The organism is Pseudomonas sp. N2-3-1-14 (genome assembly GCF_041228395.1).
Taxonomy (GTDB): domain Bacteria; phylum Pseudomonadota; class Gammaproteobacteria; order Pseudomonadales; family Pseudomonadaceae; genus Aquipseudomonas.
Genome location: NZ_CP166199.1, coordinates 3,253,820 through 3,365,181 on the forward strand (window position 1 = coordinate 3,253,820; position 111,362 = coordinate 3,365,181).

The following is a 111,362-nucleotide window of genomic DNA, read 5'->3' on the forward strand; positions in this document are numbered from 1 at the left end:
GAGGGGTGGCCGCCGACTTGCAGCAATGCCAACACCAAGGAGGTGAATTCATGGCCCATGGGGATGCCGGCGAAACGCAGGCTGATATCGGCACCCGGGCGGTTGATGGAGAACGACGGCTTGCGCGCATCATCGCCATCGGTTTTCAGAGTAATCAGCGTGGTGAGGCTGGTTACGTCTTGCAAAAGGGCAAGCATTTCCTGGGATTTCGCACCGTCGTCGAGGGAGGCGACGATCTCGATCGGCTGGGTGACCCGTTCCAGGTATGACTTCAACTGAGCTTTAAGATTGGCGTCCAACATACGGGCGATTTCCTATTAATTCGGTTTATTGCAGACAAAAAAACGCCCGAGCGAATCTCGCCCGGGCGTTTTGAGGGCGGATGCAGCTTACTTAAGTGCGGAGTTCCGCCCTTGATACTTCACAGACTTAGATCTTGCCGACCAGGTCCAGGGATGGAGCCAACGTCGCTTCGCCTTCTTTCCACTTGGCTGGGCATACTTCGCCTGGGTGGGCAGCTACGTACTGAGCGGCCTTGATTTTGCGCAGCAGCTCGGAAGCGTCACGGCCAACACCACCGTCGTTCAGTTCAACGATCTTGATCTTGCCTTCTGGGTCGATCACGAAGGTACCGCGGTCTGCCAGGCCAGCTTCTTCGATCAGTACGTCGAAGTTGCGGGAGATAGTCAGGGTTGGGTCGCCGATCATGGTGTACTGGATTTTGCCGATGGCTGGCGAAGTGTTGTGCCAGGCAGCGTGGGCAAAGTGGGTGTCGGTGGAAACGCTGTAGATTTCGACGCCCAGTTTCTGGAATTCGGCGTAGTTGTCAGCCAGGTCTTCCAGCTCGGTTGGGCAAACGAAGGTGAAGTCGGCTGGGTAGAAGAACACGACGGACCATTTGCCTTTCAGGTCAGCGTCCGACACGTCTACGAAGTTGCCGTTTTTGTAAGCAGTTGCTTTGAACGGTTTTACTTGGCTGTTGATGATAGGCATCGTTGACTCTCCGTCAGGGGTTAAGAAGTTGATGGGGTGAATCCTACCCACTCTCTTGATCGTTGGCTCATTGGCAAACCTGATGCTGACGATTGGTTTTGCCTATCAGGTAACCGTATTAATAGAAGAAATCTCAAATCAACGGTTGGGTGGCCAAGGTCATGCCAAGAAAGGGCGTCGCTTCAACATAGCGCATGGCAGATTTCATGTCGTTCCAACCGACATAACTCATCAGCGACTTCAAGTCCCAGCCACTGCGATGAGCCCAGGTGGCGAAACCTCGGCGCAGGGAGTGGCTGGTGTATTGATCGGCCGGAATGCCCGCGCGCTCCAGCGCCTGGCGCAGCAGCGGGATCACACTGTTAGGGTGCAAGCCCTCCTCGCCCAGGTTGCCCCAGCGATCAATCCCGCGGAACACCGGGCCACGCACCAACGCCGAAGCACTGAGCCAGTCGCTGTAGGCCTGTACCGGGCACAGCCGCAGTAACGCCGGGGTCTGGTAGGTCTTGCCGAGGTTGTCGCGATCACTTTTGCTGCGTGGCAGGTACAGGCTGATGCCAGCGCCAGGCACTGCTTGCACGTGTTCGATGTGCAGGCGGCACAACTCGTCGCTGCGAAACCCTCTCCAGAAGCCCAGCAAAATCAGCGCAGTATCGCGCTTGGCGCGCAGCAAGCGAGGCGCGTCCTGGTCGCTGCTCGCCTGTCGCGCTTCTGCCTCCAGCGATGCAACCACCTGTTCGAGGTGCTTGAGTTGCAGCGGCTCGGCCTGCTTCTCCTGCGCCGGGTGCACGGCGCGAATGCCCTTGAGCACCTTGCGCACCACCGGCGCCTTGGTCGGGTCGGGAAACCCCTGGCTGCTGTGCCATTGCGCCAACGCCGAGAGCCGCAGCTTCAAGGTGTTTACCGCCAGCACGCCGGCATGCGCCACCAGGTAGCGCGCGACGCTGTCGCTGGTCGCCGGCAGGAAACCGCCCCAACTCACCTCGAAGTGCTCAATGGCCGCCCGGTAACTACGGCGAGTGTTATCGCGTGTGGCGGCGTTGAGGTATCGATCCAGTTCGCTCATGAAAGGCCTATTCGTACTGCTGCAAGGTGAATCCGCGCTTAAAACCGCTATGACACGGGATAATACGCCAATATCCCATCTGTTAAATCATGAATTTAAACGTGTTTTTATTTATGTTACAGTATGTATATACATACTCTGTACCACAGTACGAAATCGACGGAGACTCCATGGCTCGCGGCGGCATAAACAAAGCAGTAGTTCAAACGGCACGCTTGGCGATCCTTGCCCGCGGCGAAAACCCCAGCATCGACGCGGTGCGCATCGAGATGGGCAATACCGGCTCGAAAACCACGATTCATCGCTACTTGAAGGAACTGGACGATAGCGAAAGCCGGCTGACCATCACCGAAGCGCCAATCGATGATGAGCTCGGCGAACTGGTTGCACTGCTGGCTTTACGTTTGAAAGAGAAGGCTCAGGAACCTATCGACCTGGCCTTGGCGCAGTTCGAACAGCACAAAGCCGCCCTGCTCGCCCAGGTAGAGGCGCTGGAGGCAGCTCACGCCGAGCTCAAGCAACAATTTGATATCCAGGCCGCCGCCTTGGCAGAAGAAAGCGCCGCCCTGCAAACCGCCAGTACCAGCCTGCAGACCGAGCAAACCCGCAACGCCGGGCTCAGCCAGGCGTGCAGCGATTACGAGTTAAGGATTACGGACAAGGACGAACAGATTCGATCACTGGAAGAAAAACACCTGCACGCCCGGGAGGCGCTGGAGCATTACCGCACTGCAATCAAGGAGCAGCGCGAGCAGGAACAGCGCCGCCACGAAGGCCAACTGCAACAAGTGCAGGCGGAACTGCGCCAGGCTCAGCAAAGCGCCATGGTGCGCCAGGACGAAATCACGCAGCTGCATCGCGACAACGAGCGGTTATTGATCGAACACCGCGTGACCATGAAGGAACTGACCGCGCTGCAAGCGCAAACCCGCAAAGACCAAGCCCTGCAGCAAAAGCTTGGCGAACAGGTAAACCTGATTGAAAGCGAACGCACCCTGCTTCAGGAACGCCTGCGGGTGGCGGTACTGGAGAGTCAATCGCGCCAGGAAGCGCTGACCGAACACCAGCTTGCCAACAAAACCCTGGAACTGGACCTTATCAAGGCCCAGGCCAGTATCGAGGCATTGCGCCTGGCGGCCGTCGCTGCAACGGCGCCAGAGGCAACACCGCAAGCCTGATCAGTCAGCCACAGGCGTGCGCATGGTGACAAACTCTTCCGCCGCCGTAGGATGCACGCCGATGGTTTCATCGAAATGCTGCTTGGTCGCGCCCGCCTTGAGCGCGATCGCCAGGCCTTGCACGATCTCGCCGGCATCCGGGCCGACCATGTGGCAACCCAACACCTTGTCGGTGTCGGCGTCGACCACCAGCTTCATCAAGGTTTTTTCCTGGCAATCGGTCAGCGTCAGCTTCATGGGCCGGAAACGGCTTTCGAAAATCTGCACCTTGTGGCCGTTCTTTTTCGCTTCTTCTTCAGTCAGGCCGACAGTGCCGATGTTTGGCAGGCTGAACACCGCTGTCGGGATCATCGCGTAATCCACCGGGCGATATTGCTCGGGCTTGAATAGACGACGCGCCACCGCCATGCCTTCAGCCAGGGCCACTGGCGTCAACTGCACGCGACCAATCACATCGCCGATCGCCAGGATCGACGACTCAGCGGTCTGGTACAGGTCATCCACCTCAACGAAGCCGCGCCCATCCAGCTTGACGCCAGTATTTTCCAGGCCCAGGTTGTCCAGCATCGGGCGGCGGCCAGTGGCGTAGAACACGCAATCGGCCTCGAGCACGCGGCCGTCTTTCAAGGTGGCCTTGAGGCTGCCATCGGCTTGCTTGTCGATACGCTCGATGTCGGCGTTGAACTGCAGGTCGAGGCCGCGCTTGGTCAGCTCTTCCTTCAGATGGGTGCGCACTGAACCATCGAAACCGCGCAGGAACAGATCGCCGCGATACAGCAGCGTGGTCTGCGCGCCCAGGCCATGGAAAATGCCCGCGAACTCAACGGCAATGTAGCCACCGCCAACCACCAGCACACGCTTGGGGAGCGCCTTGAGGAAGAATGCCTCATTCGAACCAATGGCGTGTTCGCGCCCTGGAATCTCCGGAATCTGTGGCCAGCCACCTGTAGCGATCAGGATGTGCTTGGCGGTAAAGCGTTCGCCATTAATCTCTACCTGGTGCGGATCCACCAGACGCGCATGCCCTTCATGCAAGGTCACGCCACTGTTGACCAGCAGGTTGCGATAGATGCCATTGAGGCGGTTGATTTCGCGATCCTTGTTGGCGATCAGGGTCGCCCAATCAAAGTCAGCTTCGCCCAACGACCAGCCGAAACCGCTCGCTTGTTCGAAGTCTTCGGCGAAATACGCCCCGTACACCAACAGTTTTTTCGGTACGCAACCGACGTTAACGCACGTGCCGCCCAGGTAGCGGCTTTCCGCCACGGCCACCTTGGCGCCAAAGCCAGCGGCAAAACGCGCCGCGCGAACACCGCCAGAACCGGCGCCAATTACATACAGGTCAAAATCGTAGGCCATTTCACTCTCCTCGGCAGGTCATCAGCATACCGATTTAGATGGGGCTGAAAAACGAAAAAGCCACCCGAGGGTGGCTTTCTCTTAAAACACTCAGCAAGCGTGAATCAGTAAGCCTTGCCAGTCTTGTAGAAGTGCTCGTAGCAGAAGTTGGTCGCCTCGATGTAGCCTTCAGCGCCACCGCAGTCGAAACGCTGACCTTTGAACTTGTAGGCAATCACGCAACCGTCTTTGGCTTGCTTCAACAGGGCGTCGGTGATCTGGATCTCGCCACCCTTGCCCGGCTCGGTTTCTTCGATCAGCTTGAAGATGTCCGGGGTGAGGATGTAACGACCAATGATCGCAAGGTTCGACGGGGCATCTTCCGGCGCTGGTTTTTCGACCATGTCGCGTACGCGGATCAGGCCATCACCAATGTCGTCACCGGCGATCACGCCGTACTTGTTGGTTTCGGCCGGATTGACTTCCATCACCGCAACGATGGTGCAACGGTACTTCTGGTACAGCTTGACCATTTGGGTCAGTACGCCGTCGCCTTCCAGGTTGACGCACAGGTCGTCCGCCAGTACCACGGCAAACGGTTCGTCACCGATCAGCGGGCGGCCGGTGAGGATCGCGTGGCCGAGGCCTTTCATCTGGGTTTGACGGGTGTAAGAGAACGAGCACTCGTCGAGCAATTTACGGATACCGACCAGGTATTTTTCCTTGTCGGTGCCCTTGATCTGGTTTTCCAGCTCGTAGCTGATGTCGAAGTGGTCTTCGAGTGCGCGCTTACCACGGCCGGTGACGATGGAGATTTCGTTCAGACCGGCATCCAATGCCTCTTCGACGCCGTACTGAATCAGTGGCTTGTTCACCACCGGCAGCATCTCTTTGGGCATGGCTTTGGTCGCTGGCAAGAAGCGAGTGCCGTAACCGGCTGCTGGGAACAAGCATTTCTTGATCATATGAGTCCTTACAAAGGGCTGTGCGTACGGAATTCGGCGCAGTCTAATGAGGCCGCAGTCACCTTACAATGGGTCCTGCTGGCGTTGCGATGTCATCATAGAGAAAAAATGTCGGCGTAAGTTCCGCTGATCCTGCCATGAGCTTGCCCAGCGGTTCGGCAAAACATGCCATCCCCCAATGATTAAAAGGGGTATAACTGTTTTAGCACGCTTTGCCGCGCGTCACACTGACCTGCAACAACTTGCGCTTTCCCCCGGCATTTGGCGCTATCATGACGCGCTTGAACCAGACCACGAGATTGTTAATAGATGTCAGAACCAAAAGGCGTAAACGGCTACCTGATCACACAGCGAGCAGACGGCTGGCACTTGATCAACTTTCACGGTGACAGCGTTGCCGGGGTATTTCCGACTGAAAGCCAGGCTATCGCGGTAGCCGAAGTGTTTGTGGACGAAGCCGGCCACGCATCGAGCAAAAGACCCAAAGGCAAGTAAGCCACGGCGACTTGCGCAAAAAGCCCCGATTGACGGGGCTTTTTTGTGTTTGTCTGTACCTAGGTGGCAGTTCGCTATAATCTGCTGCGAACGCCCCACGACAGTGTCAGCGCTCCCTCCAACACCCTCGACGACGACTCAACTCATGAACAAGATTCTGGCACTGACTGCAACCCTGGCGCTGATGAGCGGCTGCACCACCACCTCCGACACCTTCCTGAAAAATGGCGAGCAAGGCCTGACCATCGACTGCTCGGGCGAAGCCAACTCGTGGGCCAGCTGCTACGAGAAAGCCGACGCCTCCTGCGCGGGCACCGGCTACCGTATCGTCGGCACCGAAGGCACGCCCTCGCTCAAGGAAGACGACAAGACCCTGGGCAAAGACGTAGGCAACTTCAAGAGCCGAAGCGTAGTGGTCGTGTGCAAATAGCCAGACGGCTACAGGTGAATTTCGGCGAACTTGATGCCCAGCCCGCGCAGAAGCTCGATGAGGTCATCCAGGCGCGCGAATGACTCGACTTCATCCTGCTCGTCCACCAGAAAAAAACTGCGTCCGCCGCTTTTTTTGAAAAACACGATCCACTCGCCAAGATCGGCAGGATTCTGAATGACATGGGTGGCCGAAATTTGACCCTCGGCTTGGTGGGCTTTGACGTGTTCACGCTTCATGACGGTTCCCAGAAAAAGACAAATGCCACGCAATCGTTAGGGTTGCGCGGCATTTTTTGCATTGAATACCCGACAGTTTAACGGATGCCTTGCCCGATCAACACGCTCATCACGGCTCCATTTTTATAGTTATAAGCTAGATCACAAGCGCATAAGCTTATAAATGGTAGGGAACTGGACCTCTCGCGACAACACCCAAACGCACGGCAAAAAAAAGCCTGACACTGCACTGCAGTGTCAGGCTTTCTTATCGGATTCAAGCGCCAATGAGCCTGGGGCTCAGCCGGAGATGCAATCCTCTGCGGCTTTCTTCACATCACCAGGTCGAATGGGCACGTTCGACATGCTTTCATAAAGTTTGATGCTGCTGCCGCTGGAGCGTTCTTCAATCTCGAAGATCGCCGACGGATCAGCCGAGAATTTCTGCGGCACAATCACCTGTACACCGTCCTTGTGCGGTTCGATCTGCGGCGGTCTGCGGGTGGCGGCGAGCTTGCGCACGACACACGCGGCATATTCCGGCGGTTTTTTACCTGAAATAACCACCAATGTTGGCGGGGTCTGCTTGATATCTGCAACCGAAGCACACCCACCTAAGGCCAGGGCCAGAACCAACACACTCCACTTCATACTTAAACCTCCGATAAAGATCCTACGACAGCGTAGAGAGTAGATTTCTCCCGCCAATGTAGGATTTATCTCTAAAAACTCGGGAAATAACTGTTTTAAATTGTCGAAGTCGTCGACGACGATCCGATAATAAACGCGCTGGGGCTGATAAACTCTATCTTAACCTACGTATCATTCTGATTTTTCAGAAAAAGCCCTTCTGGAGACACCCCATGAAATTCATCCACCAGCGCGAGCACCTCAACGAGGGCGACATCGTTGTCATCGAATGCTCACAAACGTGCAACATTCGCCTGATGAGCGACGCCAATTTTCGCAGCTTCAAGAACGGTGGCCGCCACACTTATCACGGCGGCGCGTTCGACAAATTTCCGGCAAAAATCACCGCACCCAGCACCGGTTTCTGGAACATCACCCTGGATGTAGTGACACGCCGCGCCATCAGCGTCACGCGTAAGCCAGCGCTGTCTCACAAGATTCGCATCGTTCGCCGCACCAGTACCAAACTGAGCTGACCCGAACACTCGACAGGAAAACACTGTGACTACCACAACCAAATACGTCATCAAGTACAAACTCAACGGCGAACGTCGCTTTGAGTTCGCGCAATTGCACACCAACAGTGTCGAAGAAGCCCAGCAGGCGCTGGCGAAAATCCACGATGTCAGTGACGAAATCACCGACATCACCGTGAGCAAGGCGCTGTAAGCGATGTCCGGCCCTACGGCGGATCTGTTCGCCGACGATGCGCTGCAACAACCGGCCGGGCGCGAGCAGATCGGCGAAGAGTCTTACGTGCTGAGGGGCTATGCCCTGCCCTGGATTGATCGCTTGCTACCTGAACTGCGGCGCGTATTGGCTCAATCACCGTTCCGGCAGATGGTCACACCCGGCGGATTTACCATGTCGGCGGCCCTGAGCAGTTGCGGCGCACTGGGCTGGACCACCGACAGCTCCGGCTATCGATACAGCCCGGTTGATCCGCGCAGCCGGCAACCCTGGCCGGCGATGCCGGACGCTTTGCGCGAGCTCGCCAAGCTGGCGGCCACAGAAGCCGGCTTCAATGACTTTTCCCCGGATGCCTGCCTGATCAACCGTTATGTGCCCGGGGCTAAAATGTCCCTGCACCAGGATAAAAACGAACGTTGCTATAGCGCCCCAGTGGTTTCCGTGTCCCTCGGGCTGCCCGCCATTTTCCTGTTCGGCGGGCATGAGCGTGGTAACCGCACGCAGAAAATCTCGTTGTTTCACGGCGATGTCGTGGTCTGGGGTGGCGTCGATCGTTTACGTTTTCATGGGGTGATGCCGATCAAGGAAGGCGTGCATCCGGTGATGGGCCCGCAACGAATCAACCTGACGTTTCGCACGGCCGGTTGATTTGACCGCAAGCTTCGGAGTGTCGAGCGCAACCTGCGCGGTTAATCTGCCCGTGACCCGTCAAGAGTGCAGGCCATGAACAACCAACAAGACCCTCGCTGGGCCGCCATCGTCGCCCGCGACGCCAAGGCTGACGCGCTGTTTGTCTACGGCGTAAAAACCACCGGCGTTTATTGCCGCCCCAGCAGCGCCTCGCGCTTGCCACGGCCGGAGAACGTCGAATTTTTTGACAGCCCCGCGCAGGCCGAAGCGGCGGGTTATAGGCCGAGTAAACGCGCCGCGGGCGACCAGACCCAATTGGCCGCGCACCACGCTCAGATAGTCGCCGACACGTGCCGGCATATAGAACAGGCCGAAACGCCGCCCAGCCTGGACGCACTTGCGCGCCTGGCCGGGTTGAGTTCGTTCCATTTCCATCGCGTCTTCAAAGCCATCACCGGCCTGACGCCCAAGGGCTACGCCAGCGCCCTTCGCTCGCGCAAAGTGCGTGTTGGCCTCAAGGGCGAGCATTCCGTGACGGACGCGGTGTACGACGCAGGCTTTAACTCAAACAGCCGCTTTTATGAGTCCGCCGATCAGTTACTCGGCATGAAACCCAGCGATTACAAGGCCGGTGGCACTAACAGCGAGATCCATTTTGCCGTGGGCCAATGCTCGCTGGGGGCCATTCTGGTGGCGCAGAGCCAACGGGGCGTGTGTGCGATTTTGCTGGGGGACGATCCGGACACGCTGGTGCGCGACCTGCAGGATCAATTTCCCAAGGCCGAGTTGGTGGGTGCGGATCGGCATTTCGAACAATTGATCGCCCAGGTCGTGGGGTTTGTAGAAGCACCGGCGTTGGGCCTGGATTTGCCCCTGGACTTGCGCGGGACCGCCTTTCAGGAGCGCGTGTGGCGGGCACTGCGCGACATTCCGGTGGGCAGCACGGCCAGCTACGCGCAGATCGCCCAGCGCATCGGCGCGCCCACATCCTTTCGTGCGGTGGCCCAGGCCTGTGGCGCCAATCACCTGGCTGTGGCGATCCCCTGCCATCGCGTCGTACGCAGCAATGGCGAGCTCTCCGGGTACCGTTGGGGGGTTGAGCGCAAGCGGCAGTTGCTGGAGCGAGAAAGTCAGTAAAGACTCAGCGCACAAATCAGCGCCACACCGGTCCATTTTTTTACGCTGCAGGCTAGGCCTCATCCGCATTACGTGTGCGCAGGTTGAGCCCGGCCACCCGAAATTGCTGGCACCGCCCTCTTCTTTTAAAGCGTCAGTGTGCGCTTACAAGGCCTTGCGTTTACGGAACTGCGCAACCTTATGCCGGTTGCCACACAGCGCCATGCTGCACCAACGGCGCTTGTGCGCTTTGGTCCGGTCATAAAACCACAGGACACATTCCGGATGCTCGCAGCGGCGAATCAAGCTGAAATCGCCGGCCACCAATAACTGAGCCGCCGCTTCGGCAATCGGCGACAAAAACTGCTCCGCAGTCTGTTGCTTGCGCTGGCGCTCCAGTTGAGGCTGCCCGAACGCAGGCCAGACCAACTGCGGATAGCTGACCGCCTTGCGTAAAAAACTGTTGAGCGCCGCAGGGTTGCCCGTCTCACCGCTCTTGCGCGCGGCCACCAGTTCACGGATCACCTCGCGCAGTTGGCGTGCAGCCCCCAGCAAAGCACCTTCTTCGAACGTGGGAATGCTCGCTTGCGCTACCCACTCCAGGCGCACGAGCCAATGCGCAACGTCGGCGTCGGTGTGCCAAAAATCCACTGGCTGGCCGTCGACATTCGCCAGGGTATTGAGCATGTCCAGCACCGGCTCGTCGGCCAGTACATAGGGTTGTGATGGTGGGGCATGGGGCGTAAGGGTGGCCATGGCTTGTCCTCTTGAGCACCGCGCAATCGTAACCGCTATTTTTGGATCTGGATAGTTACACTCCCAAAAACAGATAACCTCAATAACTGGTTTGACAGGTTACATATTTGGGCGCAGCCTCTAAATAAGTAACCCGTATTACCGACCAATCCAGTTACAAAGGTGTCCTCATCATGTCTATCGCAACCCCCGTCGTTCGCTACCACCACGTTGATGTCGATGGTGTGCGCATGTTCTACCGTGAAGCCGGCGATCCTTCGGCTCCGGTCATGTTGCTGCTGCACGGGTTCCCCAGCTCGTCGCATATGTACCGCAACCTCATCCCGCTGCTCGCCACGCGCTTTCGAGTCATCGCGCCCGATTTGCCAGGGTTCGGCTTCACCGAGGTGCCCGTCGAGCGCGATTACCAGTACAGCTTCGATAACCTGGCGATCAGCATCGGGCATTTCGTCGATGCGCTGAAACTGAGCCGCTACGCCCTGTACGTTTTCGATTACGGTGCACCCGTGGGCCTGCGCCTGGCGGTGGCGCATCCAGAACGGGTCAGCGCGCTGGTCTCGCAAAACGGCAACGCGTATCTGGAAGGGCTGGGCGATGCCTGGGCGCCGATTCGCGCCTACTGGGCCGACGCGAGCGCAGCCAATCGCGAGGTGATCCGCAACGCGGTCATCAGCCTGGAAGGCACGCGCTACCAGTACTTGCATGGAGTGAGTCAGCCGGAGTTGGTCGCACCGGAGTCCTACATGCTGGACGTGCTGTTGATGCAACGCCCGGGCAACGACGAAATCCAGCTGGACCTGTTTCTCGACTACCGCAATAACCTCACGCTGTACCCGGCGTTCCAGGCATTTTTCAAAGCCAGCCAGGTGCCGACGCTGGTGATCTGGGGTCAGAACGATCCGTTTTTTATCCCGCCTGGCGCCCATGCCTACAAGGGCGACAACGCCAACGCGGTGGTTGAACTGCTGGACACCGGCCACTTCGCCCTGGAAACCCATGCGGCCCATATTGCCGGGCGTATTCACGCGGTGCTGGGGCATGCCATCGACTGATGGCGCTGCACGAAACCCTGCTCTCGTCCAGTGAATAATACGCACTGGCCGGGTGCCAATGGCCCTGTTAAAACAGCGCAAAGTCCTACTCACGCTGGAGACGCATCCCATGAGCACCTGGCCAGACGCGCGAATCATCGACCTGCTGGGCATTCAACTGCCCATCATCCAGGCCCCCATGGCCGGTGCCACGACCACCGCCATGGTGATTGCCGCCAATCAAGCGGGTGCGCTGGGCTCGATGCCCGCCGCAGCGCTGACCATCGAGCAACTGCGCGAAGCCTTGAGCACGATCCGCCAGGCAAGTACGCGCCCCATCAACGTGAATTTCTTCTGCCATCAACCGCCCGACGCCGATGAGGCCGGCGACCGTCGCTGGAAGGACTTGTTGCAACCCTACTACCGCGAACTGGGCGCCGATTTTGATGCACCAACACCCGTTTCCAACCGCGCGCCCTTTAACGAGGCCGCCTGCCAGGTGGTCGAGGCGTTCCGCCCCGAGGTGGTAAGTTTTCACTTTGGCCTGCCGGAAAAAACCTTGCTCGACCGGGTAAAAGCCACCGGCGCCAAAGTGCTGTCATCCGCCACCACCGTGGAAGAAGCGGTCTGGCTGGAACAGCATGGCTGCGACGCAATTATTGCGATGGGGATTGAGGCCGGCGGGCATCGTGGCTTGTTTCTCAGCGACGATCTCAATACCCAGATCGGCTTGATGGCGCTGGTACCGCAGATCGTCGACGCCGTCAGCGTGCCCGTGATTGCGGCCGGCGGTATTGCTGATGCGCGCGGCATCGTCGCGGCCTTTGCTCTGGGCGCATCAGCCGTACAAATCGGCACCGCCTACCTGTTTACGCCCGAAGCCAACGTCAGCGCCTCCCACGCCGCTGCGCTGCGTCGTGCCCAGGCCAGCGAAACCGCGCTGACCAACCTGTTCACCGGCCGCCCGGCGCGAGGCATCGTCAACCGCGTGATGCGTGAACTGGGCGCGATCAATCCGGCGGCGCCTGCCTTCCCCACGTCCGGTGGTGCCCTGATGCCGCTCAAGGCCAAGGACGAGGCGGGTTTCAGCAACCTGTGGTCGGGCCAGGCACTGCGCCTGTGCAAAGATGCATCCACTTATGACCTGACTCGCGAGCTGGCCGCGCAGGCGCTGGCAAAGCTCAAGCAGAACTGACGTCAGGGGCAACTTTGCGCTGTACCGGCGATGGCCAACCGCTATATATTCCCCTACATAGCGGTAAAGCCTTCTATCTATAACGAGCCGTACACCCTCAAAGGAGCTGCTTCATGATGATCCGCGCCTCACGCCTGGCCCCCACAGCCCTCGCCACCCTGATCGCCGCCTTTGCCCTGGGCTCGGCGCAGGCCGACGAAGTGCAGGTGGCCGTGGCCGCCAACTTCACCGCGCCGATCCAGGCAATCGCCGCCGACTTCGAGAAAGACACCGGCCACAAACTGATTGCGGCCTATGGCGCCACCGGCCAGTTCTATACGCAGATCAAGAACGGCGCGCCGTTCGAAGTGTTCCTCAGCGCAGACGACACCACCCCCAAAAAGCTCGATGACGAAGGCGCTACCGTCAAAGGTTCGCGCTTTACCTACGCGGTCGGCACCCTGGCGCTGTGGTCGGCCAAGCCAGGCTACGTCGATGCCAAAGGCGAGGTGCTGAAGAACAACCAGTACCAGCATTTGTCCATCGCCGACCCCAAAACTGCACCTTACGGCCTCGCCGCCACCCAAGTGCTGGCCAAGGAAGGTCTGAGCGAGCAGGTCGCAGACAAGCTGGTCACCGGGCAGAACATCACCCAAGCCTTCCAGTTCGTCTCCACCGGCAACGCTGAGCTGGGCTTCGTCGCCCTGTCGCAGATCTACAAGGACGGCAAAGTCACCCGCGGTTCGGCGTGGATTGTGCCCGCCTCGTTGCACGATCCGATCAAGCAAGACGCGGTGATCCTCACCAAAGGCAAGGACAGTGCCGCAGCCAAAGCCCTGGTCGACTACCTCAAAGGCCCGAAAGCCGCTGCGGTGATCAAGTCCTACGGTTACGAGCTGGGCCAGTAAAATGCCGCTGTCGAGTGCCGATTTTTCCGCGATCTGGTTGACCCTCAAACTGGCGTCACTGGCCACCGTGATCCTGCTGGTCATCGGCACTCCGATTGCCCTGTGGCTGTCGCGCACCCGTTCCTGGTGGCGCGGCCCCATCGGCGCAATCGTCGCCCTGCCGTTGGTATTGCCGCCGACGGTCATCGGGTTTTACCTGCTGTTGACCATGGGCCCCAATGGCTATTTCGGCCAATTCACCCAATGGCTGGGCCTGGGCACCCTGACCTTCAGCTTTACCGGGCTGGTACTGGGTTCGGTGATCTACTCCATGCCGTTTGTGGTGCAGCCGTTGCAAAATGCCTTCGGCGCCATCGGTACTCGCCCCCTGGAAGTGGCCGCGACCTTGCGCGCCAATCCGTGGGACACCTTTTTCACGGTGATCCTGCCCCTGGCCCGCCCGGGGTTTATCACCGCGTCGATTCTCGGCTTTGCGCACACCGTCGGTGAGTTCGGCGTGGTGCTGATGATCGGCGGCAATATCCCCAACAAAACCCGCGTGGTCTCGGTGCAGATCTACGACCACGTCGAAGCCATGGAATACGCCCAGGCGCACTGGCTGGCCGGCTCCATGGTGGTGTTCGCCTTCCTCGTATTGCTGGCGCTTTACTCCAGCCGTAAAACCAAGATGGCCTGGAGCTGATCGCGATGATTGAGGTACGCCTGCAACTGAATTACCCAGGCTTTGCGCTGAAGGTGGACTTGAAATTGCCCGGCCGTGGCGTCACCGCTTTGTACGGGCATTCCGGCTCGGGCAAGACCACCTGCCTGCGCTGTATCGCCGGGCTGGAGCGTGCCGAAGACGGCTTTGTGCAGGTCAACGATCAAGTCTGGCAAGACAACCGCAACGGGCTGTTTGTGCCGCCGCACAAACGCGCATTGGGCTATGTGTTTCAGGAGGCGAGCCTGTTTCCCCACCTGTCGGTGCGGGCCAACCTGGAATTCGGCTTCAAGCGTATTGCTCGTCAGCAGCGGCGCGTGGACATGGCTCACGCCACCGAACTGCTGGGCATTGCCCATTTGCTCGACCGCCACCCGCAGCATTTGTCCGGGGGTGAACGCCAACGCATCGGCATCGCCCGCGCGCTGCTCACCAGTCCCCAATTGCTGTTGATGGATGAACCCCTGGCGGCGCTGGACAGCAAACGCAAAAGTGAAATTTTGCCGTACCTCGAACGCCTGCACGACGAGCTCGATATCCCCGTGCTGTACGTCAGCCATGCCCAGGACGAAGTAGCGCGGCTGGCCGATCACATCGTGTTACTCAGTGACGGCCAGGCGCTGACCAGCGGCCCCATCGGTGAAACCCTGGCGCGGCTCGATTTGCCCATGGCCCTGGGTGACGATGCCGGCGTAGTGATCAATGGCAGCGTCAGTGCCTACGACGCGCACTATCACCTGCTGACCCTGCAATTGCCCGACAGTGCGTTATCGATGCGCGTTGCCCATGCGCCGTTGGCGCTGGGCAAACAGCTGCGCATCAAAGTGCAGGCACGGGATGTCAGCCTCAGCCTGCAGGCGCAGGAACCCAGCAGTATCCTCAATCGCTTGCCGGTGACGGTGACCGGGGAGATCTGTGCCGACAACAACGCCCATGTGCTGGTGCGCCTCGACGCCGGCGGCACGCCCTTGCTGGCGCGCATCACGCGGTTTTCCCGCGACCAGTTGCAGCTGCATCCCGGCCAGGCGCTGTGGGCGCAAATCAAGGCGGTAGCGGTGCTGGCTTAAGAATTTGGCACGAGCGCAAAAACCTGCGGTCAATCAGACATACCGGCCTGATTACTGCCAAGGAATTTGCACCATGCCCGACTCCGCGTTGCTTGCCGACCTGCCCCGCGACCTGCATTACGTTGACGACACCCAACCGGGTATCCGCCGCAAGAAGCTGCGCGGCAAGTTTCAGTATTTCGACGTCAACGGTGAGCGCATCACCGATGCCGACGAAATCAAACGCCTGAACTCATTGGCTGTGCCACCCGCCTACACCGACGTGTGGATCTGCGCCGACCCGCGCGGCCATTTGCAAGCCACCGGCCGCGATGCCCGTGGCCGCAAGCAATACCGCTACCACCCGCGTTGGCGTGAGGTGCGCGACACCGACAAATATTCGCGCCTGCAACAGTTCGGCAATGCACTGCCGAAACTGCGCGCGCAACTGGAAGCACAAATCGCCGCGCCCGGTTTCACCCGCGAAAAAGTCCTGGCCACCGTGGTGATGCTGCTCGATGCCACGCTGATTCGCGTGGGCAACACCCAGTACGCGCGGGACAACAAATCCTACGGCCTGACCACGCTGCGCACCCGCCATGTCGACATCAAGGGCAGCGAGATACTGTTCCAGTTTCGTGGCAAGAGTGGCGTCGAGCATCAGGTCAGCGTCAAGGACCGGCGCCTGGCCACGGTGGTCAAGCGTTGCCTGGAATTGCCGGGGCAAAACCTGTTTCAGTACCTGGATGAGGACGGTGAACGGCATACCGTCAGCTCCCATGACGTCAACGCCTACCTGCACAGCCTCACCGGCGCCGACTTCACTGCCAAGGACTACCGCACCTGGGCCGGCACTGCCCTGGCCTTGGCCGTATTGCGCGAACTGGAGTGGCAACCGGAATCGGATGCCAAGCGGCATGTGGTCGCCATGGTCAAGGACGTTGCCAAGCAACTGGGCAATACCCCGGCGGTGTGCCGCAAGTGCTATATCCACCCCGCCGTGCTGGAGCATTTCAGCCTGGGCGAATTGTCCAAGCTGCCCAAGCCCCGAGTGCGCAAGGGCCTGAAAGCCGAAGAAGTTGCGCTGGCAATGTTCCTTGAGCAATTGGCCGCGGACTTGCCGAAAAACGCCAAGGTGGGTTAGCCTTTGCGCCTCTTCTGACTCACGGGATGCACGCCGACGTGAACAACTAAGCCTTCCAAAATGTACCTGCAACGAGCCGCTTGGCGCGCTTGTTGGCCTGTCCGACATTTTTTTGGAGGTGCTGATGACTGACGTCAAACGGCCGCCCGTACTCGTTTCATTGCAACACATGTCCTTGCAGTTCGCCGATGGCGAAACCCTGCTGAACAACCTCAACCTGTCGATTGATCACGCGCCCACCGGGATTGTCGGGCGTAATGGCCGGGGCAAAAGCCTGCTCGCCAAGCTGCTTGCCGGGCTGCTGGCGCCCACTGGCGGCACGTTGAAAAGCTCGGCCAGCGTGGCATATGTGCCGCAGGCGCTGGCCGTCCAACCGGGCGAAACCGTCGCCGACATCACCGGCACCGCCCAGGTGTTGGCCGCCCTTGAGCGGCTGGCCCGCGGTGAGGCGCGCGCGGATGATCTCGCGCTGATCGATGATCGTTGGGACCTTGCCGAACGCCTGCGCACCGCGCTGGGTGCAGCCGGGTTGCAGCAACTCGACGCTGCCACGCCAGCCGATCAACTCAGTGGCGGCCAACTGGCCAGGGTTGCAGTGATCGGCGCGCTTTTGGCCACGCCGCAGTTGCTGATTCTCGATGAGCCAACCAACCACCTCGACAGCGCCGGCCGTGACTGGCTGTTGCGCACGCTGGCAGCCTGGCCCGGCGGCCTGGTGGTGGTCAGCCATGACCGGCAACTGCTCAATGCGATGGCGCGCATCATCGAGCTGTCGCCGCTTGGCGCGCAGGTGTATGGCGGCAACTACGATGCCTATCGCTTGCAACGCGACAGCGAACAGCACGCGGCCATGGCCGCCCTGGAACACGCCCGCCTGGCGCGCAGCCGCGAACGCAAACGTCTGCAGAAGGACCATGACAACCTGCAGCGCAACGCCGCCCGCGCACGTAAACACGCAGAAACCGCCAACGTCACCGGGTTTACCAAAGCCCGCTGGAAAGGCGCCGCCAAGGAAATCGTCAGCAGCGTACGCAGCGCGCATCACGCGTATAAACACGAGCTCGATGCGCAGGTACGCCAAGCCCATGAGCGTGTGGAGGATCACTCGCCCACGCTGTTGGCCCTGCCCGGTTCAGTAGTGCCCAATGGCCGACAGGTTTTGAGCGCGGAAAACGCTCAACTGCCCTGGCTTGATCCGCACCACACCTGCAGCTACGTCACGCTCAACCTGGCGGGCCCGGTGCGAATGGCCGTGCGCGGGCCGAACGGTTGCGGCAAATCCACGTTGCTCAAGGTGCTTGCGGGCCAATGGCCGGTGGTCAGTGGCGAATGCGCCGTGCATGTGGCCAGTGCCTATCTCGACCAGCACCTGACGCTGCTGGATGGCAACCGTAGCATTGTCGAACAGCTCAACCTGCTCGACACCCCACTGGCCGAAGCCGAGCTGCGCACGCGTTTGGCGTTGCTGCAACTGGATGCCCTGCGGGTGACTCAACCCACCCGCCAGTTGAGCGGCGGCGAACGCCTGAAGGCCGCGATGGCGATTGCCTTGTGGCGCGAGGTACCGGCACAACTGCTGTTGCTGGACGAGCCGACTAACCACCTGGACCTTGAATCCGTGCTGGCCTTTGAACAGGCGTTGCAGGGTTTTGCCGGGGCGATGGTGGTGGTCTCCCATGACGAGACGTTTGTGCAGGCCGTCAGGCCGACGCATTTTTTGACCTGGCAGCGTCAGGGCTGGCGGCTGGAGTGTGTCTGAGGTCATTGCGCGCGCAACCAAAGCGTCCTACGGTAGTGGCCGAATAATCTCACCGAGGAACCTGGGGCCATGCTGCCTTCATCGCGCAAACCCTACGCCAACGCCGCACTCGCCCACCGTCAACGCTGGCGCGGGCGGGTTGGCTTGATGCTGGTGGCCAGCCTTTCCGTGCTGGCCGGCATGACCGATGCGATAGGCTTTATGGCCAGCGGCGATTTTGTTTCGTTCATGAGCGGTAACACCACGCGCCTGGCCGTGGCGATCAGCGCAGGCGACTTGGGCCTTACCGGGCGCCTGTTGTTGCTGGTCGCAACCTTTGTCGTCGGCAACGCCCTGGGCGTGGTAATCAGCCGCCTCAGCCGCCGGCACGCGCTGCCCTTGCTGCTGTGCATTGCGGCCTTGCTGTGCGGCGCCGCCGTGTGGCCCTTCGACGACACCTTGCCCGCGCTGCTGGCAACGATTGTGGCGATGGGTATGCTCAATGCCGCAGTGGAAGAGGTAAACGGTTTGCCGGTGGGCCTGACTTATGTGACGGGCGCCCTCTCGCGCTTCGGGCGCGGGCTGGGCCGCTGGGTGCTGGGAGAACGGCGCAATGGCTGGAGGGTGCAACTGATTCCGTGGGCCGGCATGTTCGTGGGCGCGGTGATCGGCGCGGTGCTGGAGCACCAGCTCGGCCTGAAGGCGCTGCTGGTCAGTGGCGCGTTCGCCGCGTTGCTGGGCGTAGTGTCGCTGAAGATTCCGCGGCGCTGGCACTTGGGTTACATGCCACGCTAAGAGAAAAGAGGCCCGCTCGACGTTGCGGCCTCGACGTCCGTGTACTGGTAAAGAGCCATCACGTCGAGCGAGCGGGGGAATGATAAGCCAATGTCCGTCGGCTGTCCCGCCGGGCTTTTCCGAATATCACTTAGGCAAAGGATTACAGGCAGGTCGCGAGCGCGGCCAGTCGGCGCTTGGCGGGCATCGTGTCGGCGACGGCAAAGTAATTGACGGTAGAGCCTGCGCCGGCGCTGCGCACGTCGACAAAATAATCGCCGCCGGTGGTGTAGACGGTAAAACCGCCTGCTTCGATCGGCTCCTTGAAGCCTCCGGCGTCAACGCCAAATACCGCCTCGTCCTGCCAGCCGAACTGAATGCATTGGGCAACCACCAACGGCGTCTTGTCCGAAGCCAGCGTTTTGTACGGCACGCCGGTGCGCGCATTGTTCATTTTCGAGCCCGCGCAACCGGACAGTACTGCCAGTGCCAATGCGCCAATTACCAGCTTTCGCATGCCATCGCCTCCTTGGAAAAAAACGCGACTCTACCATTAGCAGGCGACACTCAAGGATTATTACGTCACGCTGTCGCCTACTTGTGCCCCCGCTTGCCCCTGGAAACCCGATGACGCCCAACGCCGAACGCTATAACCCTTCCACTGACTACGCCGACAAGCTGATCAGCCGCATCGGCCAGACGCCGACGTGGATTGCCAAGCGCATCGGCGTCACCGACAAGCGCATCCGCTACATCCTCGATGGCGAACGCACGGTAAAGGGTGAAAGCACGCCGATCCAGATGACCTACACCGAGCAGTTCGCCCTGGAATGCCTGGCGGCGGAGGCAAAAGCCAAGAAGCCGCCTAAACCTGCGGCCGGATGAATTTAGTTTCACTGTGAAGGGTGCTCGCGCTGCCTATAGTTGGCAGGCTCATTTTTAAGAAGTCTCACTTCTGCCCGCCCTCCCGCGGGCTTTTTTTTGCCTGGGTGTTGGTGGATGACCTCCAGCAACTTACCCGCGCATCAAAACCACCAACGAAACAAATAAAACAGCCCCATGCTCAGCAGCACCGTGATCAACACGCTGCGCGTCCAGAACATCAACGCCACCGCGCAGATCCCCGCCAGCAGGTAAGGATTGGCCGGACTCACGTTGAGCTTATGCTCGGCGAGAAAAATGATCGGCCCGCAAATCGCCGTCAGCATTCCCGGCACGGCAAACCCGAGAAACTCGCGCGCGCCGCGATTGAGGCGCACCGGCAGACGCGGCTCGATGAACAAGTAGCGGTTGAGAAACACCACCAGGCCCATGGCCACAATCATGATGTAGATCATCGCTGCCCTACTCCCAGCCGCTTGCAGGCAAACCCTGCGCCCATCCCCAGCACACCCGAGACCACCACCGCCGACTCCCAGTGCAAGTAACTCAGCCATACCGAACACAACAGCGAGACCGCCACGCAGACCACTGTGGGCACATCGCGCACCACCGGCGTAATCAAGGCGATAAAGGTTGCGGCAATGGAAAATTCCAGTCCCAGTTGATCAAGCCCCGGAATGCTCTTGCCGAGCACGATGCCCGCCAGGGTGAAGAGGTTCCAGATGACGTAGAACGTCAGGCCGACGCCCAGCGCATACCAGCGATTGAAGGTTTGACGGTCATAGTGGTTGACCAGCGCGAAAAACTCGTCCGTCAGCAAAAAGCCCAGGCTCATGCGCCAGCGCACATTGAGCGACGAGAGCGTCGGGCGCATGTGCATGCCGTAAAGCAAATGCTGGGATGTGAGCAGCAAGGTGGTCAGCACAATCGAGATCAGGCTGGCACCGCTCTTGACCATGCCGATCGCCACCAGCTGCGCGGCACCGGCGAACACAATGGCGGACAAACCCTGAGCTTGCAGCGGAGTAAATTGCGCATCAATCGCCATCGAGCCGGCCAACAAACCCCAGGGCGCACAGGCCAGAGACAGTGGAATAACGGCAAGGGCGCCGCGACCGAAGGCGAAATGAGGTAAGGCTGTAGGCATGGAGACGGCTCATCGACAGACAGTCGACAAGCATGCCAGCGTGTACGGGGCGTGTCTTGAACGATCGTGCTCAGGCGAGCCTGACCGAGACCTGCTCCACCGAGTCACGCGCTTCGCGCAACTCATGGGCATCCTGGTTGAGCCGGTGAATGGTGTTGAGCAGGCGCTGGCGCAGCACTTCATCGCCGAGTTTTTCGACGGCGCGCATCAGGTCAAACGCCGCGGTTTCGTTATTGTCCGCGACAGAATCGAGGGTTTTGCGCAGGTTGCGAGTGGCACGGGTCACGCGAGTTCTTCCTTCATCAGCAATGGGCAGGCACTTTAGGACATTCGTGTTTCATTTTAATTTCAGACACTTGTGGCTGATTGTCGGGCATTTGATCCACGTCAACGGAATTCAGGATTTGACCTACATATATGGAAAACCATATATTCTCAACGCTATCCATACCAAGACCTCGATCATGTCCGCCCCCCTCTCTCCGCCCGAGCTGTTCAAATGCCTGGCCGATGCCACGCGCGTACGGTTGATGTTATTGATCCTGCGCGAGGGCGAACTTTGCGTGTGCGAACTGATCCATGCTCTGTGCGACAGTCAACCCAAGATCTCCCGCCACCTGGCGCAACTGCGCAGTGGTGGGCTTTTGCTGGATCGTCGCCAGGGTCAATGGATCTACTACCGCATCAATCCGGCACTGCCCGACTGGGTCACCCAAGTGCTGGACACCACCTTGCAAGCTAACCAGCCATGGTTGCAAAACGACGCGCAGCGTCTTGATGCAATGGGCAACAGACCACAACGGGCCGGCACCTGCTGCTGAGCCATCGGAGCGTTTATTCATGCTTGTCGCAATTGCGATTTTTATCTTCACCATCGTTCTGGTCATCTGGCAGCCCAAAGGCCTTGGGGTCGGCTGGAGCGCAACCATGGGCGCGATTCTGGCCCTGGCGTGCGGAGTCATCAGCCTGTCTGACATCCCGGTGGTGTGGCACATCATCTGGAACGCCACTGGCACCTTTGTCGCGCTGATTATCATCAGCCTGTTGCTCGATGAAGCCGGGTTCTTTGCCTGGACCGCGTTGCACGTAGCACGCTGGGGTCGTGGGCGTGGCCGGCGCCTGTTTGCCTATATGGTGCTGCTCGGCGCCTTGGTGTCGGCATTGTTTGCCAACGACGGCGCGGCGCTGATCCTCACACCGATTGTGATGTCGATGCTGCTGGCGTTGCGCTTTTCCCCGGCGGCCACCCTGGCCTTCGTGATGGGCGCCGGGTTTATCGCCGACACGGCGAGCTTGCCGTTGGTGGTGTCGAACCTGGTGAACATCGTCTCGGCGGATTATTTCAAGATCGGCTTCAACGAATACGCAGCGGTCATGGTGCCGGTCAACTTCGTCAGCGTTGCTGCGACGCTGGCGGTGCTGCTGTGGTTTTTCCGCCGCGATATTCCGCAGGCCTACGACCCCGCCGACCTTGATGACCCGGCCAGCGCCGTCCACGACCGTGCGACCTTTCGTGCCGGGTGGTGGGTACTCGGGATTTTGTTGGTCGGCTGTTTCGCCCTGGAGCCGCTGGGCATTCCGATCAGTGCGATCTCCGCCGTGTGCGCCGTTTTGTTGCTGGTGATCGCCGCCAAAGGCCACAAGATTTCCACGCGCAAAGTGCTGAAGGACGCCCCGTGGCAGATCGTGGTGTTTTCCCTGGGCATGTACCTGGTGGTCTACGGCTTGCGTAACGCGGGTTTGACCACCTACCTGGCAACCTGGCTCGACACCTTCGCCACCTACGGCGTGTGGGGCGCGGCGATGGGCACCGGGGTGCTGACGGCGCTGCTGTCGTCGGCGATGAACAACCTGCCTACTGTGTTGATCGGCGCGCTGTCCATCGAATCCAGCCATGCCGTGGGCGTGGTCAAGGACGCGATGATCTACGCCAACGTGATCGGCAGCGACCTGGGCCCGAAAATCACTCCCATCGGCAGCCTGGCCACGCTGCTGTGGCTGCATATTCTTGCGCGCAAAGGCATCAGCATCACGTGGGGCTACTACTTCAAGGTCGGAATTGTGCTGACGTTGCCGGTGCTGTTGATCACCCTGGCGGCGCTCGCCTTGCGCCTGAGTCTGTGAATACGTGTGCGGTGAACCGACTCTGGATGAGCTGGGCAACCGATGTCAGCATCCAGCATTACAAAAAAGGTAATCGCGACCTTGATCGTCCCGGCGTCATTGTCGTCGCCAGCAACCCTGACTACCTGGGCAGTTACCGATATCGATAGTGATGACGAGCGTATTTATAAAAAACACGCGTCCTCGTTTGCATCAATGAAATATTTAAAACCCTGAACCTCTTTTTGGAAGGTGCAGAGCTTACTGAACAGTCATCCTGCCCAGTAAGCTCGCCCCCAAATAGCGACCGGCTCACAGTGCGTATCCTTAAGCGCACGTTGCAGCCAGTGGTCGATCTGAACACCCTCGTCAGCGTATGCTCACGGCTGATTTTCTATCGAGCCGACCCTATGAGCGCCATGCAACATGCCTGGCTGGGCAACTACGAAGTCACCCATACACGCTGCACGGGCCTGACCTTTGCCCGCCATAGCCATGATGAATGCGTGATCGGCGTAAACCTGGTCGGCGAGGAAAGCGTTTGGCTCGACCGCCGCGAGTTCCAGGCCGGGCCCGGCAGCATCACGCTGTACAACCCCGGGCAGATTCAAGGCGGCGGCGCGGCCGATGGCGCACCCTGGCATTTTGTCAGCCTGTACGTCGCGGCCGACGCGTTGGCGGCTGACCTGGGGCTGGCCCAGGTGGAATTTGATCGCTCGCTCTGCTTGCAGCCCGACCTGGCACAGCGCCTGGCTGCGGCGGTCAAAGGTGCCTTGAACAACGCCCCATTGCTCCGCGAGATTAACGAAGACGCCTTGGTTTTGCTGCTGGGTGAAGTGGTGGGTGCCAGCGGCGTGCGCCTGCCCGGCGCTGCCACGGGCGGCAAAGGCATGATCCGCCGCGCCCAGGAGCTGCTCGCCGAGCAACTGAGCCAAGCGCTGCCGCTGGACCAGTTGGGCGATGAGCTGGGCTTGTCCAAATTCCATCTGTTGCGCACCTTCCAGAAAGAAACCGGGCTGAGCCCCAGGCAGTGGGCGATGCAATTGCGTACGTGTCGTGCCAAGGGACTCTTGCGCCGCGGCGCCTCGGCCAGCGACGTCGCGCATGAGCTGGGGTTTGCTGACCAAAGCCATCTCAACCGGCACTTTCGCGCCGCCTATGGCATTACCCCAGGCCGCTATCAAAGCCTGTTGAAACGCTGAAAGCGCAATCTGGTTCAAGACACCTGCGCCACACAGCCGCACACTGCGCGCCTCTGTTGAAGGAAAGCGGCATGGTCACGATCTTTTTTTACGCGCTGGTATTCGGTTTTGTGTTTTGCCTCTCACCCGGCGCGGTGCTGGCAGAAACCTTGCGCCGTGGCTTGCTCCATGGGTTCACCGCTGCCTTGCTGGTACAGATCGGTTCGCTGGTGGGCGACGCCGCCTGGGCGGTGATCGGCCTCACCGGCATCGCCCTGCTGATTGAGCATGAAGCCGTGCGCGTTCCGCTGACGATTGTGTGCGCGGTGTACCTGGCCTGGCTCGGTGTGCGCAGCCTGATCGACGCCTGGCACCTGCCCGCGGCGGACAGCGGGCCGGTCCGCTCCGGACAGAATGCGCTGGCAGTGGGCGCGGCCATTTCCCTGGCTAACCCGAAGAACATTGTGTACTGGGGCGCGTTGGGCAGCGCCTTGTCCGGGATCGTCGGCGCCACGCCCAGCCCTGGGCAAACCCTGATGTTTTTTGCAGGTTTCATGCTGGCGTCGGTGCTGTCGTGTTTTCTGATTGCGGCGCTGGTCAATCTGTTACGCAAAAACGCCTCGCCGCTGTGGCAGCGCGTCAGTTACGGCGCGTGTGGTTTAGTGTTGATCTATCTGGCAGTTCTGGCTGCACAGGGCGTATGAAGTTATATATCCCATAACTAACCGTGCCCCTTGTCTGAATAAACTCTGAACGCGGACTGATTTAATTAATCATGCGTTGACATTTTGTAACCGTCTGAGTAGATTGCCCGTGCCCGCAACTGGGGCCTTTTTTAAACCTCACAAAAGAAGCCAATGGACACAGTATCTAGTCGCTGTCCGAGCACCGCTTTAGCGGGCATCGGGCGCCAAACCCAGAATATGACAGGACTCGCCTTCCAGGTCCGGTAAGCTGCGCTAGAGCTTGATGCTCCACCGTAACTGCCTCACCGGTCGCCCGTCCGGTCCCGAGGTGTGTTATGACCTTCCAACTCATTGCTTTGCCCGATGTACGTACGCTGGCCGCCGCCCTGCGCGCCAAGCTGTGCCGCGAGCCCGCAGGCTTTTCGCCTACCCGGGCCACGTTTGCTGCACCCTCCCCTCAATCCAGTAAAGACCAAGCGCGTCCGGCCCCGGTGTTGGCGCACTGGCACCTGTGCCCTGCCAGCGGCCAACTGCTGCAGCACTGGGACCATGCCGACCCTCAAGACCCGCAGAGACCCCAGGTTTCCATGCTGGCTCAAGCGCGCCTGATGTTCGGACTTTACCTGAGCACTCGCAGCGCTTAACCGGGCTGGAAACAGCAACTTTCTAATTGATGTTCTGGAGTTCTTTATGAACACGTCCAGTAGTAGCCCGCTGCGCGTTAGTTAACTAACGCGCGTGTGGCGGGCGCTGTAGAAGTTATGTGAACACCTTATTTAAACCGATCGCGAAGTTTGCGGCTCGGCATGCTTTCGCTCGCCTGTCTTCAGGTAAGTACCGGGTATGTTTTGTCGAGAATTGGCGACAGGAGTACAGACAATGAGCGCCGTAAAAAACACGCCTCTGCACAAGAAAAATGGCACCGACACCGACACCAAACTGTCGATGCGCGCCGCCCGCGAAGCCCAGAACGGCCTGCAGGCCACCCTCGCCAACGTGCGAGCCACCCAGGATGGCTTGACCGAACTGGACGCCTCGGCGCGTCTGCAACGCGAAGGCTTTAACGAAGTGGCCCACGACAAGCCGCCTCACGCCCTCGTCCAGTTCCTGCAGGCGCTGAACAATCCCTTCATCTACGTGTTGCTGACCCTGGCGGGCATCAGCTTTGTCACCGACTATTGGCTGCCGTTGCAGGCCGGTGAAGAAGTCGACCTGACCAAAGTCATCATCATCATGACCATGGTGCTGCTCAGCAGCCTGCTGCGCTTCTGGCAGGAACACCGCTCGGCCAAGTCCGCCGAAGCACTCAAAGCCATGGTGCGCACCACCGCCACTGTGCTGCGGCGTGAGCAAGTCGGCGCTCAGCCGACCCTGCGCGAAGTGCCGATGCGCGACCTGGTCGCCGGCGATATCGTGCAACTGTCGGCCGGCGACATGATCCCTGCCGATGTGCGCCTGATCGAATCCCGCGACCTGTTTATCAGCCAGGCCGTGCTGACCGGTGAAGCCTTGCCGGTCGAAAAATACGACACGCTCGGCGATGTCACGCAAAAATCCGCCTCTTCGCTGGCGGCCGACCAGGGCAACTTGCTGGACCTGCCAAACATCTGCTTCATGGGCACCAACGTGGTCAGTGGCCGCGCCAAGGCCGTGGTGGTCGCCACCGGGCCGCGCACTTACTTTGGCTCGCTGGCCAAGGCGATTGTCGGCTCGCGGGTGCAGACCGCGTTCGACCGTGGGGTCAACAGCGTCAGCTGGCTGTTGATTCGCTTCATGCTGGTGATGGTGCCGATCGTGTTCCTGCTCAATGGCTTCTCCAAAGGCGACTGGGGCGATGCATTCCTGTTCGCTCTGGCCGTGGCGGTGGGCCTGACCCCGGAAATGCTGCCGATGATCGTCAGCGCCAACCTGGCCAAGGGCGCTACCGCCATGGCCAAGCGCAAAGTGGTGGTCAAGCGCCTGAATGCGATCCAGAACTTCGGCTCGATGGACGTGCTGTGCACTGACAAGACCGGCACCCTGACCCAGGACAAGATCATCCTCGAACACCACGTCAACGCCTTTGGCCAACGTGATGATGCGGTGCTGTCCCTGGCCTGGCTGAACAGCTACCACCAAAGCGGCATGAAAAACCTGATGGACCAGGCCGTGGTGCAGTTCTCGGAACACAACCCCAAGTTCCAGCGGCCATTTGCCTACAGCAAGGTCGATGAATTGCCGTTCGACTTCGTGCGCCGCCGCCTGTCGATCGTGGTCAAGGACGCCGCCGGTGACCAGTTGCTGGTGTGCAAAGGCGCGGTGGAAGAGATGCTGAGCATTTCCACCCACGTCATGGAAGATGGCGCTGCAGTGCCGCTGGATGATCATCGCCGTGACGAGCTGCTGGCACTGGCCAATGACTACAACGAGGATGGCTTTCGCGTACTGGTGGTCGCCACCCGCAACATCCCCAAATCCCTGGCTCGCCAGCAGTACACCACCGCCGATGAGCGCAACCTGATCATCCAGGGCTTCCTGACCTTCCTGGATCCACCGAAGGAAACTGCGGGCCCGGCGATTGCGGCGCTGCAACAAATTGGCGTGGCGGTGAAGGTACTGACCGGCGACAACGCGGTGGTCACCAGCAAGATCTGCCGCCAGGTCGGCCTGGAGCCTGGTCAACCACTGCTGGGCGTAGAAATCGAAGCGATGGACGACGCGACGCTGCTGCGCCGCGTGGAAGAACGCACCGTGTTTGCCAAGCTGACGCCGCTGCAGAAATCCCGGGTGCTCAAAGCGCTGCAAGCCAACGGTCACACTGTGGGTTTCCTCGGCGACGGCATCAACGATGCGCCGGCGCTGCGCGATGCTGACGTGGGCATCTCGGTGGACAGCGGCACCGACATCGCCAAGGAATCAGCCGACATCATCCTGTTGGAAAAGAGCCTGATGGTGCTGGAAGAAGGCGTGCTCAAGGGCCGCGAAACCTTCGGCAACATCATGAAGTACCTGAACATGACCGCCAGTTCCAACTTCGGCAACGTGTTCTCGGTGCTGGTGGCCAGCGCGTTCATTCCGTTCATGCCGATGCTGGCGATCCACCTGCTGCTGCAAAACCTGATGTACGACATCTCCCAACTGGCCCTGCCGTGGGACAAGATGGACAAGGAATACCTGGCCAAGCCACGCAAGTGGGATGCGAAAAACATCGGCCGCTTCATGATCTGGATCGGGCCGACCTCGTCGATCTTCGACATCACCACCTTTGCGCTGATGTGGTACGTGTTCAGCGCCAACAGTGTGGAAATGCAGACCCTGTTCCAGTCCGGCTGGTTTATCGAGGGGCTGCTCTCGCAAACCCTGGTGGTGCACATGTTGCGCACCCGCAAGATCCCGTTCTTCCAGAGCACGGCCGCCTGGCCGGTGTTGATGATGACCGCCCTCGTCATCGGCCTGGGGATCTACGTGCCGTTCTCGCCTCTGGGCACCCTGGTCGGCCTGCAGCCGCTGCCGCTGGCGTACTTCCCATGGCTGGTCGGCACGCTGTTCGCCTACTGCTGCGTGGCCCAACTGATGAAAACGATCTACATCCGCCGCTTCAAGCAGTGGTACTGATCACCCGCCTCTGAAACGGTGGCCGTCGCCCGGCGGCCACCGTGCAACACAAGGATTCTGACTATGCGCGTGTTGATCTGTGCAGGTCGTCATTACGCCGACACCAAAAAGTCCCGCCAAGTGCTGGACGCTTACCACCGCCTGCGCCCGGTGCAGGTATTGATTCACGGCGGCAACCAATTTCTGGGCAGTGACGTTGAGGAATGGGCGCGGGAAATCGGCATTGACGTGGTGCGCTACCCGCCCAATTGGCAACGCCATGGCAAGCAGGCGGAACGCCAGCGCAACCATTTCATGCTGACCGACAGCCGCCCCGACGTGGTCATCGCCCTGCCGGGTGGTGACGACACCTCGGAACTGGTCTGCCAGGCCAAAGCCAGCGGCATTTCGGTGCTGACCGTAGAAAGCTGAATTCAAGCGAGGTGCATCATGCACAAAAAACACACCCCTCATCGCCAAGACGGGTTTGCCAAATATCGCGCACGTCACTATCGCGGCGCTCGCCATACCCTGTTGCTGCTGCCGCCGGCCAAGCGGCGTGCACTGCAACGCAACCTTACGTTTATTGGCGTGACCCTGGGCCTTGTCCTGCTCATCGCGCTGCTTTCCAAAGCTCACGCAGCCGGTGGCGCCTATGTGGTTGATGACGGCGCGGTCAACGCCCCAGGCGAATGCAATGTGGACGCCTGGTACACCGCCAATCGGCACGAAGGCAACAGCCACAGCGAAACCTTGAACCCGGCCTGTACCTTCAACGCACTGCCCTTGGTGCAATGGAGCGCCGCATTGTCGCGCGCCAGCCAGGCCGGCGATGCCCAAACGCAGGTCAGCCCGCAAGTGAAGGCCCAGGTGTGGTCACGCGACGACCTGGGGCTACAGTTGGCAGTTTCGGCAACGTCGCATGTTGCCTTGGATCGCCAACACGCGTTCGACGGTGCGGACCTGAATGTGCCATTGACCTGGCAACCTGTCCAAGCGCTGCGCCTGAACCTGAATGGCGGCTGGACGCATGCCTACAACGGCGGCGAGCAAAACCACCGCCTGACCTGGGGCACGGGGTTCGAATATCAGCTTGCGCATGCTTTGACGCTGATCGGTGAACGCTACGGCCAGGAAGGCGGCGACCAGGCGTGGCAGGCCGGGCCCCGCTTCCATCTAGGCGCGTTGGTGGATGTGGATGTCGTCGTCGGGCAGAGCCTGAGCGGCGAGCGCGACCAGTGGTTGACGACCGGCGCCACCCTACGTTTCTAAGCCTTGGCTTGCTGTTCCAGGTGCAGTTGCAGATCAGGATCGAGCTGCAACTGCCCTGCCAGTTCATCCAGATAGCTACGCTCGCCTTCCTGTTGATCATTGACCAGCATCACGCTGGCCAGGTAGATCTCCGACGCCACCGCCGGGTCGCGCGCATACTCGGCAAAATCGGCAGCATTGAGCGGCTTGGCCACTTCGGCGTCGAGCCATTGCTGCAATTGTGGGTCATCGGTGTGGCGGCCGATTTCGGCGCTAATCATCTGCTGCTCCTGCGCATCGATCTTGCCATCCGCCTTGGCGGCCGCAATCAATGCACGCAACAGTGCGTGGCTGTGGGCCTCGGCCTCAGGGCCGTCGAGCTGGTCAACCGTCTGAATGGCTTGCTGGGGTGCGGACGCCTGCTGTCGTTGCCAGGCCTGATACGCCTGAAACGCGGCCATCCCGAGGGACGCCAGTGCCGCGTAATTCATCCCGCCGGAACGCGCTTGCGTCGTACCGCCGGCGGGCGCGCCGCGCAGCAGCCCACCGAGACCACCCAACAAACCACCGAGCCCACCGCCGGCCGAGGCAGCGCCGGTGCTGGTACCTTTGAGCAAACCGCCCAACAGGCCGCCCAGGCCACCGCTCGAGGTGGCGCTGCCTGACTGCCCGCGCAGCAATTGTTCCAATAGATCGCTGGTATTCATGGTCTTGCCCTCCCAGGGCGCAGTGTTGGCGTTCAACAACCATAGCCCGCCGCAGCTGGAACACCATGACCGCCGGGCAGGCACGCTCTATGATGACGCCATTGCGCCGTTGAGAGAGAGAACCCCCGTGAACCGTATCGAGCACATCGCATTGATGGCGCACTACAACCAGTGGATGAACCGCAAACTCTACGACGCCGCCGGCACGCTGACGGACGCGGAGCTGGCGGCGGATCGACAGGCGTTTTTTGGCTCAATCCTCGGCACGCTGAATCACCTGGCGCTAGGGGATACCGTCTGGCTCAAACGCTTTGCCGAGCATCCAGCGGGCTTTTCGGCGCTGGCCCCCTTGAGTGCGATTGCCACACCCACCGACCTCAAGCAGCTGGCTTTTGCCGATATCCGCGCGCTGTCAGCCCATCGCGCGTGGCTGGATCAGCTCATCATCGAGTGGGCGCATAGCCTGCGCGAGTCCGATCTGGACCAGCACCTGAGTTATCACAACATGCGCGGCGCAGCGAACCGCAAGCCGTTCTTTGGCCTGCTGGTGCATTTTTTCAATCACCAGACCCACCACCGAGGCCAGGCAACCACGCTGCTGACCCAGGCGGGCGTGGATGTAGGTGACACCGACCTGCTGGCACTGATTGACTGAGCTCAGCGTGCGCTGAACGCGGCGTAGGCCTGCGTCAAGCGCGCAAAGTCCTGCGGCTCAGGCAATTGCGCAAAGCTTTCGACGGCAGGCGTGAAGGCCCAGGGCAGCTTTTCGCTGGTCCAGGTTTCCATGAACGGCACGTAATCGTGGGCGTCATCCAACAACGTCGCGCGCACATTGACGAATTCGTCGATGCCATGGGGTCGGGTAAACAGCCAGCTCATGCAATGCGGGCAGCAATAGTGACGGTCCACACCGTGCAAGCCGCCGATGACCGGGCAACCCTGGGTCACGGTAAAGCCACTGGCGGGGATCAAAGCGCTGAGGGAGAACGCGCTTGAGGTCATTTTCCGGCAGCCGCTGCAATGGCAAGCCATGGTAATCACCGGCGGCAGGCTCACGCTGAAACGTACCCGGTTACAACGGCAACTGCCTTCCAGGGGCAACACGTCGACAGTCATCATTCATTCCTTTTTATGATTTTTGGCCCCACAGGGTAACGTGAACCTGCAGCGCAACAAAACCGAACGCCACGCCGCGCCCGGGGTCCAAACCCTGAGGCAGCGGGGTTAATTGCCCCGCCCTGCTCACGTGCACCTGCTGGTCTGGGATGCGCGTACCCCCATAAGAAGGAGACGCTTACATGGTCACTCACTTCAAGGTCGCCGGGCATCTAGCCTGCGGCCACCACGGCAGCAACCTCACGTCCAGCACCGAGCTGAACCGAGTCAAATGCCGCACCTGCCGCAATACCGAAGCCTACAAAGAAGCGCGCCGCACACAACGCAATGCCGCTCGCCGCTCCGCGCGCAAAACCCAGACCCACACTGCCAGCGACTGGCGCAGTGCGTGGACACAACGCCTGACCGACCTGCCTGGGTTGCAGCGCTTGCCACGCGGGTTCAGTGGGCAGCGCTTTGTCTGATCTGTTCGGGTATTGAGAAAATATTCACCAGGTTCCCATCGGGGTCCTGCAGCAGTGCGCAAGTATTGCCCCATGGCATGACCGTCACAGGCATTACCACTTGCGTGCTGCTGACCCGCAGCAGGATAGCCTCGACCTCCTCCACCTGAAACTCCAGGATCGCCGAGCGGTTACTCGCAGCGACGGCCAACCCGTTGTTATGCAAGCGGATCAAACGCTCGTCGCTTATCGCCAGAACCACACCCTCGAAATGAATCTCGGCAAAACCATCAGCCCGATGCCGCGGCTCGATAGTCGACAGGTTTTGATAGAACCGTATGAGTTGCTCAAACTGTTGAGTCACGATGCGAACAGATGCAAATTTCATGAGCTGACCTGACTGGAATACGCAGGCGCACTCTAATTCAGGGCTGTGTCAGATAGTGACAGGAGCATGTCGTGGCGTGTCAAAACCCTCGCCTCGACGCCAGGTTCCTCGTGTAGATCACTGATCTGACAAGCTTTTTCAACTTTGCGCGAATGCAACAAACACAACCTTCGACCTTGCATCCCAGCGCCTGGGTCTATATATTCCCAACCCTGCTGCACCGCGCTACCGCCCGAATGGCGAAACTGGTAGACGCATGGGACTTAAAATCCCCCGCTCGTAAGGGCGTCCCGGTTCGATTCCGGGTTCGGGCACCATGGATATCAAGGGCTTGCATGAGGAAACTCATGCAGGCCTTTTTCTTTTTTGTTCCGCAATTTCCACACTGTTCCGCAATTCCCCTCCTCCGGCGTCCTGCCGAATGCACTTACCCTCCTGTAACCTCAATCGAACTACCCATACCTTCCCATGCTCTATCGGGAGTCGCCTGGGCCCTCCAGGCCAACCCGCAGGGAGTGGAATATGTCTGATGATCTGAAAAACCGCGGGCCTCAAGATCGTGCTCGAGTGAACACATCAGAACCTTGGGAGCTAAAGCACTGGACGAAGGAGTTTGGCGTAACAGAGCAACAGCTCAAAGACGCCGTTAAAGCTGTTGGTCCGATGGTTACTGACGTTCGTGAGAAGCTCGGCAAATAGTGTCAGACGCGCCCTGCGCTTGGCGGGGCGTATTCAATTTCTTCGCGGTGTCTGCGGCAACCTGCAGCGCCACACCGAAGAAGCTCCCTGCTACGCTGTTCGTCTCAGGGAGGAACGCCGATGCCACATTCAGATTTGATCCCTTCCCCGCTCTCAAAATGCTATGAAAACCAACTCGCTCTTGAGGAAACCTGATGCGCGCTTGATCTGTCGCCCCTTCATCTACTCGTAGTAGACCTTGGCGGAATATTTGTAGTCTCGTCCCAGTTTCGCGCACCATTCGGGGAAGCCGCCTATGGGATTTTCCGAATAGGCTTTCCAGTCCGCGATGAGGTGATCGAAATGCTGCACTTCAGATGTCAGATAAGCCAGCGCTTCGGGATCAGGGGCTTCTGCTATGAGTCTTCTGGCACGCTCCAGCGCTGAGGTCGCCTCGTCAACACTGCCTAAGAAGAAAGACTCGTCAAGATGATGGGTGGCATAGTCAACCCCTCCAAGCGCGAAGTCGATCAGCATCCTGCGGACAGGCATATCTTCGGGGAACCCAGAAAGTGCTCTGGTAAGCAGTTCAGGGTCACGGTTGAGCATCCCGAGCCATCGCACGGGTAAGGTTGTGACTGCATCTTCCTCCATCCATGCCTTCAACGTAGGCACCAGAAACCGGGCGGTGAGCGGCTGCGTCAGAAACTGATGGGTTTTTGAGGATCGCGAATTGGCTTCGAGAATTTTGATTGCTGCGCGACGTGCGGCGGCGCTATCAAACGAACTGGATGCGACGAGAAACCGTTCAAGTGCAGAAAATGCTTCGCGACGTAGCCCTTGTTCTCGATATCGACAATAGCTCGCAAGTGGCTTCAGGTCAGAATGTGCATCAAGGCTCTCCGCAAGCGCCAGAAGCCCTTCGAAATTATCATTGTTCCAATAATACATGGCAGTAAGGCCTAAGAAATGCGGCTCCGAGAGTATGCTCGGCGAGCGGCGCGAGCAAGATGAAAGCCATGCCTCATTGAATTGATGTCGTTGCCAAATGTTTAAACTCCCGCAGCGAGCAAAATTGCTGAGCTGTGCCCGCACAACTGGATGCCATTACGCAACCAGTAACCCCGCTCGCTACGGTCCAAAGACGTGATCACCCACCCTTTGCGCAAGCCGGGCACGAACAAGTGCTCGAAGGTCTTGCTGTTGGCGCTGGCGTCGATCCTCGCTGATCCCCGGGTGAACTAACATCGGCTGCCCTGACTGCAAAATTGAGTCGTCTTTTCCATGGCCATTTTTTGGGCAGTTTGCACATTGTTCGACCATGCAAAGCCGTCTCTACAGCCTGTCACACCCCGAAAATAGCCTCAATTTCGATATTCAGTTCCGGGGAAAACAACTTTGAAACCTCGACCAGGGAGCTGGCAGGCAAATGCCCTTCATAGTGCTGCACCAGCACCTTGCGCAGTTCGCCGAGTTGACTGAAGTCGGTGATGAATAGCGTCACCTTCAAGAGTGCAGACATATCGGTGCCCTCTTCGGCGGCAACCGCTTTAATCTGCTCCAAAATAGCATTGGCCTGTTTTTCTAGGCTCTGCCCTTGAGCATCAGTTCCGAACGCTGTGAAGCCTGACAGGTACAGGGTATTGCCATGTTTCACCGAATGCGAATAGGGCCCCACGGCAGGAGGAAGTGCTGCGTAAGTTTTACGTTCGATATTATTGCTTGGCATATTGGCGTGTCCGAAATGTCAGTAGAACGGCCGTGGGAAACGTGAGGACTAAGGGGCCTGAATTGATTCGGCCTTTAGATTAATTGTCGTAGAAATACCACATGACAATCGCCACTGTGGCGACCCACCCGAGGGTCAGCAGTATTGAAAGACCCGCGAGCCGCTTGTCCATCATGCCCTTTCAGTTACCAAAATGATCGAAGTCAAAGCGTTCCCGGCAAGCGTAGTTCACTGCGCGAAGCCTGCAACGGTGCGCACGTCGTTGCGGCACGCTCCGCTTGGATTAATCGAACTTTCCCCTCCAACCCGCTTACGGTATGAGCGCCTGCAACTCATGAGCACGCAATTATTTAGCGCGCCTATTATCCCGATGCATTCTTTTGTATTCCTGGATTTACGTCTGCCACCCAAGCTGCAGCCGAGAGTCACTGTGCCGCATGAACAGTCTGTTTTGTTCGCGCTCAACAAAATGACGTGGGTTGCCACGCCAATAAATCCCGGCCCTCGGAGGCCTATATGAAATTAAGATCCTTGAATATCGCGCGCAGGGCTTTCGTCTGCTTTGGGCTAATTACACTCCTGCTCATAAGCCTGGCGGGCTTCTCGTATTTGCAGATAGATCACCTACGTAATGCAGAGCAGGACATCGAGCAAAACTCCCTGCCCAGCGTCCAGGTCATTGACGACATTCAAATCGCCCTGCTCCATGCGCGCCTTGAAAGTATTCGCATGCTTTCGAGCACGACCAAGGATGTGCATGATAAATCGCTGTCGTTGGTCGAAGGCGCCATACAGACGCTCCAGTCGAAGACAGCGTTTTACCGTGATCATCTGATTTCTGGCGAGCAGGATGAAATCCAGTTTTCGAAGACAAACCAAGCTATGAATGTCTACATCGACGGTCTCAAGAACGTACTTGCCCTCGATATTTCTGACCATGACCAAGCTGTCCTTTTTGCGAACACAGAGCAGGCACAGCGAGCAAGCGCCTATCAGGAGCAGCTAACAACGCTTCGTGAGCAAAATGCGCGTCAGGCGGTGGTGTCGGGGCAAGACGCGACAGATGTATATACGCATAGCGTTAAAGTCTTGATCTCGGTACTGGTAGTCGCGTTTATCTTAACCATCGTCCTGGCGACCCTGTTCACTAAAAGCATTGTCAGCCCCATTAGCGCCTCGCTGAAGTTGGCCGAAGATATCGCGTCTGGCGACCTCACCCACGACCTTGAAGTTACAGGTTCAGACGAAGCCTCACGCTTGATGCATGCGCTCAATCGGATGCAGAAAAATCTCAGAAACACGATCTTGGAAATCTCGGGAGCGTCTGCCCAACTGAGTACCGCAGCGGTTGAAATGACCTCGATCACCGAAAGTGCCGATCGCACCCTTCAGCAGCAAAACAGCGAAATAGAGCAAGCAGCCACGGCAGTGACCGAAATGAGCGCCGCCGTCGAAGAGGTCGCCCGCAATGCCAACTCCACATCTGAAGCGGCCACGCAGTCCAGCTTGGCGGCTGATCTGGGCAATCAAAAAGTGACTGAAACGTTAACGGCCATGCGCGGACTGACGGAACTGGTCGAAGTCTCCTCAACCCAGGTGAAAGAACTCGCAGGCCAGGCTCAAGACATCACCAAAGTTCTGAGTGTAATCAGGGCGATTGCCGAGCAAACGAATCTCCTGGCGTTGAATGCAGCAATTGAAGCGGCACGGGCGGGTGAACAGGGCCGTGGTTTTGCAGTGGTGGCCGATGAGGTTCGGGCTTTGGCGCACCGCACCCAAACGTCGACCCAAGAAATTGAACAGATGATATCCACCATCCAGGCCGGTTCTTCGGCCGCAGTCGAGTTGATGCACAAGAGCACCTCTGAGGTCTACACCACGCGAGATACGGCAGAGCAAGCAGGCCAATCGCTACGCCAAATTATTGATTCCGTACTGGAAATCAACGACCGCAATATTCAGATTGCAACCGCTTCCGAGGAGCAAGCTCACGTTGCACGTGACGTGGATCGCAGTCTCATCAGCATTCGTGACCTGGCAATTCAAAGCACTGAGGGTACCCGCCAGACGTTGACTGCAAGCAATGAATTATCACGTCTAGCAGTCAACTTGAATGACTTGGTTCTCCGATTCCGGACCTAAAAGCTGGATCAAGCACAGTGCGTTCATGGCACAGAGTTACCAATCAACAGTGACACGCTCAGCTACAGACAGCAGGGGATAAAAATGGCTTCTCATGAGATTGCCTTGCACTCTGTGCTGAGCGCAGATGAACGCTCTGAAATAGCTGAACTGGAGGCCACATGCGCTATTTTGCAGCTTGTTACGCGCCTTACAGGAATGCGATTTGCCGGGATTGCCAAATTCACGGAAAAGGACTGGATAGTTTGCTCAGTTTTCGACCCAACCCATCTAGGGATAGAGGCTGGAAATATCCTGGAGTTGGAAATCACCCTCTGCAGCGAGCTGAGAAGAAACCCCAAAGCCCTCTTCATTCCAAAAATCAGTGGCGATCGCAGATATTCAGATCGCCATGTCGTCAAGCGATACGGACTGGAAAGTTATGCAGGCGCTCCTATCTTCCTTCCTGATGGGCGACTCTTTGGTGCTTTATGCGCGCTGGACTCACGCTCAATATTGTTTGAAGATCCGGATCTTGAGGAGACTTTGGTTTTATTCGCCAAGTTAATAGGCTGCATTTTTTTCACCAACCTTGCTGCTGAACAAAAGCCAGCAAGTCCTTGTCAGGCTTCGTAGAACTAATTGATTTAATCGTCAGCGTGCAATAGCGCGAACGTATGCCTGGCAGGCCCGAATGGCAGCCCCTACGCAGCGTACCAACATACTGGACACCGCCCAGATCTAGGGAGCGAGATGGGCAGCGCTGCAAGCCTGCCTTGCAGCCCCACCAAACGCCTGTCCAGCCGGCCGTTGGTCAGCGATGTAGCGTGCAGCCAAGGCTCGTCTGCACCGAGCATTCCGCCAACATCGGGCCTCACAAAAACAAGAGATTTTCACGGCGCCAGGCTAACCATCCGAAAAGCCACCTCCAGGCATACGCTTAAGCATCACGTCCCAAGTTTTTAAACCGGCTGCCATACATGCGTTCTCATTTTGCCTGCTGCGTCATGCCCGTTGAAACTTGCTATCGTCCAGGTTTTTGCTGCCAAGCAGGACGGACAACGGCAGTTAATGACGTAGACTGTTAAACTCGCCCTTTCGAATTCCATGTGTGATCAGCGCAGGAGGCTTAAATGTCTGTCCTAACCCGCAACAATGTACGCGTCCATGGTTCAGGCCCTGTCACTCTAGTTTTTGCGCATGGTTTTGGGTGTGATCAGAACATGTGGAGACTCGTCGAGCCGGCATTCCGCGAGAACTTTCGGACGATTCTTTTCGACGTTGTAGGCTGTGGGAAGTCAGACCTCTCAGCCTATGAGGTTGTGAGGTACTCATCATTGAAAGGGTACGCGCAGGACATCGTGGAGATTATTGAGGAGTTTGCGGACTGCCCGGTCATATTTGTTGGGCATTCTGTCAGCGCTATGGCGGGCGTAATCGCCGCGAATAAGCGGCCTGATCTATTCGGGGCGCATGTCATGGTTGGGCCTTCACCGTCGTATATCAACGATGGTGAATATTTTGGTGGTTTCAGCAGGGAGGACATCGACTCTCTTCTGGAGACGTTGGAAAGCAACTACCTTGGCTGGTCGAGCTCCATGGCCCCCGCCATCATGGGCGCGCCTGGACAGCCCCATCTTGGTGTCGAATTAACCAATAGCTTCTGCCAGACAGACCCTGATATTGCGAAGCGGTTCGCCAGGGTCACGTTCCTATCTGATAACCGCACTGACGTGGCCAAGCTACTGGCGCCGGCGCTGATTATTCAGTCATCCGACGACATCATTGCACCTGTCGAAGTAGGTCGTTACCTCAACAAGGTGATCCCGGATAATCGTCTTGAGGTGATAGAAAACGTCGGGCATTGCCCGCACCTGAGTGCTCCTGATCTATGCATCAATTCGATCCAAAGCTTCATTGCAAGCGTTCAGGGTCGAATTGCTCATGGCGGCTAATGACGACCCAGTCCCTGATGCCGACTTGCTTTACGAGCACGCTCCCTGCGCCCTCATTATCACCAGCAAGGCCGGTTTAATCCTTCGCGCAAATGCCACCTTCTGCGAATGGTTGGGATACTCCAAAGATCAGTTGGTTGGCCGACGTAAACTACAAGAGTTGCTGACCGTCGGAGGACGAATTTTCCATCAAACTCACTGGATGCCTTTGCTTGAGATGCAGCGTTCCATCTCCGAGGTAAAGCTTGAGTTTGCGACGTCTGAGGGTAAAAAATTACCGATGATTCTCAATGCAACAAGGCGGGAACACCTTGGCGGCATTTTCGATGAGGTTTGCGCGTTTGTAGTGATCGAGAGGCATCGATTCGAGCAGGAAGTGCTGATTTCCAAACGGCAAGCTGAGGAATCGCTCGAAGCTCACCTAGCTCTTCAGCGGGATTTGTCGGTTGCCGATGCAAGGCTGCGAGTTGCTCTAGAGTCGGCCAAGATGCACGTTTGGGACGTCGACCCGGTGACACTTGAGCGTCGTTACGATAACAGCGTCGCGCAATTGCTCGGTTACCCGTCAAACCAAGATGTTTCAGCGTCAGTTTACTCAGACCTGATAGACCCTAATGACCTTCCAAGAGAGGCCGAGTTATTTTCGGCGGCTCTCGGATCGGTAGCTCAGGAGTATCGCTGCATTTATAGGTTGAACGGCGTTGACGGCGTTCAGCGCACGGTACTCTCCACTGGGCGTGCGGCATTCGACCCAAATAACAAGCTCGTTCAGTTTGTCGGTATCCTTCATGACATCACAGACGTAAAACGGGAGCAGGCAGCAGCAGAAGACCGTGCTCTATTCTCTGAGCAAATGATTGGGATAGTGAGTCACGATCTGCGTAATCCCCTATCGGTGATCTCAATGGCCACCGAGGTGCTGGAGCGGAATGATCTGTCCCCCAGGCAGCAGAAATTGGTTCGGCACACTCAGGAAGCGGCGCAAAGGGCACGCAGGCTTATCAACGATTTGTTGGATTTCACGCAGGCCAGAATAGGACGCGGTATTGGGGTAACAAAAACGACTATCGACCTACACCTGCTGATCGCTGCGGCTGTCGAGCAGCTTCGAATCGTTTATCCCAAACGAGAGCTTCTGCATTCAACCAATGGGCAGGGTCTATGCATGGCTGACAGCGATAGGCTTACGCAGCTTGCAGGTAACCTTATTTCCAATGCTGTTACATATGGAGCGGTGGATCGCCCGGTGACAGTAACCTCCTCCATTACGGAGCAAGGTTTCGAGCTGGTAGTGCACAACTGGGGTACACCGATTCCTCCAGACTTCCTCGCCACGGTCTTCAGTCCAATGACTCGTGGTGTCAATCTTGCGCAAGATAGTCGCAGCGTTGGATTGGGGCTTTTCATTGTCCGCGAAATCGTGAAGGCACACGGCGGCACGGTTTCGGTTAGCTCAACCATTGAAAGTGGGACAGAATTCAAGGCTACTTTTCCGTTAAAGTAAGCCTGTGACCCCTGTTAAAAAACACTTTCGCCAGATGCAAAAAGCCCAGCGCGGGCTGGGCATTGACGGCTGTTAAGCTCCGATGCGAGAAAGCGCTGGAGCGTTCCAGCAAAGTCCGTCGGACAGACCCTTTTCTTTTTGCCCTGCGCATATCCCCCGCGTCCCGCCGACCGACGATCACACTCGCATCCTGATCCGCTACAACTCGTTACCCACCAACGCATCACGCTCAACTTTATAAAAAACGGTCTCTTGGGTGCGCCCGGCGACATCCTTCGTCGCGGAATGCGACAACCTCCCGCCGATTTTCTGCAGGGCCCGTTGTGAGCGAATGTTCTGAGCGCCGATATGGAACCATACGGTGTCGACCCAGCGAAATGCGTGGTCGAGCATCAGGCGCTTGAGTTCCCCATTCGCCGCGCCGCCCCATTTTTCGCGGGCTAAAAAGGTGTACCCAATCGCAACCTCACGTTTTTCTTCACTGAAGTCGTAGTACCGAGAACTGCCTATCACCGCATGACTGGCACGGTCGATCACCACCACAACGCTCTGCGACGTTAATGCCTCGTCGAACCACTCACGAAATACCGGCGCCTGATAGCGGGTTGGACTCGGGTGCTGAGCCCAGAGCAAAGGATCGGCGGCGACGCGGTACAGGGCGTCGAAATCTGCGCTGTCCAACGGGCGCAACTCAAGCGTGTGCCCGACGATGGACGGCGGAATGGGCAGCGATTGCATCGATTTTCTCCATAAATTCGACGTGGGCGGGTCGTGACGCGTAGGCCGTTAGCATCGCGATAATCAGCCTATTTGCGCCAGGCCGATGAGCAGCCACGCAAACATCACTCAGGCTTGAACACCCAAAAACCCGCAATAGATTTTATGTAGAATCTATTTAATAGATATTTGCAGTCATGCCTCTTCATTCTCGCTTGAGAAATTCCTCAACGAACACGACCCAAGCGTCGTGCTTGACCTACGATTAAAGGCCTGATGAGGCCGAGGTGATGCGATGAGTTTGAAAGACAACATTATCGGGCAACTGGGCTTCGGCACGGCGCCGCTGGGCAACATGTTCCGCGCCATTGACGAAGACGAGGCGGCCGCTGCCGTCGCCGCCGCCTGGGCTCAAGGCATCCGTTTCTTTGACACAGCGCCGCTGTATGGCGCCGGCTTGTCCGAGACTCACCTGGGCAAACAGCCCCGCGTATCCGGCGGTTGCCGCACACCGTTTGAAGGGTACGACCTACAGCGTCGCCCTGGTTGAAGGCAGTAACGAATAAACCCTATTGATCGGAGAGCGACCATGCACCCGCATAAAACCGCAATTGTGTTGATTGAATACCAGAACGACTTCACCACCCCCGGCGGAGTGTTCCATGACGCCGTGAAAGGCGTCATGCACACCACCAACATGCTGGCAAACACCGCCACCACGATTGAGCAGGCACGCAAGCTGGGCGTGAAGATCATCCACTTACCGATCCAATTTGCCGACGGCTACCCTGAGCTGACCACACGCTCCTACGGCATTCTCAAGGGCGTCGCCGACGGCAACGCCTTTCGCGCCGGCACCTGGGGCGCCGAGATCAGCGACGCGCTGACGCACGAAGCCGCTGACATCGTGATCGAAGGCAAACGCGGGCTGGACGGGTTCGCCACCACCGGCCTGGATTTGGTCCTGCGCAACAATGGCATCCAGAACCTGGTCGTCGCAGGCTTCCTGACCAACTGCTGCGTCGAAGGCACGGTTCGATCAGGGTACGAAAAAGGCTATGACGTGGTGACCTTGACCGATTGCACCGCGACGTTCAGTGAAGAACAACAGCACGCAGCCGAGCAGTTTACCTTGCCGATGTTTTCGCAAACGCTGCAACACACAGCGTTTCTGCAGGCGCTGAACGCCGAATGAAAAAAGGGGCGACTCAGACTGAGTCGCCCCTTTTTAGTGCCCCGGTCACTCGGTCGGCGCGTACTGCATTTCACCATTACCAAACGACCAGTCTTCGCGCTTCACGTCCACCAGACTGATCCACACGTCTTCCTTGCGCAACCCGGTCCTGGCGTGAATGCCTTCGGCGATGAATGCATAAAAGGCCTTTTTCACGTCAATGCTGCGCCCGGCGTTCCAGGTCACCTGGATAAACACAATCCTGGGCGTGTAGCTGATCCCCAGATAACCGGCCGCCGGGTACACCAGTTCATCCTTGGCATGACGGTTGATGATCTGGAATTTATCGTGCTCAGGCACGTTGGCAACGCTGGTCATCGCCGCGTACACCACCTCGCTGATGGCCGTCGCGGTGTCAGTAGAGGTGTCGGCGGCAAGGTCAATTCGGACTAAAGGCATGAACATATCCTTAACAGGGTGAGCGGCCATCCACACCGGCGGCCAGTGATACAAAGCTAGTCGCCACCACAAGATTCATCAAGCGCATAATTTTCCAAAAGATGATGAGTATTTCGCATGCTGCTTCAAGACTTGAAGGCCTTCGTCACCGTGGTCGATAGCGCGTCACTGACCAAGGCAGCGCAAACCCTTTGCCTGACGCAGTCCGCGGTTTCTCGTCGCATTCAGCACTTGGAAGAAACCTTGGGCGAAGCATTGTCACGCACTGGAGTTCCAAGCTCGAACAACGCCTGCTCCTCGGCGAACTGGATGCGGCCACGCTGATGCTGTCCGCCGCCAATAGCCCGCCTGCCTCGCTGCAAGCGCAACGGATTGCCACACTCGACATTCAGGTGGTACAGAGCAAGCGCACACCACTGCTGGCCCAAGGCATTGCCGACGGTTTGCGCCAGCGAGACGCAGAGGATGCGGCGCTGCGCAAGGCTCACGCTCGAACGCCGCGTTCAGGCCGCACTCAAACCATCGGCGAATGACTGACGACGCGCAGCGCCAGGCCCTCGTAGGCATCCAGCGTGATCGTAAATTCACCCTCGGCAGTGAGGTCGCCCTCAACCCGTTCATTGATGATGTCCACCACCGGCCCCGGCGCGATATTGGGCAGGTGCAGGGTTTCGGTGATCGCGCTGTTGCTAAAGTTGAGCGCGGTAATCTGCGTACCCTTCCCGGCCGGCAACTCGTGGACCATGATCAGCAAGCCGGGATGCTCGACGTCCGGCACCAGAATCTGCCGGCTGGCGGCGATGCCATAGGCACTGCGCACCGCGAGGATTTTTTGCAGCTGCGAGGCAAACGACTGCGGGTCCTGCAACTGCTGGTTAAGGCTGCCATACAAGGCTTTGGAGCGCGGCATTTGCCCCGCCGACAGCTCGGCGTCGGGGTTCAGGTCCACCAGGTCGTAAGCGCCGCGATGCACCCAACGGGTATCGCCGTCGGCCATCAAATGCGCGACTTCATCGGCCGCCAACGGCAGCGCGCCAACCAGGTCCCAACCCGACAAGGCAAACACCCCAGGCTGCATGGCGTTGTACATCACCAACAACAAATGGATCTGCCGGATCTGCTCGATATCGGCCGGCGTAATCGCCTCCAGGTCACGAATACCCAGCGCTGCAGTGATGATGCTGGCGGTGGTGCAGGACACGCCATTGGTGACGAATTTGAGGTTGTACGGCGCATGTTCGCCGGTCAGGCGTTCGTACATCTGTTCGCGGATATGCTCACGCAAAATGTTGCCGGGGAAAGTCTGGCCCTGGTAGAGGTAATTGTCGTGGGCGTGCAAGGTCCAGAAATGAACCAGCTCCAGGGTCAGTTCATCGTGGTTTTGCAATGCATGAATCAGGGAGCCTGGGTCGATGCCCTGGCTGTGCATCTCGCGCAGCATCAGGCGCAGAAACTCGGTGTCGCCCATCAGCAACGCATGCTGATACGCAGGGCGCGTGATGAAGTCATAGGACAGGTCCGCGCCGCCGTGTGACATCGAGGCGATGTCATCCACCGTCAGGTTAAGCTCCTGAAAGCTGAACCCACCGGCCTTGCGAATCGCGCCGCCGAGCAACTGGTTGCCGGTAATCGACAGCGGATGGCTCTCCGACCAGGCACCGCCCTCGAGCTTGCGCTCCACCCCCAGAAAGCCGTTGGCATCCAGGCGCAGGATCTTGGCGCCCATCACGTCAATCGCATGCAGGGCGTCGCCGATGATCATTTGCTGCGCGGCGAACGAAGGGTCCAGCCAGTTCAGCGATGGCTGGCCTTCCTTGAAGTAATGCAGGTAGACCCAACGGCGCGGCTTGCCATCCACGCCGACCACCACCGGGGTAGCGCTCCAGTCGGTTTCCTTCACGCCGGGCTCAAAGAAAATCACCCGCTGCAACTGGCCGACGATGTAATGCTTGTCGCGCAGCGCATCCACCTGCACCGGGCTGAGGTTCTGCGCGTCCCGGCCTTCGGCGACATCGGGCAACATCGGCCAGTCTTCTTCGCGGATTTCCACCATGTGGTAGAGCCCGGGATAGTCCTCGTACGCCATCTCGGCCAGACGAAAATCCGCGCCCTTGCCGGTGTGGGATGGGATCACGTCGTCGATGATCACCGCATTGTGCGCAGCGGCCATGCGCGTCAGCGCCTGCAGCTGCGCCTCGGTGCCCAGCTGCGGGTCGATTTCAAAACTGATGCGGTCAAAGTTGCCGTCGATGGTCGGCGTATGCCGCGTGCCAGAGAGCCCGCCGGATTTTTTCAGTGGGCCGTTGTGAATGCCCTGGATGCCGATCTTCGACAACGCGTGCCACAGGCTTTCATCCCCCAGCGCCTCCAGCACCGTGCCGTTTTCACGGGTCACGATCGAGGCTGGGTACGCGGTAAACCACACCGACGACAAGGCTGAAGCATCACGCGGCCGGGTATGCGCATACGGCTGCTGCCACAATCGCCCTTGCCCCGAATAGAGCTTGGCGCGCTGGCGCGCCGCGTGCAGCATCGATTGCTCAACCAGCCAGTTCACATGATCGTTGTCCGCCGCCGTCATAAGCCCGTTACCTGTGTGCGTGAAAAAGTTATCTGTAAGCATAGGAGCCGCCACGGGTGCGATTCGTTGCATTGCAATTTGCACTGTCCGTGCAGCGCAGTTCCTAGGCGTTGAATCGCGCACTCGACTCGCCGGGCGCATGAGCAAATCACGCGGCGTCATTGTGGCCACCGGGAACCGCCATCTAGTCGCTCGCCGCGTGCGCGCTGGCAACAGCGCGGGCGCTGCTCGCGGCGAAGCTCAATGGCTCAGGTCTCACGCACGGCCTTGCGTCGCCTGCCGATACTGCCTCGGTGTAAACCCGGTCAACGCCCTGAACTGGCGGGTGAACGCGCTGTGGTCGGTGTAGCCGCATTGCAGCGCGACCTCGGTGATCGGCAGTTCGCTATGCAGCAGCCGGTGCGCGTGCTCCAGGCGCACTTTCTGGATCATCTGCCGTGGCGTCAGGTGGAAAACGCGTTTGCAGTAGCGCTCCAGCTGCGCCACGGAAATGCCGGCGATGCGCGTCAATTCACCGAGGCTGACGCGTCGGTTGAAATGCGTGCGGATGTACGCGTCGACAGCGGCCAGGCGCTGGTACGCCGGGTGCGTTTCGCTGGCTGACTGCAGGTCGACGGAGATGCCTGCCAGGCCGATGATCTGGTTTTCATCGCTGTACAGCGGCCATTTGTGCGTCAGGCACCAGCCGGGTTCGCGCGTGCCATAGAGGTGCAGTTCCAGCTGGTCTTCAAGCACAAACCCCTGTTCGAGCACGCGCCGATCCTGTTCGGTATAGCCCGGCCCCAGTTGCGCGGGGAACACTTGCGCACTGGTCTTGCCCAGCAGCGGTTGCAGCTGCTTGAGCCCGCAGCGCTGCACCAGCGTGTGGTTGGCGAGCACGTAGCGCGCCTCGATGTCCTTGATGAAGATTGCGGCATTGGGGATCACGTCGAGCATCGGCAACAGCTGCGCCACCCCGGCCAATAGCTGCTGCATGTCGTGGGGACGATTGGCCTGAAAAAGGCTCGCAAATGCGCTCGGCAGCATGAACTGGACTCCCCTGTTTTCGAGCAGATTGCCCCATGCCGAAGTGACTGTCGAGCGCGGCAAACTGTGCCGAATTCGTCATCCACACAGGCGCAAAACATCAATCGCCACGCCCTTGATGCGTTCAGGATAACGCTACTACCTGCCTATCCAATAACTCACAAGAAGGCGCCGCCATGTCTGCTCAAGGCAAGTTCAAGAAACAACTTTCACTGATGGACCTGACCTTTATCGGGCTGGGCGCCATCTTCGGTTCGGGCTGGCTGTTTGCGGCCAGTCACGTCTCGGCCATCGCCGGGCCGGCGGGGATTTTTTCCTGGCTGATCGGTGGTTTCGCCGTGCTGCTGCTGGGCATCGTCTATTGCGAACTCGGCGCCGCCCTGCCCCGTGCCGGTGGCGTGGTGCGTTACCCGGTGTATTCCCACGGCCCGCTGTTGGGCTACCTGATGGGCTTTATCACGCTGATTGCGTTTTCAAGCCTGGTGGCGATTGAAGTGGTCGCTTCGCGCCAATACGCCGCGGCCTGGTTTCCCGAACTGACCAAGGCCGGCTCCAGCGACCCCACCACCCTGGGCTGGCTGATGCAATTGGCGCTGTTGTGCCTGTTCTTTGTCCTTAACTACCGCAGTGTGAAGACCTTCGCCATCGCCAATAACCTGGTGAGCGTGTTCAAGTTCATCGTGCCGCTGCTGGTGATTGGCGTGCTGTTCACCTTCTTCAAACCAGCGAACTTCCAGGCCCAGGGTTTTGCCCCGTTCGGCCTGTCGGGCATCGAGATGGCGGTGTCGGCCGGCGGCGTGATTTTTGCCTATCTGGGCCTGACGCCGATCATCTCGGTGGCCAGTGAAGTGAAGAACCCGCAACGCACCATTCCCATCGCGTTGATCCTCTCCGTGCTGCTCTCGACGGCCATCTATGTGCTGCTGCAAACCGCGTTCCTCGGCGGCGTGCCGACCGAGATGCTCGCCAATGGTTGGGCGGGGATCAGCAAGGAACTCGCACTGCCTTATCGCGATATCGCCCTGGCGCTGGGTGTGGGCTGGCTGGCGTACCTGGTGGTGGCGGATGCGGTGATCTCGCCCAGCGGCTGCGGCAATATCTACATGAATGCCACGCCGCGCGTGGTGTATGGCTGGGCGCAGACCGGCACGTTCTTCAAGATCTTCACGCGTATCGACGAGAAATCCGGCATCCCGCGCCCGGCGCTGTGGCTGACCTTTGGCCTGTCGGTGTTCTGGACCCTGCCGTTCCCCTCCTGGGAAGCGCTGATCAATGTAGTGTCGGCCGCGCTGATCCTAAGCTACGCCGTCGCCCCGGTGACCGTCGCCGCGCTGCGCCGCAATGCACCGGGCATGCCACGGCCGTTCCGGGTTAAGGGCATGGCGGTACTCGGCCCGCTGTCGTTCATTATCGCCGCGCTGATTGTGTACTGGTCTGGCTGGAGCACCGTGTCGTGGCTGCTCGGCCTGCAAATCCTGATGTTTGGGGTGTACCTGCTGTGCGCACGCTGGGTGCCGACTGCGCACCTGAACATCAAGCAGCAAGTGCGCTCATCGGCGTGGCTGATCGGCTTCTACGCGGTGACCCTCCTGCTCTCCAAACTTGGCAGTTTTGGTGGCCTCGGCGTGCTCAGCCACCCGTTTGACACGCTGATCGTCGCGGCCTGCGCCTTGGGCATTTATTACTGGGGCGCGGCCACCGGCGTGCCTGCCCACCTCGTGCGCCTGGAACACGAAGACGACGAAAGCGAAGTCGCCAACGAGCCCCGGCACAGCACGCTTTTGTCCCCGGCCACCCACTGAATGGAGCGTTTTATGAAACGGTTGCACGTGATCGACTCCCATACCGGCGGCGAACCCACGCGCCTGGTGCTGGACGGCTTTCCCACGCTGACAGGCAGCAGCATCGCCGAGCAACTGGAGAACCTGCGCACCGAGCACGACCTGTGGCGCCGCGCCTGCCTGCTGGAACCGCGCGGCAATGATGTGCTGGTCGGCGCGCTGTACTGCGAGCCGGTCACTCCGGGTGCAACGTGCGGGGTGATCTTCTTCAACAACACCGGCTACCTCGGCATGTGTGGCCACGGCACCATCGGGCTGGTCGCCTCGTTGCACCACTTGGGGCGCATCGAGCCCGGCGTGCACAGCATCGACACGCCGGTCGGCCCTGTAGCGGCCACCCTGCACGAAGACGGCGCCGTGACCCTGCGCAACGTGCCCGCCTATCGCCATCGTCACCACGTGGCGGTGGACGTGCCAGGCCATGGCGTGGTCCACGGCGACATTGCCTGGGGCGGCAACTGGTTTTTCCTGGTCTCGCAGCACGGGCAAACGCTGGAGATGGGTAACGTCGACGCCCTCACCGACTACACCTGGACGATGCTCAAGGCTTTGGAAAACCAAGGCATCCACGGCGCCGATGGCGCGCTGATCGACCATGTCGAACTGTTCGCAGACGACGCCAACGCCGACAGCCGCAATTTCGTGATGTGCCCCGGCAAAGCCTACGACCGCTCGCCGTGCGGCACCGGCACCAGCGCCAAGCTCGCGTGCCTGGCCGCCGACGGCAAGCTCGCGCCCGGCGCAATCTGGGTGCAAGCCAGCATCACCGGCAGCCAATTCGAAGGCCGCTATGAATGGGACGGCGAGCGCGTACGCCCGTTTATCACCGGCCGCGCCTACATGACCGCCGACAGCACCCTGCTGATCGACACGCAGGACCCTTTCGCCTGGGGCATCTGAGCCCCGATTTTTACTGAACGCTGCAAGGAGTTAAAACAATGAGCGACAACATTTTCACCGGTTGCATCCCCGCGCTGATGACCCCGTGCACGCGTGAGCGCACGCCGGACTTCGACGCCCTGGTGGCCAAGGGGCGCGAGCTGATCGATATCGGCATGAGCGCCGTGGTGTACTGCGGCTCCATGGGTGACTGGCCGTTGCTCACCGAGGCCCAGCGCCAGGAAGGTGTGGCGCGCTTGGTGGCTGCCGGTGTGCCGACCATTGTCGGCACGGGTGCGGTGAACAGCCGTGAGGCCGTGGCCCACGCAGCGCACGCGGCCAACGTCGGTGCCCATGGCCTGATGGTGATCCCGCGCGTGTTGTCACGCGGTGCGTCGGCCACCGCGCAAAAGGCGCACTTCTCGGCCATCCTCAATGCCGCGCCAAACCTGCCGGCGGTGATCTACAACAGCCCGTACTACGGTTTTGCCACCCGCGCCGACCTGTTCTTCGAACTGCGCCGCGAACACCCCAACCTCATCGGTTTCAAGGAATTCGGCGGCGCTGCCGACCTGCGTTACGCGGCTGAAAACATCACCTCCCAGGACGATAACGTGACCCTGATGGTCGGCGTCGACACCCAGGTGGTGCATGGCTTCGTCAACTGCAACGCCACCGGCGCCATCACCGGCATCGGCAATGCGCTGCCACGCGAAGTGCTGCAACTGGTGGCCCTGAGCAAGCAAGCCGCCAAAGGTGACGCCAAGGCGCGGCGCCTGGCCCGCGAACTGGAAGCGGCGCTGGGCGTGCTGTCCTCCTTCGACGAAGGCTGCGACCTGGTGCTGTATTACAAGCATTTGATGGTGCTTAACGGTGACCAGGGTTACGCCCTGCACTTCAACGACACCGACGTGCTCAGTGATGCGCAGCGGCGTTATGCCGAGCACCAGTACGCGCTGTTCCGCCAGTGGTACGCCAACTGGTCGGCCGAACAGAACCTCGCCTGAGCCCTTGCGCGCCGCTGTGCTTCTCACAGCGGCCAACCCTCATTTTTCCAGGACGACCCCATGACTCTGACGGGCAAGATGCTGATCGGTCAGCAAGCAATTTCCGGCCATCGCGAAGCGATTCGGGCCATCAATCCCGCCACCGACGCGCCACTGGAACCGGCTTACGCCGGCGGCAGTCGTGAGCATGTCGAGCAGGCGTGCGCCCTGGCGTGGGCTGCGTTCGACACCTATCGCGAAACCTCGCTGGCCGAGCGCGCCGGCTTTCTGGACGTCATTGCCGACACTATCGAAGCCCTCGGCGATGAGTTGATTGAACGCGCCATGGCCGAAACGGGCCTGCCGCGCCCGCGCATCCAGGGCGAACGCGGCCGCACCTGCGCGCAGTTGCGTAGCTTTGCGCGCTCCGTGCGCGCCGGTGAATGGCTGGGCGTGCGTGTCGACACCGCGCAGCCCGAGCGCCAGCCGTTGCCACGCCCAGACTTGCGTCAACGGCAGGTGCCACTGGGACCGGTGGCCGTGTTTGGCGCGAGCAATTTCCCCTTGGCGTTCTCGGTGGCGGGCGGTGATACCGCTTCGGCCCTGGCGGCCGGCTGCCCGGTGGTCGTCAAGGCACACGGTGCCCATCCCGGCACCAGCGAACTGGTCGGACGCGCGGTGGCCCAGGCGGTGAAGGCCTGTGGTTTGCCCGACGGGGTGTTTTCACTGCTTTACGGCGCGGGCACGGACATCGGCATCGCGCTGGTTACCGACCCGCGCATCAAGGCCGTGGGCTTTACCGGTTCGCGCACCGCTGGCATCGCATTGACCCAGGCGGCGCAGGCGCGGCCGGAGCCGATCCCGGTGTACGCCGAGATGAGCTCGATCAACCCGGTGTATTTGTTTCCTGCCGCGTTGCAGGCACGTGGCGAAGCACTGGCGCAGGGGTTTGTCGCGTCGTTGACTCAGGGCGCCGGGCAATTTTGTACCAACCCTGGGTTGGTGATTGCCGTCGCAGGCAGCGCACTGGATGCTTTCATCGCCAGCGCAACGCAGTTGCTGCGCGGTTGCGCGGCCCAAACCATGCTGACGCCGGGCATTTTCCACGCCTACCAAAGCGGCGTGAGTACGCTGGCCGAACATGCCCGGATTGCAGCAACAGGTCAGGCCGCCGACGGCCCCAACCAGGGGCAGGCGCACCTGTTCGTCGCCCCGGCCCACGACTTTTTGCGCAATCAGCACCTTCAAGCAGAAGTCTTCGGCGCCGCATCGCTGGTGGTGGTGTGCGCCAGCGAAGATGAAGTCCGCCAGGTCACGGAACACTTGGAAGGCCAACTGACGGCCACACTCCACTTGGACGATACGGACTTGGCACGTGCCAAAGCCTTGCTGCCGGTGCTTGAACGTAAGGCCGGGCGCCTGCTGGTCAACGGCTGGCCCACGGGTGTGGAGGTGTGTGACGCCATGGTCCACGGCGGGCCCTTCCCTGCCACCTCGGACTCACGCAGCACCTCGGTGGGCACGGCGGCGATCCTGCGGTTCTTGCGCCCGGTGTGCTACCAGGACTTCCCCGATGGTTTGTTGCCTTGCGCGCTGCAACAGGGCAACCCGTTGCAGTTAAGGCGTTTGCTCGACGGTCAGAGAGAGGCCTAGGCCATGTCCGATTCCAACACCGCAGACACCGTCATCATCGGCGCCGGGATTATCGGCGTGGCCTGCGCGTTGCAATTGGCGCGTCAAGGCCGGCGCGTGGTGGTCATCGACCCGCAGCAGCCCGGTATGGGCGCCTCCTATGGCAATGCCGGGCACCTGGCGACCGAACAGGTGTTTCCGATTGCCGACGTGTCGATCCTCAAGCGCCTGCCGGCGATGCTGATGGACCCCATGGGCCCGCTGCGCCTGGACTGGAAATACCTGCCGCGCGCACTGCCCTGGTTTGCGCGCCTGCTGCTGAACCTGCGCCCGGCGCGCTACCGGCGCACGGTCGCAGGTATTCGCGCGCTGAATGAAGCCAGCCTGGCGGCGTGGCAACGGTTGTTGCAGAGCATCGACCGGCCACAGTTGTTGCGTCCAGACGGTTCCTTGCTGGTGTTTGAGCGCGCCGCGTCAGCTGAGGCGATCGATGCATTGCGCCTGCGCATGCAGCAGCAGAACGTGGCGGTGGAATTCTGGCCAGGCGAGGCGATACGCCAGGTGGCGCCGCAACTGAGCGAGGCTATCCGAGGCGGCCTGTTTTTCCCCGGCACCGGGCATTTTATTGACCCGTACACCGTGGTCTGCGCACTGGTGAGCGCCGCTCAGGCCAGTGGCGTGCAGTTTGTGCAACAGCGCGTGCTGGATGGGCGGGTGGATGGCGCCGGTGTGTCGCTGATGACCGATCAAGGCGTCGTCACCGCGCGCCAGGTGCTGATCGCCTGCGGTGCTCACTCGGCCAGACTCACCGCGGCACTCACGGGTAAAACAGTGCCGTTGGACACCGAGCGCGGCTATCACTTGATGCTGCCAAGGGAGCAGCACCGCCTGCCGTTTGCCGTCACCTCGTTTGAGCGCAAGTTCATCATGACGCCCATGAGCGATGGCTTGCGCCTGGCCGGCACCGTCGAATTCGCAGGGCTCGAGCGCCCGGCGAATATGCAGCGTGCCTGGCAATTGCACCGACTGAGCCAAGGGCTGTTCCGTCAGGACCTGAACGCGCAGGACGCGACCGCCTGGATGGGGTTTCGCCCTTCCCTGCCCGACTCATTGCCGATCATTGATCGGCTGTGCGACGGCAAGGTGTTGCTTGCCTTTGGGCACCAGCATTTGGGCTTGACGCAGGCAGCGGTGACGGCGGAGATCGTCGCGCAACTGGCCGCCGCACACCCCTCGCTGTCCGGGCTGCCCACGCTTGCGCCCTATCGACTGGGGCGATTCTGAGCAACGCTCCCGGGTGCGGGCCTCAGTGGCCTGCCCTGGAGGCGTCTGATAAGGCATCCGCCATCTGTTGAATCTCTTCGCGCATCCATAATTTTTCCAGCCAGCCTGCGGGAATGCCTTGGACGCCATAGTAGGCGCCCGCCAACTGGCCCACGATGGCGGCCGTGGTGTCCGCATCGTCACCCAGGTTTGCAGCGGCGAGCACGGCATCGGCAAAGCTGTCGGTGTGGTAGAAGCACCAGAACGCGGCTTCCAGCGAGGCAACCGAATAGCCGGAACCGGCAATCTCGCCACGCGCCTTGTTACGGTATTCGCCGGCGGCGATAGCCAGCACTTTGGGCGCCGTCAGCGCACCGTCCGAGACGCGCAACACCTCGTCTTTGGGCATGCCGCTCAAGGCCTTGCAAAGCGCCTGCGCGAGCACCACACAACACTCGATGGCCTCTGGAGCCGCGTGGGTTGTGCGTGAACTGTCGATGGCAAATGCGCGCACACGTTGCAGGTTCGGGAAAAAGAACAACACCACAGGCGCGAGGCGCATCATCGAGCCATTGCCGGCCGAATACGGGTGTGTAGAACCGGCAAATGGGTCGCCATGCTGCTGGAAAGCCGCCAAGGCCTCGCGCACGGTCATGCCGATATCAAAGCAGTCTCCCGTGGCACTCAAATAGCCCCATTGCCACCAGTTCAGGTAACGGCCCATCTGATCCTTCGCATCAAAGCCGCCCTTGCTCAGCAGGCTTTCGGCCAGGCACAGGGCCATCGATGTGTCGTCCGTCCACTGGCCAGGCTTCAGGCTGAACGGCCCGCCTCCGACCATGTCCGTCACGGCGGCAAATGTGCCACGGGGCATGAACTCAACCGTGGTGCCGACCGCGTCGCCACAGGCCAGCCCAAGCAGGCTGCCCCGGTAGCGGTCTGACAGTGTTATAGGCATCGGTACTCCTTGATAAAACGTCGTCCAGATAGAAATTCAACGCGCGCAGACTACTTGACCAGCCGCTTCTCCTTGGAGGGGCGATAGCCGAAATACGCGCTGTAACATTTGCTGAAATGGCTCGGCGAGACAAAACCGCACGCCACCAGTACGTCCACTTGGGACAGTTCGGTGTGCTGCAACAAGCGCCGCGCCTCGGTGACCCGCAGTTCCATGTAATAGCGCTGCGGCGTGGTGCCCAGTTGTTCCTTGAACAGCCGCTCCAGCTGACGGCGTGAACGACCGGCGTAGACGGCCAACTGGTCGAGTTCCAGCGGTTCTTCAAGGTTGGCGTCCATCAGCTTTACCACTTCACGCAGCGGCGCACTGACGCAGACATTTTCCGTGGGTTTGATGCGTCGGTAACGCGACTCCTCGAACGCCAGAATGTCTTCAATGCCCTCGACCAGCGCCTTGCCGTGCAGACCCTTGATCCAGTCCAGGGCCATGTGAAACGCGCCTGAGGGGCTGGATGCCGTCAGGCGGTCCCGGTCGATCACATAGGGCTCGCTGGTCACTTGGGCGGCCTTGGAGACCTCCGCCAGCGCCGGGCGATGTTCCGGGTGGATGGCGCAGCGATAGCCCTGCAGCAGGCCGGCGCGGCCGAGAAACCAGGCGCCGTTCCACAACCCGGCAAGGGCGACAGCCAGTTCGGCGGCGCTGCGTAACAGCTGGCTGAATTCGTCATCGGCCTTGAGTTCGGTACGAAAGCCGCCGCACACCACCAACAAGTCCAACTGCGACAACGCCGACACGTCCAGGCGCGCATCGGGACGGATCACCAGGCCCAGGTCGCTGATCACCTCGCCGTCGCCACAACCAAACGTACGGGTGGCAAACAGTTCGGGACGCAGCAGGTTGGCGGTGATCAGCGTGTCGAGGGTCTGGGTGAATGCGGGCAGGGAGAAGTGTTCGAGCAGCAGGAAGCCCACACGGGTAACCGGCGGCCGCTGCTGGGGGGAGTCATTCAGGTAGCGCAGGTTCTTGCCTTGCATGCCACCGCTGAATTGGCGTCTTTCCATCGAGGGTTGGCCCACGCTTATTGTTGATGCAGTGGGCGCTATCTTAGGGGCAAATGCAGGCGCTGTCCCTCGGCATTCCCCAGGCGTGGTGCCTGGGCGTGCGGTTGCCCCGGCGGCGCTGTTGAACGCCAGCCGCGTGCCTGATCTTTAGAAACCCGCCCGCCTTCCAGGCCAGCTGCCGGGCAGTTGCGGGGCCATCTGATACGGTTTTTTCTTTACTATCTGCGTCTGTATCGAAAACGCCTCGAGGCGGACAATGGCGCCAACCCGACATTCCTGTCGCTCCCTTCCCTTCGGAGGCCTTATGACCAAGATGGCACTTTTCCTGTTCGGCTTTTTGGTGTTGACCATCGGCATCGGCTTGCTGGCGACCATCTCGCCCGTGTGAGTGCGTCACCGTCTCGAACTTTATCAACTCGCAAAGAGCATCGGGTACAGCGACACCACCAGCAGCCCGGCCATCGACACGTTGAACAGACGCAACCAACGCGGTTCACGCAGCACAGTGCGCAGGCCAGTGCCGCAAACCACCCAGACACACACGCTGGGCAAGTTGACCACCGCAAACACCAGGGCAATCACCAGCACGTTGGTCACATAGCCCTCGGCCGGCGTGTAGGTGGTGATCGCCCCCAACGCCATGATCCACGCCTTGGGATTGACCCATTGAAACGCCGCCGCCCCGAGGAAGGTCATGGGTTTGCTGTGTTCGTTGTCGCTCTCGGGCATACCGCCAGAGGTTGCAATCTTCCACGCCAGGTACAACAAGTAAGCCGCGCCCACATACCGCAACAGGGTGTAGGCCCACGGAAATACCTTGAACACTTCGCCCAGACCGAGCCCCACCGAAATCACCAACAGCATAAAGCCGATGCTGATTCCCAACGCGTGGGGCATCGACCGGCGAAACCCGAAGTTCACGCCCGAGGCCAGCAGCATCGTGTTGTTGGGGCCGGGTGTGATCGAGGACACGAAGGCAAACAGCACGAAGGCTGAGAGCAGGCTGGTAGACATGAACATGGCGCGGCATCCAGACGGCGGTGGTATGCCTGCGACAGTAATCGGTTGCGGCCCTGGCTGCCCCGTACAGCTGGGGGCGGATCGAGGAATACACTTTGGCGTTGTCGAGAAACTCGCGGGGGATAGGTCCACCAGACCCACACGGCCACGCTGGCAAGTACGCCGACGATCACAAGCATCAAGGTTTCTCCGGCAGTGGCGAGTGGAGTGCTTTCACTGACCGGTATAGTTGCTCACGTTGCTTGAATCTGCGCTGAACGCATCACACAAGGCCAAGCGATGAGTGTCGCCACAGCGCCGTGATTGAGTTGCGGGTATTGAGTGAGACTGACCGCCGGTCAGGCAGAAAACGGTCCCCACTGACGCGCCGGGAACCGTTTTGGGCGTGGCTGACAACCTGCGGTCTCAGTTCTGCGGCCGTTGCTTGGTCGAGTCCAGTTCGGCTTTTTTAGCGGTGGAAATTTCAGTGATCTGCGCAGACTTGGCGATGGCCATGTCAAACGTGTCCTGCATGGTGGCGATGGCATCGGTCGCCGTGCCCTTCAGCCCGCCATTGGCTGCCCAGTCGAAGTTCCACACGCCGGACAGGTTGTCGGCGCCGGCCACGTCGTGGGTTTCGATGGCGGTGAATACATCCGGGTGTTTTTCCATGTACTTGGCAGCGTCGGAAACGTTCGCTGGCACCTTGCCTGAGGCATTGCTGGCCAGTTGCGACAGCTCCTGCTTGGTGATGGCCGACTTGCCCGTCTGGCGCATGTAATCGGCAACGACCTTGCTGGACTTGGCAATGTTCAACTTGTCGTCGAAAGACGACGGCGAGGACTTTGGCGTGTTCGACCCGCCAGACGCGGGCGTTACGGTAGTAGACATCGGCGCTGCTCCCTCAATGGAACGAATGAAATCGTCGTGCTGACGATACCCCGATGCGGACGTTAGCATGGGCAAAGGGCCATTCCCCATGCTTCACAACATTTCACAACGGCTGGCCGATTTTCGCAGCATCTGGGCACAGGTCATCCGCAAAAAAACGCGGCGGCAGACCACTCGTACAGCACGTGTCGACACTGCGCAGAACCCCAATCGCCGCCGCCCTTAGTGCTGCGTTCAGCCCTGACGCACATACGCAAACATGTGCGGCACATAGTCCGCTTTGCCCAGCGGCACGCCGTTATGGCGCAGGATGTTGTAGGCGGTCATCAGGTGAAAATAGAACTGCGGCGTGGCCCAATTGACGGCGTATTCGTTGCCGGTCATCTGGAAGGCGATACCACCGGGGAGTTCGATGGCGATGGATTCATCCGCCCGACGCTCAATCACGCTGCGATCAGCGCCGGCGAGCACTGCCAGCGTTTGGTCGATCAGTGCGAGCGCCTCAGCCATCGAAGTCGGTGCCTGCAGCGTCGACAGCGGCTGCCCGCTTAGCCGGTCGACCGCCTCGCGCGCCTGGGTGCAGGCGTAGCGAACCTGAGTCGCCAGGGGGTGCATGTCGGGTGCCAGGCGTGAATCGAGAAGAACTTGCGGTTCGAAAGCCAGCGCTGCAGCGTGAGCGTCACCTTTGGCGAGCAGGCCTTTGAGCGAGTTCAGCATCTGGGCGAAGCAGGGAATGGTAATGGTATAGAGCGACATCGTTGCGTCCTCGTCTGGGATTGAACATCACATCACGTAGCGATCACGCCGCGTTGCTTGACCAGGCCTTCGAGGGTAAACCGGGCCTGCATCAGCACCACGTCGCGCACCAGTTCCATTTCCTTCTGGTTGACCTCGGCCCACTTCAACGCCTCAAGCAGCTTGGGTTTTTGCACCCGGAATGCCAGGCCCTGGGTGAACAGTGCCATCGAGTGAATCACGGTGCGCTCGTCCTCCACCGCAAAACCGGCCAGGCGCGCGATCAGTTGGCGTATAACCCGGCCAATGCGCGCCTTGAAGCGATCCTCAAAGGCGGTTGTCGCGCTTTCTGGACACAGGCCGGCCTGGTGGCGGTCAAGAAACGCACGCCAGGCGGTGGTTTGCGGGCTGTCCTGGATGGTGGAAACCACCGTACCGAGGATGCCCAGCGACACGTCGATCAGGGTTTTATCGTCCGAGGCCTGATCAGCCAACGCGCATTCGGCGGCCTCCACGCACGGCGCCATCTTGCGCCACAGCAGTGTGATCAAGTGCTCGACACACTCCAGATAGATGCCTTCCTTGCCGTCAAAATAGTACTGAATCGCCGGCGCGTTGACGCCCGCGGCCGTGGCGATGTCGCGGGTCGACGCGCCGTCGTAGCCGCGCTCGCCAAAGACCACGACCGCCGCGTCGACAATACGCGCGCGGGTTTCTTCACCACGCTGATAACCACCCTCGGCGGCAGGTTTATGTCGTGCCATGTGCAGCTCCTTTCGAATACCGGACCAAAATATACCAGTTGACAAAAATTCGCGAAAAATAGAATTTATTCCATCTGTTATAAATCTGGAGTGACCCGATGTCCGCTGCACCTCCCTCGCCTCAGGTCATTCCTGAAGACACCGTCAACCGTCAACGCGGCAAGGCTCGACGGATACTGCTGACCATCGCCACCGTCGCACTTGTGGGTGCTGTGGGTTGGGCTGCCTGGTGGTGGCTCACCGGACGTTTCATCCAGACCACCGACGACGCCTACCTGCAAGCCGACAGCATCAGTGTGGCGCCCAAAATCAATGGCTACGTGGCCCAAGTGCTGGTCAGCGACAACCAGGACGTAAAGCGCGGCGATGTGCTGGTGCGCCTGGATGCGCGCAAATACCAGGCCGTCAGCGATGAAGCCTCGGCAACAATCGCCGCGCGCACGGCCGACTACGCCAAGGCCCAGGCCGACCTGGTGCAGCAGGACTCGGCCATCGCCGAAGCCCGCGCGCAGTTGCAAGGCGCCGAGGCCGATGCAAAACACGCACAGACCGAAGTCGCGCGCTACGCCCCGCTGGCGCGTTCAGGTGCCGAGCCCGAAGAGCGCCTGGCGCAGTTGAATAACCAGTTGGCCCAGGCCCGCAGCACCGTGGCGGCCAAACAGGCTGCCTTGCGCTCCAGTCAGACCCGCTATGGCACGCTTGAAGCGCAGCTCAAACAAGCCCAGGCGCAACTCGGCGTGGCCAAGGCCAGCGAGGCGCAAAGCCAACTGGACGTGGATGACGCAGTGATTCGCAGCCCGCTGGACGGGCGCGTGGCCGACCGCGGCGTACGTGTCGGTCAATATGTGCAGCCCGGCACTCGCTTGCTGACAGTGGTGCCGATCAGCGCGATTTACCTGACCGCCAACTACAAGGAAACCCAGATCGGCGACATGCGCCCCGGCCAATCCGTCAGCGTGCACGTGGACGCGCTGCCAGGGCGTGATCTGCAAGGCCATATCGACAGCCTGTCTCCGGGCACCGGCGCGCAGTTCGCGCTGCTGCCGCCGTCGAATGCCACCGGCAACTTCACCAAAATCGTGCAACGCGTACCGGTGCGCATCTCGCTGGACATACCCGATGAGGTGCGCGCGGCGTTGATGCCTGGCCTGTCGGCAACCGTTGACGTCGACACCCGCACCCATGCCGCGGACGCCAATCATGGCTGAAGCGCTGATGGCCGAGGCCGCAGAAAAACCGCGCAACGCCTCGCTGACCGACTGGATCGCCGTGGCTGCCGGCGCACTCGGCGCCCTGTTGGCGACGCTGGACGTGTCGATCACCAACTCGGCGCTGCCGCAGATTCAGGGGCAAATCGGCGCGACCGGCACCGAAGGCACGTGGATCGCCACGGGCTATCTGATGTCGGAAATCGTCATGATCCCCCTCGCCGCCTGGCTGACCCGGGTGTTCGGCCTGCGCCGGTTCCTGATCGGCACGGCGTTGATGTTTACTGCGTTTTCGATGTTCTGTGGCCTGTCCTCAAGCCTCGGCGCCATGATCGCCGGGCGCATCGGCCAGGGGTTCGCCGGCGGCGCGATGATTCCCACCGCGCAAACCATCGTGCGTACGCGCCTGCCGCCGCACCAGCTGGCCATCGGCACCACGATGTTTGGCATGACCGTGATCCTCGGCCCCTTGCTCGGCCCGGTCATCGGCGGCTGGCTCACGGAAAACATCAACTGGCGCTGGTGCTTCTTTCTCAATCTGCCCATCAGCATCGCCCTGATCACCCTGCTGATCACCGGTCTGCCAAGCGAGCGCATGAACCTGCAACGCTTCATCAGTGCCGACTGGTTGGGCATCCTCGGCCTGGCCATGGGCCTGAGTTCGCTGACGGTGGTACTGGAAGAAGGCCAGCGTGAGCATTGGTTCGACTCGCTGCTGATCACGTGGCTGAGCATCGCCACGGTGATCGGCTTTTTCCTGATTGCTGTGGGGCAGTTGCGCTCGAGTACGCCGATCGTGCGACTGCAGCTGGTGCTGAACAAAAGCTTTGGCAGCGTGCTGTTGATCGGTACCGCCGTGGGCGCCGGGATTTATGGCACGGCGTATCTGGTGCCGCAGTTCCTGGGCATCCTCTCGGGCTACAACGCGCAGCAGTCCGGCGCGATCATGTTGCTGTCGGGCATACCGGCGTTTTTGCTGATGCCCATTTTGCCGCGCATGCTCGGCCGTTATGACCTGCGCTGGATGGTCGGTGCCGGCCTGTTGCTGTATTGGGCCAGCTGCTTTGTCGACACCCAACTCACCACCAAGAGTGTCGGGCACGACTTTGTCTGGTCGCAGCTATTGCGTGGTTTTGGGCAGATTCTGGTGATGATGCCGCTCAGCCAACTGTCGATGCGTTCGGTCGAGACCCGTGACGCCGGGGACGCCGCCGGGCTTTACAACATGTCGCGCAACCTGGGCGGCACCATCGGCCTGGCCTTGCTCGGCGTGCTGATGGACCGGCGCAGCCATTTTCATGACGACAGGCTGCGCGAAGGCATCCAGGCCAACAGCCAGTTGGCGCAAGACCACATGGCCAGCCACACCGCCAGCTACCTCGCGCAAACCGGCGATGGGTCGACGGCGCAGTTGCAGGCGTTCGCACAACTGGCCAATGACATTGCGCAACAAGCCTCGGTGATGGCCTACAACGACTCGTTTTATGTACTGGGACTCGCGATGCTGGCGTGCCTGCCCCTGATCTTCATCCTGAAAAAGCGCACGGTACAACGATGATTCCTCGCACCCTTCCCCTCTTGCTGACTGTCGGCCTGTTGTCGGCTTGCACCGTCGGCCCGGACTACCACGGTGCCCCCGACGTCGCGCCAAAAACCCTGGCGGCCGGGCACCTGCCGCACGCTGACAGCGCATCGGCAAGCACTCCCGGTGTCGCGCAGTGGTGGCGAACCCTGGGCGACGCGCAATTGAACCAGCTGGTGGAGCAAGCCCTGCAAAACAGCCCGGACATTGCCACGGCCCAGGCGCGCCTCAAGCAGTCCCGCGCAAGCCTCAGCGGCGCGCAAGCCAACGCGATGCCCAAGGTCACCGGGGATGCCGCGATGCTCAAACTGCGCTCCCCGGACACCTCCGCGCTGGGTGGCAGCAATGGCGGTGGCCGCGGTCCGTTGAGCCTGTACCTCGCCGGTTTCGATGCCAGCTGGGAGGCCGACCTGTTTGGCGGCACACGCCGTGCAGTCGAAGCCGCCCAGGCCGAGGCCGACGCCTCCCAAGCCCAGTTGGCTGACGCCCAAGTGCAATTGGCTGCCGAAATAGTGCAGGCCTACACCGACCTGCGCGACCAGCAAGCACGCCTGGCATTGGTCGACGCCAGCGTCGGCATCGAAAACCAGGCCCTGGACCTCACCCAGCAACGGCGCGAACGCGGCGTGGCCTCGCAACTGCAACTGGAGCAGGTACTGACACAGGCCCAAAACACCCAGGCGCAACGCCTGCCGCTGCAAGCCGCCATCGTCGAATCGCTCGACCAGCTTGGCCTGCTCTGCGGCCTGGAACCCGGCGAGCTGGACAGCCAACTGGCCACCGCGCAGCCCCTGCCCGCTATCCCGGAGGCGGTGCCGGTCGCCGACCCGGCCGCACTCTTGAAGGCCCGCCCGGACATCCGCATCGCCGAACGCAAACTGGCATCGAGCAATGCCCAGATTGGCGAGAAGACCGCAGACTGGTTTCCCAAACTGAGCTTGATGGGCGACCTGTCGTTCTCGGCCGGTGACCCTGGTCACCTTGCACGCAAGGACAACGGCACCTGGTTGATCCTGCCTCGGATCACCTGGAACGCGCTGGATTTCGGCCGTGTTGCCGCCAGCGTCAAAGGGGCAGAGGCTGGACGTGACGAGGCCCTGGCCAACTATAAAAGCGTGGTGTTGAGTGCCTTGCGCGATGCCGACGTGGCGTTGGCGCGTTATGGGCACCAGCGCCAGAACGTGCTGCTGTTGCGCACGGTGGAATCTTCCGCAGTGCGTGCAGCCGACCTGACGCGTCAGCGTTACCGTGCAGGTACCGCGAGTACGCTGGATTGGCTGGATGCGGAGCGCACGCGCTATCAGGCACAAGAAAGCCGGATCTCCGCGGACGCAGAGCTACTGAAGGATTTTGCGTCGCTGCACAAGGCGCTGGGGCTGGGATGGACACGGTGAGCGGGCGATTGGCGGCAAATCAACTACCATGAGCCTTCATTCATGGCCACCGGCTTGCATCCGATGAGAGACTTACCGCCCACCGCCACCTTGCGCGCCTTTGAGGTTGCCACACGGCATGCCACCTTCACCTCGGCTTCGCAGGAATTGCATGTCACCCAAAGTGCTGTCAGCCATCAGTTAAAACACCTCGAAGCGATTTGGGGTTTGGAGCTTTTTCAGCGCGGCAAGTCGCTGACATTGACACCCGCCGGCGCCGCGCTAGCGCCGATCGTGCGTGAGTTTTTCATGAACCTGCAAGCCACCCTGTCTGACCTTCGGGAGCACAAAGGCCGGGTGCGCCTCAAGGTCAGTACCACTTACTCCTTTGCGCTCAAATGGCTGCTTCCCAGGTTGCCGAGTTTGTCGCAGCAGCACCCGGAAATTCTGATCACGCTGGAGACCAGCGACAAAGCCATCACCTTTTCCAGCAGTGAATCTGACGTGGCGATCCGCCTGGGCAATGGCAATTATCCGGGTCTGCATTCGGAGTTTTTGCTCAGGGAACAGATTTTCCCCGTGGCCAGCCCCGATCTCCTGCACCGCTTTGGCCTGCCACAAACGCCTGCGCAGTTATTGCGTTACCCATTGCTGACGCGCGACGGCGCAGACCTGGTGCCGAAGTGGGAGGCCTGGTTCCAGCATGTCGGCACGGGCATCGCGGCGCTCAAGGAAAGTGTGCGGTTTGCAGACACCAACATGACCATCGAGGCTGCGCTGCTGGGCCAGGGCGTCGCGCTTGCGCGCAGCGGGCATGTCGAAGCGCAGATCCGCGACGGCAGTTTGGTCAGGCTGTTTGATGTGCCGTTCGACTCCCCGGTGGCCTACTATTTTGTCTGCCCAAAAGGCATCGAATCGCAGCCCCACGTCGTCAGTTTTCGTCACTGGCTGATGGAAGCGTCACAGCAGGCTCAACTGAGTTACCGCTAAAACATGAACGTTTGCTCATGCCAGGATGAGGGGACTTCGCTTTAGTGCAGGCGCGCCGTTGCTTAGGATGGCGCATGCCTTTTCATATCGTTTTGCTCATTCTGTTCGCCGCCCTCCTGCACGCCAGCTGGAACGCGCTGCTGCGTGGCGGCGCCGACAGGTTGTGGGCGATGACGGTGATGTGCCTGGCGGTGGCCACTGCCAGCGTGCTCATCGCGCCGTTCCTGGCGCCGCCCGCCCGGGCCAGTTGGTGCTACGCCGGGCTGTCGGCGGTACTGCATGTGGGCTATAACCTGTTTCTGGTACGCAGCTACAAGGTTGGCGACCTGGGGCAAACCTATCCGATTTCCCGCGGTTCCTCGCCTATTCTGATCGCCCTCAGCGCTGCGGTTTTTGTCGGGGAAGCAGTCACCGGCGCTGCGCTGCTGGGCATTGCGCTGGTGTCTGGCGGCATCATTTCCCTGGCGTTCAATAAACGCAGGCTTGCCGTTCCCAGCCTGCCGTACGCATTGGGCACTGGGGTTTTTATTGCGGCTTACAGCGTGACCGACGGCATTGGCGCACGGCTGTCTGGCGCGCCTCTGGCGTATACCGTGTGGATGTGCGCGTTGTGGGGCGTGTTGATGCCTCTGGTGTATATCGGTTTACGCGGGACGCGCAGTTTGTTCAGCTGGCGGCCCGGTGTCGCGACGGCTTTGGGCGGCGGACTGGTCTCGCTGCTGGCCTACGGGATCATCATCTACGCCATGTCCACTGCGCCCATGGGCGCGGTGTCTGCATTGCGCGAGACCAGCGTGTTGTTTGCCGCGCTGATCGGTTATTGGTTTCTCGGCGAGGCATTCACGCTGCGCAAGTTTCTGGCCTGCGCGGTGATCGCGCTCGGCACTGTACTTATCGGCTGAGGCCGTCCATTGCTGTTGCACAGTGAGGTTTAAGCGTTATGAGCACCCTTCCCCAGGCCCCTGTCATCCTGATTACCGGCGGCAGCCGCGGCGTCGGTGCGGCCACCGCGCGACTGGCCGCCGCGCGCGGCTACGATGTCGCGATCAGCTACGTGTCCGACCAGGCCGCCGCCCTGGTCGTGGCGAATGACGTGAAAGCCGCCGGACGGCGAGCGCTGGCGGTCCGCGCCGATAGCGCAGAGCCGGAGCAGGTCGCGGCTTTATTCGCCGCGATTGACCGCGAGTTCGGCCGTATCGATGTGCTGGTCAACAACGCGGGCATACTCGGACCACAATCGCGCCTCGAAGACCTCGACTTTGCACGCATGCAGCGCATCTTCGCGGTCAATGCCATCGGCCCGATGCTGTGTGCGCAACAAGCGGTCACACGCATGTCCCATCGCCATAACGGCCGCGGCGGCGTTGTAATCAACGTATCCTCGGGCGCGGCCCGGCTTGGCAGTCCGAACGAATATATCGACTACGCTGCCTCAAAAGGCGCCCTGGAGACGTTCACCACCGGCTTCGCCAAAGAAGTTGCGCGAGACGGCATCCGCGTCAACTGCATCCGCCCCGGCCATATCTACACCGACATGCACGCCAGTGGCGGAGAGCCGGGTCGGGTGGATCGGGTCAAGGACTCAATCCCCATGGGCCGCGGCGGACAACCCGAAGAAGTTGCACGGGCTATCCTGTGGCTGGCGAGCGATGAAGCGTCGTTCATTACCGGCACGTTTCTTGACGTCACCGGGGGCAAGTGAGGGCAGGACGCACGGGATTTCATGAGGTATTTGGTAATCCCCAGACCTGGCTGAAAGAGGGATGGGGTGAATGGATTGGACTTCTAGCAACGTCAGGTAGGTATCAGATGGAAGAATTGATGCAGGGGCTCGATGGGCTCAGGACTGCGCAGCAAGAACTGTTTTATGACCTTGAAGATGCGGCGGCTGTTATCGGCTGGTCAGTGGTTGAACTGACGGCCATGGCCGGCACTGGCAGGACGCCGGACGAAGCGGTGGCGTTGATGAAAATATGCACGTTGCTGAGAGCCCAGCAGGGGAAAATTGGCCTGTATGCAGATGAGGTCAAAGCGCAGCGTATCACCAGGTCCGAGGCCCAGGCTTAGTCGCTATTCAACGCGCAGGTACCGGTCCATCAGTCGAGGATGACATCGCCGCCCTCGGCCCTTAAACGGGCAAGATTGTCCTTCATTTGCTGCAACCGCTCTGGCGAATGCCCTTGCCACTGGGTCACTTCGGCGACGACCCGCAGTGGATCGCGGGAGCGATAGGACAGCGTCGGATTGCCGGGAAACTTCTTATCCGTGACGTTGGGATCGTCCACGATCGGGCCCGTGGGCTCTACGACATAAATGCGTTCGCGCTCATCGCCAAGTGCCAGTTCGGCCCCCCAGATAGCGGCGTCCAACGTGCCCGCAAAATAGACCCAGGACAGCGCACGCCCTTCGGTGAAATTGGACGGATAACCAACGCGGATCATGTCTCCCGGCTCGAGGTCAGCCCGAGTGCCGTGAAAGAACTGTCGCGTAAACATGCTGGCGGCATTTGACATGGGCTCGCTACTCCAAGGATGCGTGGTGCCAGGCCCGCCCGTCTGCAGAGCAAGGCATGCCCTTCTTGTAACTGACAGTCAAACGCCTAAGCAACCTTACGAGGACAGTCCAGCCCCCTGCCGTCAGCCTTGCAATGCAGATAATCGCTCCACAGCCTGAACGCCCGTTGCTGCCTGGCAAATGCCGCCTGCCATTGTTCACCGCCAATTTGCTCAACGGGCGTCGCCATCATCTGCTCCGTTGCCAGGTCCAGTTCTTCTACGAGCTGGCGCCCGTTAGGCATATCCAAAATTAGAGATCGCATAGCTACCTGTCTTATTTGTTCTGTAGATCGACCTCTGTATCCCTTTGATAGTGCGTGGGTTCCGACGAACGGTTACATTTTCTTACAGGTTCAACTGCGAGGGTTCGCAGGCGATGACAGTGCGGGGGTCACCGGCGAGACACACAGACAAGCAATGGAGACTGAGAGGCAAGAGATTTCTCTCTGGAACTTTTTGTAACATTTTATAATTGACGCTTGTTAACAGCCATCGCGAAACAGCAGCGCAGGTTTATCACTTGCGCTGTTAATTGACGATAGCTGAACCGCATAAGCGCTTAATTCACGTGTTATAGGCAAAAGGATAAGGAACATGTCACTGCACAAGTTATTTGCACTGGTCATCACTGTGGCATTGTTGGGCGGCTGCAATGCGCTCGCAGGCAAGACCAACATGTTGAGCGATGATGACGTGAAATCGCAAAGCGCCGGCGCACTGGGCTACGCCCCTGCGGACCTGACTATTGTCAATCGTCAAACCCAGGGCACCAATACCTACGTATTGCTGAAAACCAACGATAACAAGCAATTCAACTGCATTATCAACGGCGGCAATATCTTGACCTTCGGCATGTCCAACCCGCCCTCTTGCGCGAAAAAAGGCGAGCAGATAAAGAGCGGGCCGTTTGGGGGATAACTGTCACGCCAACAACAATGGCGTGATCAAATCGGCTCTCGCTGTCAGTCTTTTTATAGTGCAGCGTCGGTGTAAATCGCGTCACTTGCTTCCATGACTGATAAAGGAACGGATCTATTTAGTTGAATAGAGCCGTTCCTTTTTTACTTTGAAAGTTGCCTCGCGTTGTCATCAGGTGACGTTTACCCGATGCATTCGTGAATAACCGCGCCCGCGCGGCGCAATTCATCCAGATACGCCTCGGCGTTCGCAAGTAGCTGGGGCTTATACGACCCGGCGGAAAACGGAAAACCGCTATTGAGGCCCAGCACGGCTGACAGCGAAAGCACCACGCTCAGGCCGGTCGCCAGCTGCAAGGGCATACGGGGCTGTCGCTCGCGAAACCGCTCGATGGCAGTACGCCCAACGATGCCCGACCTACCGGCAAACACTATGTGCTTTGTGGTCATTGATCCGGATGACAAGGCTGAGCGCAGTCAATTTTAAGGCAATAAAAAACCCCGTAGACGTTAATCTACGGGGTTTCTAAGAGTGGAGGCCGAGGTCGGAATCGAACCGGCGTAGGCGGATTTGCAATCCACAAATTTCCAATTATTTATCAATAAGTTATCAAAAAATCTATTCCGCATCGCAAAGATGTACACGTGGCTGGAGCCCTCTTGAATCGGGAGGCTTTATTTCGGTTGCGGAATGGATTTTCCAGCCCAGCGGATGGCTGGGCTTGGGTGTACCTGGTGCGATTTCCTAGCTGTTCCAAACCTTCCATAACGGCTGCGATGTTTCACACGCTGTGATCCAGTCGCCGATTTCCTGAATCATTTGCTGGGCTCGCTCCTCGTCGATGTCGTCACTGTCTAACTGCCTCCAGACGAAGCCTAGAAACGTGCCCACTCCTTCGGGAAACTTTACGTTATCCTGGTTGAGATTCATTTCTAGAATGGGTGCGCCTTCGTAATCAGTTTCACCATTAATCGCCTGATGTGAAATGTGCCAGCCAGTGTCGGTCTTTTTGACTCGGAGTGACGTGTTTGCTGACCAGCGACGTGTTCTATAAGTAAGCTTGAATTCCATGGTTCTCTCCTTTGTTAGGGCCCAAACGTTCAACGGGTGGCATCTGCCACCAAGCTATGGGCGATGCAGCCAATTTTCCGTTGTTGGTGGAGCTGGTGGTAGACGGGGTGGCTTGTCGCCCTGGATGACAGCAGCCAGCAAGCATATGGGCGCGCTAGCCGCTATTTTCCGTTGCCCATCGTGGCGCCCTTACCTCATGCAGTCGCGGCGAGATTCCGGGCTTACCTCGCAAATCTCCTTGCCGTCTTTGCCCAGTTTTAAGAAGTACTCGACCCGTCCCTCTCCTTCTACGATCTTGGTACGTGAGACGACCACGTCGCCAGGACCGCTCCAGCTCGTCCCGAAGTAATGGCCATCGACGTAAACCACTCGACCGTATGCGAAAAACTTTGCCCTTGGCGTCTCGCCCTGTAGAAGGGCTACCATATCGAGAGTAAAGATCGAGGACGAGTTGGCGCCAGTATGCGCCTCTATATACGCCAGATTGCGCAGCTCGTCGTATCCGCCGATATGGAAGTCCTCGACCTTAAGCTCAGGGTCCATCGCAGTCGATACCATGACAAGCCTTTGGATAGCATCTCCTTCTGCCTGGATCAGAACAATCGCAGCTTCTGTATCTCCGTCGTCAGGGCGCAGCTTGTTTGCGGCGATCAGCGCAACGTTGCTCAGGGGATGAATGCCGGATGTCATCGTCAAGCCTTGGCCGGCAGCCGCTTGGGACACGTCTTCTCCCAGGTAACAGAGTCGGTCTCGGTAAGTATTCAGGATGTCAGCGCCAGGTCCGTGAAGCGGCATGTTAAGGCTAAGGCGACCCATGCGATCCAAGTACTCATAGATAGAGGCACAATCCAGCCTCACCTTATCCGGCGAAGCCAAAACTGGTCCAGCTGCTAGGACGGCGGCGGGGAGCAGGCAGCAGGCAGCAGGCGAATGCTTTGAGCATGATTTTCCTATGAATTGCAAGCATCCAGCAGCTTCGGAAGGTTGCAAATCTGCGCGTCCCCATCTTGCCGCTCGGGATAATCATTGAAGGTGGTGCGAAGCCGTTTGCCCGTTCGAATCTGCGGCAACAATTCGTCCAACGCTTTCTGCCGTGTGTAAGCGATTTCCTATTTACTTCGACGGTCAAGGCGTTGGCTTCGAATAGCCGCGCTGTGCGTTTTTTCAAGTGGGTGGGGGACTTTATCGAATCGGTCCACCACCTCATTAATTTGGCCCGCGAACTGCTCCAGCTTGAGTAACTCTGCAACCCCAACTGCAACAGGAATGGCTCCATAAAGACAGTAATAGAGTGACGCTGCGATCTCGTCAGGCCCACCTGCACCGACTTTGTAGTTCCAATACTTTCGGCCCTCGTGAGGCTCAATGAAATGATCGAGGGATGTGGCTGATACATGTCCAGCGTCATCAGAGAGCACCTGGTAGGTAAAGTACGCGGGCTCCAAAGCCCCCAGCGCGGCTACCGCTTTGGGACTCATGATGCTAAGTGATTTCTCAAGTTGATCTATCGCTGTCTGCAGCGTTTTCCGCGTACCAGGGTCAGTGCTGTGGGTATGCAGGGTTAGGTAACGGTTACGACGGCTCTTCAAGTGATCGTCCCGAAGCATCTGCATAAACGTGGCCTTGTCTCCACCCATCGCAGCCACCGCGAGACTTACTTCAATGACAGATCGTGCCATAGCGCGGCATTCGACATACATGCCTCGTTCGGCCATCAGGAGTGCCCCTTGGTAGAAACCTGCCGCTCGCATTAGCAGACGCACTAGCACCGCATCATCCGCCATCGAACTCGTGTGTACGGTGTTTAGCGACTCTTGCGCCATCGCCATCATCAGTTGGTTCACGTCTTTCGCTAAAGCAAAGAATCTTTCGTTGGCTTGCAAGACGATAGGTACAAGCTCGTCTGCTTCAGAACTGAGAAATCCGGCTGGAGGAAGCTCCCATTGCATACGCCACGCCTCAAAAAATGCATTGATCGACGACCCCTTTGTGTTCCGGGGTGCCTTTTCCTACCTAACGCTGCTTAGCCAGAATCTGAGACTTTCGCTCGCCGGTGATTTCTCGGGTGTTGATTAGGCCGCTGGTGACTTCACTGCCCGCCGCGTGTCCACAGTTAGGACAATTGATGTACTCACGATCCTTGCCTCCAGGAAACCCACCACTGTGATGGATGGCTTCGAACACGGTCGGGCACTTTGTACAGATGTAAATATCATTCATGGATTTTTCCGCCTTACCTTGGACCTAAAACGAATTCTTCCATCTTGTTGTGGCCTTCATCTTGGAAGCCTTCGACCTGCATGGCACTGTAGCAGTTAACCAAGGCTTGCTTCATTCCCTGGAAGTCTTTGTTCCAAACCGGTTTCAAGTGCTCAACCCATAGCTGGATTTCGCGCTCGGTTACTGGCGACCGTTGACTGAAAAGTTTGGCGGAGTTCACCAGAGCAGTGGCAAGTTCTACGTCGATGACATCGGCGGGGACTGACCAATGAGCTCCCGCACCTAGGCAATCGGTGTAGAAGCCCAGCTGCTTTACTTGATCCAATACATTCGGATGATCGGAGGCATCATCGTAGATTGGACGTAGATCACTAAGGTGCTTCGCACCCTTTGCTACTAGATCAGCGAAAATCCAGTGACAGTTCTTGCTTGTGTGGGATCGTTACCTTCTCCACTCCAACTTCAATGCTTTGTCATCTACCGTTAAGACGATAGCTCTGAGGATGGAAGCTTTTCCAGATTCTTCGATGGCAAGAGCAGAAGGGATGCAGCGGTAGCATAGCTTCCCGCGTCCAACAGGGTCTGGGCATCAGTCGCCAATCGGCGGGCATTGGCGTTTGACGCATTGATTCCTTCTGCGATCTGGGCGCAATCCAAAAGCCCTTTGTAGGATTCCAGTTTGGTTTGCTTCATAGGTATTCAGTCATCCATGACTTTCCTACTTATTTTTACGACCTGAGCGTGCAGCACTCCAGATTTCTATTTGTACCCCGCACGCTTCAAACTCACTCACCAAGTGCTTCTTATCGTCTGGCAGCATGACGACGCTGCCCTTTTTGAACTGCTGCATCTGATGGGTAATGCTCATTTGCTGAGCGTTAGCCTGACTGATCTTAGCTTTGCTGATGACGTCGAGCAGTTCAGCCGGAACAGATGCTGGAATTGTATAAAGCTCATCGCGGTAGGGTGTGCCAGTCAGGGCTTCAAATTCCTCAATTGCTTCAAGATAGATGCTATTCATAGAGCCTTCTTCGTTCTTGAGGACGCGAAAGCCGCATCCTTACACTGCCAAAGCCCGCGACTCGGCAGGCTTGTGGATACTGCGACTTTTCATTTCTTGGGAGTGATGTTCGGCTCCTTGCTCGGCGCCATCGTCGTTGAATGGCTGTGCATGTACACGTTCTGGCCGGATGCCGGCTGGAAACATGCTCAGCAGATGTTCCAACACGAACTGGGTTGGCTGTCCCAGGATCTGCTGCACAGCGTTGTCATCAAAGAACCGGGGCGTACGGCAACCTGGCTGGCACAAACGGTCTATGACTGGCTGATGGTGAAAACCGGCATGCAGCACAACATAAATGCACTGACACAGTACGCTCGCTCAACATCACCACAACAAACGGGAACCTTGAACCTTCGCTACGAACTCGGTCGGGCGATGATCAAATTTCAGGACTATGGCTTAGCCGCTTTATACACAGTGCTGACCTTCTGTGTGCGAATGGTCATTCTGGCGTTGACGATTCCACTGTTCGCACTGGCGGCGTTCACTGGCTTGGTCGATGGCCTGGTGCGGCGTGATCTACGAAAATTCGGATCCGGCCGCGAGTCAAGTTACCTGTATCACAAAGCCCGGGGGACGATCATTCCGCTGACGATCGTGCTCTGGACGGTCTACCTGGCCATCCCCATCAGCATCAGCCCGCTTTTGATTCTGTTGCCCTGCGCCCTGCTGTTGGGTGTGTCCGTTTACATCACCGCCTCAAGCTTCAAAAAATACCTTTAGGAGCTGCCCATGCAGTGGACTCAAGAACAGCAGCCCATCATCCATTCCACGGCTGACAAGTTGATCACTTGGACGAACGGATTTGAACCAATGCGCCTCACCAACTCCAGGTGATGCGCAGCTAGCGACAGACGATATATAATAACAGTAACTCAGTTTCTCTAGCTGAGTTGATGTCCGCAAAGTCAGAAGTCGGCCTAGTAAAGGGCCATCCTCTTTTTCCGCCGGGCAATTCACACTCTAATAAGAATTCGATTAAATGCTTGATTGAGATTTGAATAATTCTTGATATAGCTTAGACTCATAAAGCAACTTTAAATGGCTAGCTTTGGAAACAATTTTTCCATCACTCATAAGTAAAATCTCATCAGCATTTTTTATTGAACTCAGCCTGTGAGTAATAAAAATGATTGTGCTATCATTCATCTTTACTCGGAGCAGCTCAAAGATTTCTTGCTCTAAAACCGAATCTAAGGCTGAGGTAGACTCATCAAGTATTATGATGTTCGGACGCTTTAAAAACATTCGTGCCAATGCGATTCTCTGTCGTTGTCCTCCAGAGAGTGACGCCCCTCTGTCTCCGACTACTGTTTCGTAGCCCTCGGGTAGACTGCTAATAAAGTCGTGAACCCGAGCGTCCTTACAACTCTCAACTATACTTTCACGAGACACGCCAGGACAAGCCATATTGAAATTCTCGAGTATGGAAACACTGAACAAATAGCAATCCTGAGAAACGATTCCGACCAGCTCCGACCTTTTGCTATCATTCAGATCCCTCATATTATTACCATCAATAAACACGTCTCCTGCAGTGGGCGAGTATAGACCGCAAAGGATATGGGCCAACGTGCTTTTGCCCGACCCGCTTGTGCCAACGATTGCGACCTTGGAACCTAGTTTTATTTCAATGCTAGTTTCATGAATTATGAAACACTTGCGGTCTCCATACGAAAATGAAACATTTTTACAAGTTATAAAGCCAACGCTTGAGCGATCAATGGTTTGAGCTGAGCGCTGTCCAACATTCGAATTTACATAGCTTGAATTTATGGAACTTACTATTCTTTCCAAAATTGAGCTTGAACTTTTAAATTCAATAATTATTTTCAAAAAACCTATAAATGGTCCAAACAATGCATATTGCAAACCTGTTGCCGCAACGATCGTTCCAATACTTATTTTCCCGCTGGCTTGGACTTCTATGGCTCCTGCAAACCAATAGGTGAGAGCCGGCGAGCAGGCAAAGAGAAAGTTGATCAGGGACAATTGCCATCGCCCAGCTAATGTGCCTTTTAACTCAACACGAGAGAGTTCATTTGATCGCCTTTCAAATGCCTCCTCTGCATACTGATCACGACCGAAAGTCTTAACAACAGAAATTCCTGACTCCGAAAGAAATTGATTTATGCAGCCACCTAAATCTTCCAAATTTTCAAATTTTTGCTTTGCCAGATTTTTCTTTTTTTCGCCTATTGTTATGTTCACATAAGCAGCCAAAGGCACGATAACAACAGAGATAAGCAGCAGCCTTATGTCGAGCATTCCAAGAGCAATAACATTTGAGATTGTCAGGGCCACGTACGATGCTACAGATGCACTAGAGAGAGTAAAAAAACTCTGAAAAGCAGAGACATCATTAATTATTTTAGACTGTAATGCGCCCGCATTGCTGTTAGCGAAGTACTCCAATGGGTAGTGCATAAAACTATTGAATAGCTGAACTCTTAATTTTGAAGCTATCGACTGACCTATTTTATTAAAAAGCGATGCTTGAAACACGTTGACGGCATTCACGCAAGCAGCTACAGCTACTAGCCCCAATGCTAATTTCGATGTGTATGAGAAGTCACCTTGCGGTAAGGCCACGTCTACTAAATCTCGAATAATGAAAGGCTGCGCCATCCCTACTAAAGCAGCAAAAAATATTAAAAAGAAAGCGCCCATCATCACTGCGCCATGAGGTCGAATAAGCACATCGACAATTAATTTGCGTTTAGTTAAAAACTGCATAACACGAACCCTTTATGATAATTTTAAGCATGATCCATTGTTTAAGTATTCTTTCCGGTTCGTGTCAGTAAATTTACATTCACTTTAATATTTCGTGAATTTTTGTAATGACATTTGACAGCCACAGAAAAAATATTGGAGATTATCAGCGCTGATGATCAGCATTGTTATTTTTAACCCTTCGTTATTTCGAGGTATTAATATGAATAAGCTGATGCGCAAACTCTCAAAATCCCAAAACCTGAACCCTACAATTAAAATTTTACGTACACATATCAAGCAGGCAGAGCGTTCGCTCAATGTAGACGGACCTGTAGGACCAGGCGGTGGCGGTCCGAGCCCAAAAGCGGACGGTTCCGGTGATTCTGGGAGTTTTCATTACATGTAAATCACAGTGAGTACCCACAGAGTGTTCTGTAACGCACTCTGTGGGCTCTGGCTAAAGCGAAGTTCAAACGGAGATAGACAAGTGTTTGAAATGGAATTTCATCTAGCGGAATCTCGCATACTCCCACAGCTTGTAAAGACCGGCTAGCTTGGAGTAGTGGCTACATTAATATTGTTACACACGGAGCCGTGCACTGGGATTTTTTGCACACAAAAGATAGCTGGCTATTGCTAGTCTATGATGTGTCCACATATTCGGGCGAGGAGTCGACGTTTAAAAAGCCAACTCAAATACCTATACTGAAGGGCGGAATCAGCACAACCTATCAAGAAATCGAAAACGCTAGAGCAAATGTCGTGCGTTGCTTTGAAAATTTTTATGTTATTGAAGGCGTCATAGGTGATATCGCGGGAGGCATAAGCGTATACGCAGGGCGAGCACCAAGCTTACCAGTTTATTTTGAAAAGTACGACGATACACTATGTATTTCATGGGACGTAGAAAAGCTTTTATCCAGAGCTCCCCGCGTGCCAAACTTTTTAATCATAGCGCACCGATTGTCATTGCTAACCCCCTACAGCGTCGAGACTATTTTTGAAGGTGTCCAACTGCTAACTGAGCGGTCTTCACTTATATATAGCCCCAACGGTTTAGACTTTCACTACCCGGCTCAAGTAGACTATGAGGCGGACCTAGAGCAGGAGCTTCCGGAAATTGAACTCATCAAAAGGCTGCATTCCTATTTTAATCATACATCACGCCTAGGGTTGCGCAGCGCTACGGAAATAAGTGGCGGTATAGACTCTGCGATAGCTGCCTATTTCTCTTCTAAATACAGCGGTGATAATTTTTCTTTAGGGCTATTAATTAGTGATGAGCTCGGCACTCATCAAATACAGAGGCGAAGTCAGCTAATCGAAGCATTAGGTTTCAAAGACTATTCAATCCATATTGATGCATTCCCCCCGTTAATCCCACTTTTAGAAAGACAGAAACCACATTACAGAGACGAATTTTATCTCAAAGGTTTTAAAAGGCTGTGGTCTGAGGCTAAGTCCAGAGGGTACGATTCAATCATAAACGGGCAAGGGGGAGATGAGTTATTTTACGTTCAGCGAGGACAGATGGGACTAAATAGTAATTTTGACCGCTCGCTGCCAAACTATTTGAGTACGCGAGCTAACTTGGCAGCCTCAATCGATTCTGTTTTTTTTGCACCTCCAGGCTTGATGGCTCGGACAGTTTATAACGGCTTTGGAGTGCAAACTCGAGAAATTACTAGGTTGGGTTTGTGGCCACTTCAGCCATTTACTATGCCAAGCATTGTCGCGCCCTGCAAAAGGCTAAATAGTCGTGACAGTTTCAAAAAACAAGTATTAAAGTCTTTTCTGCAGAAACAATTAGATTTTGATTTATTTCCAGAAGGTTACAGAAAGGAGAACTTCACATCAGCCATGCTGAACTACATTCTAAAAAACGAAAAACAAATAAAACTTGAATGCAAAGAGTTAGCCCTTATCGAATTGGGCTTGGTAAATGCAGATGCGCTTTCCAATTTCCTATTTAATTTTTTTGAAAAAAAGACCTCTTCCTCAATGGATCAACTTGTTTTTTTACTTTCAATAGAAGGCATCGTTCGGGAGTACGGCCATGTCTAGCTCAACGCCCTACAATGCACAAGTCATTAGGGAGATAAAAAAAATACTAAATGCCAATTTCAATTTTTCGACGAGCATTACGAATGTAGAACTGCTTGTAAAAGGTATGAATTACACATTGAGAGTCGAATGCAAAAATACTAAATATTATTTAAAAGTATTTTCCGCATCAAGAGATACAACCGACGTATCTTTTGAAATAAACGTTATAAATAGGCTATCTGCGAGCGGCATTGGTGTGGCCACTCCTATAAAAGCTATTAATGGCGACGCGTATATTAAGCTAACGCTAGCAAACGAAGACAGGCTGGCCGTTCTGTATACTGATATTGGTGGGCGACCTTTAACTAGCGACCCTAGAGATATATTTCTATTTTCTAAAGCGTTAGCGGAAATTCACAAGACACCAACATCTTTTTTCTTACAATACACCTCTCGTATTTTTTCCATCGAAAGCGAATGCTATAGACTCAGGAGTTTAATAGAAAAACATTCTGACATTCCTAAACCCTTAGCATCAAAACTTCTAGAAAACTGCTACTCCATACAAGCACAAGCCTCGAGTGATTGCGCAGTCCTCTCACATGGTGATGCATGGTTAGGGAACGCAAAATATGTAAATGGAGTTATATACTTTATAGATCTTGAAGATTCTAAACTAGCAAATCGTAACTTTGACTTAGGTGTTATGGCGTACAACCTCATCGCCAAAGAATTTGAAGTTAGAGAAAATATTCAGGCATTGCTTCGAGGGTATAACGAGCTCAACACCAACATAACATCAGGCTCAATAAAACCCTATATCCAGTTGCGCTCTCTTTTCGTCCTTTGTTTTTTGCTTGAAAACAAGCTTGTCGATCGATCGCTTTTACACAAAGTTTTTGAACGAACTGAATACTTCACTAGTAGCAAATTCGACAGCGAAATAGCGCGCCTCCATGATTAACCTCGATAAAGTTACCAATCAATTTATGATGTATGGCAAAGACGTAGAAGCCATTTATTTATATGGCTCCGCCGCGCGAGGTGAGCAAGACGAATTCTCTGACCTGGATTTATTGGTAGTATCTGATTTAGACCCTATTCACTTGATTTGCCGAGTTAAAGAGAACCTTGGAATAGACATTGAGAACGAGGTAGAAATACTATCAAAAAAACAGTTAACTGCCATGTTCGAAACAGGCTCTGATTTAGCCTGGACTATCTATCAAGAGGCGAAATTGTTATTTTGCCACTCTTATCATGCCCAGTGCCCCCAGCCTAACAAGCACATGATAACGAAAGAATTCCTTGCTTCTCAATACCAAAAATTAAAATCAAGCGCATCTGCACTTAGTAATAACGACGTCGTAGGTTTTGAGTGCATACAGATATACAGCGCCATAAGAAGAGTCTACATATCCCTGCATCTTCAACTAAATCTTTATGGTTCAGATAAAGCTGCACGCGGCCTTAATTCGTTTTCAGACCTTGACTATCTTTACCAAGACCTTCGATCATTTGTACGCCAGGGAAAATCTGGTTTAAGAACAAAGCTGCCTTCTCGTGAATGGATTCTTAACACTACAAGAATTTCGACCAATTGGATTTCTAATGTCGCGGAGGACTACGGAGTTAGCAACGGCGAGCTACAAAACTTAATCACCTATAACGAGCGAGCTTTTAAAGCGAGGAATCACTACAGGCAAGTCTTAGAATTTTATTGCAAAGAATTTCAGAAACTGCCGCCACCATTTACACTTTCCAATACAGCGATAGATGCTTGGTGCAAAGATGCCTATGATGCAGGATACGACAGGAGTATTGAACTGTATCGTTTCTCAGTGGGTGACTTCATATTCAGGCAAAGTGACACTCTGTCTCGCATTTATGTTACTTTATCTGAGTGCGGCATACCAATAGGGTTTGATAGATACATCAACTTGGTCCTTGATTACCAATAATCTTCGCACACTAAATATATAACTATTCGAATTACCCCCACAAAAAAAACACAAGAGATCGATTTCAGATCTATCACAATTCAAGACGGCTTAGACATGTTATGGGATGTGTACCTCTCAATCCCTGGCTCACCTGCCCCTGTCGATTTCCTATTTACTTCGACGGTCAAGGCGTTGGCTTCGAATAGCCGCGCTGTGCGTTTTTTCAAGTGGGTGGGGGACTTTATCGAATCGGTCCACCACCTCATTAATTTGGCCCGCGAACTGCTCCAGCTTGAGTAACTCTGCAACCCCAACTGCAACAGGAATGGCTCCATAAAGACAGTAATAGAGTGACGCTGCGATCTCGTCAGGCCCACCTGCACCGACTTTGTAGTTCCAATACTTTCGGCCCTCGTGAGGCTCAATGAAATTGCTAGCGACACTCAGAACAGCCCTCCCAAAGCGGCCGGCTCCCAGTTCATGATCACCAGTTCACCGCTAACCTCGGACCTCCCCTCTCGCTGGTTGGCCGTGCTGTACCGAATGTCCACCATCTCAAGATGAAACCCTTCAAACACCTGCCGAATGTCAGGGTGATCGTTGATGCTGACCATCACTTTGCCTTTGCATCGCCGCATAAAGTCGGCCATGCGCTCGTAATTCTCGAAGGGAAAATCCACGCCGTAACCGGCGGTCTGCCAGTAAGGCGGGTCCATGTAGTGGAAGGTATGGGCGCGGTCGTAGCGCTCGGCACACTCAAGCCAGCCCAGATTTTCAACGTAGGTGCCGGATAGACGCTGCCACGCTGCTGATAGATTTTCCTCGATCCGAAGCAGGTTAATGGCTGGCCCGGTAGTCGCGGTACCAAACGTCTGTCCCGTTACCTTGCCGGCAAATGCATGATGCTGCAGGTAGAAGAATCGCGCGGCGCGTTGGATGTCGGTAAGGGTTTCAGGGCGGGTCATTTTCTGCCACTCGAATACCTGACGTGAACTGAGCGCCCATTTGAACTGGCGCACGAATTCTTCCAGGTGGTTCTGCACGACACGATACAACGTCACCAAGTCGCCGTTGATGTCGTTGAGTACTTCAACCGGCGCCGCCTGGGGCCGCATGAAATAAAGTGCGGCGCCGCCGGCAAAGACTTCAACGTAGCATTCGTGCGGTGGGAAGAGCGGGATAAGGCGGTCGGCGAGGCGGCGTTTGCCGCCCATCCAAGGGATGATGGGTGTAGACATAAATAGCAAGACCTTTACTGTATGGATAAACAGGTGCTAGGCTCGCCGCGCTTCGTGCACGGAGTAAGAGCCATGGCTGGACTTGCAGGGACGATCTGCAGGGACGGCGGTCGGGTTGGATGTTGACGCATCCAACCCAACCGCTCTTTTTCACTTCGGTGTTGAGACTTCTTTGGCGTAGGCCTGACAGGCCGCCAGGGCGATCATTCCTTGGTCGCCGGCATCGGTGATGCCGATAATTCGTTGAGCATGCGCCGGGTCAAGTTGGGCTCTTGTGCCTCCATGAACCAGGCTGCCGGCGGCGGCGGTGGAAGGCACTGAGTCGTTGCCGGTGGTAGCGGTGGCGTCGAGTAGGACTGACAAGCGCAAATCAGCAGTGGCAAGGCGGTCGCGCAAACGACTTTGATCACGTTGGACATCGTTCAAAACTCGGTAGTGGGTTTGTGCACTGGCGGAAAGTCTTTGTTCCAATGCCAGGCGCTTATCCTGCTCGGCTTGCTGCTGAGCAGCCGCTGCCTGGGCCTGTTGGTTCAGACCGTCGACATGCAGGCGGGCTTGCCGCTCCAGCTGCTGACCGTAGCGCCAAGCCTGGACTTGCCAGGCCAGCGCGCCAGTACTGCCAGCCAACACGGCCAGCAATACACCGTTGGCCAGCAGCCGATACGACGTGGGGATCAAGCCTGCGAGGCTCATAGCACCGCCCTCGCCCGCTCCCACAGCTCCAGCCGATCCGCTAAGCCATTGAGGCCGCCATTGATCTTGCGAGTGATGGCCTCGAACTCGTCTCGATCTGCCAGGGCATTCAACTCGCGCACCCACCAGAACCATGCGGCCGACTCGGCGGCCCATTGCGGCAGCTCGAGCAGCTCAGGCGTGCGAAGCAATCGCTCGTCGCCAAACAAGGCCAGGCTGCAGCGCAGGTAATTGTTGCGCCCTGTTATCTGAATCAGACCGCGACCGCGATAGCGTTGGCCATCGCCATCTGCTGCAGGTGTGTTACCCAAATTCGCGGCCAGTTTGCCGGTGTCGTATTTGCTCAGGTACTGATCGCCGCCCAGCTCGCGGACGTACTGCAGTTGACCCGACTCGTGACCGACCTGCGCCAGGAACGCGGCCTGGCGTTTTGGCGTGTTGATCTGGCGATTGACCATCGCCACGTTGAGGGCGGATACAAAAACGCCCGCTTGGCGGCGGGCGTTCGGCATGATGCGTTGTAGTTGTTGCTCAGTGACGGGCATAAACACTCCAGACATAAAAAAACCGCACTTGGGCGGCCAGAGATTCGTTACTGTTTTTCGACGTTCACTACCTTGAGCGGCGCCGTTGCTTTCTTTTTCTTCGCCGATTTAGATTTGCCTTTCTTGCCGGCATTGCACTCCACCGTGGTGGACCACCCCGCTTGCGTAAACACCTGCTCAACCGAATCCGCCAAATACTCACCATCAAGCCCGACCTTGAAGCCCTGAGCATTGATCGACCGCTCGGCAAAAATGTCTGTCCGGCCGGGCATCTCAAACCGCACGTCAGCGGTCGAGCGATTGAACGCCGCCAAGCGAGCCTTGGCCGCTGATTCGGCAGCGGTTTTGTTTGGGTAGATATGCCGGTCGGTATGCACCGCCGGCAAACCATCCGGCGCGTCATCGTTATCAATGGTGACCACCGACAGCTTGCCGTCTTTCTTGTTTTGATGTTTGGTCGCCACGGCCTTGTGCGAGTTGCGGTCGCCTAAGCTGAACTGCCAGCGGCTGACGTCGCTGCGCGCCAGGGTGATCGCGCCGAACGTCTTGCCGCTCGCGGTCTGGCCACCTTGACGCGGCATGACCAACAGCTTGCCGTCAGCGACCTTGGCCGTGCAGTCATATTGCTTCGCCAAGCGCGTGATGAAATTAAAATCCGACTCGTTGAGTTGATCCACCCGGGCAACTTTCGTGGACACCGGGCACCCCGACTGCCAACCGTTGCGCGCGGCGATGTCGCTCACGATCTTCGACAGCGGCACGTCCTCCCAACTACCGCTACGGATGGTCTTGCCACTGCCACGCATGTCGCTGGCCTTGCCCTTGATCACAATCGTGTCCGGCGGGCCGGAAACTTCGACCGTGTCGACCGCGTAACGCCCAAGGCGCGTTAGGGCCGTTTCGACATAGCCCAGGTAGATCTCGATTGAACTGCCACGCGAAGGAAGCTGCACCTGGCCGTCACGGTCATCGATACGCAACTCAAACTCGTCGGACTCCATGCCAGGCTTGTCAGAGGTGCGCAGCAACAACAGTCGATCGTTGATCAGGGCCGTGATGTCGGAACCATCGGCCACGATTCGAAAGGTGGGTGTCATGGATTTTGTCCAAAAAAAAGCCCGCACCAGGCGGGTCAAAACAGAGTGCCGTTACGCCTAACGCAACGAGTTGCCGACGGCGGTATGTCCCGGGGTCAATCCCACAAGCTAATCCCTTCCTCGGTCGGGCTGGGCAGATCCGGCAGCACGATCACCACCCCCGCGCGATAAGGCTGGGGCTCGTCAGCCAATCCCTGATTGGCATCGAGCACCGCCTCGGTGGTTCCGTTCAGATGGCCATAAACGTTATGGCAAATGACATCGAGCATGTCCCCATCAGACGTTCTGCATATCGTCGCCATAACGCACAAACTCCAAACTAAACCCTTGTTTACGAGGAATCCCGCCGTGCAACAGTGCGCCCTGTTCCTCGTTGATAGTCTTCAGACACCAAGTCCCGATCACCTCGCCATAGCCCGTGGTCAGGGTTAGCGGCTGTAATCTGCCGCCGATGGTGCGCAAGGTGTCGAGCTGCTTGAGACCACCTTTGAAGCCCGGGTAAATCGTCCCCTTAAGGGTTAGCTTTTCATCACCCTGACCCACGGCCTGCTGCGCAGGACGCCGCGATAAGCGTTCCTGTGAAGCCCAGCGGAATTCAGTTGAGCGGGTAAGCTCGTCGAAGGCCGCCGTGTCCAAGTTGAAGTAATAAGGCTGCACCTTGGGGTCTCGTGGCTGGATGATCAGCAAGTGCGGGAACGGCTTCACCGCTTCCGGTGCCGGCGTGGCGTCCACTGCAAAAGAGCTGGTGGGCACGATGTTCGCCAGTGACGGACTGATTGTGCCGGCAATGTTGTTGACCGCCGTCGCAGCTTTGCCCGCCTGTTCCTTCAGCGTGCCCAAACGTTCCTGTACCTCGGCGGCGGCACGCGTGGCACGGCCGTACACCGCCGCCACCTGGCCAACCTTGGCCTGCGCCGCATTCACCCCGCGCATGACCCTTTGCAGTTTGGCCCCGATGGCTGGCCCTACAAACGGGATGCTTTCCAGTTCGGACGCGGCGCCGGTTATTTCACTGATGGCACCGTTAACCGGCCCCAGCATGCCGTCAACACTGCGCCGCCCAGCCTCCCCCGCGTCTACCAGGTACTTGAGGCCCGATTGCAGCTGTTCCATATAGGCCATAAAGCCCCCTTATAAGTGAGGTTCGTCATACAACTTGGCCGCGTTCTGCTTCGCCGCGTCGGCCATCATCCGCTGCATGTGCGGCATCAGATCCTGTGCCAAGCGTTGTGGATCTTTGACATCCCCCTGCACCGTGACCGGCATGTTTAGCGAGTACTGAAACTGCTGATCCACTTTGGCCGGAACCGGTTTTTCCGGCGCCTTGGGCTCAATGGCCACGGCCGCCGGCTTAACCGGTGCCTGTACTGCCATTGCGCGCGCGACGTCGCCCAGCGCCGGACCTTGCGGGGCTGGCGCATGAGCCATCAGCAACGCGCCGGAACCGTTCGCCTTTTCCTGATCGGCCGACCGACTGAGCGGCAGGGTCAAGGTGGCCAGGCTGGGAACCGCCGGACCAGGGCGCGGCCCCATCAGTAATGGCGTGATCAGTGGCGCCGGCTTGGCTTCCGGTTTCTCTTCGGGCTTTTCATCATCGCCACCAAACAGCGACTTGCCCAAGGAGCCGCCCAACACAGAGCCGCCCTGACTGCCGACATAAGCGCCAATCAAACTGCCGATGGCAGTACCAATAATCGGCACCACTGAACCAATGGCGGCCCCCGCCGCAGCACCGGCCATGGCGCCTGCCAAATTGCCAGCGGCCGCACCATAACCTTCAGCCTTTTCGTCCTGGGTCGTAGCATTTTCAAAGGTGTCGAACGCCATCGCGCCGGCTTCCATCACCGAGGCGCCCGGTATCATCTTGGCGGCTTTGCCGACCTTGCCTGCCACCTGCACCACGCCACTCAACCTGGCCAACGCCCCGCTGGGAACCGGTACCGGCGGAACCGGTGGAATCGGCGGGCGGGGAATCGGCACCGGTGGCCGGGGTACTGGCGGTCTCGGCGGGAGCGGATTCGGTACCGGCGGCCGAGGCACTGGCGGTCTCGGCGGGAGCGGATTCGGCACCGGTGGCCGAGGCACTGGCGGTCTCGGCGGGAGCGGATTCGGCACCGGCGGCCGAGGTACTGGCGGTCCCGGCCTTGGAACGGGCGGACGTGGCGGGCCGCCCGCCCGAGGTGGTTTATCGGCGCGTCGGTGAGATCGTTAACCCCACGAAATGATAGGCCAACCACGCCCTCACCTGGCGCTGTTCTGTCCCCTCATTGCGATCAAAAATGAGTAGGGTTGCGGAACACATCCCAAAAGTTGCGGAACACTTCTCAAATCACAGGCAATAAAAAACCCCGTAGACCATTGATCTACGGGGCTTTAAGAGTGGAGGCCGAGGTCGGAATCGAACCGGCGTAGGCGGATTTGCAATCCGCTGCATAACCATTTTGCTACTCGGCCTCAAACGACAAATGCCCTAACCGCTGACATTCACCGCATAAAAACTTGAGTGGGCTATAGAACCCTGCCTCTACTCTAACTCATTGAATACATTGAAGTTTTTAATGCTTCGTTGCGTTCGATGGGCGCCATTATGTACTCATTTGCTTTTACCTGCAACCCCTTGATTTCAAAAATATTTCGTATTGGCATCAAGGGGTTGCGCACCTGCCCTACTCCTTGATGAGCTGTTGCTGATACTGCGGGTCAGCCTGGATCTGGGCGTCGGTGAAGGGCAGCGGGCGTAGTTTTTTCTCGGAGAAAGCGCGGGTCTGATCCTTCAAATACTGGGAGGCTGGGTTGCTGGATTCGGAGAATGCCAGTACGCCCAGGGCCTGCGGGCCTTGGTCGTCGAAGGTGACGATTTGCAAATAGCTGGTGCCGCTGACGACTTCGCGTTTGCCATCGGCGCGCGGCACGGTTTGCATGGCGTTGTAGATGCCCAACTGCTGCGGGCCGCCGTGCATCGGGGTTTGGCCGGAGACCTGGATGTCGCCCCAGCGGGTCGACCCAAGCTGGCTCACCGCTGCCGTCGAGGCCAGCATGGCTTCGCGCAGGGCGTTGGCCACGGGTTCGCGCTCGGTGGCCAGCCCACGCGGAGTGGTCAGGGGGTGCGCCGGGTCGAAGGCGACGCGCCAGGCGTCGGGGAGTGCCTGCAGATGTTCGAACAGATTGATGAAGTGCACCAGGCCGACGCCGCTGTCGAGGTTGGCGTGCTGGTCCCAGTTTTTAAGGCTGGTGCAAAGTGGCTGCAATGTCGCCGCATCCCCGCCTAGGTGTTTGGCGCAGAACGCGAGCAGGTCGGGCATGACTTGGCTGGCGAGGTAGACCTCGTTGTCCATGACCATGTTTTGCAGGTCGGTCACCTTGATCGGTTGTTTGGCCAGAGATTGCAGGCGCTGCAGGGCGAATCGGGCGCGTGGGCCAAGGCCGATATGATCCTGGCTGATCACCGGCGAAAACCCGGTCAATGGCGCCTTGGGGTTGGCCATCCACGCCGAATCATTGGCGTGTTGCACGTAGTCGGTGCGCTCCAGCTGCGGCAGGTCGGCGGCCGCGAAGATGCCGGGTTGGGCGGCACGCGGGTCGATGTCCCAGGCGCAGGCGCTGTGGGATCCGTCGAGCACGATCAGTTGCAGGCCGGCGCGCGGGTCGCTGCATTGCGCAAGTTTGGCCGCGCTGACGTTGGGCACCACTGACAGGTTCATGTACAGGCTCTGGCCCTGGTCATCGGCGGCCAGGGTGTTGACCCACGGGATGCCTTGCAGGGTGTGCACCGAGGTTTGCAGCGCCTTGAGGCTGGTGGCGCGGTTCATGGCGTCCCACTGCTCCAGGACGCGGTCGTTGCCCAGGTTGGCGTCGCGCAGGCTGAAGGCGTAGTGGCTGTCCCAATCCAGCTTGCCGGGCCATTGCACCACCGGGCCGAATTGCGAGCTGTACAGGGTATGCGCCTGCGGCCTCAGGCTGCCATCGGCCTGCTTGACCTGCACGGTGACGGAGCTTTTCTCCAGGGGAATCGATTGACCGTCGAGCAGGTAGCGCGTCGAATCCTTGGGATCAAGCGTCAGGCGGTAGAGGGTGAAATGCTTGGACGTGTCGACCGTGTGGGTCCAGGCCACATGCTGGTTGAAGCCGATGTTGATCAGCGGCAAGCCTGGCAGCGCGGCGCCCATCACATCCAGTTGGCCGGGGATGGTCAGGTGCATCTCATAAAAGCGCATGCCGCCCACCCACGGAAAATGCGGGTTGGCCAACAGCATGCCACGGCCATTGAACGAGCGATCACGGCCTACCGCGACCGCGTTACTGCCGCGGTCGAGGCTGAAACGTTGCTGGTTGGCCGACGCCTGCTCAAAGGCTTTTAAACCGGGTTTCACACTGGCAGTGGCCTGAGGCGGTGTGGCGCCAACCAGGGCTTCGGCGAATTGACCGACACCGCCTTCCACCAGCAGCCTGCGCGTCAGCTTGACCACGTCTTGCGCCACAATCGGTCGAACCCACGCCGCCTGGCATTGTGCCGGCGCGCCCTGCTCTTTCAGGTAGCGGTTGTAGCCCGCGACGTAGCCTTCAATCCGCTGCTGTATCTGTGGCGTCTGAGCGTTCCAAAAAGCGCTCACCGCTTGGGGTGTATTCAGCCAGGTGAAAAACACATCGCTGGCAAGGTTGTTGCGCTCCTCCAGGGTCGCCTGTTCGGGGCCGAAATACTTGGCGCGCTCGCCGCTCACCGTCACCACTTCGTTGGCCAGCAGGCACAGGTTGTCCTGGGCATACGCGTAGCCGATGCCGAAGCCCAGGCCGCGTTCGTCGTTGGCGCGAATGTGCGGCACGCCAAACGTGGTGCGGCGAATGTCCGCCGACGCCTGTGTCACTTGCTCGCGCGCCGACGCGGCAACACTGGCTCCCAGCAACAGCCCCGCCACGCACACCCTGGACAACCGGTTGGAAATAATCACGCAAGCTCCACAGTCAAATTGAACACCCTCACAAGGGGCAGCTACCCCACCGTAAGGACGCAATGAACCGGGAATAATTTAGCCGCCAGACGCGTTTATTTAAGGCGTGCGCGCTGTGACAAAGTCGATACCGACAAAATTTCTACATCCAGCACTTCATGATTTCTGTCGCTCGTTCGTCTTATTAGGTAAGAGCGCCATCATTTTCCTGATCAGGCTCTGATAAGGAGTTTTCTGCATGTACAACTCGCAACTGCCCACGGACGGACATTCACCGGCCGCCGACGCCAATTACGGCAGCGACGGCGCACACGCGTTCGGCAAAGCGCCCGAACAGCAAGGCAACCAGCGTATTCGCCATTTGCTCAAGTGCTTCGGTTTGCGCACCAGCCTGATTCGGCTGAAGGTCATCGACGCCCTCCTCACCGCTGCCGACAACCAGCGCACCCTCGGGGTGCGCGGCGTGCACAGCCATTTGCTGGAGCTGGGCATTCCGTTGTCGTTTCTCAGCGTGCGTGAGGTGCTCAAGCGCCTGTGCAGCGAGGGCGTGATCACCCTCAATGCCGATAAAAGCTACAGCCTCCACGAAGAGGCTGCCAAAGTGCTCGATGGTCGCGCCTGACTGGCGCGATCAGAAGTTGGGCTTGACCTTGCGGCGCATGATGCCGTTGATCACTACCACGGTCACCGCCACGGCAATGGCGATGTACTGGAACGTTTTTTCGCTGATGACCCCAGTGTTCTGCAGGTAGGACAGGCCGAACATCGTCCCCAGCACCACAAGGGAAATCAGAATCGAATATTTCAAACGTTGCTTTTGGGTCATGACGGGGTTCCTGAACCTGATAAATGTATCCACTTTGTATCGCCGAACATGCCAAGCACATACCCAGTGACGGGGATGGATGAGGGTCGGCAGGGTCGTATGTTACAGGCGATGAAAAAGTTTGGCTTGTCCCACGCCTGATTGACCTTGTGAGCACCCTAGAGGATTTTCAAATGTTACGTCGAATCACACTGCTGATTCCATTGCTGATCATGCTGAGCATGAGCGGCTGCTTCTTTTTCCCACACGGCGGCGGTGGCGGCTGGCACGATCATCGCTACGACGGCGGCCCAGGCTACGAACACCGCTGATCGCGCCTGCGCCCCGTTTTCCAGCCCGGAAAACGGGGCGCTCAGCCAGCGTGCACCCAGCGCTGATGCAACCAACGCGCAAACGCATCCAGGGCAAACCCCAGTAGCCCGATCAGCAGCACCATGGCCATCAGTTCTGAATAGGCCAGACGGTCCCGAGTGTCGAGGATGTAGTACCCCAGCCCCGCACTGACCCCAAGCATTTCGCACGGCACCAGCACGATCCACAAGATACCGATGGCCAGGCGCACGCCGGTCAGCACATGCCCCACCACGCCGGGGATGATCACCCGCCGCAAGGTTTCCCAGCGCGTAGCGCTCAAACTCTTACTCAACTGCAGCCAACGCGGGTCGAGCTGACGCACGCCAGCAGCGGTGTTGAGCATGATCGGCCACACAGCCGCAAAGGCCAGCAGGAAATAGATCGGCTGGTCGCCCACGCCCATCAACATCACCACGATAGGCATCCACGACAGCGGTGAAATCATCCGCAGAAACTGGAAGGCCGGCGTGGTGGCCGCCTCCAGATTGCGCGAACTGCCCACCAGCAGGCCCAGTGGCACGCCTACCCACAACGCCAGAAACAGCCCAACGAAAATACGCTTCAGGCTGACCGCGATGTGCAGGTACAGCTCGCTGCGCCCCAGCAATTCCCACAAGCTGCTGAAGGTCGCCGCCACTGAAAAGCGCGCCGATAACCCGTCGGCGTCGCCCAATACCTTGACGCCCAGCCACCACAAAAACAGCAAGCCTGCCAAGCCACTCAGCCCCAGCAACCAGCCCGGGATTCTGCCTTTACTCAAGCGCCAATCTCCTCGTGCCGTTCGTAGCCATCCGGCAAACCGAAGGTCTTCATGCCGCCCACCGACTCGATGGCGTTACGCACAAAACGGTCGTCGACCAAGTCTTTGGCAACGAACGCCGGATCGAGGTCGGCGAGGAATTTTTTGTCGCCTTCAATCAGCGTGTCCTTCAAGCGCCGCACCAGTTCCTCGGTGTAGCTGGGGAATGGGTAGGGCTGAAAGTCGATGCGGTGTTCGTCCCAATTGGCATGCTGGATCGCACCGTCGGCCAAATAGGCAGCACGGTCGGCGGCAGCCGGCGCGAGGACTTTGCTCAAGACCGGCTCAGCGTGTGGCGTGTAGCGATTCGGGCCGTCTTTGGACAGCAGCTTCACCGCCTCTTCACGGTTGTCGCGCGTCCACACCTGGGCCTTGACGATCGCATTCACGACCTTTTGCGACCATTCGGGGCGGTTGGTCAGGTCATGTTCATGCATGAACACCACGCAACACGCATGGTTGCGCCACACGTCGCCGGTAAAGCGCTGCACCCGGCCGACCTTGAGGTTTTCTGCCAGGGCGTTGAACGGCTCGGCGACGATATAGCCGTCGATGCGTTTGCTGGCCAGGGCCGGCGGCATGTCGGAAGGCGGCAACACGATGAGGTTGACCTCGTTGGCGCCAATCGCGCTGCCGGCAGCGCGCGCCACGGGGGTCAGGCCGTTATCACGAAACAACTGCTGCACGACTACGTTGTGGATCGAGTACCAGAACGGAATCGCCACCGACTTGCCGCCCAGTTGCTTGACGTCGGTAATGCCCGGCGACACGGTCAGGCCGGAACCGCCGACGTGGTTCCAGGCCACAACCTTGGCAGGCACCTTGCTGCCATAACGCGCCCACACCGTCATCGGCGACAACAGGTGAATCACGTTGACCTGTCCCGAAATGAACGCCTCGATCACCTGGGCCCAACTGCGCAGCAGCACCGGGCGCTCGGCCTTGATGCCTTCGGCTTCGAACAGACCGTTGTTGTGTGCGACCAACAGCGGCGTGGCGTCGGTGATGGGCAAGTAACCGATGCGCACCGGCGCGTCCGGCTCGCTGGCGGCGCGCGCCTGCAAACTGCTCAGCAGCGGCATGGCACCGGCGGCACTGAGCACCGCCGAGAGTTTGAGAAAGTCACGGCGCGAGTGAGTGAGGTCATCCAGACACATGGTTGGGCTCCAGCAGTTCAAGGGGGTTGGGTTGAGGGCGGCTCGCCTGCCGTAAGGTTTTCAGAATGTCGATACGCAGCGCGCCGATGGCCTCGACCTGTTCTTCACGCGGCTGTGGCAGGTCAATCTGCCACTCGCCCAAAGTGCGCGCCGGGCGGTTGCCCAGAAGCAGGATACGGTCGGACAGCAGCAGCGCCTCATCGATGTCGTGGGTGATCAGCACCGCCGCCGAACCTTGCTCGCGGTTGACCTTGAGCAACAGGTGTTGCATATCGGCGCGGGTGACTTCATCCAACGCGCCGAACGGCTCATCCAGCAGCAGCACCTGTGGCTGGCGTGCCAGGCAGCGGGCCAACGCGGTGCGCTGGGCCATGCCGCCGGACAATTGCGCCGGAAACTGTTGGCGGGCATGTTCCAGCCCCACCGCAGCAATGGCGTGGTCAACGCGACGGCGCCGCTCCTCGGTGCTCAAGTGCGGCTGGCGGGCGAAATCCAGGCCAAATGCGACGTTCTTTTCCAGGCTCAGCCAGGGCAACAGGCTGGGGTCTTGAAACGCCACTGCAACGCGTGGATGCGGGCCATTCAAGGGCTCGCCCAGCACGCGCACGCTACCGCCCTGGGGCGCCTGCAAACCGGCAAGCACACGCAACAGGCTGGATTTGCCGACGCCGCTGGGGCCCAGGATCGATACCACCTCGCCTGGTTGCAGCTGCAAATCAAACCCTTGCAACACCGGGCCGCTGGCATACCCAAGGCAAATGCCCTGGGCCGTCAATACCGCCTGGTTCATAGAGTGGCCTGGCGATGCAACTCGGTGCGCAACTGCACCAGGCTTGGCGTCACGATCGGCACAAAGGCCGATTCACGCCAACGCCGTGCAAAACCGCTGCCGTGGGCGGTGAGATAGGCCTTGCCGCCGCTGGCTTGCAGTTCAAGCTGCACGGCACTGGCGGCGGTTTCTGCGAGGGCAATCCGCAGCTTGAACAGCGGCACGGGCTCGGCCGCAAAGCGCCCGGCGAGCAGGCCCTTTTTCAGGTCGTTGACCAAGTGATCCAGGGTTACCCGCAACGCTTCCAACTCATCGCGCAACACCGTGCGACTCGACCCCAGGTGGTTGGCCACCTCCGCCAGCGAACGACGGGCCAGGCCAATGGACATGCCGCACTGCAAGCCCAGAAACGCCGGGCGCACAGCCGGCAGGAACTTGCGCGCATCTTCATGCAACAACCACTCACGGCTCAGCTCGACGCCTTCGAGCCCCAACGCGGCGGTATTGCTCGACTGCAACCCCATCAGTTCCAGGTCGCGCGAGCGTTGCAGGCCGGCAACCGAATCGGGAATCGCCAGGATAAACGGCGCACCGCCGGCGGCATGCTCGATAGCGGCGGCCGCGACAAAGCCGTTCTTGCGTAAATTGGTCACCCAATGCAGTCGGCCGTTGAGGGTCCAGCCGTCTTCGGTCGGCTCGGCGCTGATTTGCAGGGTCTCGATGCCCGACAAAAACTTCATCGCATTCGACAGGCCGGTCGCACCGGCCAGCTTGCCGCTGAGCAAGTCCGGCAACAGGTGCTCGCGCAGCCGCTCATTGGGGCTTTGCAGCAAATATTCGATAAAGGAACGCTGGCCCCAGCAGACAAATGCCGCCGCCAGGGAATGGCTGGCGACATTGGCGATGGCGTCAACCGCGCCGGTGACGTCGCCGCCCAGGCCACCCAGCGCTTTGGGCACGCCGATACGCAAGACATTGGACTCTGCCAGCCTTGGCAGCACTTCCTGTGGATCGCAACTGCCCACATCCAGGGCCTGCGCTTGAACATCGAGCCAACGGCTCAAGATTGGGTCAAGCATTCATGTTTCTCCTTGTTACAGCAGGTGGACCATCGCCGATGCATGCGCGCTTCAGCTTGCCGGTTTTTCCCAACGGTATTGCGCCAGCTCCGGGTTCAGCGGCGTGCGGGCAAACACGTTAGCGAAGTTGCACAGGGTTGCCAGGCTCACGCCCAAAATAACTTCCAGGGCCTGGCCTTCGGAGTAACCGGCAGCACGGAACGCCTCGAAGCCTGCATCGCTGACGTCACCGCGCGTGGCGATCACTTCGCGCGTGAAGGCGGCGAGTGTCTCATAGCGGGCATTGGGCAGTTCGCCGCGCTGGCGCAGGGCATCAATCACGTCTTCAGGCAGCTTGGCCTTGTTGCGCGCCACGGCGGTGTGGCCGGCAACGCAAAAATCACAACCGTGGGTGGTGGCGGCAATCAGTTGCACCACTTCGCGGTCGGCCAGGCTCAATTCTGCCTTGGCGTTGAGGCCCGAAACCGTGATGTAGGTTTCCAGCGCGGCCGGTGCGTTGGCCAATACGGCGAGCAGATTAGGGATGAACCCTGAGGCCTTAAGGGCATTTTCGAGAAAAGGTTTGGCGGCTTGCGGCGCGGTTTCTGGGGTGAGCAACGGTACACGGGACATGGAGTGGTCTCCTGATGGATTCGTGTATCCAGTCTGTTGGTTATAAAAAATCGCCTCAATAGGCTAAAGTAGCGATTACTTGCTCTTGAGTCTTTCCGTTAGATGAATTCGTCCAGTGCACTTGTCGATTGGTTATTAGACAGCCTCGAACTCAACACCAGTTTGTTCCATGTCGGCCGCTATTGCGGTGACTGGCATGCGAGCACGCATGGGCTGGCGAGGGCGAGCTTTCACCTGATCGTTCAGGGCCAATGCTGGCTGCATATCGATGACGAATCCACCCCCCTGCAGCTGAACAATGGCGACGCGGTGTTTCTGTTGCGCGATTTGGCCTATCGCCTGTCGGGCGAGGCCACGGCCGCCGGGGCGCAGGAGTGCCCGCGCCGGCCGATGCTGCCGCTGGACAGCCTGGCCAGCGATGGCGTGGGCCTGGTGTGCGGGTTCTTTCACTTTCATTCGGGCTTGTCGGCAATGATCGTCGACACCCTGCCCGCCTGGATCATCCTGCGTGCCGGCGACCCGTCCCTGATCGCCGCACGCAACCTGTTCGAACTGATCCTGCAAGAGTGCGAGCGCACGCCGGCGCCCTCTTCGGCCTTGCTTGAACGGCTTTGCCACCTGCTGTTTCTGTACGTGCTGCGTCAACAGGTCATCGACAACACCGAATTGGGCGGCCTCGCCGCACTGGGCCGACAACCGGCGTTCGCCAACCTGCTGGAACAGTTGATCGCACACCCCGCTGATGCGTGGACGCTGGAAAGCATGGCCGCCTGCACCGGGCTGTCGCGTTCGGCGTTTTTCAAGCGGTTTAACGAGTTGTGCGGGCAGTCGCCGGGGCAAGTGCTGTTGATGATGCGCATGCGCCACGCCTGCCAGCTGTTCAAGGAAGACCAGACCGTGGCGGATGTGGCGCTGGCCGTGGGTTATCAATCGGTGGCGGCGTTTACCCGAGCCTTTTACAAAGTCACCGGGCAGCAACCCGGCGCCTACCGCAAGGCTCAAGCCTGACGTTGCAACCCGTTGCCCGGCCGCGCGCACAGCTCCACCAGCCAGTCGACCAATACCCGCACCCGGGGTGACAGCTGGCGATGCGGTGGGTACAGCGCCGTCAGCGGTAGTTGCGGCGGCTTGATCGCGGCCAATACCTCCACCAGGTTGCCCGCCTGCAGTTGCTGCATGACGTGGTAATAAGGCGTCTGCACCAGGCCATAGCCCGCTTCGCAGGCAGCGAGGTAACCATCGGCACTGTTGACGGCAACCTGCTTGGGCAGGTCCACCAGGCGCAGCGCCTGCCCTACTTGAAACTCCAGGCCATAGCGCTTGCCACTGCTGCTGGAGAAGTATTCCACCACCTGGTGGCCGGCCAGCTCTTCAAGGTTGGCGGGCACGCCGAAACGCTGCAGGTACGCGGGGCTGGCACAGGTCACCTGATCCATCATTGCCAGCGGGCGCGCCACCAGCGAGTCGTCCAGCGCCAGGCCACCGCGCAGCACGCAGTCCACACCTTCGCGAATCAGGTCGACCGGGCGGTCGTTGAGGCCGATTTCCAGGTCGATGTTCGGGTAGCGAGCGGAAAATTCCGGCAGTGCAGGTATGACCAGAAATCGGCCGATGCCCGAGGGCATATCGATGCGTAATGTGCCACGCGGGCTGCCTCGGGTAGCAAACACCGCTTCGGTCTCTTCAAGGTCTGCCAGCAAGCTGACGCAGCGCTGGTAGTACGCGGCGCCATCCAGCGTCGGGCTGACTTGCCGGGTGGTGCGCTGCAGCAACTGCACGCCCAGGTGCGCTTCCAGTTGCTTGATCAGGATAGTCACCGAGGCGCGTGGCAGTTGCAGGCTGTCGGCGGCCTTGGCAAAGCCACCCAGTTCGACGATCCGGGTAAACACGCGCATGGCGTTAAATCGGTCCAAAGCCAGGTTCTCCCGGGGCATTGTTTAGAAAATCCTAATAGTGATAGCGGTTTTAGCCGCTTTATCCCTCAGTTGTCGAGGAGAACAATGGGGGCCTTTCCCCTCCAAGGAGCTGCCCCGATGCATACTCGTCAACTCGGCAAAAACGGCCCTCACGTCAGCGCCATCGGCCTGGGCTGCATGGGCATGACTGATTTCTACACCACCGGCACCGATACCCAGGAAGCGATTGCAACCTTGCACCGCGCCCTGGAGTTGGGCGTCACCTTGCTCGACACCGCCGACATGTATGGCCCTCACACCAATGAGGCGCTGATCGGCAAAGCCATCGCCGGCAAACGCGACCAGGTGTTTCTGGCGAGCAAATTCGGCTTTGTGCGTGACCCGGCCAACCCGTCGGCACGCGGTGTGAATGGCCGCCCCGAGTACATTCGCGAGGCCATTGATGGCACCTTGAAACGTCTGGGCATCGAAACGCTGGACCTCTACTACCAGCACCGCGTTGACCCCGACGTGGCAATCGAAGAAAGCGTCGGCGCGATGGCCGAACTGGTCAAGCAAGGCAAGGTGCGTTACCTGGGCCTGAGTGAAGCCTCCGCGGCCAGCCTGGAGCGCGCGCACAAGGTGCACCCGATCAGCGCCCTGCAAAGTGAATATTCACTGTGGAGCCGCGACCAGGAAGACAATGGGTGCCTGGCGGCCTGCCAGCGCCTGGGCATCGCCTTTGTGCCTTACAGCCCGCTGGGGCGCGGGTTTCTCACCGGCGCGCTGAACAGTCCGGAGGACTTCGCCGCCGACGACTACCGCCGCTCCAGCCCGCGCTTTCAAGGTGAGAACTTTGCCAAAAACCTGCTGCTGGTGGACCAAGTGAAAGGGCTGGCTGCGCAAAAAGGCGTGACAGCCGGGCAACTGGCGCTGGCTTGGGTGGTGGCGCAGGGTGATTACCTGATCCCGATTCCAGGCACCAAGCAGCGCAAATACCTGGAAGAAAACGTGGCGGCCCTGGATATCAGCTTGAGCCCTGCCGAATTGGCGGCGCTGACGTCGATCTTCCCGGCGGGCGCTACTGCGGGTTTGCGCTACACCGAGGCATCAATGGGCCTGGTGAATAAATAGCCTGTGTGGTCAGGGTGCCCCGGCTTACGGTGGGCCCTGACTTTTCTTGCACGATGGTACCTCAAGCTCCTCCTTGCCAAGCCGATAGCCCGATGAAGCTCTAACACAGCCGCGTCAATAATAAACGCTTCGTAAGGACGACCTCATGCCCCCACTGCGCTCCATCCAAACCCGCTACACCCTGTTTCTGGTGCTGTTCGTCCTGGTGTTATCTGTGTTGACGGTTGTGGGGATCGGCCAGTTGGTCGCACCCCAGCTGCGGCACACTGAAGAACAGGTGGTGCTCAACCGCATCGCGGAAGTAGCCGAACAGATTCAGGGCGAACTGAACAAGGTTCAGGCCCAGCAACGCAGCATCACCCAGACCATTCCCCTGCTCGACAGCGATGCCATCGACAAAGTCCTGCCCGGCCTGGTGGACCAGTACGGCGAGCTGAAAGTCTTCGGTGGCGGCATCTGGCCACTGCCGAATCAGCGCACGCCGGGGCGCAACAAGCACAGCACGTTCTGGCACCGCGATGCGTCGGGCAAGCTGGCGGTCAATACCTTCTGGAACAGCGACGCGGCGCCCAATTACTACGATCAGAGCTGGTACAAAGGCGGTCTCGCCTCACCGCGTGGCCAGTGCGCCTGGGCGGCGGCTTACAAAGACGACGCCAGCCAGGAGCCACGCACCAACTGCGCCATGGCCATCCAGCGCGACGGTGCCGCCTACGGTGTTGCCACCATTGACGTGACCCTGGGTTTCTTCAATGACCTGGTCGCCAGCAAAGAGAAAGACATCGGCGGGCAGATGCTGATCGTCGAAGGCGACGGCAAGATCATCAGCAACAGCACGCGCCTCAGCGGCCCGGTGGTGTTGAAAAATATCAGCGAATTGGCCGGCACCTCGGCGTTTGCCGCTCAGGTCAGCAAGGCCCTCGCCCACCGCGACCAGGCCCAGCGCGCCGAATTCGACAACCAGGGCGTGGCCAGCACCTTCTACATGCGCCCGATCGAGGGCACGCCCTGGTTCCTCGCCACCGCCCTGCCGACCTCGCTGATCACCGCACAGCGAGATGATGTGCTCGGTAGCCTGGCCCTGTTGCAAATTCCCATGGTGTTGCTGCTGGTGCTGCTGGCGTTCTATGCCATCCGCCAACTGGTGCAGCGCATGAAGTCGCTGAGCATCAATATCGACGCGCTGTCTGCCGGCGATGCCGACCTGACGCGCCGCATCACCATCCGTGCCGAAGATGAAATGGGCGCAATCGGCCACTCGGTGAACCGCTTCATCATCTACCTGCAAAACATGATCGGCGAAGTGACCCAGGCCACGGGCGCGATGTCGACGGGGCTTGAGCAATTGCAGCAGACCTCGGCGCACACCAACCGGATTCTGGTGCGGCATGCGTCGGAAACTGATCAAACGGTCACGGCCATCACCGAAATGAGCTCCACCGCCGACACCGTAGCGCAGAACGCCGCTGAAACCGCCTCCTTCACCCAGCGCGCCAACGAACACGCGGACCGCTCACGGGTGGTGGTCGGAGAAGCCTCCACCAGCGTCAGCGCGTTGATCGGCGAAGTGGCCAGCGCCACCCACACCGTGGAAAACATGCGCCAGGACGCTGCTCGCATCACCGAAACCCTCGGTGTGATCGGCGCAATTGCCGGCCAGACCAACCTTCTGGCGCTGAACGCCGCGATTGAAGCGGCGCGGGCCGGTGAGCAAGGCCGTGGTTTTGCGGTGGTGGCCGACGAAGTTCGGGCGCTGGCGGCACGCACCCAGGCCAGCACCTCACAGATCAACGAAATGCTCGCACGCCTGACCACCGGGGTCAGTTCGTCGGTGACCGCCATGGAAAACACCCAGGCCAGTTGTCAGTCGGCCGCGGATGCTACCGCGCGGGTCAACACGGGCCTGGACGAGATGGCCGGCTCGGTCAGCCATATCAACAACCTCAGCACTCAGATCGCGACCGCCGCCGAGCAGCAAAGCGCGGTGACCGAGGAGATCAACCGCAGCATGGTGCAGATCCGACATATGGTCGAAGAACTGGTGGAAAGTGGCCACGCCACTGAAACCAATACACAGAGCCTGCTGGATGCCAATGGCCGAGTGATTGCGTTGATGAGTCGCTTCAAGGTGCGCTGATAAATGCATGAAACACTCCCGTGCAAAACACGGGAGTGGGACTATCCTGACAGCTCCTAGTGCAAAGTCTCGCCACACAGGAGGTGTGTCATGCACGCTGTCGAGCATTCGAGCCGCTTGGAGCGGATCATTCAGGAACGGTTTATCCAAGCCCCCATTGACGTCGTTTACGACTACGTGACCCAGCCTGACCGCTGGCACGAGTGGCACCCCACTTCCCTCAGCGCCGACACCGGTACCACCGGCTCTCTCCCGGCCGGCACCCGCTTTACCGAAGTCATCGACCTGCTGGGTGTGCGTGTGCCCATGAGCTATCGCGTGCAAATCGCCCGCCATCCGACTGAATTCAAGACCGTGTTCACTTCCCTGGCCGTGGACGGCGCCATTCACTATTTTTTGCAGCCCCATCACGGTGGCACACTGTTCAAGCGCGTATTGACCTACGAAACCGAGCTGCAACTGGCCACCTTGCATGAGCGCATGGTCGAGCTGTCCGAAGTTGCCCTGGACCAGCTCAAGCATCGGCTGGAAAACGCGCCCTTCGTATAATTTGGAAACATTACTGGCACCTCCTCCGACCTGTAGACGCTGGCTTGCCTGCGATGACGTCGTCATGATCGCCCCCCATTCCCGACGACGTCCTCTTGCTCACGAGACCCGCATGAAAAACCCATTGCGACTGGCCCTGCTTTCAGCCCTGCTCACCTCCAGCCTGGCCCAGGCTGCCGAGCTGATCCCTATCGACGTGCACCGCGACGCCAACTGCGGCTGCTGCAAAAAGTGGATCAGTCACCTGCAAAGCAACGGGTTCAAGGTCAACGACCATGTCGAAGCCGACATGAGTGCCGTCAAGCAGCGCCTGGGCGTGGCACCGCGCCTGGGCTCGTGCCACACCGCCGTGATCGACGGCAAGTTCGTCGAGGGCCATGTGCCTGCCGAACAGGTGCAGGCCTTGCGCAAACGCGACGACTTGCTCGGCATCGCGGCGCCGGGCATGCCCATGGGGTCACCGGGCATGGAGATGGACGGCAAAAGCGACGCCTATCAGGTCATCGGCCTGACCCGTGAAGGCAAAGACGTGGTGGTGGCCGACTACCCGGCCCATTGAGTCATGCTCACCGGTTACCTGGGCCTTTTCTTCGCCGCCTTCGGTGCCGCCACGCTGTTGCCGATGCAATCGGAAGCGGTGCTGGTGGGCCTGTTGATCAGCGGCCATTACAGCCTGTGGTGGTTGCTCGCGCTCGCCACCGTTGGCAACGTACTGGGCTCGGTGGTGAATTGGTGGCTGGGGCGCTCGGTCGAGCGTTTCAAGGCGCGGCGCTGGTTTCCGGTCAGCCCGCAGCACCTGGAAAAGGCGCGCGCGCACTACCAACGCTGGGGGCATTGGTCGTTGTTGCTCAGTTGGGTGCCGATTATCGGCGACCCGCTGACCCTGGTGGCTGGCGTCATGCGTGAGCCGTTCTGGCGCTTCCTGCTGCTGGTCAGCGTGGCCAAGGGCGCGCGATACGCGGTGCTGGCGCTCGTGACGCTGAGCCAGCTCACGTACCGGTAACGCGGGACCACTGGTCGACACTGCCAAATCTGACAGCTAGACGCTACCTCGGTCGGCGCTTAATTTCTTACGTATACGCACGGTTATGCGGACATTCCCCGTAAGAATCTTCTGTTTATCCGCGCCGTTGAGCCGTGCCCATCGGCCGGTCCAAGGGGTTAATCCTCGATTAATCGCTTGCCGACAGCATCCGATTTTCACTGCGGAGCCCACCATGCACGCCAAGCGTATGTTCTATCTCACCGGCCTATTCCTCGCCGCAACCCTGACCGGCTGCGCCACCGGCAAACACGACACCTACGGTCCCGAGCTGCAGGGGTTCAAATACCCCTACCCGGTGGCACGGTTCAAATTCGTGTCTCAAGGCCAAACCGTGCAAATGGGCTACATGGACGTCGCCCCCAAAGGCACGCCCAATGGCCGCAGCATTGTGCTGATGCACGGCAAGAACTTCTGCGCCGCCACCTGGGAAGGCTCGATCAAACCGCTCAGCGAAGCCGGTTACCGAGTGGTGGTGCCGGACCAGATCGGTTTTTGTACCTCCAGCAAGCCTGATCACTACCAATACAGCTTTCAGCAACTGGCGATCAACACCCATCAATTGCTGCAAAAGCTCGGCATTCAAAAAGCCACGGTCCTGGGCCATTCCGCCGGCGGCATGCTCGCCACCCGCTACGCCTTGCTCTACCCACAGCAAACCGAGCAACTGGTGATGGTCAACCCCATCGGGCTGGAGGACTGGAAAGCCCTCGGCGTGCCCTACCGTACCGTCGACCAGTGGGCTCAATCAGAGAGCCGGCTGACCTACCAAAGCGTGCGCGCCTATCAACAGCGCCATTACTACGCCGGGCGCTGGGAACCGGCCTTCGACCGTTGGGTGGACATGCTGGTCGGGCTTACCAATGGCTCCGGTCACACAGAGGTGGTGCGCAATTCCGCGGCGCTGTACGACATGCTCTTCACCCAGCCGGTGTACTACGAGTTCAAAAACCTGCAGGTGCCGACGCTGCTGCTGATTGGCACCGAGGACACCACGGCCCTCAACAGTGACCTGGCGTCGCCACAAGTGCAGGCGAAAATCGGCAACTACAAGGTGCTGGGCAAGCAAGTCGCCCAGTTGATCCCTCGTGCCACGCTGGTGGAATTCGACGGCCTGGGCCACTCGCCGCAAGTGGAAGACCCTGAACGGTTCAACGCAGCGCTACTGCAGGGTTTGAGCGCGCCTTGAAGCGATCACCGCTGGGGCGCTGGTTGGTCACGCAGCGCTCCGTTAATCCTCGCTTAATCCCCTCGCCACAGCATCCGAGACACTGTTTTCGGAGCCTGCCCCATGACGTTGATCCGCTCACTGTGCGCCGCCAGCCTGTTGCTGAGCACCGCCGCCCCCGCCTTCGCCGCCACTGAAAGCCCCGCTTATGGGCCCGAGTTGCAAGGCTTCAAGTACCCCTATCCCGTTGAGCATTTCAACTTCCAGTCCCAGGGCAAAAGCCTGCAGATGGGTTATATGGACGTGCCCGCCCAAGGCAAGGCCAACGGGCGCAGCGTGGTACTGATGCATGGCAAGAATTTTTGCGGCGCCACCTGGGATGAATCGATTAAAGCCTTGAGCGGCGCTGGCTACCGGGTGATCGCGCCCGACCAGATCGGGTTCTGCACGTCCAGCAAGCCCGACCACTACCAATACAGTTTCCAGCAACTGGCGCTCAACACCCACCAACTGCTGGAAAAACTCGGCATTCAAAAGGCCACCATCGTCGGCCACTCCACCGGCGGCATGCTTGCCACCCGCTATGCGCTGTTGTACCCGGCGCAAACCGAGCAGCTGGCGCTGGTCAACCCGATCGGCCTGGAAGACTGGAAAGCGCTGGGCGTGCCCTACCGCAGCGTTGACCAATGGCATGAACGCGAGCTGAAACTGAGCGCCGACGGCATTCGCCAGTATGAACTCAACACTTACTACGTCGGGCGCTGGAAGCCTGAGTACGACCGTTGGGTCGACATGCTCGCCGGTTTGAACAAAGGCCCGGGGCACACCCAGGTGGCATGGAACTCGGCGTTGATTTACGACATGATCTTCACCCAGCCGGTGTACTACGAGTTCAAGGATTTGCAGATGCCCACGCTGCTGCTGATCGGCACGTCCGATACCACCGCCATCGGCAGCGATATCGCGCCGCCAGCGGTCAAGGCCAGGCTCGGTCATTACGACGTGCTCGGCAAGCAAGTGGCCAAGTTGATCCCCCGCGCAACCCTGGTGGAATTCCCGGGCCTTGGGCACGCGCCGCAGATGGAAGAGCCGGTGAAGTTTAATCAGACGCTGTTGCAGGGGTTGAACGCCCTTTAATCCAACCTTTTTCGAGGCACTCGTGAATGTCGGTACAGATCGCAGTCATTGATGATTGGCAGGATGTAGCCAGTGGCGTGGTGGATTGGTCGGTGCTGCAGTCGGTGGGCCAGGTGCATTTCCTGCACGACTACCCGGCGGACACCGCGTTGATGATTGAGCGCTTGAAGGGGTTTGAAGTGATTTGCGTGATGCGCGAACGCTCGACCTTCGACAAGGCGCTGTTGCAGGGCCTGCCCAGGCTGAAATTGCTGGTGACCGGCGGCATGCGCAACGCGGCCATCGACATCGCGGCGGCCAAGGCCTTGGGAATCCAGGTGTGTGGCACCGACAGCTATAAGCAGGCGGCGCCGGAATTGACCTGGGCACTGATCATGGCCTCGACCCGCAACCTGCTGGTCGAGGCCAACGCGTTGCGCGACGGCGGCTGGCAGGTTGGCCTGGGCGGTGATCTGTACGGCAAGACCCTGGGGATCCTGGGGCTGGGCAGCATTGGTCAGAAGGTCGCGCAATTTGCCCAGGTGTTCGGCATGCGTGTGATCGCCTGGAGTGAAAACCTCACACCAGAACGCGCGGCCGAGTCGGGAGTGACTTGGGTCAGCAAGCGTGAGCTGTTTGAACAGGCCGACATCCTGACGGTGCATCTGGTACTCAGTGATCGCAGCCGTGGTCTGGTGGATGCCCAGGCGCTGGGCTGGATGAAGCCAACCGCACGGTTGGTGAATACGGCACGCGGGCCGATAGTGGACGAACAGGCACTGGTGCAGGCCTTGTCCACCGGACGCCTGGCCGGGGCGGCGTTGGACGTGTATAGCCAAGAGCCACTGCCTGCGGAGCATCCGTTCCGGCGCTTGCCCAATGTATTGGCCACGCCGCATGTGGGTTACGTGAGCGAGCAGAATTACCGGCAGTTCTACCAGCAGATGATCGAGGATATCCAGGCCTGGGCCGGCGGCACGCCCATTCGCGTGCTCGGGTAGCGCACCAATCAGGGGCGTACGCACTGCTCTGGCGAGGTGCGTGCACCCACTGGGGCGCGCGAAGCAACCCTGCGCTTGACTGCAGAACCCCGGGCAGTGTGCGGCTCAACGCGAGCACGTCTCGGGGCCACGCATTCCCCGACTACCCCGACGATCAGCGCAAGCATTCAACCTTGCATATCGTTAAAAGTTTTTTGTCCTACAAAATTCCCGCATAAACCATACAGGCTCTGGGATCTGGCCTAGACTCATGACCGATGGGTCCGTTCCAAAACAAAAACCCCGCAAAAAATCGAAACTTTCCAACTCTGCCATAGGTCCAGTTTTTAAGGGAGGCGAGTGCATGCGGTTCACGCCAAATGCCCGTCCATCCACTCTTTTTTAGCAATGAGTGCAACTGGCATACGCCTTGCCAGTTTGTACAGTGCTTGTGCGCCTGGCCGCAGGATGCGGTCTTCGGAGCCGATGGCAGCGGGCCATTAGCCAACCAGATATGTCGGAGAGAACTATGATCAGTGCTGCAGTAGATACTCAGGGAGAGCGTTTTAGTCAGCCGGTAGGGGGGCCAACATCGTTGACCGACCTGCCCAACACTGTGCGGCCGATCGTGAGTCAGAACCCTAATAGAAAGAAAGTCCTGTTTGTCACCTCCGAATTCGCCGACCTGGTGAAAACCGGCGGCCTGGGCGACGTGTCCGCCGCCCTGCCCCGCGCCATGGCGCATCTGCACGACGTGCGTGTGCTGATTCCGGGTTATCCGCAAGTGATGGAAAGCGACAACCCGATCCATATCATCGGCGAACTGGGTGGCCACGCAGCGCTGCCGCCGTGCAAGATCGGGCGTATGGATCTCAAGGATGGCCTGGTCATCTATGTGCTGATCTGCCCCGAGCTGTATGAGCGCGAAGGCACGCCGTACGGCGCCAACAACGGCCGTGACTGGCCGGACAACCACATTCGCTTCGCACGCCTGGGCCTGGCCGCCGCCGACATGGCTGCCAACCTCGCACAGATTCACTGGTGCCCGGACCTGGTGCACGCCCATGACTGGCCCGCTGGCCTGGCTCCGGCTTATATGCACTGGCGTGGTTCGCGTACGCCAACGCTGTTCACCATTCATAACCTCGCCTACCAAGGCGTGGTCAGCCTGGCCTCCACCCCTGAGCTGGGGATCCCGCCGCATGCCCTGCAACAGGAAGGCATGGAGTTCTACGGCAAAATGTCGTTCCTCAAGGCCGGCATGGCGTATTCCAGCCATATCACCACCGTGAGCGCCACGTACGCCCAGGAAATCACCACGCCGGAATTCGGTTGCGGCCTTGATGGCTTCCTGGCGAGCAAGACTCAACAGGGCCTGCTCAGTGGTATCCCCAACGGTATCGATGAAAGCTGGGAGACCTCCACCGACACGCACCTGACCCACAACTTCAACATTGGTGACTGGGAAGGCAAAGCCATCAACGCCGCCCACGTGCGCGAATTGTTCGGCCTGCACGACTCCACCGGCCCGCTGTTTGCCGTGGTGTCGCGCCTGGTTTACCAAAAAGGCCTGGACCTCACCGAGGCGGTCAGCAGCTCTATCGTCGAGAACGGTGGCCAGATTGCCATCATCGGCCGAGGTGAGCCTGAAGAAGAGCACGCCATGCGTGAGCTGGCCCTGCGCTTCCCGGGCCAGGTGGGTGTGCGCATCGGTTTCAATGAAACCGACGCCCGCCGCATGTTCGCCGGCAGTGACTTCCTGTTGATGCCATCGCGCTATGAGCCCTGCGGCCTGAGCCAGATGTACGCCCAGCGCTTCGGCTCGCTGCCGGTGGCGCGCAATACCGGCGGCCTGGCCGACACCATTGAAAATGGCGTCACCGGGTTCCTGTTCAATGAATCCACGGTAGACAGCTACAAGGAAGCGCTGAGCCGCGCCTTCAGGGTATTTGCCAATACCGGCCTGCTCAATGCGATGCGCAGCCGCGCCATGACACAACCGTTCAACTGGTCCCAGGCAGTGGAACCCTACGCCGAACTGTATGAACAGCTTGTGGCTAAAGCACTGGGGAAATCGAACAAATAATCAAGGGAGGGCTTCATAGATGCCGTCACGGAATCTGGAAACCTGGCCCCACGGCGCAATTATGCTGGACGCGCAACACACGCGTTTTGCCCTGTGGGCGCCAGACGCGTTTTATGTCAGCGTTGAATTGGAAGACGGCAAGTCCATCGCCATGTTGCCTCAGGCAGATGGCTGGTTTGAGGTAGAGATAAAGTGCCCGGCGGGCACTCGCTACTGCTACAACATCGACGGCGAAAACGACGTACCCGACCCGGCATCCAGGGCGCAAGCCCAGGATGTTCATGGTTGGAGCGTGGTTGTCGATCCACTCGCCTATCAGTGGCGCCACAGCCAATGGCAGGGCCGCCCATGGCACGAAGCGGTGATCTACGAGCTGCACGTGGGTGCGCTGGGTGGCTACGCCGCCGTACAAAAACAGCTGCCACGCCTGGCTGAACTGGGCGTCACCGCGATTGAATTGATGCCGTTGGCGCAATTTCCCGGCGAACGCAATTGGGGTTACGACGGGGTTCTGCCCTATGCGCCACACTCCTCTTATGGCTCGCCGGAACAGCTCAAGCAATTGATCGACAGCGCCCACGAACACGGCCTGGCGGTGATGCTCGATGTGGTTTACAACCACTTCGGCCCGGACGGCAACTACCTGGGCCAATACGCCAAAGGCTTCTTTCAAGAAGACGTGCACACGCCCTGGGGCGCTGGCATTGATTTTGATCGTCGCGAAGTGCGCGACTTCTTCCTCGACAACGCGTTGATGTGGTTGCTCGAATACCGCTTTGACGGCCTGCGCCTGGACGCGGTGCACGCGATCGACAATCCCGATTTTCTCAAGGAGCTGGCCCACCGTGTTCGCCAACAGGTAGACACAGGCCGGCACGTTTGGCTGGTGCTGGAAAACGAGCTGAACCAGGCCAGCCTGTTGAAAAACGATTTCGACGCGCAGTGGAACGATGACTTCCACAACGTGCTGCACGTATTGCTCACCGGCGAAACCGACGCCTATTACAGCGACTTCGCCGAAAACCCTACCGAAAAGCTGGCGCGCTGCCTGGGTGAGGGGTTTATCTATCAGGGCCACACCACCCGCCATGGCCATGAGCGCGGCGAACCCAGTGGGGACTTGCCGCCCAGCGCCTTCGTGGCGTTTTTGCAGAACCATGACCAGATCGGTAACCGCGCTCTGGGCGAACGCCTGCATCAGCTGTGCTCACCGCAGGCGCTCAAGGCAGCCACGACGTTATTGCTGCTGTCGCCGATGATTCCGTTGCTGTTCATGGGTGATGAAGTGAACGCCGAGGAACCGTTCCTGTTTTTCACCGATCACCATGGCGAGCTCGCCGAAGCCGTGCGCGAAGGCCGGCGCAACGAGTTTGCCGATTTTGCCGCATTCAAAGACCCGCAAAGGCGCGAACACATTCCCGACCCGAACGCGCTGCCCACCTTTGTGCAATCAGCGCCCGCCTTCACCGAAAACCAACACGCTCAGTTCTACCGCCAACTGTTGAGCTTGCGCCACCAGCGGATCGTGCCGCACTTGCCCGGCAGCGTGGCCTTGGGTGCGCAAGTACTGGGGCAAGGCGCCGTCAGCGCGCGCTGGCGCCTGGGCAACGGCAGTGTGTTGCAGATCGACTTGAACCTGGGCGCAGAACCGCTGGATCACCCCGCGCCGCCGCACCTGCTATTTGAAACGTCTGCCGGTGAAGGGGCGCAATTGGCGCCCTTCAGCGCACGCGTTGCCCTATCCCCTGTTGGAGAGCACCTTTGAGCGAAGCGAACCTGGAAATACTCGCCAGCCGAGCGGGCCTGGCCGTCGATTGGATCGACGCAAACGGCCGCCCGCAACATGTTAAACCCGGCGCCCTGCGCGCCGTTCTCAAAGGTCTGGGCCACCCGGCCGATACCGATGCCGAAATCAACGCCAGCCTGCTCGAACTCGAACAGGTACAGCAAGACAAGCACCTGCCGCCGTTGATGACCGTCGACAGCGGCGAAGGCCTCGACCTGGCACGCTACTTTGCCGCGGACACGCCCTGCCGTGTCAGCCTGGAAACCGGCGAAACCCTGGAGCTGCGCCTCGACGGTGATGCCGTGCTGCCAGGCGTCATCGCGCTGGGCTATCACCAAGTGCACATCGACGACCAGACCTTCACCCTGGCCGTGGCACCCGCCCATTGCTACAGCGTGGCCGAAGCGGTTGACGCCCAACCCGCGCGCGCCTGGGGCCTGAGCGCCCAGCTGTATGCGCTGCGTCGTCTCGGCGACGGCGGTTTTGGCGACACACAGGCGTTGGAGCACATGGTCCGCGCCGCCGCCGAACGCGGCGCCGATGCCTTGGCGATCAGCCCGATGCACGCGATGTTCAGCGCCGACACCGAGCGCTTCAGCCCCTACTCGCCGTCCAGCCGCCTGTTTCTGAACAGTCTGTACGCCTCGCCTGCCTGCATCCTGGGCGAGCGCGAAGTACGTAATGCCATCGACGCCTGCGGTTTGACCGAAGAGCTGCACACGCTGGAACAGCACACCCTGATCGACTGGCCCGCCGCCGCCAAGGCCAAGCAGCGCCTGTTGCGCGCCCTGTATGAAGACTTCCGCCACGGCGGACACCCCCAGCATGCCGATTTCCTGAGCTTTCGCCAGAACGGCGGTGAAGCCCTGGAGAACCACTGCCGCTTCGAAGCCGTGCAGGCCGTTCGCGCCGCCGCGGGTGAGGACCTCGACTGGCGGCACTGGCCCGAAGCCTGGCGCTCGCCGCAAAGCCCTGAACTGGTTAAGTTCGCCGCTGAACACCGTGACGAAATCGGCTTCTACGCGTTCAGCCAATGGCTGATCGCGCGTTGCCTGGAGCGTGCGCAGCAAGCGGCGCGTGGCAGCGGCATGGGCGTCGGCCTGATCGCCGACCTGGCCGTCGGCGCCGACGGCGGCGGCAGCCAGGCCTGGAGCCGCCAGGATGAATTGCTGGCGAACCTCACCGTGGGCGCGCCGCCCGATATTCTCAACCGCGCCGGTCAAGGTTGGGGCATCTCTGCGTTTTCCCCCGAAGGCCTCAAACGCAATGGCTTCCGCGCCTTTATCGAGATGCTGCGAGCCAACTTCGCCCATGCCGGCGGCCTGCGCATCGACCATGTGATGGGCCTGCAACGCCTGTGGGTGATCCCCATGGATGCCTCCCCGCGCGAGGGTGCGTATCTGTATTACCCGGTGGACGACCTGCTGCGGCTGCTGGCGCTGGAATCCCAGCGCCACAAGGCGATTGTGCTGGGTGAAGACCTTGGCACGGTACCCGACGGCCTGCGCGAAAAACTCAGCGCGCGTTCGATTCTGGGCATGCGCGTGCTGCTGTTCGAACAAAATCACGATGGCCAGTTCAGGCCGATCCTCGACTGGCCGGACAATGCCTTGGCAACCACCAGCACCCACGACTTGCCGACCCTCAACGGTTGGTGGCACAGCCGCGACATCGAGTGGAATATCCAGCTCGGCCTGATCGACGCACCGACGGTGGAGCAATGGAGCGAACACCGCCTGCGCGAACGTCAAGCACTGCGCCAGGCCTTGAGCCAGGACCCGCAGAACTTTGTCGATGAAATTCGCAACGACACCGACCACATGATCGACGCCAGCGTGCGCTACCTCGGCCATACCCGTGCGCCGCTGGTATTGCTGCCGCTGGAAGACGCGCTGGGCATCGAAGAACAAGCCAACCTGCCCGGCACCACTGACACCCATCCCAATTGGCGCCGTCGCCTGCCGGGCGAAGCCGCCAGCCTGCTCGACAACGCCGGCGCTGCCCGCCGCCTCGAACTGCTGGCCGTTGCGCGTAACCAAGCCTATGAGCGTGACCGATGAAAGCACTGCCCCTGCGCGCTACCCAGCGCCTGCAATTCCATAAAGGTTTTACTCTGGACGATGCGGTGCCTCTGGTGCCGTACTTCGCCCAGCTAGGCATCAGCCATTTGTACGCCTCACCGATACTCAGTGCCCGCGCCGGCTCCATGCACGGCTACGACGTGGTCGACCCGACGACCGTCAACCCCGAACTGGGCGGCGAGCCGGCCTTGCGCCGCCTGGTTGCTGCGCTGCGTGAACACCAGATGGGGTTGATCCTCGATATCGTCTCCAACCATATGGCCGTGGGTGGCGCGGACAACCCGTGGTGGCTGGACCTGCTCGAATGGGGACGCCTGAGCCCCTACAGCGAGTTCTTCGATATTCAGTGGCACTCGCCAGACCCGTTGCTCAAAGGCCAACTGCTGATGCCGTTTTTGGGCAGCGACTACGGCGAGGCCCTGCAAACCGGCACGCTGACGCTGCATTTCGACGCCGAGCATGGGGCCTTTTACGTCGAGCATTACGAACACCGCTTCCCGATCTGCCCGCGCGACTACGCGTTGATCCTCGGCGCCGACGAGCCGCTCCGGCCGCTGGCCGAGCGTTTCAGCGCGCTGGCCTGTCAGGATGATGCCTACCACGAAGCCGCCTGGCTCAAGCAGGCGCTGGCCGAGCGCGCGACCGAAAGCGACGTGCGCCAGGCCATCGAGCAACGTCTGGGCGAGTTCGACGCACGCCAGCCCGAGGGTTTCAATCGCCTGCATCAATTGCTCGAAGAACAAGTCTACCGGCTCGCCAGCTGGCGCACGGCGGCGGACGATATCAACTGGCGGCGCTTCTTTGATGTCAACGAATTGGGCGGCTTGCGCGTCGAACGCAAGGCGGTGTTCGAGGCCACCCACGGCAAGATCTTCGAGCTGATCAGCGAAGGCCTGATCGATGGCTTGCGCATCGACCATATCGACGGCCTGGCCGACCCACGCGGTTACTGCCGCAAGCTGCGGCGTCGGGTTGATTCACTGGCGCCCGAACGGCACTTGCCGATCTTCGTGGAAAAAATCCTCGGTGAAGGCGAAACCCTGCGCGAAGACTGGAACGTGGACGGCACCACCGGCTACGAATTCATGAACCAGCTGTCGTTGCTGCAGCACGATCCTCAAGGCTTCGAGCCGCTTGCCGAGTTGTGGACCCGCCACAGCGGACGGCCAGCGGCGTTTATCGAAGAAGCCTGGCTGGCGCGCCAGCAGATCCTGAATGGCTCGCTGGCCGGTGACTTCGAAAGCGTGGCCCAGGCCCTGCTGCAAGTGGCCCGTGACGATGTGATGACCCGTGACCTGACCCTGGGCGCGATCCGCCGCGCCTTGCAGGAGCTGATCGTGCACTTCCCGGTGTACCGCACTTACATCAGCGCCCGTGGCCGCAGCGAAAACGATGACGTGTTTTTCCTGCAAGCCCTGGCCGGTGCCCGCAGCACCTTGAGCGAAGGCGACTGGCCGGTGCTCGATCACCTGGAAAAATGGCTGGGCGGCCAGCCGTGGCGCCATCGCCCGATCGGGCGTGAGCGCAAGATACTCAAGCATGCCTGTGTGCGCTTCCAGCAACTGACCTCTCCGGCCGCGGCCAAGGCCGTGGAAGACACCGCGTTCTATCGCTCGGCAGTACTGCTGTCGCGCAATGACGTGGGTTTCAGCACCGAGCAGTTCAGTGCGCCGGTGGCGGCGTTTCACACCGTCAACCAACAGCGCTTGCAGACCTTTCCCGACAACCTGCTGGCCACCGCCACCCACGACCACAAGCGCGGCGAAGATACCCGCGCACGCCTGGCGGTATTGAGTGAATGCGCGCCGTGGTACGTCGAACAGGTTGAGCATTGGCGCACCCTCGCCGCCCCGTTGCGCGAGGACGCCAATAGCCCGTCGGCCGGTGACGAACTGATCCTGTATCAAGTGCTGCTGGGCAGTTGGCCGCTGGACCTGCACCTGGACGTCGAAAACTACCAGCAGCGCCTCTGGCAATGGCAGCAAAAGGCCCTGCGCGAAGCCAAGTTGCAAAGCAGCTGGAGCGCGCCGAACGAGGCCTATGAACAAGGCGTCGAGGCGTTTCTCTCGCGCTTGTTGCTCAGCGAGGCCGGCAGCGCGTTGCGCACCGCCCTGGGCAATGCCGCTCACGCGATTGCTGCGGCGGGCGCAGTCAACAGCCTGGCGCAATCCTTGCTTCGTATCACGGTGCCGGGTGTACCGGACTTGTACCAGGGCGATGAGTTCTGGGACTTCAGCCTGGTGGACCCGGACAACCGTCGTCCGGTGGACTTCAGCGCACGGCAACAAGCGCTGAACACACCCCCGGACATCCCTGAACTGTTGTCCAACTGGCGCGACGGGCGCGTCAAGCAAGCGCTGATTGCCCAAGTGCTGGCGTTGCGCAAGGCGAACCCCGAGATCTTCCACAGCGGCCGCTACACACCGCTGGAGGTCACCGGCACGCACGCAGAACACGTGGTCGCATTCTGTCGCGAACATCAAGGCAAACGCCTGCTGGTGGTGGTGCCGCGCTGGCCTCATCGCCTGCTGGAAAACGGTGAGCGGCCCCACATCAACGCGCAGGTTTGGGGCGATACGCGGGTGAAATTACCGTTCGCCGCGACAACGCAAAACTGGAAGGGACTTTTTCATACAGGCGCAGTCACACCAAACAAGGAGCTGTTGATCAGCGCTGCCCTGGGGGATTTCCCGGTCAATGTCTTTATCAATCCTGATGATCAAGAAAGCTGAAACTTTTCTGTGAGGAGCATTGTGATGAGTACTGAAGACAAACGTATTCGCGAGTTGGCGCATCAGATCTGGGAATCCGAGGGCAAGCCCCACGGAGAGGACACCCGCCACTGGGAGATGGCGCGCAAGCTGGCCGAAGCCGAAGCGCTGACGCCAAGCAAGCCCAAGGCCGCTGCCAAGCCGAAAACCGCGCCCAAGCCTGCGCCCAAAGCCAAGCCACCAGCACCGGCGGCGAGCAAACCGGCGCCGCCTGCGGCGAAAAAGCCCGCAGCACCGAAAAAACCCAAGCCTTAAGCGTCACGACCTTACGGGCCTCCTCCCGGCGCTGCCGGCAGGAGGTTCCC

116 protein-coding genes, 2 tRNA genes and 4 pseudogenes (1 of these 122 cut by a window edge) are annotated in these 111,362 nt (G+C 59.0%); 70 read left to right on the top strand and 52 right to left on the bottom strand.

Going from position 1 to position 111,362, the window contains the following annotated elements:
• The 3 genes from ahpF to AB5I78_RS14895 form a co-directional block, all read right to left on the bottom strand.
• A protein-coding gene (gene ahpF / locus AB5I78_RS14885; RefSeq protein WP_145160876.1) for an alkyl hydroperoxide reductase subunit F crosses the window boundary here: on the bottom strand, positions 1-302 show its start. It extends 1,264 nt beyond the left edge of the window; the window shows 302 of its 1,566 coding nt (coding positions 1-302); it begins with the start codon at positions 300-302; its stop codon lies off the left edge, out of view.
• Between the two features lie 127 nt (positions 303-429).
• Entirely contained in the window at positions 430-993 is a 564-nt protein-coding gene (gene ahpC, locus AB5I78_RS14890; RefSeq protein WP_053255965.1) for an alkyl hydroperoxide reductase subunit C, read from the bottom strand.
• 133 nt (positions 994-1,126) lie between these two features.
• Positions 1,127-2,059, bottom strand: a complete 933-nt coding sequence (locus AB5I78_RS14895) for a site-specific integrase (protein ID WP_369302904.1) — start codon at positions 2,057-2,059, stop codon at positions 1,127-1,129.
• A 170-nt stretch (positions 2,060-2,229) separates the two neighbouring features.
• Between AB5I78_RS14895 and AB5I78_RS14900 the strand changes: the two genes are divergently transcribed.
• Positions 2,230-3,237: a DNA-binding protein gene (locus AB5I78_RS14900; protein WP_369302905.1), complete on the top strand. Its 1,008-nt coding sequence runs from the start codon at positions 2,230-2,232 to the stop codon at positions 3,235-3,237.
• Here AB5I78_RS14900 and gorA read toward each other — a convergent pair whose 3' ends face one another.
• Both gorA and galU read right to left on the bottom strand, forming a co-directional pair.
• A complete protein-coding gene (gene gorA / locus AB5I78_RS14905) occupies positions 3,238-4,596 on the bottom strand; it encodes a glutathione-disulfide reductase (protein ID WP_369302906.1) in 1,359 nt (452 codons plus the stop codon).
• 104 nt (positions 4,597-4,700) lie between these two features.
• Positions 4,701-5,540, bottom strand: a complete 840-nt coding sequence (galU, locus tag AB5I78_RS14910; RefSeq protein WP_003230743.1) for a UTP--glucose-1-phosphate uridylyltransferase GalU — start codon at positions 5,538-5,540, stop codon at positions 4,701-4,703.
• 309 nt (positions 5,541-5,849) lie between these two features.
• Here galU and AB5I78_RS14915 point away from each other — a divergent pair, with 309 nt between their 5' ends.
• Together AB5I78_RS14915 and AB5I78_RS14920 are read left to right on the top strand one after the other, a co-directional pair.
• The gene (locus AB5I78_RS14915; RefSeq protein WP_028616218.1) at positions 5,850-6,035 is read left to right on the top strand and encodes a hypothetical protein; all 186 of its coding nucleotides are present in this window, start codon (positions 5,850-5,852) and stop codon (positions 6,033-6,035) included.
• Between the two features lie 145 nt (positions 6,036-6,180).
• Positions 6,181-6,465, top strand: a complete 285-nt coding sequence (locus AB5I78_RS14920; protein ID WP_262209659.1) for a hypothetical protein — start codon at positions 6,181-6,183, stop codon at positions 6,463-6,465.
• Between the two features lie 8 nt (positions 6,466-6,473).
• Here the strand turns inward: AB5I78_RS14920 and AB5I78_RS14925 are convergent, their stop codons facing one another.
• Positions 6,474-6,704 (bottom strand): hypothetical protein, encoded by a 231-nt coding sequence (locus AB5I78_RS14925; protein ID WP_145160887.1) that lies wholly within the window; start codon positions 6,702-6,704, stop codon positions 6,474-6,476.
• Between the two features lie 279 nt (positions 6,705-6,983).
• A complete protein-coding gene (locus tag AB5I78_RS14930) occupies positions 6,984-7,334 on the bottom strand; it encodes a hypothetical protein (RefSeq protein WP_106579154.1) in 351 nt (116 codons plus the stop codon).
• Positions 7,335-7,546: 212 nt separating this feature from the next.
• Between AB5I78_RS14930 and AB5I78_RS14935 the strand changes: the two genes are divergently transcribed.
• The 4 genes from AB5I78_RS14935 (at position 7,547) to ada (ending at position 9,830) form a co-directional block, all read left to right on the top strand.
• Positions 7,547-7,849: a DUF1883 domain-containing protein gene (locus AB5I78_RS14935; protein ID WP_003173824.1), complete on the top strand. Its 303-nt coding sequence runs from the start codon at positions 7,547-7,549 to the stop codon at positions 7,847-7,849.
• A gap of 25 nt (positions 7,850-7,874) precedes the next feature.
• Positions 7,875-8,042 (top strand): hypothetical protein, encoded by a 168-nt coding sequence (locus AB5I78_RS14940; protein WP_369302907.1) that lies wholly within the window; start codon positions 7,875-7,877, stop codon positions 8,040-8,042.
• A 3-nt stretch (positions 8,043-8,045) separates the two neighbouring features.
• Positions 8,046-8,711 (top strand): DNA oxidative demethylase AlkB, encoded by a 666-nt coding sequence (gene alkB, locus AB5I78_RS14945; protein ID WP_369302908.1) that lies wholly within the window; start codon positions 8,046-8,048, stop codon positions 8,709-8,711.
• A gap of 75 nt (positions 8,712-8,786) precedes the next feature.
• Positions 8,787-9,830 carry a bifunctional DNA-binding transcriptional regulator/O6-methylguanine-DNA methyltransferase Ada gene (ada, locus tag AB5I78_RS14950; RefSeq protein ID WP_369302909.1) on the top strand — a complete coding sequence of 348 codons (1,044 nt, stop codon included), beginning with the start codon at positions 8,787-8,789 and terminating at the stop codon, positions 9,828-9,830.
• Between the two features lie 144 nt (positions 9,831-9,974).
• Here the strand turns inward: ada and AB5I78_RS14955 are convergent, their stop codons facing one another.
• Positions 9,975-10,565 carry an ABATE domain-containing protein gene (locus AB5I78_RS14955; protein ID WP_369302910.1) on the bottom strand — a complete coding sequence of 197 codons (591 nt, stop codon included), beginning with the start codon at positions 10,563-10,565 and terminating at the stop codon, positions 9,975-9,977.
• A 173-nt stretch (positions 10,566-10,738) separates the two neighbouring features.
• Here AB5I78_RS14955 and AB5I78_RS14960 point away from each other — a divergent pair, with 173 nt between their 5' ends.
• From AB5I78_RS14960 to AB5I78_RS14995, 8 genes are all read left to right on the top strand, one after another.
• Entirely contained in the window at positions 10,739-11,617 is an 879-nt protein-coding gene (locus tag AB5I78_RS14960; protein WP_369302911.1) for an alpha/beta fold hydrolase, read from the top strand.
• A gap of 109 nt (positions 11,618-11,726) precedes the next feature.
• Entirely contained in the window at positions 11,727-12,791 is a 1,065-nt protein-coding gene (locus AB5I78_RS14965; RefSeq protein WP_369302912.1) for an NAD(P)H-dependent flavin oxidoreductase, read from the top strand.
• 113 nt (positions 12,792-12,904) lie between these two features.
• Complete coding sequence (gene modA / locus AB5I78_RS14970) at positions 12,905-13,678, top strand: molybdate ABC transporter substrate-binding protein (RefSeq protein WP_369302913.1); 774 nt, start codon at positions 12,905-12,907, stop codon at positions 13,676-13,678.
• A 1-nt stretch (position 13,679) separates the two neighbouring features.
• A complete protein-coding gene (modB, locus tag AB5I78_RS14975) occupies positions 13,680-14,360 on the top strand; it encodes a molybdate ABC transporter permease subunit (RefSeq protein WP_369302914.1) in 681 nt (226 codons plus the stop codon).
• Between the two features lie 5 nt (positions 14,361-14,365).
• Positions 14,366-15,445 carry a molybdenum ABC transporter ATP-binding protein gene (gene modC / locus AB5I78_RS14980; RefSeq protein ID WP_369302915.1) on the top strand — a complete coding sequence of 360 codons (1,080 nt, stop codon included), beginning with the start codon at positions 14,366-14,368 and terminating at the stop codon, positions 15,443-15,445.
• 73 nt (positions 15,446-15,518) lie between these two features.
• Positions 15,519-16,568 carry a DNA topoisomerase IB gene (locus AB5I78_RS14985; protein WP_145160905.1) on the top strand — a complete coding sequence of 350 codons (1,050 nt, stop codon included), beginning with the start codon at positions 15,519-15,521 and terminating at the stop codon, positions 16,566-16,568.
• A 124-nt stretch (positions 16,569-16,692) separates the two neighbouring features.
• Entirely contained in the window at positions 16,693-18,327 is a 1,635-nt protein-coding gene (locus tag AB5I78_RS14990; RefSeq protein ID WP_369302916.1) for an ABC-F family ATP-binding cassette domain-containing protein, read from the top strand.
• A 69-nt stretch (positions 18,328-18,396) separates the two neighbouring features.
• Positions 18,397-19,101 carry a YoaK family protein gene (locus AB5I78_RS14995; protein ID WP_369302917.1) on the top strand — a complete coding sequence of 235 codons (705 nt, stop codon included), beginning with the start codon at positions 18,397-18,399 and terminating at the stop codon, positions 19,099-19,101.
• A 142-nt stretch (positions 19,102-19,243) separates the two neighbouring features.
• Here the strand turns inward: AB5I78_RS14995 and AB5I78_RS15000 are convergent, their stop codons facing one another.
• A complete protein-coding gene (locus tag AB5I78_RS15000) occupies positions 19,244-19,597 on the bottom strand; it encodes a lipoprotein (protein WP_145160910.1) in 354 nt (117 codons plus the stop codon).
• Positions 19,598-19,707: 110 nt separating this feature from the next.
• Here AB5I78_RS15000 and AB5I78_RS15005 point away from each other — a divergent pair, with 110 nt between their 5' ends.
• Positions 19,708-19,965: a hypothetical protein gene (locus tag AB5I78_RS15005; protein ID WP_145160912.1), complete on the top strand. Its 258-nt coding sequence runs from the start codon at positions 19,708-19,710 to the stop codon at positions 19,963-19,965.
• 140 nt (positions 19,966-20,105) lie between these two features.
• On the opposite strand, the gene AB5I78_RS15010 is transcribed toward AB5I78_RS15005, so the two are convergent.
• From AB5I78_RS15010 to AB5I78_RS15020, 3 genes are all read right to left on the bottom strand, one after another.
• A complete protein-coding gene (locus AB5I78_RS15010) occupies positions 20,106-20,417 on the bottom strand; it encodes an AzlD domain-containing protein (protein WP_145160914.1) in 312 nt (103 codons plus the stop codon).
• Positions 20,414-21,109: an AzlC family ABC transporter permease gene (locus AB5I78_RS15015; protein ID WP_369302918.1), complete on the bottom strand. Its 696-nt coding sequence runs from the start codon at positions 21,107-21,109 to the stop codon at positions 20,414-20,416. Before AB5I78_RS15015 ends, AB5I78_RS15010 begins: the two co-directional genes overlap by 4 nt.
• A gap of 70 nt (positions 21,110-21,179) precedes the next feature.
• The gene (locus AB5I78_RS15020; RefSeq protein WP_043205333.1) at positions 21,180-21,395 is read right to left on the bottom strand and encodes a hypothetical protein; all 216 of its coding nucleotides are present in this window, start codon (positions 21,393-21,395) and stop codon (positions 21,180-21,182) included.
• A gap of 178 nt (positions 21,396-21,573) precedes the next feature.
• Here AB5I78_RS15020 and AB5I78_RS15025 point away from each other — a divergent pair, with 178 nt between their 5' ends.
• From AB5I78_RS15025 to AB5I78_RS15060, 8 genes are all read left to right on the top strand, one after another.
• Positions 21,574-21,930 (top strand): metalloregulator ArsR/SmtB family transcription factor, encoded by a 357-nt coding sequence (locus AB5I78_RS15025; protein ID WP_262209678.1) that lies wholly within the window; start codon positions 21,574-21,576, stop codon positions 21,928-21,930.
• A gap of 19 nt (positions 21,931-21,949) precedes the next feature.
• The gene (locus tag AB5I78_RS15030) at positions 21,950-23,233 is read left to right on the top strand and encodes an arsenic transporter (protein WP_145160920.1); all 1,284 of its coding nucleotides are present in this window, start codon (positions 21,950-21,952) and stop codon (positions 23,231-23,233) included.
• 389 nt (positions 23,234-23,622) lie between these two features.
• A complete protein-coding gene (locus tag AB5I78_RS15035; protein WP_369302919.1) occupies positions 23,623-24,414 on the top strand; it encodes an AraC family transcriptional regulator in 792 nt (263 codons plus the stop codon).
• Between the two features lie 71 nt (positions 24,415-24,485).
• Positions 24,486-25,097 (top strand): LysE family transporter, encoded by a 612-nt coding sequence (locus AB5I78_RS15040; protein WP_369302920.1) that lies wholly within the window; start codon positions 24,486-24,488, stop codon positions 25,095-25,097.
• Positions 25,098-25,414: 317 nt separating this feature from the next.
• On the top strand, positions 25,415-25,723 hold the full coding sequence (locus AB5I78_RS15045; protein ID WP_369302921.1) for a hypothetical protein: 309 nt from the start codon (positions 25,415-25,417) through the stop codon (positions 25,721-25,723).
• Positions 25,724-25,958: 235 nt separating this feature from the next.
• On the top strand, positions 25,959-28,673 hold the full coding sequence (mgtA, locus tag AB5I78_RS15050; RefSeq protein ID WP_369302922.1) for a magnesium-translocating P-type ATPase: 2,715 nt from the start codon (positions 25,959-25,961) through the stop codon (positions 28,671-28,673).
• A 63-nt stretch (positions 28,674-28,736) separates the two neighbouring features.
• On the top strand, positions 28,737-29,084 hold the full coding sequence (locus tag AB5I78_RS15055; protein WP_106579131.1) for a DUF2493 domain-containing protein: 348 nt from the start codon (positions 28,737-28,739) through the stop codon (positions 29,082-29,084).
• Between the two features lie 18 nt (positions 29,085-29,102).
• Positions 29,103-29,924, top strand: a complete 822-nt coding sequence (locus AB5I78_RS15060; RefSeq protein ID WP_369302923.1) for a hypothetical protein — start codon at positions 29,103-29,105, stop codon at positions 29,922-29,924.
• Here the strand turns inward: AB5I78_RS15060 and AB5I78_RS15065 are convergent.
• Entirely contained in the window at positions 29,921-30,610 is a 690-nt protein-coding gene (locus tag AB5I78_RS15065; protein ID WP_369302924.1) for a tellurite resistance TerB family protein, read from the bottom strand. The two genes, AB5I78_RS15060 and AB5I78_RS15065, sit on opposite strands and share 4 nt — an antisense overlap.
• Before the next feature lie 127 nt (positions 30,611-30,737).
• On the opposite strand from AB5I78_RS15065, the gene AB5I78_RS15070 reads away from it, so the two are divergent.
• Positions 30,738-31,265, top strand: a complete 528-nt coding sequence (locus AB5I78_RS15070) for a DinB family protein (protein ID WP_369302966.1) — start codon at positions 30,738-30,740, stop codon at positions 31,263-31,265.
• A 2-nt stretch (positions 31,266-31,267) separates the two neighbouring features.
• On the opposite strand, the gene AB5I78_RS15075 is transcribed toward AB5I78_RS15070, so the two are convergent.
• Entirely contained in the window at positions 31,268-31,726 is a 459-nt protein-coding gene (locus AB5I78_RS15075) for a GFA family protein (RefSeq protein ID WP_369302925.1), read from the bottom strand.
• Between the two features lie 182 nt (positions 31,727-31,908).
• Between AB5I78_RS15075 and AB5I78_RS15080 the strand changes: the two genes are divergently transcribed.
• Positions 31,909-32,190, top strand: coding sequence for a hypothetical protein (locus AB5I78_RS15080; RefSeq protein WP_145160938.1), 282 nt, complete (start codon positions 31,909-31,911; stop codon positions 32,188-32,190).
• On the opposite strand, the gene AB5I78_RS15085 is transcribed toward AB5I78_RS15080, so the two are convergent.
• Positions 32,168-32,557, bottom strand: a complete 390-nt coding sequence (locus tag AB5I78_RS15085) for a VOC family protein (protein ID WP_369302926.1) — start codon at positions 32,555-32,557, stop codon at positions 32,168-32,170. The two genes, AB5I78_RS15080 and AB5I78_RS15085, sit on opposite strands and share 23 nt — an antisense overlap.
• Positions 32,558-32,787: 230 nt before the next feature.
• Between AB5I78_RS15085 and AB5I78_RS15090 the strand changes: the two genes are divergently transcribed.
• Positions 32,788-32,874: transfer RNA gene (locus AB5I78_RS15090), tRNA-Leu, on the top strand.
• Between the two features lie 205 nt (positions 32,875-33,079).
• Positions 33,080-33,256 carry a DUF3606 domain-containing protein gene (locus tag AB5I78_RS15095; RefSeq protein WP_145160942.1) on the top strand — a complete coding sequence of 59 codons (177 nt, stop codon included), beginning with the start codon at positions 33,080-33,082 and terminating at the stop codon, positions 33,254-33,256.
• 222 nt (positions 33,257-33,478) lie between these two features.
• Here AB5I78_RS15095 and AB5I78_RS15100 read toward each other — a convergent pair whose 3' ends face one another.
• The gene (locus AB5I78_RS15100) at positions 33,479-34,186 is read right to left on the bottom strand and encodes a hypothetical protein (protein ID WP_369302927.1); all 708 of its coding nucleotides are present in this window, start codon (positions 34,184-34,186) and stop codon (positions 33,479-33,481) included.
• 394 nt (positions 34,187-34,580) lie between these two features.
• Positions 34,581-34,964: a RidA family protein gene (locus AB5I78_RS15105; RefSeq protein WP_369302928.1), complete on the bottom strand. Its 384-nt coding sequence runs from the start codon at positions 34,962-34,964 to the stop codon at positions 34,581-34,583.
• Positions 34,965-35,480: 516 nt separating this feature from the next.
• Between AB5I78_RS15105 and AB5I78_RS15110 the strand changes: the two are divergent.
• The 5 genes and pseudogenes from AB5I78_RS15110 to AB5I78_RS15130 form a co-directional block, all read left to right on the top strand.
• Positions 35,481-36,200: pseudogene (locus AB5I78_RS15110) on the top strand (MCP four helix bundle domain-containing protein); the annotation flags it as partial.
• 306 nt (positions 36,201-36,506) lie between these two features.
• A pseudogene (locus tag AB5I78_RS15115) lies at positions 36,507-37,106 on the top strand (methyl-accepting chemotaxis protein); the annotation flags it as partial.
• Between the two features lie 84 nt (positions 37,107-37,190).
• Positions 37,191-37,721: a GAF domain-containing protein gene (locus AB5I78_RS15120; protein WP_369302930.1), complete on the top strand. Its 531-nt coding sequence runs from the start codon at positions 37,191-37,193 to the stop codon at positions 37,719-37,721.
• 497 nt (positions 37,722-38,218) lie between these two features.
• Positions 38,219-39,040 carry an alpha/beta fold hydrolase gene (locus AB5I78_RS15125; protein WP_369302931.1) on the top strand — a complete coding sequence of 274 codons (822 nt, stop codon included), beginning with the start codon at positions 38,219-38,221 and terminating at the stop codon, positions 39,038-39,040.
• On the top strand, positions 39,030-40,544 hold the full coding sequence (locus AB5I78_RS15130) for an ATP-binding protein (protein ID WP_369302932.1): 1,515 nt from the start codon (positions 39,030-39,032) through the stop codon (positions 40,542-40,544). Before AB5I78_RS15125 ends, AB5I78_RS15130 begins: the two co-directional genes overlap by 11 nt.
• A gap of 198 nt (positions 40,545-40,742) precedes the next feature.
• Here AB5I78_RS15130 and AB5I78_RS15135 read toward each other — a convergent pair whose 3' ends face one another.
• The gene (locus AB5I78_RS15135; RefSeq protein WP_369302933.1) at positions 40,743-41,282 is read right to left on the bottom strand and encodes a GNAT family N-acetyltransferase; all 540 of its coding nucleotides are present in this window, start codon (positions 41,280-41,282) and stop codon (positions 40,743-40,745) included.
• Between the two features lie 274 nt (positions 41,283-41,556).
• On the opposite strand from AB5I78_RS15135, the pseudogene AB5I78_RS15140 reads away from it, so the two are divergent.
• Together AB5I78_RS15140 and AB5I78_RS15145 are read left to right on the top strand one after the other, a co-directional pair.
• Positions 41,557-41,742 (top strand): annotated as a pseudogene (locus tag AB5I78_RS15140) (aldo/keto reductase); the annotation flags it as partial.
• Positions 41,743-41,850: 108 nt separating this feature from the next.
• Complete coding sequence (locus tag AB5I78_RS15145) at positions 41,851-42,456, top strand: cysteine hydrolase family protein (RefSeq protein WP_369302934.1); 606 nt, start codon at positions 41,851-41,853, stop codon at positions 42,454-42,456.
• Between the two features lie 45 nt (positions 42,457-42,501).
• On the opposite strand, the gene AB5I78_RS15150 is transcribed toward AB5I78_RS15145, so the two are convergent.
• Complete coding sequence (locus tag AB5I78_RS15150; RefSeq protein ID WP_369302935.1) at positions 42,502-42,894, bottom strand: tautomerase family protein; 393 nt, start codon at positions 42,892-42,894, stop codon at positions 42,502-42,504.
• Positions 42,895-43,011: 117 nt separating this feature from the next.
• Here AB5I78_RS15150 and AB5I78_RS15155 point away from each other — a divergent pair.
• Both AB5I78_RS15155 and AB5I78_RS15160 read left to right on the top strand, forming a co-directional pair.
• Positions 43,012-43,152: pseudogene (locus tag AB5I78_RS15155) on the top strand (LysR family transcriptional regulator); the annotation flags it as partial.
• Entirely contained in the window at positions 43,086-43,427 is a 342-nt protein-coding gene (locus AB5I78_RS15160; RefSeq protein WP_370004827.1) for a hypothetical protein, read from the top strand. The pseudogene AB5I78_RS15155 and the gene AB5I78_RS15160, both read left to right, overlap by 67 nt.
• Here the strand turns inward: AB5I78_RS15160 and treS are convergent.
• Complete coding sequence (treS, locus tag AB5I78_RS15165; protein WP_369302938.1) at positions 43,409-45,475, bottom strand: maltose alpha-D-glucosyltransferase; 2,067 nt, start codon at positions 45,473-45,475, stop codon at positions 43,409-43,411. The genes AB5I78_RS15160 and treS overlap by 19 nt on opposite strands.
• A 255-nt stretch (positions 45,476-45,730) precedes the next feature.
• Positions 45,731-46,501: a helix-turn-helix domain-containing protein gene (locus tag AB5I78_RS15170; protein ID WP_369302939.1), complete on the bottom strand. Its 771-nt coding sequence runs from the start codon at positions 46,499-46,501 to the stop codon at positions 45,731-45,733.
• 176 nt (positions 46,502-46,677) lie between these two features.
• Here AB5I78_RS15170 and AB5I78_RS15175 point away from each other — a divergent pair, with 176 nt between their 5' ends.
• From AB5I78_RS15175 to AB5I78_RS15195, 5 genes are read left to right on the top strand one after another with little or no spacing between them, the layout of a single operon-like run.
• On the top strand, positions 46,678-48,303 hold the full coding sequence (locus AB5I78_RS15175) for an APC family permease (RefSeq protein ID WP_145160967.1): 1,626 nt from the start codon (positions 46,678-46,680) through the stop codon (positions 48,301-48,303).
• Between the two features lie 12 nt (positions 48,304-48,315).
• Positions 48,316-49,242 carry a 4-hydroxyproline epimerase gene (locus AB5I78_RS15180; protein ID WP_369302940.1) on the top strand — a complete coding sequence of 309 codons (927 nt, stop codon included), beginning with the start codon at positions 48,316-48,318 and terminating at the stop codon, positions 49,240-49,242.
• A gap of 38 nt (positions 49,243-49,280) precedes the next feature.
• Entirely contained in the window at positions 49,281-50,228 is a 948-nt protein-coding gene (locus AB5I78_RS15185; RefSeq protein WP_145160971.1) for a dihydrodipicolinate synthase family protein, read from the top strand.
• Positions 50,229-50,288: 60 nt separating this feature from the next.
• Positions 50,289-51,860: an aldehyde dehydrogenase (NADP(+)) gene (locus tag AB5I78_RS15190; protein WP_369302941.1), complete on the top strand. Its 1,572-nt coding sequence runs from the start codon at positions 50,289-50,291 to the stop codon at positions 51,858-51,860.
• Positions 51,861-51,863: 3 nt separating this feature from the next.
• Positions 51,864-53,123: an NAD(P)/FAD-dependent oxidoreductase gene (locus tag AB5I78_RS15195; RefSeq protein ID WP_369302942.1), complete on the top strand. Its 1,260-nt coding sequence runs from the start codon at positions 51,864-51,866 to the stop codon at positions 53,121-53,123.
• A gap of 22 nt (positions 53,124-53,145) precedes the next feature.
• On the opposite strand, the gene AB5I78_RS15200 is transcribed toward AB5I78_RS15195, so the two are convergent.
• The 6 genes from AB5I78_RS15200 to AB5I78_RS15225 form a co-directional block, all read right to left on the bottom strand.
• Positions 53,146-54,060 carry an ADP-ribosylglycohydrolase family protein gene (locus AB5I78_RS15200; protein WP_369302943.1) on the bottom strand — a complete coding sequence of 305 codons (915 nt, stop codon included), beginning with the start codon at positions 54,058-54,060 and terminating at the stop codon, positions 53,146-53,148.
• 50 nt (positions 54,061-54,110) lie between these two features.
• A complete protein-coding gene (locus AB5I78_RS15205) occupies positions 54,111-55,094 on the bottom strand; it encodes a GlxA family transcriptional regulator (RefSeq protein ID WP_369302967.1) in 984 nt (327 codons plus the stop codon).
• 438 nt (positions 55,095-55,532) lie between these two features.
• The gene (locus tag AB5I78_RS15210; protein ID WP_369302944.1) at positions 55,533-56,141 is read right to left on the bottom strand and encodes a LysE family translocator; all 609 of its coding nucleotides are present in this window, start codon (positions 56,139-56,141) and stop codon (positions 55,533-55,535) included.
• Between the two features lie 405 nt (positions 56,142-56,546).
• Positions 56,547-57,011, bottom strand: a complete 465-nt coding sequence (locus AB5I78_RS15215) for a hypothetical protein (protein WP_369302970.1) — start codon at positions 57,009-57,011, stop codon at positions 56,547-56,549.
• 234 nt (positions 57,012-57,245) lie between these two features.
• Positions 57,246-57,767, bottom strand: coding sequence for a DUF1993 family protein (locus AB5I78_RS15220; protein WP_369302945.1), 522 nt, complete (start codon positions 57,765-57,767; stop codon positions 57,246-57,248).
• A 32-nt stretch (positions 57,768-57,799) separates the two neighbouring features.
• The gene (locus AB5I78_RS15225) at positions 57,800-58,510 is read right to left on the bottom strand and encodes a CerR family C-terminal domain-containing protein (RefSeq protein ID WP_369302946.1); all 711 of its coding nucleotides are present in this window, start codon (positions 58,508-58,510) and stop codon (positions 57,800-57,802) included.
• A gap of 98 nt (positions 58,511-58,608) precedes the next feature.
• Between AB5I78_RS15225 and AB5I78_RS15230 the strand changes: the two genes are divergently transcribed.
• The 7 genes from AB5I78_RS15230 to AB5I78_RS15260 all read left to right on the top strand — a co-directional run bounded on the left by AB5I78_RS15230 (position 58,609) and on the right by AB5I78_RS15260 (position 65,730).
• Complete coding sequence (locus AB5I78_RS15230) at positions 58,609-59,718, top strand: HlyD family secretion protein (RefSeq protein WP_369302947.1); 1,110 nt, start codon at positions 58,609-58,611, stop codon at positions 59,716-59,718.
• Positions 59,711-61,276 (top strand): DHA2 family efflux MFS transporter permease subunit, encoded by a 1,566-nt coding sequence (locus tag AB5I78_RS15235; RefSeq protein ID WP_369302948.1) that lies wholly within the window; start codon positions 59,711-59,713, stop codon positions 61,274-61,276. Before AB5I78_RS15230 ends, AB5I78_RS15235 begins: the two co-directional genes overlap by 8 nt.
• Positions 61,273-62,694: an efflux transporter outer membrane subunit gene (locus AB5I78_RS15240; protein ID WP_369302949.1), complete on the top strand. Its 1,422-nt coding sequence runs from the start codon at positions 61,273-61,275 to the stop codon at positions 62,692-62,694. The genes AB5I78_RS15235 and AB5I78_RS15240 overlap by 4 nt, the downstream gene beginning before the upstream one ends.
• A 63-nt stretch (positions 62,695-62,757) precedes the next feature.
• The gene (gcvA, locus tag AB5I78_RS15245; protein ID WP_145160993.1) at positions 62,758-63,663 is read left to right on the top strand and encodes a transcriptional regulator GcvA; all 906 of its coding nucleotides are present in this window, start codon (positions 62,758-62,760) and stop codon (positions 63,661-63,663) included.
• Between the two features lie 74 nt (positions 63,664-63,737).
• The gene (locus AB5I78_RS15250; protein WP_369302950.1) at positions 63,738-64,565 is read left to right on the top strand and encodes an EamA family transporter; all 828 of its coding nucleotides are present in this window, start codon (positions 63,738-63,740) and stop codon (positions 64,563-64,565) included.
• A 38-nt stretch (positions 64,566-64,603) separates the two neighbouring features.
• The gene (locus AB5I78_RS15255) at positions 64,604-65,365 is read left to right on the top strand and encodes a glucose 1-dehydrogenase (protein ID WP_369302951.1); all 762 of its coding nucleotides are present in this window, start codon (positions 64,604-64,606) and stop codon (positions 65,363-65,365) included.
• A 107-nt stretch (positions 65,366-65,472) separates the two neighbouring features.
• Positions 65,473-65,730 (top strand): hypothetical protein, encoded by a 258-nt coding sequence (locus AB5I78_RS15260; RefSeq protein WP_369302952.1) that lies wholly within the window; start codon positions 65,473-65,475, stop codon positions 65,728-65,730.
• 29 nt (positions 65,731-65,759) lie between these two features.
• Here AB5I78_RS15260 and arr read toward each other — a convergent pair whose 3' ends face one another.
• The gene (gene arr / locus AB5I78_RS15265) at positions 65,760-66,176 is read right to left on the bottom strand and encodes an NAD(+)--rifampin ADP-ribosyltransferase (protein WP_369302953.1); all 417 of its coding nucleotides are present in this window, start codon (positions 66,174-66,176) and stop codon (positions 65,760-65,762) included.
• A 636-nt stretch (positions 66,177-66,812) separates the two neighbouring features.
• Between arr and AB5I78_RS15270 the strand changes: the two genes are divergently transcribed.
• Positions 66,813-67,136, top strand: coding sequence for a hypothetical protein (locus tag AB5I78_RS15270; protein ID WP_145161003.1), 324 nt, complete (start codon positions 66,813-66,815; stop codon positions 67,134-67,136).
• Between the two features lie 182 nt (positions 67,137-67,318).
• Here AB5I78_RS15270 and AB5I78_RS15275 read toward each other — a convergent pair whose 3' ends face one another.
• From AB5I78_RS15275 to AB5I78_RS15305, 7 genes are all read right to left on the bottom strand, one after another.
• Positions 67,319-67,498, bottom strand: coding sequence for a hypothetical protein (locus tag AB5I78_RS15275; protein WP_145161005.1), 180 nt, complete (start codon positions 67,496-67,498; stop codon positions 67,319-67,321).
• A 382-nt stretch (positions 67,499-67,880) separates the two neighbouring features.
• On the bottom strand, positions 67,881-68,207 hold the full coding sequence (locus AB5I78_RS15280) for a hypothetical protein (RefSeq protein ID WP_369302954.1): 327 nt from the start codon (positions 68,205-68,207) through the stop codon (positions 67,881-67,883).
• A gap of 189 nt (positions 68,208-68,396) precedes the next feature.
• Positions 68,397-68,897, bottom strand: a complete 501-nt coding sequence (locus AB5I78_RS15285; protein WP_369302955.1) for a hypothetical protein — start codon at positions 68,895-68,897, stop codon at positions 68,397-68,399.
• A 419-nt stretch (positions 68,898-69,316) separates the two neighbouring features.
• The gene (locus AB5I78_RS15290; protein ID WP_369302956.1) at positions 69,317-70,156 is read right to left on the bottom strand and encodes a DUF5677 domain-containing protein; all 840 of its coding nucleotides are present in this window, start codon (positions 70,154-70,156) and stop codon (positions 69,317-69,319) included.
• A gap of 284 nt (positions 70,157-70,440) precedes the next feature.
• Complete coding sequence (locus AB5I78_RS15295) at positions 70,441-70,839, bottom strand: AbiV family abortive infection protein (protein ID WP_369302968.1); 399 nt, start codon at positions 70,837-70,839, stop codon at positions 70,441-70,443.
• A gap of 71 nt (positions 70,840-70,910) precedes the next feature.
• Positions 70,911-71,120 carry an AbiV family abortive infection protein gene (locus AB5I78_RS15300; protein WP_369302957.1) on the bottom strand — a complete coding sequence of 70 codons (210 nt, stop codon included), beginning with the start codon at positions 71,118-71,120 and terminating at the stop codon, positions 70,911-70,913.
• Between the two features lie 25 nt (positions 71,121-71,145).
• Positions 71,146-71,448 carry a hypothetical protein gene (locus tag AB5I78_RS15305; RefSeq protein WP_369302958.1) on the bottom strand — a complete coding sequence of 101 codons (303 nt, stop codon included), beginning with the start codon at positions 71,446-71,448 and terminating at the stop codon, positions 71,146-71,148.
• A gap of 105 nt (positions 71,449-71,553) precedes the next feature.
• Between AB5I78_RS15305 and AB5I78_RS15310 the strand changes: the two genes are divergently transcribed.
• Positions 71,554-72,213 (top strand): TIGR03747 family integrating conjugative element membrane protein, encoded by a 660-nt coding sequence (locus tag AB5I78_RS15310; protein ID WP_370004770.1) that lies wholly within the window; start codon positions 71,554-71,556, stop codon positions 72,211-72,213.
• Between the two features lie 255 nt (positions 72,214-72,468).
• Here the strand turns inward: AB5I78_RS15310 and AB5I78_RS15315 are convergent, their stop codons facing one another.
• On the bottom strand, positions 72,469-74,226 hold the full coding sequence (locus AB5I78_RS15315; RefSeq protein ID WP_369302960.1) for an ABC transporter ATP-binding protein: 1,758 nt from the start codon (positions 74,224-74,226) through the stop codon (positions 72,469-72,471).
• 576 nt (positions 74,227-74,802) lie between these two features.
• Between AB5I78_RS15315 and AB5I78_RS15320 the strand changes: the two genes are divergently transcribed.
• Genes AB5I78_RS15320 through AB5I78_RS15330 form a run of 3 tightly spaced genes read left to right on the top strand, consistent with a single transcriptional unit; the run spans position 74,803 to position 78,215 of the window.
• Entirely contained in the window at positions 74,803-76,272 is a 1,470-nt protein-coding gene (locus AB5I78_RS15320) for a hypothetical protein (RefSeq protein WP_370002963.1), read from the top strand.
• Positions 76,265-77,218, top strand: a complete 954-nt coding sequence (locus tag AB5I78_RS15325; RefSeq protein WP_369302962.1) for a phosphotransferase — start codon at positions 76,265-76,267, stop codon at positions 77,216-77,218. The genes AB5I78_RS15320 and AB5I78_RS15325 overlap by 8 nt, the downstream gene beginning before the upstream one ends.
• Positions 77,211-78,215, top strand: a complete 1,005-nt coding sequence (locus AB5I78_RS15330; RefSeq protein WP_369302963.1) for a nucleotidyltransferase domain-containing protein — start codon at positions 77,211-77,213, stop codon at positions 78,213-78,215. Before AB5I78_RS15325 ends, AB5I78_RS15330 begins: the two co-directional genes overlap by 8 nt.
• 425 nt (positions 78,216-78,640) lie before the next feature.
• On the opposite strand, the gene AB5I78_RS15335 is transcribed toward AB5I78_RS15330, so the two are convergent.
• The 9 genes from AB5I78_RS15335 to AB5I78_RS15375 form a co-directional block, all read right to left on the bottom strand.
• On the bottom strand, positions 78,641-79,435 hold the full coding sequence (locus AB5I78_RS15335; RefSeq protein ID WP_369303060.1) for a DNA adenine methylase: 795 nt from the start codon (positions 79,433-79,435) through the stop codon (positions 78,641-78,643).
• Between the two features lie 150 nt (positions 79,436-79,585).
• Positions 79,586-80,128, bottom strand: coding sequence for a lysis system i-spanin subunit Rz (locus AB5I78_RS15340; protein WP_369303061.1), 543 nt, complete (start codon positions 80,126-80,128; stop codon positions 79,586-79,588).
• On the bottom strand, positions 80,125-80,673 hold the full coding sequence (locus AB5I78_RS15345) for a glycoside hydrolase family 19 protein (protein WP_058411095.1): 549 nt from the start codon (positions 80,671-80,673) through the stop codon (positions 80,125-80,127). The genes AB5I78_RS15340 and AB5I78_RS15345 overlap by 4 nt, the downstream gene beginning before the upstream one ends.
• Before the next feature lie 47 nt (positions 80,674-80,720).
• Positions 80,721-81,770, bottom strand: coding sequence for a phage late control D family protein (locus AB5I78_RS15350; RefSeq protein WP_369303131.1), 1,050 nt, complete (start codon positions 81,768-81,770; stop codon positions 80,721-80,723).
• Positions 81,771-81,865: 95 nt separating this feature from the next.
• Positions 81,866-82,072 carry a tail protein X gene (locus AB5I78_RS15355; protein ID WP_099236034.1) on the bottom strand — a complete coding sequence of 69 codons (207 nt, stop codon included), beginning with the start codon at positions 82,070-82,072 and terminating at the stop codon, positions 81,866-81,868.
• Positions 82,047-82,892 carry a phage tail protein gene (locus tag AB5I78_RS15360; protein WP_369303062.1) on the bottom strand — a complete coding sequence of 282 codons (846 nt, stop codon included), beginning with the start codon at positions 82,890-82,892 and terminating at the stop codon, positions 82,047-82,049. The genes AB5I78_RS15355 and AB5I78_RS15360 overlap by 26 nt, the downstream gene beginning before the upstream one ends.
• Positions 82,893-82,901: 9 nt before the next feature.
• The gene (locus tag AB5I78_RS15365) at positions 82,902-83,681 is read right to left on the bottom strand and encodes a hypothetical protein (RefSeq protein ID WP_370002966.1); all 780 of its coding nucleotides are present in this window, start codon (positions 83,679-83,681) and stop codon (positions 82,902-82,904) included.
• Positions 83,682-84,150: 469 nt separating this feature from the next.
• Positions 84,151-84,224: transfer RNA gene (locus tag AB5I78_RS15370), tRNA-Cys, on the bottom strand.
• A gap of 212 nt (positions 84,225-84,436) precedes the next feature.
• The gene (locus AB5I78_RS15375) at positions 84,437-86,716 is read right to left on the bottom strand and encodes an acylase (protein WP_369303064.1); all 2,280 of its coding nucleotides are present in this window, start codon (positions 86,714-86,716) and stop codon (positions 84,437-84,439) included.
• Positions 86,717-86,954: 238 nt separating this feature from the next.
• Between AB5I78_RS15375 and AB5I78_RS15380 the strand changes: the two genes are divergently transcribed.
• A complete protein-coding gene (locus tag AB5I78_RS15380; protein WP_369303065.1) occupies positions 86,955-87,338 on the top strand; it encodes a fe2+ zn2+ uptake regulation protein in 384 nt (127 codons plus the stop codon).
• A gap of 9 nt (positions 87,339-87,347) precedes the next feature.
• Here AB5I78_RS15380 and AB5I78_RS15385 read toward each other — a convergent pair whose 3' ends face one another.
• Positions 87,348-87,542: a hypothetical protein gene (locus AB5I78_RS15385; RefSeq protein WP_053255884.1), complete on the bottom strand. Its 195-nt coding sequence runs from the start codon at positions 87,540-87,542 to the stop codon at positions 87,348-87,350.
• A 173-nt stretch (positions 87,543-87,715) separates the two neighbouring features.
• Here AB5I78_RS15385 and AB5I78_RS15390 point away from each other — a divergent pair, with 173 nt between their 5' ends.
• Positions 87,716-87,853: a hypothetical protein gene (locus AB5I78_RS15390; protein WP_164487942.1), complete on the top strand. Its 138-nt coding sequence runs from the start codon at positions 87,716-87,718 to the stop codon at positions 87,851-87,853.
• A 41-nt stretch (positions 87,854-87,894) separates the two neighbouring features.
• Here the strand turns inward: AB5I78_RS15390 and AB5I78_RS15395 are convergent, their stop codons facing one another.
• The 5 genes from AB5I78_RS15395 to AB5I78_RS15415 are packed head-to-tail and all read right to left on the bottom strand — an operon-like array spanning position 87,895 to position 92,312.
• The gene (locus tag AB5I78_RS15395; protein WP_370004772.1) at positions 87,895-88,641 is read right to left on the bottom strand and encodes an ABC transporter permease; all 747 of its coding nucleotides are present in this window, start codon (positions 88,639-88,641) and stop codon (positions 87,895-87,897) included.
• Between the two features lie 11 nt (positions 88,642-88,652).
• Positions 88,653-89,852, bottom strand: coding sequence for an ABC transporter substrate-binding protein (locus tag AB5I78_RS15400; RefSeq protein WP_145161011.1), 1,200 nt, complete (start codon positions 89,850-89,852; stop codon positions 88,653-88,655).
• Positions 89,839-90,642 carry an ABC transporter ATP-binding protein gene (locus tag AB5I78_RS15405; protein WP_369303066.1) on the bottom strand — a complete coding sequence of 268 codons (804 nt, stop codon included), beginning with the start codon at positions 90,640-90,642 and terminating at the stop codon, positions 89,839-89,841. The genes AB5I78_RS15400 and AB5I78_RS15405 overlap by 14 nt, the downstream gene beginning before the upstream one ends.
• A complete protein-coding gene (locus AB5I78_RS15410; protein WP_369303067.1) occupies positions 90,639-91,700 on the bottom strand; it encodes an acyl-CoA dehydrogenase family protein in 1,062 nt (353 codons plus the stop codon). Before AB5I78_RS15410 ends, AB5I78_RS15405 begins: the two co-directional genes overlap by 4 nt.
• A gap of 51 nt (positions 91,701-91,751) precedes the next feature.
• Positions 91,752-92,312, bottom strand: coding sequence for a carboxymuconolactone decarboxylase family protein (locus tag AB5I78_RS15415; RefSeq protein WP_242198095.1), 561 nt, complete (start codon positions 92,310-92,312; stop codon positions 91,752-91,754).
• 102 nt (positions 92,313-92,414) lie between these two features.
• On the opposite strand from AB5I78_RS15415, the gene AB5I78_RS15420 reads away from it, so the two are divergent.
• Entirely contained in the window at positions 92,415-93,320 is a 906-nt protein-coding gene (locus tag AB5I78_RS15420; protein ID WP_145161019.1) for an AraC family transcriptional regulator, read from the top strand.
• Here AB5I78_RS15420 and AB5I78_RS15425 read toward each other — a convergent pair.
• Positions 93,311-94,225: a LysR family transcriptional regulator gene (locus AB5I78_RS15425; RefSeq protein ID WP_262210906.1), complete on the bottom strand. Its 915-nt coding sequence runs from the start codon at positions 94,223-94,225 to the stop codon at positions 93,311-93,313. The two genes, AB5I78_RS15420 and AB5I78_RS15425, sit on opposite strands and share 10 nt — an antisense overlap.
• Before the next feature lie 120 nt (positions 94,226-94,345).
• On the opposite strand from AB5I78_RS15425, the gene AB5I78_RS15430 reads away from it, so the two are divergent.
• From AB5I78_RS15430 to AB5I78_RS15490, 13 genes are all read left to right on the top strand, one after another.
• A complete protein-coding gene (locus tag AB5I78_RS15430; RefSeq protein ID WP_369303068.1) occupies positions 94,346-95,341 on the top strand; it encodes an aldo/keto reductase in 996 nt (331 codons plus the stop codon).
• A gap of 145 nt (positions 95,342-95,486) precedes the next feature.
• Positions 95,487-97,478, top strand: coding sequence for a methyl-accepting chemotaxis protein (locus tag AB5I78_RS15435; RefSeq protein WP_145161025.1), 1,992 nt, complete (start codon positions 95,487-95,489; stop codon positions 97,476-97,478).
• 90 nt (positions 97,479-97,568) lie between these two features.
• Positions 97,569-98,027 (top strand): SRPBCC family protein, encoded by a 459-nt coding sequence (locus tag AB5I78_RS15440; RefSeq protein WP_369303069.1) that lies wholly within the window; start codon positions 97,569-97,571, stop codon positions 98,025-98,027.
• Between the two features lie 112 nt (positions 98,028-98,139).
• Positions 98,140-98,586: a DUF411 domain-containing protein gene (locus AB5I78_RS15445; protein WP_369303070.1), complete on the top strand. Its 447-nt coding sequence runs from the start codon at positions 98,140-98,142 to the stop codon at positions 98,584-98,586.
• Between the two features lie 3 nt (positions 98,587-98,589).
• Positions 98,590-99,030, top strand: coding sequence for a YqaA family protein (locus AB5I78_RS15450; protein WP_369303071.1), 441 nt, complete (start codon positions 98,590-98,592; stop codon positions 99,028-99,030).
• Between the two features lie 214 nt (positions 99,031-99,244).
• Positions 99,245-100,258 (top strand): alpha/beta fold hydrolase, encoded by a 1,014-nt coding sequence (locus AB5I78_RS15455; RefSeq protein ID WP_369303072.1) that lies wholly within the window; start codon positions 99,245-99,247, stop codon positions 100,256-100,258.
• A 102-nt stretch (positions 100,259-100,360) separates the two neighbouring features.
• Positions 100,361-101,374, top strand: a complete 1,014-nt coding sequence (locus AB5I78_RS15460) for an alpha/beta fold hydrolase (protein WP_369303073.1) — start codon at positions 100,361-100,363, stop codon at positions 101,372-101,374.
• 26 nt (positions 101,375-101,400) lie between these two features.
• Positions 101,401-102,354: a D-2-hydroxyacid dehydrogenase family protein gene (locus AB5I78_RS15465; RefSeq protein ID WP_369303074.1), complete on the top strand. Its 954-nt coding sequence runs from the start codon at positions 101,401-101,403 to the stop codon at positions 102,352-102,354.
• A 508-nt stretch (positions 102,355-102,862) separates the two neighbouring features.
• The gene (glgA, locus tag AB5I78_RS15470; protein WP_369303075.1) at positions 102,863-104,419 is read left to right on the top strand and encodes a glycogen synthase GlgA; all 1,557 of its coding nucleotides are present in this window, start codon (positions 102,863-102,865) and stop codon (positions 104,417-104,419) included.
• 19 nt (positions 104,420-104,438) lie between these two features.
• The gene (gene treZ, locus AB5I78_RS15475; RefSeq protein WP_369303077.1) at positions 104,439-106,184 is read left to right on the top strand and encodes a malto-oligosyltrehalose trehalohydrolase; all 1,746 of its coding nucleotides are present in this window, start codon (positions 104,439-104,441) and stop codon (positions 106,182-106,184) included.
• Positions 106,181-108,265, top strand: coding sequence for a 4-alpha-glucanotransferase (malQ, locus tag AB5I78_RS15480; RefSeq protein ID WP_242198117.1), 2,085 nt, complete (start codon positions 106,181-106,183; stop codon positions 108,263-108,265). Before treZ ends, malQ begins: the two co-directional genes overlap by 4 nt.
• The gene (locus tag AB5I78_RS15485) at positions 108,262-111,018 is read left to right on the top strand and encodes a malto-oligosyltrehalose synthase (RefSeq protein WP_369303078.1); all 2,757 of its coding nucleotides are present in this window, start codon (positions 108,262-108,264) and stop codon (positions 111,016-111,018) included. The genes malQ and AB5I78_RS15485 overlap by 4 nt, the downstream gene beginning before the upstream one ends.
• 24 nt (positions 111,019-111,042) lie before the next feature.
• Positions 111,043-111,312, top strand: coding sequence for a DUF2934 domain-containing protein (locus AB5I78_RS15490; protein ID WP_106579064.1), 270 nt, complete (start codon positions 111,043-111,045; stop codon positions 111,310-111,312).
• Positions 111,313-111,362 lie beyond the last annotated feature (50 nt).

Bases quoted from the DNA above. Each gene is read 5' to 3' on its own strand.
- AB5I78_RS15410 (WP_369303067.1), bottom strand. From the start codon at position 91,700: ATGCTTGACCCAATCTTGAGCCGTTGGCTCGATGTTCAAGCGCAGGCC.
- AB5I78_RS15340 (WP_369303061.1), bottom strand. From the start codon at position 80,128: ATGAGCCTCGCAGGCTTGATCCCCACGTCGTATCGGCTGCTGGCCAAC.
- mgtA (WP_369302922.1), top strand. From the start codon at position 25,959: ATGAGCGCCGTAAAAAACACGCCTCTGCACAAGAAAAATGGCACCGAC.
- AB5I78_RS14985 (WP_145160905.1), top strand. From the start codon at position 15,519: ATGCCCGACTCCGCGTTGCTTGCCGACCTGCCCCGCGACCTGCATTAC.
- AB5I78_RS15210 (WP_369302944.1), bottom strand. From the start codon at position 56,141: ATGTTCATGTCTACCAGCCTGCTCTCAGCCTTCGTGCTGTTTGCCTTC.
- AB5I78_RS14930 (WP_106579154.1), bottom strand. From the start codon at position 7,334: ATGAAGTGGAGTGTGTTGGTTCTGGCCCTGGCCTTAGGTGGGTGTGCT.
- AB5I78_RS15095 (WP_145160942.1), top strand. From the start codon at position 33,080: ATGTCTGATGATCTGAAAAACCGCGGGCCTCAAGATCGTGCTCGAGTG.
- AB5I78_RS15455 (WP_369303072.1), top strand. From the start codon at position 99,245: ATGCACGCCAAGCGTATGTTCTATCTCACCGGCCTATTCCTCGCCGCA.
- AB5I78_RS15285 (WP_369302955.1), bottom strand. From the start codon at position 68,897: ATGACATCCGGCATTCATCCCCTGAGCAACGTTGCGCTGATCGCCGCA.
- AB5I78_RS15445 (WP_369303070.1), top strand. From the start codon at position 98,140: ATGAAAAACCCATTGCGACTGGCCCTGCTTTCAGCCCTGCTCACCTCC.
- AB5I78_RS15280 (WP_369302954.1), bottom strand. From the start codon at position 68,207: ATGGAATTCAAGCTTACTTATAGAACACGTCGCTGGTCAGCAAACACG.
- AB5I78_RS15035 (WP_369302919.1), top strand. From the start codon at position 23,623: ATGAGCGCCATGCAACATGCCTGGCTGGGCAACTACGAAGTCACCCAT.
- AB5I78_RS15460 (WP_369303073.1), top strand. From the start codon at position 100,361: ATGACGTTGATCCGCTCACTGTGCGCCGCCAGCCTGTTGCTGAGCACC.
- AB5I78_RS15310 (WP_370004770.1), top strand. From the start codon at position 71,554: ATGTTCGGCTCCTTGCTCGGCGCCATCGTCGTTGAATGGCTGTGCATG.
- AB5I78_RS15335 (WP_369303060.1), bottom strand. From the start codon at position 79,435: ATGTCTACACCCATCATCCCTTGGATGGGCGGCAAACGCCGCCTCGCC.
- AB5I78_RS15065 (WP_369302924.1), bottom strand. From the start codon at position 30,610: ATGAATACCAGCGATCTATTGGAACAATTGCTGCGCGGGCAGTCAGGC.
- AB5I78_RS15250 (WP_369302950.1), top strand. From the start codon at position 63,738: ATGCCTTTTCATATCGTTTTGCTCATTCTGTTCGCCGCCCTCCTGCAC.
- AB5I78_RS14920 (WP_262209659.1), top strand. From the start codon at position 6,181: ATGAACAAGATTCTGGCACTGACTGCAACCCTGGCGCTGATGAGCGGC.
- gorA (WP_369302906.1), bottom strand. From the start codon at position 4,596: ATGGCCTACGATTTTGACCTGTATGTAATTGGCGCCGGTTCTGGCGGT.
- ahpC (WP_053255965.1), bottom strand. From the start codon at position 993: ATGCCTATCATCAACAGCCAAGTAAAACCGTTCAAAGCAACTGCTTAC.
- AB5I78_RS14935 (WP_003173824.1), top strand. From the start codon at position 7,547: ATGAAATTCATCCACCAGCGCGAGCACCTCAACGAGGGCGACATCGTT.
- AB5I78_RS15440 (WP_369303069.1), top strand. From the start codon at position 97,569: ATGCACGCTGTCGAGCATTCGAGCCGCTTGGAGCGGATCATTCAGGAA.
- AB5I78_RS15405 (WP_369303066.1), bottom strand. From the start codon at position 90,642: ATGAACCAGGCGGTATTGACGGCCCAGGGCATTTGCCTTGGGTATGCC.
- AB5I78_RS14900 (WP_369302905.1), top strand. From the start codon at position 2,230: ATGGCTCGCGGCGGCATAAACAAAGCAGTAGTTCAAACGGCACGCTTG.
- AB5I78_RS15225 (WP_369302946.1), bottom strand. From the start codon at position 58,510: ATGGCACGACATAAACCTGCCGCCGAGGGTGGTTATCAGCGTGGTGAA.
- AB5I78_RS15015 (WP_369302918.1), bottom strand. From the start codon at position 21,109: ATGCCTACAGCCTTACCTCATTTCGCCTTCGGTCGCGGCGCCCTTGCC.
- AB5I78_RS15125 (WP_369302931.1), top strand. From the start codon at position 38,219: ATGTCTGTCCTAACCCGCAACAATGTACGCGTCCATGGTTCAGGCCCT.
- AB5I78_RS15400 (WP_145161011.1), bottom strand. From the start codon at position 89,852: ATGTGTCTGGATGACCTCACTCACTCGCGCCGTGACTTTCTCAAACTC.
- AB5I78_RS15255 (WP_369302951.1), top strand. From the start codon at position 64,604: ATGAGCACCCTTCCCCAGGCCCCTGTCATCCTGATTACCGGCGGCAGC.
- AB5I78_RS15075 (WP_369302925.1), bottom strand. From the start codon at position 31,726: ATGACTGTCGACGTGTTGCCCCTGGAAGGCAGTTGCCGTTGTAACCGG.
- AB5I78_RS15230 (WP_369302947.1), top strand. From the start codon at position 58,609: ATGTCCGCTGCACCTCCCTCGCCTCAGGTCATTCCTGAAGACACCGTC.
- AB5I78_RS15170 (WP_369302939.1), bottom strand. From the start codon at position 46,501: ATGCTGCCGAGCGCATTTGCGAGCCTTTTTCAGGCCAATCGTCCCCAC.
- AB5I78_RS15010 (WP_145160914.1), bottom strand. From the start codon at position 20,417: ATGATCTACATCATGATTGTGGCCATGGGCCTGGTGGTGTTTCTCAAC.
- treS (WP_369302938.1), bottom strand. From the start codon at position 45,475: ATGACGGCGGCGGACAACGATCATGTGAACTGGCTGGTTGAGCAATCG.
- AB5I78_RS15415 (WP_242198095.1), bottom strand. From the start codon at position 92,312: ATGTCCCGTGTACCGTTGCTCACCCCAGAAACCGCGCCGCAAGCCGCC.
- AB5I78_RS15270 (WP_145161003.1), top strand. From the start codon at position 66,813: ATGTCACTGCACAAGTTATTTGCACTGGTCATCACTGTGGCATTGTTG.
- AB5I78_RS14955 (WP_369302910.1), bottom strand. From the start codon at position 10,565: ATGGCCACCCTTACGCCCCATGCCCCACCATCACAACCCTATGTACTG.
- AB5I78_RS15465 (WP_369303074.1), top strand. From the start codon at position 101,401: ATGTCGGTACAGATCGCAGTCATTGATGATTGGCAGGATGTAGCCAGT.
- AB5I78_RS15200 (WP_369302943.1), bottom strand. From the start codon at position 54,060: ATGCCTATAACACTGTCAGACCGCTACCGGGGCAGCCTGCTTGGGCTG.
- AB5I78_RS15220 (WP_369302945.1), bottom strand. From the start codon at position 57,767: ATGTCGCTCTATACCATTACCATTCCCTGCTTCGCCCAGATGCTGAAC.
- modB (WP_369302914.1), top strand. From the start codon at position 13,680: ATGCCGCTGTCGAGTGCCGATTTTTCCGCGATCTGGTTGACCCTCAAA.
- AB5I78_RS15045 (WP_369302921.1), top strand. From the start codon at position 25,415: ATGACCTTCCAACTCATTGCTTTGCCCGATGTACGTACGCTGGCCGCC.
- AB5I78_RS15005 (WP_145160912.1), top strand. From the start codon at position 19,708: ATGACGCCCAACGCCGAACGCTATAACCCTTCCACTGACTACGCCGAC.
- galU (WP_003230743.1), bottom strand. From the start codon at position 5,540: ATGATCAAGAAATGCTTGTTCCCAGCAGCCGGTTACGGCACTCGCTTC.
- AB5I78_RS15240 (WP_369302949.1), top strand. From the start codon at position 61,273: ATGATTCCTCGCACCCTTCCCCTCTTGCTGACTGTCGGCCTGTTGTCG.
- AB5I78_RS15330 (WP_369302963.1), top strand. From the start codon at position 77,211: ATGATTAACCTCGATAAAGTTACCAATCAATTTATGATGTATGGCAAA.
- AB5I78_RS14990 (WP_369302916.1), top strand. From the start codon at position 16,693: ATGACTGACGTCAAACGGCCGCCCGTACTCGTTTCATTGCAACACATG.
- AB5I78_RS15235 (WP_369302948.1), top strand. From the start codon at position 59,711: ATGGCTGAAGCGCTGATGGCCGAGGCCGCAGAAAAACCGCGCAACGCC.
- AB5I78_RS15025 (WP_262209678.1), top strand. From the start codon at position 21,574: ATGTCCGCCCCCCTCTCTCCGCCCGAGCTGTTCAAATGCCTGGCCGAT.
- gcvA (WP_145160993.1), top strand. From the start codon at position 62,758: ATGAGAGACTTACCGCCCACCGCCACCTTGCGCGCCTTTGAGGTTGCC.
- AB5I78_RS15390 (WP_164487942.1), top strand. From the start codon at position 87,716: ATGTTACGTCGAATCACACTGCTGATTCCATTGCTGATCATGCTGAGC.
- AB5I78_RS15135 (WP_369302933.1), bottom strand. From the start codon at position 41,282: ATGCAATCGCTGCCCATTCCGCCGTCCATCGTCGGGCACACGCTTGAG.
- AB5I78_RS15120 (WP_369302930.1), top strand. From the start codon at position 37,191: ATGGCTTCTCATGAGATTGCCTTGCACTCTGTGCTGAGCGCAGATGAA.
- AB5I78_RS15275 (WP_145161005.1), bottom strand. From the start codon at position 67,498: ATGCCCTTGCAGCTGGCGACCGGCCTGAGCGTGGTGCTTTCGCTGTCA.
- AB5I78_RS15185 (WP_145160971.1), top strand. From the start codon at position 49,281: ATGAGCGACAACATTTTCACCGGTTGCATCCCCGCGCTGATGACCCCG.
- AB5I78_RS15195 (WP_369302942.1), top strand. From the start codon at position 51,864: ATGTCCGATTCCAACACCGCAGACACCGTCATCATCGGCGCCGGGATT.
- AB5I78_RS15490 (WP_106579064.1), top strand. From the start codon at position 111,043: ATGAGTACTGAAGACAAACGTATTCGCGAGTTGGCGCATCAGATCTGG.
- AB5I78_RS15055 (WP_106579131.1), top strand. From the start codon at position 28,737: ATGCGCGTGTTGATCTGTGCAGGTCGTCATTACGCCGACACCAAAAAG.
- AB5I78_RS15105 (WP_369302928.1), bottom strand. From the start codon at position 34,964: ATGCCAAGCAATAATATCGAACGTAAAACTTACGCAGCACTTCCTCCT.
- AB5I78_RS14965 (WP_369302912.1), top strand. From the start codon at position 11,727: ATGAGCACCTGGCCAGACGCGCGAATCATCGACCTGCTGGGCATTCAA.
- AB5I78_RS15325 (WP_369302962.1), top strand. From the start codon at position 76,265: ATGTCTAGCTCAACGCCCTACAATGCACAAGTCATTAGGGAGATAAAA.
- AB5I78_RS15205 (WP_369302967.1), bottom strand. From the start codon at position 55,094: ATGCAAGGCAAGAACCTGCGCTACCTGAATGACTCCCCCCAGCAGCGG.
- AB5I78_RS15085 (WP_369302926.1), bottom strand. From the start codon at position 32,557: ATGAAATTTGCATCTGTTCGCATCGTGACTCAACAGTTTGAGCAACTC.
- AB5I78_RS15430 (WP_369303068.1), top strand. From the start codon at position 94,346: ATGCATACTCGTCAACTCGGCAAAAACGGCCCTCACGTCAGCGCCATC.
- treZ (WP_369303077.1), top strand. From the start codon at position 104,439: ATGCCGTCACGGAATCTGGAAACCTGGCCCCACGGCGCAATTATGCTG.
- AB5I78_RS15450 (WP_369303071.1), top strand. From the start codon at position 98,590: ATGCTCACCGGTTACCTGGGCCTTTTCTTCGCCGCCTTCGGTGCCGCC.
- ada (WP_369302909.1), top strand. From the start codon at position 8,787: ATGAACAACCAACAAGACCCTCGCTGGGCCGCCATCGTCGCCCGCGAC.
- AB5I78_RS15175 (WP_145160967.1), top strand. From the start codon at position 46,678: ATGTCTGCTCAAGGCAAGTTCAAGAAACAACTTTCACTGATGGACCTG.
- AB5I78_RS15380 (WP_369303065.1), top strand. From the start codon at position 86,955: ATGTACAACTCGCAACTGCCCACGGACGGACATTCACCGGCCGCCGAC.
- AB5I78_RS15080 (WP_145160938.1), top strand. From the start codon at position 31,909: ATGGTCACTCACTTCAAGGTCGCCGGGCATCTAGCCTGCGGCCACCAC.
- AB5I78_RS15150 (WP_369302935.1), bottom strand. From the start codon at position 42,894: ATGCCTTTAGTCCGAATTGACCTTGCCGCCGACACCTCTACTGACACC.
- AB5I78_RS15060 (WP_369302923.1), top strand. From the start codon at position 29,103: ATGCACAAAAAACACACCCCTCATCGCCAAGACGGGTTTGCCAAATAT.
- AB5I78_RS15290 (WP_369302956.1), bottom strand. From the start codon at position 70,156: ATGCAATGGGAGCTTCCTCCAGCCGGATTTCTCAGTTCTGAAGCAGAC.
- AB5I78_RS15485 (WP_369303078.1), top strand. From the start codon at position 108,262: ATGAAAGCACTGCCCCTGCGCGCTACCCAGCGCCTGCAATTCCATAAA.
- AB5I78_RS15435 (WP_145161025.1), top strand. From the start codon at position 95,487: ATGCCCCCACTGCGCTCCATCCAAACCCGCTACACCCTGTTTCTGGTG.
- AB5I78_RS15215 (WP_369302970.1), bottom strand. From the start codon at position 57,011: ATGTCTACTACCGTAACGCCCGCGTCTGGCGGGTCGAACACGCCAAAG.
- AB5I78_RS15190 (WP_369302941.1), top strand. From the start codon at position 50,289: ATGACTCTGACGGGCAAGATGCTGATCGGTCAGCAAGCAATTTCCGGC.
- AB5I78_RS15260 (WP_369302952.1), top strand. From the start codon at position 65,473: ATGGAAGAATTGATGCAGGGGCTCGATGGGCTCAGGACTGCGCAGCAA.
- AB5I78_RS15030 (WP_145160920.1), top strand. From the start codon at position 21,950: ATGCTTGTCGCAATTGCGATTTTTATCTTCACCATCGTTCTGGTCATC.
- AB5I78_RS15345 (WP_058411095.1), bottom strand. From the start codon at position 80,673: ATGCCCGTCACTGAGCAACAACTACAACGCATCATGCCGAACGCCCGC.
- AB5I78_RS15145 (WP_369302934.1), top strand. From the start codon at position 41,851: ATGCACCCGCATAAAACCGCAATTGTGTTGATTGAATACCAGAACGAC.
- AB5I78_RS15180 (WP_369302940.1), top strand. From the start codon at position 48,316: ATGAAACGGTTGCACGTGATCGACTCCCATACCGGCGGCGAACCCACG.
- AB5I78_RS15100 (WP_369302927.1), bottom strand. From the start codon at position 34,186: ATGTATTATTGGAACAATGATAATTTCGAAGGGCTTCTGGCGCTTGCG.
- AB5I78_RS14915 (WP_028616218.1), top strand. From the start codon at position 5,850: ATGTCAGAACCAAAAGGCGTAAACGGCTACCTGATCACACAGCGAGCA.
- AB5I78_RS15420 (WP_145161019.1), top strand. From the start codon at position 92,415: ATGAATTCGTCCAGTGCACTTGTCGATTGGTTATTAGACAGCCTCGAA.
- AB5I78_RS14925 (WP_145160887.1), bottom strand. From the start codon at position 6,704: ATGAAGCGTGAACACGTCAAAGCCCACCAAGCCGAGGGTCAAATTTCG.
- AB5I78_RS15305 (WP_369302958.1), bottom strand. From the start codon at position 71,448: ATGAATAGCATCTATCTTGAAGCAATTGAGGAATTTGAAGCCCTGACT.
- AB5I78_RS15385 (WP_053255884.1), bottom strand. From the start codon at position 87,542: ATGACCCAAAAGCAACGTTTGAAATATTCGATTCTGATTTCCCTTGTG.
- AB5I78_RS14895 (WP_369302904.1), bottom strand. From the start codon at position 2,059: ATGAGCGAACTGGATCGATACCTCAACGCCGCCACACGCGATAACACT.
- glgA (WP_369303075.1), top strand. From the start codon at position 102,863: ATGATCAGTGCTGCAGTAGATACTCAGGGAGAGCGTTTTAGTCAGCCG.
- modC (WP_369302915.1), top strand. From the start codon at position 14,366: ATGATTGAGGTACGCCTGCAACTGAATTACCCAGGCTTTGCGCTGAAG.
- modA (WP_369302913.1), top strand. From the start codon at position 12,905: ATGATGATCCGCGCCTCACGCCTGGCCCCCACAGCCCTCGCCACCCTG.
- AB5I78_RS15355 (WP_099236034.1), bottom strand. From the start codon at position 82,072: ATGGCGACGATATGCAGAACGTCTGATGGGGACATGCTCGATGTCATT.
- AB5I78_RS14960 (WP_369302911.1), top strand. From the start codon at position 10,739: ATGTCTATCGCAACCCCCGTCGTTCGCTACCACCACGTTGATGTCGAT.
- AB5I78_RS15300 (WP_369302957.1), bottom strand. From the start codon at position 71,120: ATGAAGCAAACCAAACTGGAATCCTACAAAGGGCTTTTGGATTGCGCC.
- AB5I78_RS14995 (WP_369302917.1), top strand. From the start codon at position 18,397: ATGCTGCCTTCATCGCGCAAACCCTACGCCAACGCCGCACTCGCCCAC.
- AB5I78_RS15350 (WP_369303131.1), bottom strand. From the start codon at position 81,770: ATGACACCCACCTTTCGAATCGTGGCCGATGGTTCCGACATCACGGCC.
- AB5I78_RS15000 (WP_145160910.1), bottom strand. From the start codon at position 19,597: ATGCGAAAGCTGGTAATTGGCGCATTGGCACTGGCAGTACTGTCCGGT.
- AB5I78_RS15130 (WP_369302932.1), top strand. From the start codon at position 39,030: ATGGCGGCTAATGACGACCCAGTCCCTGATGCCGACTTGCTTTACGAG.
- alkB (WP_369302908.1), top strand. From the start codon at position 8,046: ATGTCCGGCCCTACGGCGGATCTGTTCGCCGACGATGCGCTGCAACAA.
- AB5I78_RS15360 (WP_369303062.1), bottom strand. From the start codon at position 82,892: ATGGCCTATATGGAACAGCTGCAATCGGGCCTCAAGTACCTGGTAGAC.
- AB5I78_RS15040 (WP_369302920.1), top strand. From the start codon at position 24,486: ATGGTCACGATCTTTTTTTACGCGCTGGTATTCGGTTTTGTGTTTTGC.
- arr (WP_369302953.1), bottom strand. From the start codon at position 66,176: ATGTCAAATGCCGCCAGCATGTTTACGCGACAGTTCTTTCACGGCACT.
- AB5I78_RS15315 (WP_369302960.1), bottom strand. From the start codon at position 74,226: ATGCAGTTTTTAACTAAACGCAAATTAATTGTCGATGTGCTTATTCGA.